Source organism: Pseudomonas sp. GW823-FHT02C02 (assembly GCF_058797635.1).
On sequence record NZ_JBXAJV010000011.1, the window covers coordinates 1 to 112,804 of the forward strand.

Consider the following 112,804-nt stretch of genomic DNA (forward strand, 5'->3'; position numbering starts at 1 on the left):
GCCAATCGCGGACTGCAGCATCTGCTCCGGAGCGAGTCCGCGGGCGACCTGGCAGCAATTGAAGTGGTCGAGGCGCTCAAGTCGCGCCCAGCACTGTCCCTCCCTTCGTTTTGAGGATTCACCATGCATAACGCCATGAGCAACCAGGCTCGCGCCGAAGACCGTCAGATGCACCGTAAGGAGCATGCAGACGACAAGATCCAGCTGAAAGCGGTCAACGATCTTCTTGATCAGCGCGACCAAGAGATCAAGCTGTTTGCTGAAAAAGCCAACAAGGAAATCAAGGAGCACGGCACCATCCTGACGGAGACCAAGACCATTTTGGATGGTCTGGTGAAGGATGGTCTGGCCCTGCAGGATCGCTTTCAGGACATCGAGCAGAAGCTGGCGCGCCGCTTCTCCGCGAACGATCCGAGTGAGCAGAAGTCCGTCGGCGAACAGCTGTCGGAGTCGGACGACTACCAAGCACTGACCACCAAGGGTCGCGGTATTGCGCGCCTGAACCTGAAGGCCGTAACCAACATCACCAGCGCCACCACTGGCACTGGCGGCGTCGGTGTGGGCATCCAGCCAACTCGCGTCGCGGGAATCATCACCGATCCCGAGCGTCAGTTCACGATCCGCGATCTGATCATGCCTGGCCGAACCGCTTCCAACGCGGTTGAATTCGTGCAAGAGACCGGCTTCCAGAACATGGCAGCACCTCAGGCAGGCGAGGGCGCGCTGAAGGCCCAGTCCGACCTGTCGTTTGGCATGGTCACCACCACTGTCAAAACCATCGCTCACTGGTTCAAAGCATCGAAGCAGGTCCTGTCGGACATCCCTTTGCTGCAGAGCTACATCAACGGCCGTGCTATCTACGGCCTGAAGTACAAAGAAGAAGAGCAAATCCTCGCTGGCGACGGCACTGGCCAGAACCTGTTGGGCCTGATCCCGCAAGCCACCACTTTCAACGAAGCGCTGCGCAAAGCAGGCGACACCAAGATCGACACTCTGCGCCGCGCGATCCTGCAAGTGCGGGTCGCTGAATACCGCGCTTCGGCGATCGCGCTGAACCCGGTCGACTGGGCAGATATCGAGCTGACCAAGGACAGCACCGGCTCCTACATCTGGGTCAACGTCCAAGAAGGCGGCGTCCAGCGTCTCTGGAAGTTGCCGGTGGTGGACAGCAATGCTGTACCTGAAGGCGAGTTCCTGGTTGGCGCAATGAACATCGCTGCCCAGGTGTTCGACCGCGAAGACGCTGCTGTCGAGGTTTCGACCGAAGACGGCGACAACTTCCGTACCAACATGGTCACCATCCGTGCCGAAGAGCGCCTGGCGCTGGCGGTGTACCGTCCTGAATCGTTCGTGCACGGCGAGTTCGAAGACCCAACGCCGTAATTCCTCAATCATCCAAGGAGCGCGCCCGGGTGACCGGGCGTGTGTGCTAATGCCAGATATCGAAGTGACAACCAAAAAGGGCTTTCTTAACGGTCATGAGTACGTGAAGAAGGGCCGTGACATTACCGTCGATGAGTTCCGCGCCAAGGAGCTTCACCGTAACGGTTTGATTGAGGATTACGACGTGAAGCAGGCGGCCGAACCCGAAAACAAACAGGCCAAGGAAGCGGATAACAAAGCTGCTCCAGAGGCCAGCCAAAAGCCGAAACCCGAGCTGAAAAACAAGGCTAAATAATCATGAGCGTGATCAACATCGAATTGGCGATGAAGCACCTTTTGGCCGAGCCGGAGGATCAGGATCTCGTCCAGTCGCAACTAGATGGGGCCGAAGACGCGGCGATGGCCTATCTCCAGCGCTCGTTCTTTGTTGATCAGGCTTCCCTTGATGCTGCGCGCTTGCAAGTGCCCGCATCACGAAACACAGCGCGTCTCAGATATGACGCTGACATGGTCGCTGCCGCGCTGATAGATGATCACCTATTACGGTGCGAGTCGATGGCGGACGCGAATTTCGCTTTTAAAGAATCACTTGATGCGGCGACCCGGGTTGCTCGTGGAATGGTCCTCAACGCCAGTATCCAATCGGCCTGCCTGCTAAAACTTGGTCACCTGTTCGCCAACCGTGAAGAGGTCGTTACAGGCACCATTTCGACAGAGTTGCCTCTGGCTTCCAAGTCCCTGCTGACGCCTTATCGCGTCGGGATGGGTGTCTGATGAGAGCAGGCAAGCTCCGAAACCGAATCACAATTGAGAGCCCTGTTTACGTACAGGATCCCGCAACCGGGGAGATGGTCAGAACGTGGGTGGAAGCCTGGGCAAAAGTGCCGTCCAGTATCGAGCCACTCTCTGCGCGTGAGTTCATCACCGCGGCCGCCGAACAATCCAAAGTCTCGGCTCGCATCGTTATCCGATATCGCCCAGGCGTAAACGCGACGATGCGCATACTCCATCGCGACAAGATCTATGTGATCGAGGGTGTGCTGGCTGATCGGGAAAGCGGGCTGGAATATCTGACGCTGCCATGTAGCGAAGGGGTCAGTGATGGCTGAGGTCGTCGAGTTCAAAATCAGCGGACTTGACTCAGTGCTGGGAAAGCTTGAAGCGGTCAGCTATGACGTCAAACGCAAAGGCGGCCGGGCTGCTCTGCGGAAGGCTGCGCAACTTGTGGCGGAGTCGGCGCGGCAAAGTGCGCTTCGGTTGAACGATCCGGAGACAGCCACTGAAATCGCAAAGAATATTGCAATTCGATGGAACGGGACGCTTTTCAAGCGCACCGGCGACCTTGGGTTTCGCATCGGAGTTTTGGGCGGAGCAAAGGAAAAAAGGAACTACCACACTCGGCGCGGCAGGAAAGGCGGTACCTACGAGATTGGTGGGGATAGCGGGAACCCCGGTGGCGACACCTTCTATTGGCGCTTTCTAGAGTTCGGAACATCCAAGATGGCGGCACAGCCATTTATGCGCAGCGCGCTCGCTGAAAACGTTGGCGCGGCTACCACCCTGCTGGTTTCTGAGTTTGAAAAAGCCATTGATCGCGCCATCAAACGCGCCACAAGAAAGGCAATCAAATGAAGTACCCACCGATTTTTCAGGTCGCGGCAGCTGATCCAGCAGTGACGGCATTGCTCGGTACGAACCCGACGCGCCTGTATCTGTTCGGTATTGCTCCAGATACGCCAGTTGGTACTTATTGCGTCTGGCAAGTCATCAACGGATCGCCAGAGAACTTCCTCGCGGGCAGGCCAGACACCGAGGCTTACGGCCTACAGATCGATGTGTACGCGTCGACAGCGTCGGCTGCTCGTGCAGCTGGGCATGCCATCGAATACGCGGTGGAACTGGCCGCGACCATTACCAATTACAACGGTGAAACCAAGGACGCGGAGACAGGCCTGTACCGATACAGCTTCGACGTGGACTGGATCGTCCGCAGATAACCAAGCCCCAAACCTACCCGCCATGTGCGGGTTTTTTTTCGTCCGCAGGAGACACCTATGTCCATTCTCACCCAGGGCACGCAGGTATTTGCCCTTGTTCCACCACTGACCGGCACCGGCCCGTTGACTGTCATGGAAGTCGAGTGCGCCACCACGTTCGATCCGGGTGGCGCGCCGGCCGACCAAATCGAAGACACGTGCCTGAGTGCCAAGGAGCGCAGCTACAAAAAAGGTCTGCGCACCCCTGGCCAAGCATCGCTGGGCCTGAACGCCGATCCCAACAACGCCAGTCACATTCGCATGCATCAGCTTTCCGAGGCCGATGGCGATACCAGCGTGAAGTGGGCGGTGGGCTGGTCGGACGGTACCGAACCCCCAACGCTTGATGTCGGTGGTGATGACTTTGAATTGCCAGCCACGCGCACCTGGTTTGTGTTCGAGGGCTACGTCTCCGACTTCCCGTTCTCGTTCGCGGCCAACACCGTCGTGACCACCACCGCAACCATCCAGCGTTCGGGCGGCTCCGCCTGGATCAAGAAAACTACGTAAGGGCGCCTCATGAACCTGAGTCAATTGAAAGCCGCCGGCGGTATTGTCGGCGGCGCCATGGTGAAGAAGGGTGTTGTCTGGAAACACACAGACAGCAAGGGCAAGCCGATCGAGGACAAGTTCTTCATCCATGTCATGCCTCAATCGTTCGGCATGATCGAGCATCTGTTCTCCTCCAACGAAACAGAGCAGAGCCGCAACGCCAAGTACATCTCCACCTGCGTGACGCTCGGGCCAAAAGGCGAAGAGGCAATTCCTTACGAGGATGCCTATCGGCTTGATCCTGGTCTGGGTTGGGCGATTCTTGGCGCCGTCCACGAGGTGAACAACACCGGGGCGGACCGCGTAAAAAACTGACGGCCGCCGATGAGTTTTGGCACGAACTCGTGCTGAACGGAGTCGGCGGGCGAACCGTTACAGAAGCCAAAGCCAGCATCAGCTATGCCGAGGCTATGGCCTGGGTTGCCTACCGAAATAAGCACGGCAGTTTCAACCTGGCGTCCCGCGCCGAACAGATGGGCGCGATCGTTGCGCTGCAAGTTCATCGAATGGGCGGCGGCAACGCAGAGTTGGTCGACTTCATGCCACATCACCAAAAAACAGGCGTCTCGCTCGAAACGGCAATGGCCGAATGGGTCTGACCCGGCTATCAACAGGAAGTAACCCATGGCAACCCGTTCGCTTGGCACACTGACGCTGGACTTGATCGCCCGCATCGGCGGCTTCGAGCAGGGCATGGATAAGGCCGGCCGCGTCACCGAAAAGCGAATGAAGGAAATGCAGGCCCGCGCTGAAGAGGCGGGCAAGAAGATTGGCGGTGCGTTGGCCACCGTGGTGACCGCGACTCTCGGCGTTGGTACCGCTTCGCTGGTGATGCTGAAAAATACGGCGGCGGCCACCACCGAGACGGACCGCTGGGCAAAGTCCCTGGGTATCGGCACCGGTGTCCTGCAGCAGTGGCAGTACGCCGCTGAACGAGCAGGCCTGAGTGGCGACAAGATGGCCGATATCTTCAAGGATATCGGGGACAAGATCGGTGATGCGGTTATTACTGGCGGCGGGGAGGCGATCGAAGGGCTCAAAAAGCTCGGGCTATCGGCAGAGAGCTTGGCGGCGATGTCACCGGACAAGCAGTTGCTGGCCATCGCCGATGGGCTCAAGTCTGTGGCAACACAGTCTGAGAAGATCAACATTCTCGAAAGCTTCGGTAACGACCTTTCGCGCATGCTGCCGCTGCTTGATAAGGGTGGTGAGAGCCTGCGCAAATATCTCGCCCAAGCCAAAGATTTTGGCATTGCGATGGACCCCCAGCAGATCGCGAATCTCGTGCGGGCAAACGAGATCATTCAGGATTTGCAGGGCCAGGCACAGGGGCTCCGGAACGAGTTCGTGTCCGGCCTCGCTAACGTCGATATGAGTCCGCTTCAAAACTCACTCGACGGCTTGCGCGACATCGTCAAGGATCCAGGCTTTCAGCAGGGAATGGCTGATCTAGCGGCATTGGTCGTGAAGTTGACCGGCGCAGCCGCGACAGGTTTGGCCCAACTGCCAAATGACCTACGCAAAATGATGGGAGACCTGGAGTACGTCACCTCATTCTTTTCGAGCGATAAAAAAACACAGCATCTCGCCGGGGTGGCCAGCGAAGAAAGTACCAACCGTTCACTGGACGCGTACAACAAGGCTGATGGTGGACTGAATAAGTTCGCGGCCAACCCAACGTTGTTTGTCGGCGATCTTTTTGGGCAGGACCTTCAGGCGGCGAAGAAGGCTTCCGATGAGCGTCTGGCAAGCTATAAGGCATACACCGACTTGCGCGGCTGGGGTGACAAAAAACTCGTCGAGGGGAACAAGCAGGTCGAGCAACAGGAGCAAAAGGTAGTTGCTGCCCGGACCGGCACCACCATCGCCACTACGAAGCTGCTCGATTCCTATGACAAGCTGAACAAGCTGGAGGAGGATCGGGCTTCACTGGTCGCGGCCATGGGGAAGGACCCGGCCAACGCCGACCGGTATGCCCGGGCGATTGCCGCCATCGATAAGCAAGTCTCTCAGCTAAACGGCACAACCAAGTCCGCAACGGAAGCGCAGAACAAACTCAAGGAGCAGCTGAAGCAAGCCGCGACGGCATTTGATCAGCTGCGCCAGACCTACGACCCGGTGAGCTCCGCTGCTGATGAGTTCAGGAAGCAGACGATTCAAATCGACCTTCTGCTCAAGAACGGAAAAATAACCAAACAGGAATACGGCCAGGCCACCGCATGGCTTGCCAGCCAGTTCAACGAGGCGGTCAATTCGGCCAACGGACTTTCGCAGGCACTCCAGTATCAGGCGGATCTTGAGCGGCAACTGAACAACCAGAGGGAGCAATACGCTGCCCAGGCCGCCGCGGTAGGGATGGGGAGCAAAGAATCCGATCGGTATATGGAGCGCCTCGAACTGGAGCGCCAAACCAATGACCAGGTTCTTTCTCTTCGCACGGAGCTCGCGACAGCCACGACCGACCAGCAGCGCAAAGCGCTTCAGGATCAGATCGACCTGACCAATCAGTATCTGCCAAAACAGATCGCGGCTATGGAAGAGGGCTGGGCGCAGATGGACGCTGCCCAGTCCGATTGGACAAATGGCGCGCGCGGGGCTTGGGAGGACTATCTCGACAGCGCCAAGGATGTTGCAGGCCAGACCCGCAGTCTGTTCGGTGATGCCTTCAGCTCCATGGAAGACGCAATCGTCAATTTCGCGATGACCGGGAAACTGTCCTTCGCGGACTTCACCAAATCAATCCTGGCCGACATGGCGCGCATCGCTACACGGCAGGCCAGTTCGGCTTTGCTGAGCAGCTTGGTGGGTGCTGGTGCGAGTTATTTCGGCGGTGGTTCCGGAGCGACGGCTTCTGCCGGGGCGACTCAAGCAGGTTACAGCGGCGACCTTTCAGGCTTTTCACCTGGCAGCATTCAGGCCAAAGGTGGCGCTTGGTCGGGTGGAGTACAAATGTTCTCCAATGGTGGTGCCTTCACCAACGGTGTGGTCAGCAAACCGACAGCGTTCGGCATGGCTGGCGGCGACATCGGCATCATGGGTGAGGCTGGGGACGAGGCGATTATGCCTCTGACTCGAACCGCCGATGGTTCGCTGGGGGTGAAAGCCATTGGCGGGGGCGGAGGCTCGTTGAGCTCCAACCAGGTGCTGATTCAGCAAACGATTCAGGTCGCTGATTCTGGTGGTGGAACTGCATCACAACAGGACACGCAGGCTCTTGGGCAAGCGTACGCCGATGTGGCCAAACGCGGAGCTCAGCAGGAAATTGCGAAAGAACTGCAAGTCGGTGGGCAAATCTGGAGGCTCGTAAATGGCCGTTGAAACCTTCATCTGGTGCCCGAAAGTGGAGCCGACCAGTACCCCAGAGTATCGGGTACGTGCTTCGAAATTCGGGAACGGTTACGAGCAGGTCGTAGGGGATGGGATAAACAACAAGGTCGATAGTTGGCCCCTCACTTTTGTTGTTGGCGAAGCAGTCGCTGTGGATATCAAGGCGTTTCTTGATAGGCACGGCGGCTTCCAGTCTTTTCTGTGGACGCCCCCACTTGGCCAGCTGAGCTTCTTCCGGGCTACGGCGCCGACCATAACCCCGAATGGTGCTGGAATTTTTACCCTCAACACCACCTTCACCCAGTCATTCCTTCCATAAGGGGCGTTCATGCCGCTGATCAGCGATATCCAGGTCCTTGAGCCTGGCAGCGAAGTTCTGCTCTTTGAATTGGACGGCAGTGACTATGGCGCGGATGTTCTGCGTTTTCATGGCCACTCAATCCCGCACACGTCGGCCGAGATAATCGCCGCCGGCCCTGATGCTGATCTGTTGCCGGCGAAAGCGATCTACTGGCAGGGCAATGAATATGGCGCCTGGCCGATGCAGATCGACGGCATCGAAGCAAACGGCGACGGCACCGCGGTGCGGCCGACTTTGTCTGTCGGCAACGTCAATGGACGCATTACCGCGCTGTGCCTGGCGTTCGCCGACCTGCTTGAGTTCAAGTTGACGATGCACCACACGCTGGGCTCGTACCTCGATGCTGCAAACTTTCCGGCCGGCAACCCGACAGCAGACCCAACCCAAGAGACGATCGAGGTCTGGTACATCGACCAGAAGACGAACGAAGACGGGGAGACGGTCAGCTGGGAGTTGGCCAGCCCGGGCGACGTCGGTAACGAATCCATCGGGCGGCAGGCAACAACGCTTTGCCACTGGTGCCTCACCGGCGGTTACCGTGGGCCAAACTGCGGCTACACAGGGTCATACGTCACCAAGGACGGCGTCGTCACCGATAATCCTGAGCTGGATGAATGTGACGCCACATTGGGCCGGGGTTGCATCCCACGCTTCGGCGAAGGCAACCCATTGCCATTCGGCGGCTTCCCGGCCGTTTCATTAATTGCCAGGAGCTGACCATGCGTAAGCACATTTTGAACGCCATTCAGGCGCACGCTGCGGCCGAGTACCCGAAAGAGTCCTGCGGGCTGCTGCTGGGAGTCGGGCGCAAGCAACAGTATTTTCCGTGCTTGAACATCGCAACAGAACCAAACGAAGAGTTCCGGATTGATCCTGAGCAGTACGCTGCGGCCGAGGATATCGGTGAAGTCATTGGCGTTGTTCATTCACATCCGGACGCAACCAGTCGACCTTCACCGCGTGACCTGGCCATGTGCGAAGCGACTGCCATGCCCTGGCACATCCTCAGCTGGCCGGAAGGTGACCTGCGTACGGTGATGCCGATTGGCGATGTCCCTTTGCTGAAGCGGCCATTTGTGCACGGCGCCTGGGACTGCTGGCAGGTCTGTGCCGATTGGTACAAGCGCGAGTGGGGGCTGGAGTTCGAAGCCTTCAGGCGCGCTGATGGCTGGTGGGAGAGTAAAGACAACACCAGTCTTTACGAGGCGAACTACGAGGCGGCCGGCTTCTATAAGGTCGACCTGCCACAGCGCGGTGATTTGGTCGTGATGGAAGTGGGCAGGACGGTTTACCCGAACCACGCCGGGATTTTCCTCGGCGTTAACGCCGCATTGCCTGGCGAGGAAAGTAATATTCGCGGCCCAGGCCCTTTTCTGCTACACCACATGTACGGCAGGCCATCGGAAATTATTATTTTTGGTGGTCCGTGGCTGGAACGCACAAGGCTCGTCCTTAGGCATAAAAGCGTAGAGTTATCTACAATTTAGACGGTAATGCTGGGTGAGTAGAGCGCGAATACGCCGGTTTTTTGGCGAAAACCAATCACGTCGATAGAGAAAACGCAACGGAATTAACAGTGACAGGTAACGTCTTAGTGGATATGATTCGCGCCACTTGACCCCTGCAGGGGGTCAGCCGGTGTAGGAAAACTAACCGGATCCTCAGAGCAGTGCTTTGAGTTGGCACGCACGGAGCTTGCCCCTTAGGAGAGAAGACCATGTCCGCACAAATGAAGACCCGACCAAAATTCGATTTACCATCCCGGAAAAAAGACGTCGTCAGAGCGCGTCCGGATATGGGTGACCAGGTTGAACAGGTGAATCAAGCATTCGCCATTACCTTCGAGCGCTTCGAGCGCGCCATTGAAGAGCTTGCTAAGCGATAATCGATGCCTGTTAAACGTAAAGGAATACGTTGGTTGACCGTAGATGATCTTACGGAAATTAACGCAAGGTTGATCGCCATGAAAACCCCGGAAGAGATATCCGGGGTTTTTAATGTCGACGCACTTCACAGGGCCCAGCAGAGTCCCTGCCAGCACCGGTACTACGGGCAAACAGAAGACGTCATTACGCTGGCTTCAGTTTTGTTCGAAAGCTTGGCAAGAAACCATGCATTTCATAACGCCAACAAGCGGACGGCGGCTGTAGCTGCTTCTATTTTTATGCTTCTGAACGGTTACGAACTGACCGCTCCGGACAATGATCTAGTAGAGGTCTCCGTCGCGATCGTGACGCATGAGATCGATCGTGAATATCTCGAAGACTTCCTTTATCACTGGCATCGACCTATCGACACCAGTCTGGAAGAGCTTGGAAATGGTGCATTACGCCGCCTGTTAGATCGGATGGTCACAGCCTGATATAGCAGATGAAGCTAAACCTACACGCAGAGCCCAGCCAATCGCTGGGCTTTTTCGTTTCTGCCTTCCCGGTGCTACATTGCAGTCCTTTCCACAGGAGTGACCCGAATGAAATTTATCGTTGGAGCGTTGGCGATGGCTTTGCTGGCGGGGTGCTCGTCGCCATCTGATTTGATGTCGTCGGCCCCGGCAGTCACTGTGGTGTCTGCGAAGACTCCGAAAGCCTTTGCGCTTTGTGTTTTCCCTGAATGGCAGGAGCACAACTCGAATGCCAGCATGACCGAAACATCAACCGGCTATCGGCTCGTCAACGGTTTCGCGCAGCAAACTGACGATGTGTTGGATATAAGCCAGGCCAAGTCGGGTAGCGTCGCAAAACTTTACCAACGAGTTGCTTGGTCTCAACTGGGGCGCGGAGGATTGCGGGACTCCCTTCAGAAGTGCCGATAAACACAAGCCGCCGAAAGGCGGTTTTTTATGAAAGGATAAATCATGGCCGCTGCCGTTTCGTTCGCCACCAGCATGACCACGGTCAAGCTTTCTGGATCCCTCGCCAGAAAGTTTGGTAGAGATCATCGGAGGCAAATCGACACAGGGACATCTCGCGAGGTGTTCAAAGCGTTGAATTGCACCATTGAGGGATTCGAGCAAGAGATTAAGCGTCTGGCCTCTTTAGGTATGCGTTTCGCTGTGTTTCGGAACCGTAAAAATGTGGGCGAGGCGGACTTTGAACTAGGTGGCACCCGTGAGCTGCGGATTATCCCAGTGGTTGAGGGAAGTAAGCGCGGAGGTGTTTTGCAGACGGTGGTGGGCGTGGTGTTGCTCGCTATCTCCTACGTGTTTCCGGTGACCGCGCCGTATTTGACTCCGGCGGGTATTGGTCTGATCGCCGGCGGTGTTATCCAAATGCTCAGCCCGCAGGCGTCAGGCCTCAAGCAGAGTGCTTCCCCTGAAAACTCACCGTCCTACGCCTTCGGCAGCGCCAAGAACACCACGGCCAGCGGCAACCCGGTACCGATCTGTATCGGTGATCGCCGCTGGGGCGGCATGATCATTTCTGCATCGATCTACGCAGAAGACAAAGCGTAGTCAGCACACAGCAAGCAGGCCGCCCATGAGGCGGTTTTTTTTCGCCTGGAGGAATGCATGGGCGCAGCACTGAAGAACGACATCCATGGCGAGAAGGGCGGCAGCAGCAAGCCCAAGTCTCCGACCGAAGCCAGCGACAGCCTGCGCTCGACAAACCTGGCCAAGATCCTGATCGCCGTGGGCGAGGGTGAGTTCGACGAAGTCCCGACCGACTACAGCATCTTCCTCGACAACACGCCGATCCGGGACGCCAGCGGCAACTACAACTTCCCGAACGTGAAATGGGATTGGCGTCCTGGTTCCGTGGACCAGACCTATATCCCAGGTATTCCGTCCGTTGAGAACGAGACCTCGCTGAACGTCGAACTGCGCAGCGATGCACCGTGGGTTCGCTCGATCAGCAACACCCAACTCTCAGCCGCGCGCATCCGCCTCGCTTGGCCAGCACTGCAACGTCAGGACGACGAAGGCAATGTCGTGGGTTACCGCATCGAGTACGCCATCGACGTGGCAACCGATGGCGGCGCATACCAGCAAGTGGCCGTTGACGCTGTGGACGGTAAGACCACCACGCGGTACGAGCGGTCTGTCCGTGTCGATTTGCCGGACGCCACCAGTGGCTGGCAGATCCGTGTGCGCCGGCTGACCCCGAACCAGAACAGCAACAAGATTGCCGACACCATGCTGATCGCCGGTTACACCGAGGTGATCGACGCCAAGCTTCGCTATCCAAATACCGCGCTGCTCTACATTGAGTTCGACGCCGAGCAGTTCACCAACATTCCAGCAGTCACTGTGCGGTGCCGCGCCCGGCGCTGGATGGTGCCGAGCAACTACGATCCGATCGCCCGTACCTACACCGGTACTTGGGACGGCAGCATGAAGTCTGCCTGGACCAACAACGCAGCGTGGATCACCTACGGGGTGTGCACTGAAGACCGATTCGGCCTGGGTAAACGCATCAAGCCGTTCATGGTCGACAAGTGGGAGCTTTACCGGATCGCGCAATACTGCGACCAGCTGGTGCCGAACGGCCTTGGCGGCGTAGAGCCACGCTTCCTGTGCGACATGAACCTGCAGGGCAAGGCCGACGCCTGGTCGTTGCTGCGCGATATCGCCGGGATCTATCGAGGCATGACTTACTGGGCCCAGGGCCAACTGGTGATGCAGGCCGACATGCCGCGGGCGCAGGACTTCGATTACGTCTTCACCCGGGCCAACGTGATCGACGGAAAGTTCTCGTACGGCAGTGCCTCGGCGAAGACTCGGTACACCCGGGCGCTGGTCAGTTACGACAACCCGGCGAACAACTACGACACTGACGTCATTCCATTCGCTGATTTGGATCTGCAACGGCGCTACGGCGACCGACCGACCGAACTGAGCGCCATCGGTTGCACGCGAGCATCCGAGGCCCAGCGCCGCGGCAAGTGGGCAATCCTGAGCAACAATCAGGACCGGACCGTTTCGTTCAAGACTGGCATGGAGGGTGTGATTCCGCTTCCGGGGCACATCATCCCAGTGGCTGACTCGCTGCTGGCGGGGCGCGAAGTGGGCGGCCGTATCTCTGTCGCAGCGGGCCGAGTTGTGACGCTGGACCGTGACACCCAGGCCAAGGCGGGTGATCGCCTGATCATCAACCTACCGGGTGGCCGCGCCGAAGGCCGCACCGTGCAGAGCGTGAACGGCCGCGCCGTGACCGTGACCACCAACTACAGCGAACCACCCTTGCCGCAATTGCAGTGGGCGCTGGATGCTGACGACCTGGCAATCCCGCTGTATCGGGTATTGCGCACCAAGCGCACGACCGAAGGCGACTTCGAAATCAGCGCGCTGCAATACGACCCAAGCAAGTTCGCTTACATCGACACCGGTGCGCGTCTGGAAGAACGGCCGATCAGCGTCATTCCGATCACCGTGGTTCCCGCGCCGGCGAGCGTGACGGTCACGTCGAACTCGGTCGTGTCCCAGGGCATTGCCGTCGCCACCATGACGATTACCTGGCCCGCAGTGAACGGTTCCGTCGGGTATGACGTTGAGTGGCGCAAGGACAGCGGCAACTGGATCAAGCTGCAGCGCACCGGGATGACCAGTGTCGACGTGGTGGGTATCTATGCTGGTGCCTACGTGGCCCGAGTCCGGGCTGTGAGCGCCTTCGACATCTCGTCGATCTGGCGGGCCTCCATCCTGACCAATCTCAAGGGCAAGGAAGGCTTGCCGCCGGCGGTGTCGTTCCTGACGGCCACGCCTTTGCTGTTCGGCATCTATCTGAAGTGGGGCTTTCCGGCTGGAGCCGAGGATACCCAGCGCACGGAGATCTGGTATGGCCCGACGACCAGTCTGGAGGCAGCAACCAAGCTCACGGACTTGTCATACCCGCAAAGCGATTTCTCGATGCTGGGGCTGCGTGCGGGCGTGACCTTTTTCTTCTGGGCACGGTTGGTAGATCGCATCGGCAACATCGGGCCTTGGTACCCGATCGGGATTGGCGTCATGGGGCAGTCGAGCGCGGACGCGGCGGCCATCTTGGAAATGATCGCCGGTCAGATTGGAGAGACGGAACTGGGCCAGGACCTGCTGGACCAGATCAACAAAATCCCCGGCCTTCAGGACCAGATCGACGCGCTCGATGGCCTGTCCGCCTACAAGCCGGACCAGGTCTACGAGAAAGACCAGATGGTTGTGGCAGATGGGAAAATCTTTCAGTCCAAGGGCGAAGTGCCAATCAACACCCCGCCGCCGAATGCGACCTACTGGCTGGATGTCGGGGAGTCAATCGAGACGGCGAACGGGCTGGCGCAACAGGTTGCCTTTAACACCGCCGATATCACAGAGCTCGACGGTGTTGTCACTGCGCAGGCGACCGCGTTCCAAGCGTTGCGGGCTTCCTACAGGGACGACAACGGGGAAGGGGACCTGGCCGATGCCATGAAAGGCTGGACCAGCACTGCGGCTATCGCTTCGGAATCCAAGGTTCGCTCCTCGGAAAACGAGGCGTTCGCGCAGCGCATCACCACCTTTGACGCGAAGATCGGCGAGAACGCGGCGAATATTACCGAACTGGAGCAGGTGGTCGCCACCAATCAGTCGGCAACGGCCACAAAGATCGATCAGCTCAGCGTCACCGTTGGGCAAAACGGTACAGCGATCCAGCAGAACAGTGCGGCCATTCAGCAGACGTCTACGGCTTACGCCGACACGGCCGGCAAGCTGAGCACCATGTGGTCGGTGAAAATGCAGATCACCGCGGGCGGGCAGTACGTCGCCGCCGGTATCGGCCTGGGCATCGAGAACACCGGCGCCGGTCTGCAAAGCCAGTTCCTGGTGAGCGCTGATCGCTTCGCCATCGTCAACACCATCGCCGGCGGCGCCATCTCGGTTCCATTTGCGGTACAGGGTGGCCAGGTGTTCATGAACTCGGCGTTTATCGAGAACGGCTCAATCAACATGCTGAAGATTGGCGACAACTTGCAGTCTGACAACTACATCGCCGGCACTACAGGCTGGCGCTTGACTAAGGCTGGGGTGTTCGAAATCAACGGTAACGTTGCTGGTGCTGGCCGCATGACTATGACCAACAGCGCGCTGAAGGTCTACGACGCCAACGGTGTCAAGCGCGTGCAACTGGGGGATCTCAACGCATGAGTTTTGGAATGAGAACCTGGGGTGCCGACGGAATCCTTCAGTTCAACACCGACACCGCAACGTGGAGGATCGTACTCTCATCGGTGGTTTCGTTTGCGGGCGCGGGAGGGAAAAGCACTCAGCAATATTCGGTGCCTGGCTGCAACACCAGTAACGCGGTGGCCATTGTTCTACCAATCGGCGCAGCGGCCTCCGATGATCGACAGCTCGAAACAGAAATGGCTGACGGAATTGTCTACGTCAGAAACTACATCAATGGTTACGCCGGGCTGATGTTTTCTCACAGCACAATGCGACTGATTGTCATGAGGTGGTACTGATGGCGGGATACGGACTATCGGTTGTCAACGATGGTGGTGTGGTTTCCATTGACTCTGAATACGCGAGGCTGTGTGTTCTTCAGTCGGGAAGGTATTCAGGGGGGGCGGGGAGTGCGGGTGTTTCCTTCAGTCCCGCAATAACGACCCAAGAACCTCCGCTTATTTTTTTAAGGCCGGATAACAATGGTGGCCTTGTCACCATTGGCTGCAGCATTTCTGGAACACCGGGGAATTGGACCGGTATGACCATTACTGGTCCTGCATCTTATTCCCCCGCAGGGAAATACTTTGTGGGTGGGTTCGCTGCATCGGCTACCGCGGCGTTCGGCATGAGGCTTTGGGACGGCGCCAGTAAACTGCTGTTTGATAGCGGCACACCAGCGGCAGTATTCACAAGGTTTTTTCAGAATTGGACGTATGTAAAGTCTACCCAAGATGCGCAAGGTTTTTATACCAACTGGTATTCATCGCCATTCAGTTCGTCAGTTGATGAATATTTGATGATTAATAACGCGGGTATGCGAATGGTGTCCGGTGACAATATTGGACGGGTTACTGGCATTACATATGACTTCTCTCAATCTCAACTTTGGTTTACTACTACTGCTTTGAACAACCCTTTCATATTTTCATTACCAGCCGTCTTCGCAAAAATTATTGCTTAAACAAATTCTTATAGGGATTCACTTATGCCTTGGTATAAAGCCGGGACGGTTTCTGTCACCCTGAATTCCAATGCTGTCATTGGTACGGGAACAGCTTTTATTGCTAATAGCCGAGTGGGTGACGCGTTTCGGGGCCCGGACGGCGGCTGGTATGAAGTGAGCAACATCGCCAGTGATACCGCGATGTCGATTTCGCCGCCGTATCAAGGCGCAACCAATGCAACAGGCATCTTCGCACTGGCCCCAATGCAAGGCTACGTGAAGGATTCAGCCGATGCGCTGAGAGCGTTGGTCAATACCTACGGTGCCAAATTGGCTGCCCTCGGTACGACCGGTAACTACGATGTCCTGCCGCCGAGCAAGGGCGGCACCGGGATCACCGACCTCGCACCGTTCGCTCAAGGGCTTCTTAATGACATCGACGCAGCCGGTGCGCGCTCTACTTTGGTCGCCGCAAAGTCTGGTGCAAACGCTGATATCACGTCTCTGTCTGGCCTCTCGACGGCGCTTAGCATCGCCCAGGGAGGGACGGGCAATACTACAGGCACGGCCACCAAATTGACCGCTGAGGCGATTCTTGGGTCCGTTTCGCAATCTGGTGGAACGCCAACTGGAGCGCTGATGGAGTACGTAAGCAATGCGACTGGAGAGGTCTGGAAGTTCGCCAACGGGCTGATGCTGACATCGCAGTCTATTAACTACCCGGCGCTCGGATGGACCACGGGGACAGGGGTTCGATATTTAAACGTTACCGCTTCGTTGCCCGGTGGTTTTGCTGTTACTCCAAAGCTTTACGCACAGCTAGTAGAGCAAGATATTTCCACCCGGTCGGCATGGGTAACCAACGTTTCGGCACCAACTTTGAGCTCTTTAAGCGCCTGGCTTGCTGCAACCTCGGGCACTACGGGGGCTGGCGCTTTTGTATTAAACGTCCATGGCATAGGTAGGTGGTACTGATATGAATATCAAACTTGTGCCGGTGCGGCTTGATGAATCTCTGTACCTATTTCGGGCTGGTGATGTACTTGTTTTGAATGGCGTGGCCTTCGACTTTTCCGCAATCGGCGAAGGCGATACTCTTCCTCTTCTGGCAATAAACTGCGCGTGGTTTGCCGGCGAGGTTGGGCGGGCAAATGGGGATCTGGCTCTGTCTCTTATCCTGCCTAATCCGTGGAACTACAGTCCGGAGCAGGCATTTCCTGACCCATTGATTGGCGTGGCCAACGGCGTAGTGCCGCTCCCTCTTCCGCTCCTGAGCGATCCGCCTTCCGAATCACCTGAGCCGTTGCCGTCTCCTCATGAGCCAGTAGCTGGTGAGATCGACTGGTCAATGCTCATTACCGCTGAAATGAAAGCGGCAACCCTGGCAGCAGCTCAACTGGCTGAAGCCAAAGCTTCGCTCTCCGCCAAGAATGCTAAGGCTGTGTTTCAGATAGCCCGCATTCAGGACCGCATCGACACGCTTGGGTATGGCATCGACGCAGGGGAGGCCACCGAAGCGGACGAAGCCGAACAGGCTGCTTTGCTGCTGAACCTGAAGGCGTGGAAGGCCTACAAGTTCGCTCTCGGCAAGGTGACTGTTCAGCCGACCTGGTACGCCGCGCCGGTTTGGCCGACAGAGCCGGTCGTGCCGGTGATCGTTGCCGACCCAGAGGCGCGATCTGCCGACCTGATGTAGAGCGACAAAGAGCAGCACAGACCACCCGCCATTGAGCGGGATTTTTTTGCCCGGAGAAAAGTATGACCGTCACCGAAAAAGACCGAGACATCCTCGCCCGCACGCTGTGGGGGGAGGCCCGCGGTGAAAGCCTGGCCGGTCTGATTGCCGTGGCCTGGACGATTCGTAACCGCGTGAACGACGGCAAGACCAAGTCATGGTGGGGGGAGGGCTATGCCGGCGTGTGCCAGGCGCCGTATCAGTTCAGCTGCTGGAACAGGAACGATCCGAATTACGTCTACCTGAGCGGGGCAAGGGAGATCCCGTTACGGGAGCTTGCCCAGGCGCGGATCGTTGCTGACCAGGTGATCGATGGCAAGGTGTCCGATCCTGCCGGCGGCGCCACGCACTATTACGCGATCGCCATGAAGAAGGCTCCAGGCTGGGCGGCGAAGGCCAAAGAAACATTGAGGCTTGGTGGTCACGTCTTTTTCAAGGATGTGCCGTAGCTGCCGGCTACTGGCTCAATTGTCGGAGTTTTTTCGCGGTAAAGGGAAAGGACTATCGAATGGTTTCTCGCCTGATAGTTCGCGGATCCTGAGATTGAGTTCGCTGATGTGCCTGCTGTTGGCCATCAGCTCCCAGTTACTTTTCGTCTCGATATCGGTGGCTCTGCGGTTTGATTCTGCGAGATCGGCCTTGGCCTTTAACAGGTCGGCCCTCAGCGCCCCGCATTCTTTAGTGACATCAGCGTGCATCTGCACCAGCCCGAAGATGTCTTCGCGGGCTTTGCGCAATTGCAGGGTCAGTTCCTGCACCTCGTTCTCGGTGATGCGCAGGAAGTAGCGACAGGTCTCAAGCTCAGTGGGGCAGCCAAGCCAGTCGCTGGTGTCTTCGATTTCGAGGGGGTCCACGGTCATGCCTTATTGATACTGTTTGTATATACAGTAATCGAGGTAAGGCAAATGAGCGAGGGCGTGGCGACGAGCTGTAGCCTCTGGTCATTCCGGCGTCATCATGACCGCAAGCGTCATCTTGATGAACTCCTCATTCTGGCCGATCACGCCCAAGGCCCCGCGAACATTGTTGCCCGCTGTTGTTGAGCCCTGGCTTTCAACCAGCAAGGTCAGTTCCATGATGGCGGCCTCTAGGGCCAGCTGGTTTTCGTTGATCTTGTAGAGTAGGGAAGGGAGCAGGTCTGAGTCAGGCATCGCGATTTCCTCCATGAAAGAGGAGAGGGTAGCAGTGGCGACTATGAGTTTCCTCATAGCTCCCACTAATCAATCTTAAGCATCTTTGCGAGCAATGGATCGTTAGAGCCCATCACCGCTGCCTGTACGTCCACGAAATACATCCCTCCCGTGATCTCGCCGATAATTTCGCCTTCTTCAATCCATTTCTTCAACTGCTGCAGACTTGGTTTATTGCCGACGTACCGTAGCTTCCAATACTCCCCTACCTCCATGAGTCTCGGCAGTTTTACAGTGATTTGAGACAAGATTTTCATAGGCCTAGTTTCGCTCTTTCGACCTGTATTCTCTCTATCAGACTGCCGGCTGAGGTTCTTGTCCGAAGCTTCTCGGGTTCGCGGTAGCACGCAATCGGCTCTACATAGTAATTTCGTCCGTGCTTGATTGGTGGAGGCGTAATTCGCCCTTCGCGGGCCCATTTGCGCAGCGTATTGGAACTGGGCGGCGTTCTAAAGTGATCTGCTGCCCATTCCACAAGGGTTAGCTTGCTCATGATTGCGTATCCCAGTGAAGCAATATGTTCGGGCTACTTTAGCGCAGATGAGAGAAGTTGGTTCATACGAGCAGCGTGACGGGCGTTCGTTGGTTTGTGTTCTTTTTTCTTCTTAGGTTGGTAGCTGCCGGTTTCGGAGGTGCTGGCGCTATCGGGATATGCGCGGGCCACTGGGTATCCAAAAAAGCCTCGTACCGTTTCAGGCTATACATGATTGATCCGTCGACTTTTGACCATACGTTTTCCGGAGTTATGCCTCTGGCACGCTTCCCTTGTAAGGCTCGCGCGGTTGTACCCAAGAGCTCGGCCATCATCGATTCAGAAACCTTGTCCCAATTTTCCGTGATGTCGATTAGCCCACAAATCTGAGACTCCGTTTTCTCGTCCCGAGAATTGTTGCAGTCGATTTTGTCTAGCAATGATTGTTTGGGGACTTTGGGGTAACCATCTCCACCGAGAATGAACGGTATGGCATTGGTTCGAAGCCAGCGAGATTGAATAGCTGGGCGCGCATGACCAGTGAGGTCGACCACTTCATCCTTCGTTAAGAACATCGAGTTTCTCCTGGTGCGATATCTGATACGGCTACATCTTTCCATCCTGTTTAAATGTGCCAGGCCTTTGTTTGATATAGTCTGAGCTGGGCATGGCTCGTCCAGTTATGAGATGAGCGGCGTGATACGTTAGCTGTATGCTTCTTCCCTATAGTTGGCATTTCAGCGTTCTAGACTTTTCGATCTGCTGACCGCTCCACTCTATTACCTCTGCCTTAACCCAAGCCACAGCCTTGCCACCTAGCTTAACTTGACGTGGAAATGTGCCGTGATTTGCCATTTTGTAAATCGTACTAGTCGACATTCCTGTAATCCGCTTTACTTCAGCCAGCCTTATGAACTGGATAGGTTGTTGACTAAGGTCATTTGACTCCGCAGATTGAGCAACTGGATCAGCTTCGGGGTTTTCTATTTTGAGCGACTCTTGGCTAAAGGATTTAGTAGCCTGGGTCCTCGGCCGATCAAGCTCAACCTTGGCCCTGTCTCGCTGACGATCGATGTAAGCAGCCAGATCCGAGAGGTGAACGCCTCGTGCAGTCTTTTCGTTCTGCTCTATAGAGATAATCAGCAGGTCAATCTCGCCCGTGGAGACCTTTGTCTGTAGCTTTGATGGCGTCAAATGAGTGAAGTAGTCGGCGCATACCCGATGCAAGGACACAATCACCTGACTATGATACTGGGCCATCAAAAGAAAAAGAGTGTTCATCGGTCGACTCCTTTGCACAACGGAGGCATCAGTCTACCGGTGTGGTTTGTTCCATCCTTTTAATCCAAGCTGTTTGCCACTCTCTTTGTTGAAATCGACGCAAGAAAAACGTCAAAGCGCCAGCAATCCCTGCGACGATAATGGTTATATACTCGAAGCGTTCACCGTATACACCTGCAAGCGCCAGTGCGGTCATCGCCGATAGGCCACCCGCCGTAGCGGCCAGTATGCAATCGTTGACTTCGTTCCCTACGGGTCTTGGGCCTTTCAACTTCGTCACAAAAGCTTCGGCTTCTTTCGCGCGCGAATGGTAGCTGTCGGATTCTTCTGCATCGTTTTTCATTATGCGCAGCTCCAAATTTTTTACCTGAGCTTAGCGTGGATGCTTCAGATGATAATCATTGGAGCCGTCATAAAGCTGGCTTATCCACACCGGATGCTCGCCGGGAAATCTCGTACCATTTTTTGTACCAATCGTGTGTTTTTTAGGGGTGGTTAGGGGTGTGGATGCCCCCTGAAGCCCTTTAAAACCCCCGGACCAAAAACGCCAGCTAATCCGCACATAAAGTCCTTACCGGTTTTTCCGTTGGGGAGGGTCAATCGATACCCGCCAAAAACGGCGGGTACTCAGAAACTGACCCGGTGGGATCGCGGGAGTTTTAGATCGATAAGTAATAAGAGGGAATGTGCAGGGAGGCGCCTTCAGCCGAAAACGCCGGTCCGCACCCGATAGATCGATCAATTAAACCGTCAGAATGCGGATTCATTTACCCCGAATCAGGCGCCGCAAAGCGAAACGATTCGGATGGCACGCCTCGGCCACGGCTCTGGGTAATGGCAGCGGTTCGTTGTCGAGCCAGGCCGCGAGCAACTCGCCTGACAACGGCGCGGTAATCAGCCCTCGTGAGCCGTGGCCGCTGTTGACGTACAAACCGTCCAGCCATGGACATGGGGTGTCTGGCGTTTGCCGGGCGTCCTTGCTCAGGGCGATGTAGGCGTCGGCGAAGGCCTGGCGATCAGACAAAGGGCCGACAATTGGCAGGTAGTCGGGGCTGGTGCAGCGGAACGCCGCGCGACCTTCAAGTGCCTCGGGTCGCAGGGCCTCTGCGCCGAGTCGGGCGACCAGATCCACCGAGATTTCTTCGAGCATCTGCAGGTTGCCGGCATGCTCGGCCGTGGTGGGCGTCAGGTCGTCGTTGTTGAAATCAAAACTGGCACCCAGGGTGTGTTCACCCAGGCGGGCCGGCGCGACATAACCTTCGGCACATACCACGGTGCTCAGGCTCTGGCTTGCAGGTGTTTGGGGCAGGCGGGTGATCTGTCCACGAATCCGTTTGAGCGGCAAGTCGCTGCTGAAGTCGAAACGCTTGATCTCGGCGGCGCCGGCCAGCACCACCACCGCTGCGTTGGCCAGCAGCTTGTGACCCTCCCACGCTTGCCATTGCCCTTCGGCACGACGCAGTTCCAGCACATCGTGATGGGGCAGGAACCGGATATTCGGATGCGCCGCTTGCCATGCGCACAGGGCGGGCGGATGCACCCAACCGCCTTCGGGGTAAAACAGGCCACCCGATTGCAACGCGATGCCCGCGCGGATCTGCGCGTGTTGCTGATCGAGTGTGTGCAGCAAATCCTCGGGAAACGCCGTTGCCAGTTGTGCCTGACGTTCGGCTTCCTTGGCGTTGAAGGCCAGTTGCAGCACACCGCAATCGTCCCAGTCGACGCCTCGGTGCAAGTGCTCAAGCAAACGCCGGGTGTGACCGAAACCACTGACAATCAACTGTGACAAGGCCGTGCCATGGGCCGAGAGCTTGAGGTACAACACGCCCTGTGGATTGCCCGACGCTTCCTGTGCCAGCGCATCGTGGCGCTCCAGCAAACTGACTTGCCAGCCCCGTGCCGCCAGGCTGGCGGCGGTGGCGCAACCGGCCAGTCCTGCGCCAATCACCAAGGCGTGACGTTCGCCGGTCAACGGCGTTGGGCGGGCAAACCAGGGTTTCGCAACGACAGGCGTGGGGGTTTCTGCAGGCCAGCCCAGAAACACACCGCGCAGGATTTCCCATTTGTGACCGATGCCGGGCGTGCGCTTCATCTTGAAGCCCGCCGCGTTCAACAGACGGCGCACCCAACCGGTGCTGGTGAACGTGCTAATGGTCGAGCCGGGCGCTGCCAATCGAGCCAGTTCGGCAAACAACTCGGCGGTCCACATGTCGGGATTTTTCGCCGGGGCAAAACCGTCGAGAAACCACGCATCAATCTGCGCGTCCAGTTGCGGCAATTGCTCCAGCGCATCGCCGATCAGCAACGTCAGGGTCACACGCCCGTTGTCCAAGACCATTCGCTGGAAGCCTTGATGGATCGCCACGTATTGCGCCAGCAATTGATCGGCAAACGGCTTGAGCTCCGGCCACAAAGCCAGCGCACGCTGCAGGTCTGGCTGGCTCAGCGGGTACTTTTCGACACTGATAAAGTGCAGGCGCGCACCGGCCACGGCGTGCTGTTCGAACAACTGCCAGGCGCAGAGGAAGTTAAGCCCGGTACCGAAACCGGTTTCGCCAATGACCAGTCGACCGCCGTCGGCCAGCGCGGCGAAGCGTTCACGCAAACCGTTCTGTTCGAGAAATACGTAGCGGGTTTCTTCAAGGCCTGATTTGTCCGAAAAATAGACATCGTCGAACACCCGCGAATACGGGCGACCCTGGTCGTCCCAGTCGAGTTGGGCGTGAGGCAATACAGGTTTCATGGCAGGCTCGGCAACGGCAAGGCGGCCATTCTAGCTGATCGAGGTGGTGATGCCTGATCCATGGCAGTGTCGGGTAGTGGTGCCGCAGGCAATCGCCACAAAAAGCCGACCGCCAAGGAATTTTCTGTGATGACGGACAGCCCAATCCGCTAGTCTTGGCGCAATCAGGAAAGGGAGTCGTCCATGTTCGAATCTGCTGAAATCGGTCACGCCATCGACAAAGAAACCTACGACGCTGAAGAACCGGCACTGCGTGAAGCGTTGCTCGAAGCGCAGTTCGAACTTCAACAGCAAAAGCGCTTTCCGGTGATCGTCCTGATCAACGGCATTGAAGGCGCCGGGAAGGGCGAGACGGTCAAGTTGCTCAACGAATGGATGGACCCGCGTCTTATCGAAGTCCGCACTTTCGATCAGCAGACCGATGAAGAGCTGGCGCGACCTCCGGCCTGGCGCTACTGGCGGATGCTCCCGGCCAAGGGGCGCATGGGGATTTTCTTCGGCAACTGGTACAGCCAGATGCTCCAGGGCCGGGTCCATGGACTGTTCAAGGACGCGGTACTGGATCAGGCGATCAACCAGTCGGAGCGCTTTGAAAAGATGCTCTGCGACGAAGGCGCGCTGATTTTCAAGTTCTGGTTTCACCTCTCCAAGAAGCAGATGAAGGCGCGCCTCAAGGCACTCGCCGATGACCCTTTGCACAGCTGGCGCATCAGTCCGCTGGACTGGCAACAATCCCGGACTTACGACAAGTTCGTGAAGTACGGCGAGCGCGTGTTGCGGCGCACCAGCCGCGACTACGCGCCCTGGCACGTGATTGAAGGCGTGGATGTGCATTACCGCAGTCTGGCGGTGGGCAAGATCCTGCTCGAAGGCCTGCAAAGTGCCTTGAAACGATCCAGAATCCATCCCGCCAAAGTCAACGCTGCGCCGCTGCCGATCCATGTCGATCAGCTCAACTTGCTTGACAGCCTCGACTTGAGCCAGCGTCTGGACAAGGAAGATTACGAAGAACAACTGATTACCGAGCAGGCGCGATTCTCCGGCCTGATGCGTGACAAACGCATGCGCCAATTCGCCTTGATCGCAGTGTTCGAAGGCAATGACGCGGCGGGCAAGGGCGGTGCAATCCGGCGCGTGGCCGCGGCGCTCGATCCACGTCAGTACAGCATCGTGCCGATTGCCGCGCCCACCGAGGAAGAACGGGCGCAACCGTATTTGTGGCGCTTTTGGCGGCACATTCCGGCCAAGGGCAAATTCACCGTATTCGATCGCTCGTGGTATGGCCGGGTATTGGTCGAGCGCGTCGAAGAGCTCTGTCCGCCCGCTGACTGGCTGCGGGCCTACAGCGAGATTAACGATTTCGAAGAGCAGATTTCCGAATCGGGCGTCATCGTGGTCAAGTTCTGGCTGGCCATCGACAAGGAAACGCAACTGGAGCGTTTCGAATCCCGTGAAGACATTCCCTTCAAGCGTTTCAAGATCACTGAAGACGACTGGCGCAATCGGGACAAGTGGGACGCTTATCGCGCGGCCGTCGGCGACATGGTTGACCGCACCAGCACGGAAATCTCGCCATGGACGCTGGTGGAGGCCAATGACAAGCGCTGGGCCCGGGTCAAGGTCCTGCGCACGATCAACCTGGCGCTGGAAGCCGCGTTCGAAAAATCAGACAAGCACGACAAGAAGGCCAAAAAACGCAAGTCGTGAGCCGATGGTTACGCATACGCGGGGTGAATGATTGTCGCGGTCGGTTATGGGGTGGACTTATGCTCGGTCCACTCCCAACCGATAACAACAATGAGGTATGCCATGCGTGAAGTGGTGATCGTCGACAGCGTGCGGACCGGCCTGGCCAAATCCTTTCGCGGCAAGTTCAACCAGACCCGTCCGGATGACATGGCGGCGCATTGCGTCGATGCCTTGTTGGCGCGCACCGGCATCGACCCGGCCAGTGTCGAGGATTGCATCGTCGGCGCGGGCTCCAACGAAGGCGCCCAGGGCTACAACATCGGTCGCAACGTCGCCGTGTTATCACGCCTGGGTATCGGCACCGCAGGCATGACCCTCAACCGTTTCTGCTCGTCGGGCTTGCAGGCCATCGCCATCGCCGCCAACCAGATCGCGTCGGGCTGCAGCGACATCATCGTGGCCGGTGGCGTCGAGTCGATCAGCCTGACCATGAAAAGCGTCAACACCGACCACCTGATCAACCCGCTTCTTAAAGAGCAGGTGCCGGGCCTGTATTTCCCGATGGGCCAGACTGCTGAAATCGTTGCACGTCGTTACGACGTCAGTCGCCAGGAACAGGATCTGTATGCCCTGCAGAGTCAGCTGCGTACGGCCCAGGCTCAGGCCGCTGGTTTGTTCGATGATGAAATCGTGCCGATGGCGGTGAAGTATCGGGTTGAAGACAAGGTCACTGGCCAGGTGCAGATCCTCGACGGGATCGTCGACCGCGACGACTGCAACCGCCCGGACACCACGCTGGAAAGCCTGGCCGGGCTGAAACCGGTATTTGCCGAAGACGGTTCGGTCACGGCGGGTAACTCGTCGCAATTGTCCGATGGCGCTTCGATGACGCTGGTCATGAGCCTGGAAAAAGCCCTGGCGCTGGGTCTCAAGCCCAAGGCGTTCTTCCGTGGTTTCACGGTGGCCGGGTGCGAACCGGACGAGATGGGCATCGGTCCGGTGTTCTCGGTGCCGAAATTGCTCAAGGCCAAGGGTTTGCGGGTGGCTGACATTGATCTGTGGGAGCTCAACGAAGCGTTTGCGTCGCAGTGCCTGTACAGCCGCAATCGCCTGGAAATCGATAACGACAAGTACAACGTCAATGGCGGCTCGATTTCCATCGGCCACCCGTTCGGCATGACCGGCTCGCGTCAGGTCGGGCACATTGTGCGTGAGTTGCAGCGGCGCAACTTGCGGTATGGCGTGGTCACCATGTGCGTGGGTGGCGGGATGGGGGCGACGGGGTTGTTCGAAGCGGTGCGCTAAGTCCGCAAGACTTCTGTTGCCTGATTAACCGCTATCGCGAGCAGACTCGCTCCCACATTGGATCTATGGCGCGCATCAGACCCCTGTGGGAGCGAGCCTGCTCGCGATGGCAGCACCTCGGTCTATCGATCTAGACTCACAAGCTGCATCCGCGCGATGTAAGCCTGAATCTCCCGTGCAGCCGCCTGCGGATTATCAAACGGCCCCTCCAGCGTGTTTTCCCGGGTGCTGAAAAATAGTTCTCCATTCACACGACACACCCGGTCGCAACGAAAGTGCGTGGCGGGGGCGTTGTCCTGGGCGCGCTTGCCGTACATGGCGGTCTCCTGAGGGATGTTCCGGTTAGCGGATCCAATGAGCTTATGCATGAACCACTTGCGGCGCCTGACCAACTGATCGGCGGCATTTCGCCAGATTAATGGTGCGACCTGCACAGTTTCATTCGCGGCCCGTCGCCAACTGTCCCTGTGTCGCGCCGAGGTCTGCGCCTAGAATGGTGTTTCTTGCCATCTGGCTTTGGGGTTCGCATGCACATTTCATCCGGTCGCTGGGTTTACGGTCTGTTCCTGGCCTTGCTGACCGCAGTCCTGTGGGGAATCCTGCCGATCAAACTCAAGCAAGTCCTGCTGGTGATGGACCCGGTGACGGTGACCTGGTTTCGCCTGACGGTGTCCGGTGGCTGCCTGTTCATTTATCTGGCGGCGACCAGGCGTCTGCCCAGTCGCAAAGTCCTCGGCCCGCGCGGTGGCTGGCTGGTGTTGATGGCGGTGCTCGGCCTGGTCGGCAACTACGTGTTGTACCTGATGGGCCTGAACCTGCTCAGCCCCGGCACCGCGCAACTGGTTGTGCAGATGGGCCCGATCATGTTGCTGATCGCCAGCCTGTTTGTGTTCAAGGAACGGTTCAGTGTGGGGCAGGGGATTGGTCTGCTGGTGCTGCTGATCGGTTTCGCGCTGTTCTTTAATCAACGTCTGGCCGAGCTGTTGACCTCGCTGACCGATTACACCGCCGGCGTGTTGCTGGTGCTGCTGGCTTCGACGGTCTGGACGTTTTACGCACTGGGGCAGAAGCAATTGCTGACGGTGTGGAATTCGTTGCAGGTGATGATGGTGATCTACCTGTTCTGCGCGCTGTTGCTGACGCCTTGGGTGCATCCGCTGGAGGCGCTGCAGTTGAACCCGTTGCAAGGCTGGTTATTGCTGGCGTGCTGCATGAACACCTTGATCGCTTATGGCGCCTTTGCCGAAGCGCTGGCCCATTGGGAAGCTTCGCGGGTGAGTGCGACGCTGGCGATAACACCGTTGGTGACGTTTGGCGCAGTGGCCGTGGCCGCGTGGGCATGGCCGGAATATGTGCATGCCGAGACGATCAATGGCCTGGGGTATGGCGGGGCGGTGTTGGTGGTGGTGGGGTCGGCGTTGGTGGCGTTGGGGCCTTCGTTGATTGCCGGGCTCAGGGCGCGGCGAGTACGGATAGCCGCAGGTTGAACCGCGTTATCGTTCTTCGCGAGCAGGCTCGCTCCCACATTTAACCGAGTTCTATCAGAAGAATGCGGCCCCCTGTGGGAACGAGCCTGCTCGCGATGGCTGATTGTCAGGCGCTACACACTCAGCCCTTGGCGCCCGCTTCCAACATATTCTCCGGCCTTACCCACGCATCAAACTCTTCATCCGTCAGATACCCCAGTTGCAATGCCGCCTCTCGCAAGGTCAGCCCCTCGCTGTAAGCCTTCTTGGCAATCTCCGCCGATTTGTCGTAGCCGATATGCGGGTTCAGCGCAGTCACCAGCATCAGCCCACGCTCCAGGTGCTCGGCCATTTTCGCCGCGTCCGGTTCCAGGCCGGCGATGCAATGCTGCTGGAAGTTGCTGCAGCCATCGCCCAGCAGGCGGATCGATTGCAGCAGGTTGTGGATGATCACCGGTTTGAACACGTTCAGTTGCAAGTGCCCCTGACTCGCCGCAAAACCAATGGCGACGTCGTTGCCCAGGACTTGGCACGCCAGCATCGACAGCGCTTCACACTGGGTCGGATTGACCTTGCCCGGCATGATTGAGCTGCCCGGTTCGTTGGCCGGCAGTTTCACTTCGGCAAAACCTGCACGCGGCCCGGAACCTAGCAGACGCAAGTCGTTGGCGATTTTCATCAGGGTCACGGCGAGGGTTTTCAGCGCGCCCGACAGGGTGGTCAGCGGCTCATGGCCGGCCAGCGCGGCGAACTTGTTCGGCGCGGTAACGAACGGCAGGCCGGAAAGGGCCGCCAACTCCGCAGCGATCGCTTCACCAAAACCGTGGGGTGAGTTCAGCCCGGTGCCAACCGCGGTGCCGCCTTGCGCCAGTTCACAGACCGCCGGCAGTGCGCTGCGGATTGCCCGTTCGGCGTAATCCAGTTGCGCGATGAACGCCGAGAGTTCCTGGCCGAAGGTGATCGGCGTTGCGTCCATCATGTGGGTGCGGCCGGTCTTGACCAGTTTCATGTGCCGCGCCGCCAACTCGGCCAGGCCGCCGGAGAGTTCACTGATTGCCGGTAGCAAATGCTGCTGCACTGCCTGGGCGGCGGCAATGTGCATGGCAGTCGGGAAGCAGTCGTTGGAGCTTTGCGAGCGGTTGACGTGATCATTGGGGTGAACCGGGGTCTTGCCACCACGCGGGTTGCCGGCCAGTTCGTTGGCGCGGCCGGCGATCACTTCGTTGACGTTCATGTTGCTCTGGGTGCCGCTGCCGGTCTGCCAGACCACCAGCGGAAACTGGTCGTCGTGGCTGCCGTCGAGCACTTCGTCTGCGGCCTGTTCGATCAGGCGGGCGATGTCGGCGGGCAGGTCGCCGTTGCGGTCATTGACCCGCGCCGCGGCTTTCTTGATCAGGGCCAGTGCGTGCAGCACGGCCAGGGGCATGCGTTCGTTGCCAATGGCGAAGTTGATCAGCGAGCGTTGCGTTTGAGCACCCCAGTAGGCCTCATCCGGGACTTCCACCTGGCCAAGGCTGTCGGTTTCGATACGGCTCATCTTGCACACTCCTGTAGGTCGATAGCGCAGTTTAGGCCGTGATCGCCGGCCGTGGTTCCATCAGTCTGTTTTTTGACCGTTCGCCCCCTCTAATTCAGGCCTGACAAGGCTTGGGGTTGAGTGACACACTTTTTTAGGCGCAGAATGGTCGCCCTTGGGGTTTTACCTCGCCTGCTAGAAAAGGAAACTCGATGACTCGTCTTCGTGCCATCTGTACCGCGGTTGCACTGGTTTGCGCCAGCGGCCCTGTTTTTGCCGATACCGCCAGCCACAACGCCAGTGCCGAAGCTTTCCTGACCCTGGCGCACGCTGACAAATTGGGCACTCCGGTGTACATGCAAGTGCAGCAAATGTTCGCTCAGCGCTTTGAACAGACCAAAGCCCCTGAATCGAAAAAAGCCCTGCTGGAAACCTATCAAGCCAAGGCCAACGCCGCTCTGGACGCAGCCATTGGCTGGAACAAGCTGAAGCCAGACATGGTCAAGCTCTACACCACCAACTTCAGCGAATCCGAGCTGAAAGACCTGGTCGCGTTCTACAAGTCGCCACTGGGCAAGAAAGTCCTGGAAAAAATGCCGCAGCTGACTCAGCAGTCGGCCCAGATGACTCAAGCCAAGCTGGAAAGCGCGGTGCCTGTGGTCAACAAGCTGTTGGCTGACATGACTGCCGAGCTGGAGCCTAAAGGCGCCGCCGCTCCAGCCAAGAAAAAGCCTTAAGCGGAGCCCGGTATGACCATGCAACAACGCATCGAATCGACGCTGGGCTTGTTACAGCCCGAGCATCTGCAAGTGCTGGATGAAAGCCACATGCACAGCCGTGGGTTGCAGACCCACTTCAAGGCGGTGGTGGTCAGCCAGCAGTTTGAAGGGCTCAACCGCGTCAAGCGTCACCAGAAAGTCTACGGTACGCTCGGCGAGCTGATGGGCGAGTTCCATGCGTTGGCGTTGCATACCTACACGCCTGAAGAATGGGCACAGATCGACGCGGCCCCGGCCTCGCCAACCTGCGCTGGCGGCAGCTAGGAGCCAGGTTTGCCCGCGAAAGCGTCCTCAAGATCGCCTTCGCGGGCAAGCCTTGCTCCTACAGAAGCACTTATTTTTGATAGACTGCCCAACGCGCCGCTCACCCGGCGCGTTTTTTTTATTCCGGTTCACCCTTTGCGAGGGTAGCCACCTGGAGAAACACCCATGACACAACAGATTGTCGTGGCGGCACTGTATAAGTTCGTCACTCTGGAAGATTACGTTGCCCTGCGCGAGCCACTGCTGCAAGCCATGGTCGACAATGGCATCAAGGGCACGCTGCTGATCGCCGAAGAAGGCATCAACGGTACCGTGTCCGGCAGCCGCGAAGGTATAGACGGGCTGATGGCCTGGCTCAAGAACGACCCGCGCATGGACGACATCGACCACAAAGAGTCGTACTGCGACGACCAGCCGTTCTACCGCACCAAGGTCAAGCTCAAGAAAGAAATCGTCACCCTCGGCGTCGAAGGCGTGGACCCGAACAAACAGGTCGGCACCTACGTCGATCCACAGAACTGGAATGCGCTGATCAGCGACCCTGAAGTGCTGTTGATCGACACCCGCAACGACTACGAGGTTTCGATCGGCACCTTCGAAGGCGCCATCGACCCGAAAACCACCAGTTTTCGCGAATTCCCCGACTACATCAAAGCCCACTTCGACCCGGCCGTGCACAAGAAAGTCGCGATGTTCTGCACCGGCGGCATTCGTTGTGAGAAGGCCTCTAGCTACATGCTCAGCCAGGGTTTCGACGAGGTCTATCACCTCAAGGGCGGTATCCTGAAGTACCTTGAAGAGGTGCCGCAGGAAGAAACCAAATGGCAGGGCGACTGCTTCGTGTTCGACAACCGCGTGACCGTGCGCCATGACCTCAGCGAAGGCGACTACGATCAATGTCATGCCTGTCGTACGCCGGTAAGCGTCGAAGACCGCACGTCCGAGCATTACGTGGCCGGCATCAGTTGCCCGCATTGCTGGGATACGCTGAGCGAGAAAACCCGTCGCAGCGCCATTGATCGGCAGAAGCAGATCGAACTGGCCAAGGCGCGCAACCTGCCTCACCCGATCGGCTACAACTACAAGCAAACTCCTTCAGAGGCTTGAACCATGTCTGCCCAACGCCTGCTCTATGTGATGGACCCGATGTGTTCCTGGTGCTGGGGCTTTGCGCCCGTCGCCAACGCGCTGGTCGAGCAGGCGCAGGCCGCAGGGGTGGACGTGCACCTGGTGGTGGGCGGCTTGCGCACCGGCAGCGGCTCCGCATTGGAACCGACTACCCGGCGCTACATCCTTGAGCATTGGCAAGCCGTCACCCAGGCCACCGGCCAACCGTTCAAGGCCGAAGGCGCATTGCCTGACGGTTTTGTCTACGACACCGAGCCTGCCTGCCGGGCGTTGGTGACCGCGCGTAGCCTGGCGCCGGATTGCGCGTGGAAACTGCTCGGCCTCATTCAGCACGCGTTCTATGCCGAAGGCCGAGACGTCACCCACGCCAGTGTCCTGGTCGAGTTGGCCGAGAAAGCCGGCCTGCCGCGCATCGAGTTTGCGGCTGCGTTCGACCGTGCCGATCAGCACGCCGCGACTGCTGCCGATTTCACCTGGGTCCAGGACCTCGGCATCGCCGGATTCCCAACGCTGTTGGCCGAACGTAGCGGGCAACTGGCGCTGCTGACCAATGGCTATCAACCCTTGAGTGAATTGTCGCCATTGCTCGGTCGTTGGCTGGAGCGCGCTGCCTGTGCATGACCTGCCCGATGACACGCCAGCTCCCAAGCGTGTCGATCGGCTGAGTTGGGCTGAAATCCGGCGGCTGGCCCTTCACCATAAAAAATCCCTGTGGATCGCCAATGGCGTGGCGGTGCTGGCCACCCTGTGCAGCGTGCCGATTCCGTTGCTGCTGCCGTTGCTGGTGGACGAAGTGCTGCTGGGGCATGGCGATTCCGCGCTGAAAATCATGAACCACGCGTTGCCGGAAGGCTGGCAGAAAGCGGCGGGCTACATCGGCCTGATGCTGCTGGTGACCTTGTTGCTGCGCTGCGGCGCCTTGCTGTTCAACGTGGTGCAGGCGAAGTTGTTCGCGGCGCTGGCCAAAGACATCGTGTATCGCATCCGCATACGGTTGATCGAACGGCTCAAGCGTATTTCCCTGGGCGAATACGAAAGCCTGGGCAGCGGCACGGTGACCACGCACCTGGTCACGGACCTGGACACGCTGGACAAATTTGTCGGCGAGACACTCAGTCGATTCCTCGTGGCGATGCTGACGCTGGTCGGCACTGCAAGCATTCTGATCTGGATGCACTGGAAGCTGGCGCTTTTGATCATGTTGTTCAATCCGCTGGTGATCTACGCCACGGTGCAACTGGGCAAGCGGGTCAAGCACCTGAAGAAGCTCGAGAATGACAGCACCTCGCGTTTCACCCAGGCCCTGACCGAAACCCTCGATTCGATCCAGGAAGTGCGTGCCGGCAACCGTCAGGGGTTTTTCCTCGGGCGTCTGGGGCAGCGGGCCCGGGAAGTGCGCGATTATGCGGTGACCTCACAGTGGAAGACCGATGCGTCGAACCGTGCCAGTGGCTTGCTGTTCCAGTTCGGCATCGATATTTTCCGCGCTGCGGCGATGCTCACCGTGTTGTTCTCCGACTTGTCCATCGGGCAGATGCTGGCGGTGTTCAGCTACCTGTGGTTCATGATCGGTCCGGTGGAGCAGTTACTCAATTTGCAATACGCCTATTACGCCGCCGGCGGTGCGCTGTCGCGGATCAACGAGTTGCTGGCACGCGACGATGAGCCGCAATACCCCGGCGGTGTCGATCCGTTTCAGGGGCGGGACACCGTGGGCATCGAAGTCCAGGGCTTGAGTTTCGGATACGGCGACGAGTTGGTGTTGAACCAGATGGACCTGTCCATCGCCCCCGGTGAAAAAGTGGCGATTGTCGGTGCCAGCGGTGGTGGCAAGAGCACCCTGGTGCAGTTGCTGCTGGGGTTGTACACGCCCCTTGCCGGGACCATCCGCTTCGGTGGCTCGACCCAGCAGGAGATCGGCCTGGAGACCGTGCGCGAAAACGTCGCCGTGGTCCTGCAACACCCCGCGCTGTTCAACGATACCGTGCGCGCCAATCTGACGATGGGCCGTCTGCGCAGCGACGAGGCCTGCTGGCAAGCGCTGGAGATTGCCCAGCTGAACCAAACGGTTCGAGAATTGCCTGATGGTCTGGACAGCATTGTCGGACGCTCTGGCGTGCGCTTGTCCGGTGGTCAGCGGCAACGGCTGGCGATTGCGCGGATGGTGCTGGCCGAACCCAAGGTGGTGATTCTCGACGAGGCCACCTCGGCGCTGGACGCTGCCACCGAATACAACCTGCACCTGGCGCTGGCGCGGTTCTTGAGCAACCGCACCACGCTGATCATTGCGCATCGGTTGTCGGCGGTGAAACAGGCTGATCGGGTGCTGGTGTTCGACGGCGGGCAAATTGCCGAGGATGGTGACCATCAGCAACTGATTGCCGAAGGTGGGTTGTACGCCAAGCTTTATGGCCATTTACAGCAGCATTAGTGACAGCCCGCGTCAGGTTTGCGGCAAGTGCATGCAAAATACGGGCGCTGGCTTGCCGGGATCGAATACGCACCCTAGTCTAGCTGTAGCGATCACGTTGGATGATGATCTGGCAGTGCTAATACAAGGGACCTCATGAAGCAAAAGCGGACTCTCGGAACCCCTAGGTTATTGGGCATCGTCTGGCCATTTATTGCCGTAGTGCTATTTCAAGCGCTGTTGGGCGGGGTCAGTCTCTATGTACTTTCGGCAGTTCGCGGCTATGTGGCCGGGGAGAGCCTGTGGTCCAAGGGCCAGAAGGACGCCATCTATTACCTCAATCTCTACGCGGACAGTCGCGACGAGGCCATTTTCCTCAAGTACCAGAACGCCATTGCCGTACCCCAGGGTGGTCACGAGTTGCGCGTGGCGCTGGATCACCAGCCACCGAATATCGAAGCCGCACGGGTGGCGATTCTCAAGGGTGGCAATCATCCCGACGACGTCTCCAGCGTGATCTGGCTGTACCTCAATTTCAGGCATTTCAGTTACCTTGAAAAAGCCATCGACCGCTGGACGGTGGGTGACGCGTATCTGGTGCAACTCGATAACGTCGCCCAAGAGATGCACCGGCGCATTACCGAAAATCAGGCGTCGGACGCCGACATCAAACGCTGGAAAGACCAGATTTTTGCAATCAACGATGGTGTGACGCCTGCCGCCACTGCCTTCAGCGATGCCTTGGGCGAGGGCTCGCGCTTGATTCTGCGCCTGCTGCTGGTCACGAACCTGGCCACGGCCCTGGGCTTGATTGCGTTAGCGTTGATGCGTACCCACAAACTGCTCAAACAGCGCCATGCCTTTGCCGAGGCCTTGCAGTTGGAGAAAGACCGGGCGCAGATCACCCTGCAATCCATTGGCGACGGGGTGATTACCACGGATGTCGACGGTGCGATCGCCTACATGAACCCGGCGGCCGAGGCGTTGACTCACTGGAAGGGCGAGCAGGCCATCGGCTTGCCGCTGGCGGCCTTGTTCAATCTGCTGGATGACAACGCTCAGGCTGACGGCTTTACCTTGATCGAGCACATATTGAGCGGTCAGCTCAGCGGCGCCAGCGAGCATTCCAAACTGATCCAGCGCCTCGACGGCAGCACCGTCTCGGTCACCCTGGTCGGGGCGCCGATCCGCAACGCCGACAAGGTCAGTGGCGCCGTGCTGGTGTTGCATGACATGACTCAGGAGCGCCAGTACATCGCCAATTTGTCCTGGCAGGCGACCCACGACGCCCTGACCGGGCTGGCCAATCGTCGCGAGTTCGAGTATCGCCTGGAGCAGGCGTTGCACAACCTGACCCGATACGCTGGGCGCCACGCCTTGATGTTCCTCGATCTGGACCAGTTCAAACTGGTCAACGATACCTGCGGCCACGCGGCGGGTGACGAACTGCTTCGGCATATCTGCGCGCTGTTGCAATCAGGCTTGCGCGAAGGTGACACGCTGGCCCGGCTGGGTGGCGACGAGTTCGGGATTTTGCTGGAAGACTGTCCGCCGGAAGCGGCCGAGAAAATTGCCGAGAGCCTGCGCCATACCGTGCAGAACCTGCACTTTGTGTGGAAAGGCCGGCCATTCGTCACAACGGTGAGCATCGGGATGGTTCATATCGCGCAAACCCCGACCACCCTCGAAGCCTCGCTGCGTGCTGCCGATATGGCCTGTTACATGGCCAAGGAAAAAGGGCGTAACCGTGTTCAGGTGTATAACGCCGATGATTCGGAACTGTCCCTGCGTTTCGGTGAGATGGCGTGGGTACAGCGCCTGCACATGGCCCTGGAAGAGGATCGCTTTTGCCTGTATTCCCAGGAAATCGCACCCCTTGGTCATACCGAACACGGCGGCGGGCATATAGAAATCCTGTTGCGTCTACATGATGAAGCCGGGCGCATGATATTACCGGACAGTTTTATTCCGGCTGCCGAACGTTATGGTCTGATGACCGCACTTGATCGTTGGGTGGTGCAGAACGTCTTTAAGATCATTGCCCAATGTATTGCCGAAGAGCGCAAAGGTCCTTTGGCCATGTGTGCGATTAATCTGTCAGGCACTACTATCGGAGATGACGCGTTTCTGGACTTCCTGAGGGAACAGTTTGTTGCATGGTCCATTCCACCTGAAATGATTTGTTTTGAAATTACAGAGACCAGTGCAATTTCCAATTTGGGAAGTGCAATTAGATTTATCAATGAACTCAAAGGTTTAGGTTGTCACTTTTCGTTGGATGACTTCTGCGCCGGTATGTCCTCATTCGCCTACTTGAAACATTTACCTGTAGACTTCTTGAAGATCGATGGAAGTTTCGTAAAGGATATGCTGGACGACCCGATTAACCGCGCCATGGTAGAAGTGATCAATCACATCGGCCATGTCATGGGTAAGCGCACGATTGCCGAGTTTGTAGAAACACCCCAGATCGAGCAGGCATTGCTGGAGATCGGGGTCGACTTCGCTCAAGGGTATGTCATTGAACGCCCGCATCTGTTTACCTGCGATAGTTTGCAAAGTCGTCCTGCCAGGCCTCAACCTTTGTTATTCAAGGCGCCCGGCACGTTCCGTTGAAATCTCTTGCTGATCCTAACAATCACAATCAAAAGGAGCCCGACAGTGATCGACACATTCAATCGAACCGGACCACTCATGGAAGCTGCAAGTTATCCCGCATGGGCGCAACAGCTCATCAAGGACTGCAGCGAGAGTAAGCGCCGGGTTGTCGAACACGAACTGTATCAGCGCATGCGAGACAATAAGCTCGGCGCAAAAACCATGCGGCAGTACCTTATTGGTGGCTGGCCCGTCGTTGAACAGTTCGCGTTATATATGGCACAAAACCTGACCAAGACTCGTTTTGCCCGCCACCCCGGTGAAGACATGGCGCGTCGTTGGTTGATGCGTAACATTCGTGTCGAACTTAACCATGCCGATTACTGGGTTAACTGGAGTCGGGCCCATGGGGTCAGCCTGGAAGACTTGCAGGCCCAACACGTTGCACCTGAACTTCACGCCTTGAGCCACTGGTGCTGGCACACCAGTTCGGCGGATTCGCTGATTGTCGCCATTGCCGCGACCAACTACGCCATCGAAGGGGCGACCGGAGAGTGGTCGGCATTGGTCTGTTCCAATGGTGTCTATGCGGCCGCGTTCCCGGAGGAAGATCGCAAGCGGGCCATGAAGTGGTTGAAGATGCACGCTCAGTACGATGATGCCCATCCCTGGGAAGCGCTTGAAATCATCTGCACATTGGCGGGCATGAACCCGAGCAAATCCCTGCAAGTGGAATTGCGCCAGGCGGTCTGCAAGAGTTACGACTACATGCACCTGTTCCTGGAGCGCTGCATGCAGTTGGAACACTCTGAAAAGGCGCCGGTCGCGCGTGAGCGCATGGCATTGGCCGAAAGCTGATCCATAGGTATTACAGGCAAAAAAATGTGAGGAGCGGCGGTGCGGCGATCCGAGTTGCTCGCCGCACCGCCACTCCCACATTAGTTATGTGGCTCAGCTGAAGGATTAACCCGCCATGGCCAACCGGTTACGCCCTTCGCGCTTGGCGACATACAGCGCGCTGTCGGCCCGACGCAACAAACTATCGGCCGATTCGCCGGGCAGCAGGGTCGAGCAACCCAGGCTGACCGTCAGCTCGATCTGATTGCCATCGGCTTTGTAACTCTGCGCCTGTGCCGCAAACCGCAGTCTTTCGCCGACCATGGCGGCGGCTTCCCGACTGGTGTTGGACAGGAGGATCAGGAACTCTTCGCCACCAAAACGGAACACCATGTCCACGTTGCGTAGCTGGTTCTTGATCGAGGCTGCGACGCTCTTGAGTACGTCATCGCCCGCACTGTGGCCGAAATTATCGTTAACGTTTTTGAAGTGATCGATGTCCAGCATGAGCAGTGACAACGGCATCAAGTGGCGCCGCGACATCTCGATTTCACGCTCTAAGGTCTGATCCATGGCGATGCGGTTGCCGGTATCGGTCAGCGGATCGCGCAGTGCACTTTGCGTCGCCGCGCGGTAGAGCAGGGCGTTACGCATCGGGAACAGGAGCGTGGACAGCAGCGATTCCAGATTGCTTTGTTCGTGGTCGCTGAATCGCTGATTGCGGCGAAACACCAGTTCACCCAGGTTCTCGCCTTCATGGCTGAGGCTGTAAGTGACGGAATGGTGGCCGCGATGCCCGAATTCCAGACGCAAGTCGCTGGCCGAGTGCTGATAAGTCAGCGCATCCAGCGGCACCAGGCGTTGAATCTCGCGGAAGAAAAGTCCGAGAATGCGTTGTGGCTCAAGACTGGTCTGCAGTTGCTGGCCAAGTTGCTGGCGCACTTGTGCAAGGCTGAATGGCCGCTCCAGAATGGGAGGTTGCTGACCAAAGCCCAGGCGTTGCAATTTGGCGCTGTCGAAGTCAATTGCGTTGGTCTGGGATGGTGATTTCATATGGCGTGAGCCCCTAAGCAGTAAGGCTGTCTTACAGGCTGGGTGAGAGCGGCTTTGGGCTGCGCGTCATACTGGTCCATCAGTCCCGTAGGACATTTGGCGCAAGTTTAGTCCGCTTTGCCGAATATAAGTAACCTATCGACTGAGGCGTCCGCCCGATTGCTTTCACACGGCGTGTCTGAGCAAAATTAGAGCGAAAGTCATGCCAATGAGTTCCTTTGAATAAAAATCCTTGAAAATCAACAAGTTGAAGGATTTATGAAGGGTTTCAGGCAGAAAGAGCGGCGGCGTATTGACTTAAACCACTGCACTTGCGGGGTGCTTTCAGGGCCGCGCCGGGAACCCGGCGCGGTACAAAAAGCGACGTGCGGTTGTTACTGTGCGTTGAAAGCCTGGCCGTTGATGCCCGTGCTGTCCGGACCCATCAAGTAAAGGTAGACCGGCATGATCTCCTCGGGCGTAGGGTTGTTCAGCGGATTTTCACCCGGGTATGCCTGGGCGCGCATGCTGGTGCGGGTAGCGCCCGGGTTGATGCTGTTGGAGCGCACCGGCGCCACGGTGTCGACTTCGTCGGCCAGGGTTTGCATCAGGCCTTCGGTGGCAAACTTGGACACGCCATAAGCGCCCCAGTACGCGCGACCCTTACGACCGACGCTGCTGGAGGTGAACACCACCGAAGCGTCCTGAGACAGCTTGAGCAGCGGCAGCAAGGTGCTGGTGAGCATGAACATGGCATTGACGTTGACGTGCATGACGCGCATGAAGTTCTCGCCGGACAGCTGCTCGATCGGCGTGCGCGGACCAATGATCGACGCGTTATGCAGCAAACCGTCGAGGTGGCCGAACTCTGTTTCGATCATCGCGGCCAGCTCATCGTATTGATGAGGCAACGCGGTTTCCAGGTTGAACGGTATCACCGCAGGCTGTGGATGCCCGGCGGCTTCGATTTCGTCATAGACCTGAGTCAGATTGGCTTCGGTCTTGCCCAGCAGCAGTACGGTTGCACCATGGGCTGCGTAGGTTTTCGCCGCCGCAGCGCCAATGCCGCGACCTGCGCCGGTAACCAGGATGACCCGGTCCTTGAGCAATTCAGGGCGGGCGGAATAATCAAACATAAGAAACCTCACAACAATTCAACACAAAGGCGGCACCGAACCAGTGGCGAGGGAGCTTGCTCGCGTTCGACTGCAAAGCAGTCGTAAATCACCAGATACGGTGTGCCTGACAGAATGCGTTTGTAGATAGAGGAGGCGCTTCGCGCCCCAGCGGGAGCAAGCTCCCGCGCCACAAAATCTGCGGTACTCAGCAGCTGCAAAGAGCGCTATCGAGCACCTTGCGCAACTCAAGCGGATGATCCACCACCACATCCGCCCCCCAATGCCGCGGGTTGTCGTCCGGGTGAATGTAGCCGTAGGTCACGGCAGCCGTTTTGGTGCCGGCATCACGACCGGATTCGATATCGCGCAGGTCATCGCCCACAAACAGCACGCTGGCCGGGTCCAGGTCGAGCATCTTGCACGCCAGGATCAATGGCTCAGGGTCCGGCTTGCTGTTCTTGACATGGTCCGGGCAGATCAGCAGCGCCGAGCGCTCGGCCAGGCCAAGCTGCTGCATGATCGGCTCGGCGAAGCGCAGCGGCTTGTTAGTGACCACGCCCCAGATCAGGTTGGCTTTCTCAATGTCGACCAGCAGTTCGGCCATGCCGTCGAAGAGTTTGCTGTGAACCGCGCAACCGGTAAGGTAGCGCTCCAGAAACTCCAGGCGTAATTCCTCGAAACCCGGTGATTCCGGGTCCATGGAGAAGGTCACGGCGACCATCGCCTTGGCCCCGCCGGAAATCTCGTCGCGGATGTGCTTGTCGTTCATCGGCGGCAAGCCGCGATCAGCGCGCATTGCCTGGCAGATGGCGATGAAGTCCGGCGCGGTGTCGAGCAGCGTGCCGTCCATGTCGAAAAGGACTGCTCTGATACGCATCGGCTTACTCCTCGCGCAGGGTCTGGATCATGTAGTTGACGTCCACATCGGCAGCCAGTTTGTAGTGCTTGGTCAGCGGGTTGTACGTCAGCCCGATGATGTCCTTGACGGTCAGGCCGGCCATGCGGCTCCAGGCGCCCAGTTCGGAAGGACGGATGAATTTCTTGAAGTCGTGAGTGCCTCGTGGCAGCAGCTTCATGATGTATTCGGCACCGATGATGGCGAACAGATACGCCTTCGGATTGCGGTTGATGGTGGAGAAGAACACCTGGCCGCCCGGTTTGACCATTTTGAAGCAGGCGCGGATCACCGAGGACGGATCCGGCACGTGCTCCAGCATTTCCAGGCAGGTGACCACGTCGAACTGCTCAGGCATTTCCTCGGCCAGCGCTTCGGCGGTGATCTGCCGGTACTCGACGCTCACGCCGGATTCCAGCTGATGCAATTGCGCGACCGCCAGCGGCGCTTCGCCCATGTCGATGCCCATGACGGTGGCGCCGCGCTGAGCCATGGCTTCGCTGAGGATGCCGCCACCGCAGCCCACATCGAGGACTTTCTTGCCGGCCAGGTTGACCCGTTCGTCAATCCAGTTGACCCGCAGCGGGTTGATGTCGTGCAGCGGTTTGAACTCGCTTTCGCGGTCCCACCAGCGATGGGCCAGGGCTTCGAATTTGGCGATTTCGGCGTAGTCGACATTGCTCATGGTTTAAGTCCTCTAAAACTTGAAAAATCCTGTTGCCCCGGAAGTCAGTCCGGGGAGGCTTACTGTTCGGTGTGGCCGCTGATGCGTTGACCCCAGGCCTTGGCGGTGGCGCAGAGCTGCTCCTCGTCCAGGCGAGTCAGGCGACGGTCGTCGAGCAATTGTTTGCCGGCGACCCACAGGTGTTTCACGCAGTCGCGGCCGGTGGCGTATATAAGCTGCGAAACCGGATCGTAGATCGGTTGCTGCGCCAGGCCCGACAGGTCGAACGCGACGATGTCCGCGGCTTTGCCAACTTCCAGCGAACCGGTTTCAGTCTCGATTCCCAGCGCACGGGCGCCATTGAGGGTGGCCATGCGCAGCGCGCGATGGGCGTCCAGCGCGGTGGCCGAGCCAGCGACAGCCTTGGCCAGCAGCGCGGCAGTGCGGGTTTCGCCGAGCAAGTCGAGGTCGTTGTTGCTGGCCGCGCCATCGGTACCGATGGCGACATTGACGCCAGCCTGCCAAAGACGCTCGACCGGGCAGAAGCCGCTCGCCAGCTTGAGATTGGACTCCGGGCAATGAATCACATTGGTGTTGCTTTCTACCAGCAGCACCAGGTCTTCATCGCTGATCTGGGTCATGTGCACGGCCTGGAAGCGCGGGCCGAGCAATCCCAGGCGGCCGAGTCGGGCCAGGGGGCGCTCGCCGCGCTGCTCGACCGATTGCTGCACTTCGAACGCGGTTTCATGGACGTGCATGTGAATCGAGGCGTCCAGTTCTTCGGCGATCACCCGGATTTTCTCCAGGTTTTCGTCGCCCACGGTGTAGGGCGCATGGGGGCCGAACGTGACTTTGATCCGCTCGTGGTGCTTGAGATCGCCGAACAATTCGACGCCCTGACGAATGGCCTCGTCCGCCGTGCTGGCCCCTGGAATCGGGAAATCGAGGATCGGAATGGCGATTTGTGCGCGTATGCCACTGTTATGGACACGTTCGCTGGCAACCTTCGGGAAGAAATACATGTCAGAGAAACAGGTGATGCCACCTTTGATCTGCTCGGCGATCGCCAGGTCGGTGCCATCGCGTACAAAATCTTCGTCGACCCACTTGGCTTCGGCGGGCCAGATGTGGTTTTCCAGCCAGGTCATCAGCGGCAGATCGTCCGCCAGGCCCCGGAACAGTGTCATCGCCGCATGCCCGTGGGCATTGATCAGGCCGGGGCTGAGCAACATGTCCGGCAACTCACGAACTTCGGTTGCGTTAAGCTTCAGCGCAGCCGCTCGTGGGCCGATAAACACGATGCGTCCATCGCGAATGCCCAGGCCGTGCTCTTTGAGGACAACACCAGCGGGTTCGACGGGTACCAGCCAGGTCGGCAGCAATAACAGGTCGAGCGCAGCGGCAGTGTTCGGCATCGAGGGTCGGTTCCAGTGCTTTTGTAAAGGATGGCGAAGTATACCCGAGCGTCTTCGCGGGGGGATCGCTATAATCGGCGGCTTTTGTTCATGAGTGCGGGGTGTGGGATGCGCGATCGACTGTTGGCTGCGGAGAAGGTGAAGGCCATCGATTGGCGTGATGGCGCCCTGTACCTGCTGGATCAGCGTATTTTGCCGTTCGAGGAAACGTGGATCCCCTGCACCAGCGCCGCAAGCGTGGCCGAGGCCATTCGCTCGATGGTGGTGCGCGGCGCGCCGGCCATTGGCATCAGTGCGGCCTATGCGATGGTGCTGTCGGCCCGCGCTCGCATAGCTGAGGGTGGTGACTGGCAGGCCGAGTGGGAAGAGGATTACGCATTGCTGGCTGATTCCCGTCCAACGGCGGTGAATCTGTTCTGGGCCTTGGGGCGCATGCGTGACCGCCTGGATCGTCTCAAGGGCGATGCGGATCCTCTCGCGGCGCTGGAGGCGGAAGCCATCGCCATTCATGAAAGCGATCGCGAAGCCAACCTGACCATGGCGCAACTGGGTGTGGACCTGATCCGCAAGCACCAGGGCAACGCGCAGGCGATCCTGACCCACTGCAATACCGGCGCACTGGCCACCGGCGGTTTCGGCACCGCGTTGGGGGTGATTCGCGGGGCCTTTATCGAAGGCATGGTCGAGCGCGTCTACGCCGACGAAACCCGCCCATGGTTGCAAGGTTCGCGATTGACCGCCTGGGAATTGGCCAATGAAGGCATTCCCGTGACCGTCAACGCCGACTCCGCCGCCGCGCACATCATGAAAACCAAGGGTGTGACCTGGGTGATTGTCGGCGCAGACCGGATCACCGCCAATGGCGATGTGGCCAACAAGATCGGCACGTATCAGCTGGCAGTCAACGCCATGCACCACGGCGTGCGCTTCATGGTGGTGGCGCCGAGTTCGACCATCGACATGAACCTGGCCAGCGGCGACGAGATTCCTATCGAAGAGCGCGATGGTCGCGAGTTGCTGGAAGTCGGCGGCAAGCGGGTCGGGGCGGAGGTTGATGCGTTCAACCCGGTGTTCGACGTGACCCCGGCGGACCTGATCGATGCGATCGTCACCGAGAAAGGCATCGTCGAGCGCCCGGACACGGCGAAAATGGCGCTGTTGATGTGCCGCAAGCGTCTGCATTGAGAGCGTCCGGCGCCTTGTAAATCGACATCGCCAGCAGGCTGGCTCTCACAGGTTTTTTGATCGACACCGATCCTGTGGGAGCCAGCCTGCTAGCGATGAGGCCCTAAAAGTCAACAAACATCCGTAAATCAGATGCCAATTCTGCATTCGGAGCGGCTCTAAGCCTCTCTCGTCCCCTTTCAGCCTGCCACCAGTCAACTAACTACACTCCATGCGCATCTGGGGGATAGGTGCGTGGCGGCTCTTGTGATAACATCCGGCGTTTTCCGAGGCAGTCCCGCGGGGTTGTCTTTACTGCGCAAATCCATGGTTCAACTTGTTGATTTGTCGTAAGTCGGTGCATGGCACTCAGCCTGCAGCGGCGAGCTTCGTTCGTCCCATATGGATGTGACGAAGTTTCACCAGAAAAAGGAATCGAGCTTCTCATGGGCGAACTGGCCAAAGAAATCCTCCCGGTCAATATCGAAGACGAGCTGAAGCAGTCCTACCTCGACTACGCGATGAGCGTAATCGTCGGGCGGGCCTTGCCGGATGCGCGCGATGGCTTGAAGCCCGTGCACCGGCGTGTGCTGTTCGCGATGAGCGAGCTGGGCAACGACTTCAACAAGCCGTACAAGAAATCTGCCCGTGTTGTCGGTGACGTGATCGGTAAGTATCACCCGCACGGTGATACCGCGGTGTACGACACCATCGTCCGCATGGCGCAGCCATTCTCGCTGCGCTACCTGCTGGTAGACGGGCAGGGCAACTTCGGTTCGGTGGACGGCGACAACGCCGCCGCCATGCGATACACCGAAGTGCGCATGACCAAGCTGGCGCACGAGCTGCTGGCTGACCTGCACAAAGAAACCGTGGACTGGGTGCCGAACTACGACGGCACCGAAATGATTCCGGCGGTCATGCCGACCCGTATTCCCAACCTGTTGGTCAACGGCTCCAGCGGTATCGCCGTGGGCATGGCGACCAACATCCCGCCGCACAACCTCGGTGAAGTCATCGACGGTTGCCTGGCGCTCATCGACAACCCTGAGTTGACCATCGATGAGCTGATGCAATACATCCCCGGTCCGGACTTCCCGACCGCCGCGATCATCAACGGTCGCGCCGGCATCATCGAAGCCTACCGCACCGGTCGTGGCCGCATTTACATGCGCGCCCGCTCGATCATTGAAGACATCGACAAGGTCGGTGGCCGTCAGCAGATCGTCATCACCGAACTCCCTTACCAGTTGAACAAGGCCCGTCTGATCGAGAAGATCGCCGAGCTGGTAAAAGAGAAGAAGCTCGAAGGCATCACCGAACTGCGCGACGAGTCCGACAAGGACGGTATGCGCGTCGTGATCGAGCTGCGTCGTGGCGAAGTGCCTGAGGTGATCCTCAACAACCTCTACGCCCAGACCCAGCTGCAAGCCGTTTTCGGTATCAACATCGTCGCGCTGATCGACGGCCGTCCGCGGATCCTGAACCTCAAGGACCTGCTGGAAGCCTTCGTTCGTCACCGTCGCGAAGTCGTTACCCGTCGTACCGTGTTCGAACTGCGTAAAGCGCGCGAACGTGGCCACATCCTGGAAGGTCAAGCGGTTGCCCTGTCGAACATCGACCCGGTCATCGCCCTGATCAAGGCTTCGCCAACGCCGTCGGAAGCCAAGGAAGCGCTGATCAAGACTGCGTGGGAATCCTCCGCCGTGGTCGCGATGGTTGAGCGCGCCGGTGCCGATTCGTGCCGTCCAGAGACCCTGGATCCGCAATACGGTCTGCGCGAAGGCAAGTACTTCCTGTCGCCGGAACAGGCACAAGCCATTCTGGAACTGCGTCTGCACCGTCTGACCGGCCTGGAACACGAAAAGCTGCTGGCCGAGTATCAAGAGATCCTCAACCAGATCGGCGAGCTGATCCGCATCCTCAGCAGCGCCACGCGCCTGATGGAAGTGATCCGCGAAGAGCTGGAAGTGATCCGCGCCGAATACGGCGACGTGCGCCGCACCGAGATTCTCGATGCCCGTCTCGACCTGACCCTGGGTGACATGATCCCGGAAGAAGAGCGCGTCGTGACCATTTCCCACGGTGGCTATGCCAAGACCCAGCCATTGGCTGCGTACCAGGCTCAGCGTCGTGGCGGTAAAGGCAAATCGGCTACCGGCGTGAAGGATGAGGACTACATCGCTCACCTGCTGGTCGCCAACAGCCACACCACGCTGCTGCTGTTCTCCAGCAAAGGTAAAGTGTACTGGCTGAAAACCTACGAAATCCCTGAAGCGTCCCGTGCGGCCCGTGGTCGTCCGTTGGTCAACCTGCTGCCGCTGGACAGTGATGAATACATCACCACCATGCTGCCGGTCGACGAATACACCGAAGGTCACTTCATCTTCATGGCCACTGCCAAAGGCACCGTGAAGAAGACCCCGCTCGAATCCTTCAGCCGTCAACGCAGCGTCGGTCTGATCGCGCTGGAGCTGGACGAAGGTGACGTACTGATTTCAGCTTCCATTACCGATGGCAGCCGCGAAGTCATGCTGTTCTCCGACGGCGGCAAGGTCACTCGCTTCAAGGAAACCGACGTTCGCGCCATGGGCCGTACCGCTCGCGGTGTCCGCGGCATGCGTCTGCCGGAAGGTCAGAAGCTGATTTCCATGCTGATTCCGGAAGAAGGCAGCCAGATCCTCACCGCTTCGGCCCGTGGTTTCGGCAAGCGCACGGCGATCACCGAGTTCCCTGAGTACAAACGTGGCGGTCAGGGCGTTATCGCCATGGTCAGCAACGACCGTAACGGCCGCTTGGTCGGTGCAGTCCAGGTGCTCGACGGCGAGGAAATCATGCTGATTTCCGACCAGGGCACCCTGGTGCGTACCCGCGTCGACGAAGTGTCCAGTCTGGGGCGTAACACCCAAGGCGTGACCCTGATCAAACTGGCCAGTGATGAAACGCTGGTCGGTCTGGAGCGGGTGCAGGAGCCGTCGGAAGTCGAAGGCGAAGAGCTGGAAGGTGAAGAGGGGGCGGTGTTCGACGGCGAGGTCGTGATCGACGACGTGGTTGAAGATCAGCAACTCGACGCCGCTGCTGACGAAGAGCCACAAGAGTAAGTGGACAAACAGGGGGCGGATGAAAATTCGCCCCCTTGTTGTTTGTCCCGTATGAAAATATCGACACCCATGGAGTCCCTTGTAGGAGTGAGCCTGCTCGCGATGCAGGCGCCGCGGTATGTCTGACACATCGCGGTGATGCAATCGCGAGCAGGCTCACTCCTACAAAAGCTGTGCTTCAGCAGGGACTCTGTGTCGATTGATGTTGTGATTTATTGCGTGATTACCACCAAATCAGAGCGAGATTGGATGTGAGCAAGAGAGCCTATAACTTCTGTGCCGGTCCTGCGGCACTTCCCGAAGCTGTCCTGCAGCGCGCCCAGGGTGAACTCCTTGATTGGCACGGCAAGGGCCTGTCGGTCATGGAGATGAGCCATCGCAGTGATGAGTTCGTGTCCATCGCCACCAAGGCCGAGCAGGATCTGCGTGATCTGCTGAATATCCCCTCGAACTATAAAGTGCTGTTTCTGCAAGGTGGCGCCAGCCAGCAATTTGCTCAGATTCCTCTGAACCTGTTGCCGGAAAGCGGCACCGCCGACTATATCGACACCGGTATCTGGTCGCAGAAAGCCATCGAAGAAGCCTCGCGCTACGGTCGCGTCAACGTTGCCGCTACTGCCAAGCCTTATGACTATTTCGCCATTCCCGGTCAGAACGAGTGGAGCCTGTCGAAAGACGCGGCCTACGTTCACTACGCACCGAACGAAACCATTGGCGGCCTGGAATTCAGTTGGGTCCCGGAAACTGGCGACGTTCCGCTGGTGGCCGACATGTCTTCGGACATTCTCTCGCGCCCAATCGATGTTTCGCGCTTCGGCATGATCTACGCCGGCGCGCAGAAAAACATCGGCCCGAGCGGCATTGTCGTGAACATCATTCGCGAAGACCTGTTGGGTCATGCCCGTTCCCTGTGCCCGACCATGCTCAACTACAAGGTCGCGGCCGATAACGGCTCGATGTACAACACCCCGCCTACCCTGGCCTGGTATCTGTCCGGTCTGGTGTTCGAGTGGCTGAAAGAGCAGGGTGGTGTTGAAGCTATCGGCAAGCTCAACGAAGTGAAGCAGCGCACGCTGTACGACTTCATTGACGCCAGCGGCTTGTACAGCAACCCGATCAACAAGTCGGATCGCTCGTGGATGAATGTTCCGTTCCGCCTGGCTGACGACCGTCTCGACAAGCCATTCCTGGCCGGTGCCGACGAACGTGGCCTGTTGAACCTCAAGGGTCACCGTTCCGTGGGCGGCATGCGTGCCTCCATCTATAACGCCGTCGACATCGTTGCGGTCAACGCACTGATTTCGTACATGGCAGAGTTCGAGAAGGAACACGGCTAATGTCTGAGCAAGAACTCAAGGCACTGCGCGTTCGCATTGATGCCCTGGACGCCAAAGTCCTGGAGCTGATCAGTGAGCGTGCACGCTGCGCCCAGGAAGTTGCGCGAGTAAAGATGGCCTCGCTGGCCGAAGGCGAAGTGCCGGTGTTCTATCGTCCTGAGCGTGAAGCTCAGGTGCTCAAGCGCGTAATGGAGCGCAATCAGGGGCCGCTGGGCAACGAAGAGATGGCGCGTTTGTTCCGCGAAATCATGTCGTCGTGCCTGGCCCTCGAACAGCCGCTGAAAGTGGCGTACCTAGGCCCTGAAGGCACCTTCACTCAAGCCGCCGCCATGAAGCATTTCGGCCACGCGGTGATCAGCAAGCCGATGGCGGCGATCGACGAAGTGTTCCGCGAAGTGGCGGCCGGTGCGGTGAATTTTGGCGTGGTCCCGGTGGAAAACTCCACCGAAGGCGCGGTCAACCACACCCTCGACAGCTTCCTCGAACACGACATGGTCATCTGTGGCGAAGTCGAGCTGCGGATTCACCATCACCTGTTGGTGGGTGAAAACACCAAGACCGACAGCATCAGCCGCATCTACTCCCACGCCCAGTCCCTGGCCCAGTGCCGCAAGTGGCTGGACGCGCACTACCCGAATGTCGAGCGCGTGGCTGTGTCGAGTAATGCCGAAGCAGCCAAGCGGGTCAAGGGTGAGTGGAACTCGGCGGCGATTGCCGGCGACATGGCCGCCAGCTTGTACGGGCTGACCCGCCTGGCCGAGAAAATCGAGGATCGCCCGGACAACTCCACGCGCTTCCTGATGATCGGCAGCCAGGAAGTACCGCCGACCGGCGACGACAAGACGTCGATCATCGTCTCCATGAGCAACAAGCCCGGTGCGCTTCATGAGTTGCTGGTGCCGTTCCACGACAACGGTATCGACCTGACGCGAATCGAGACCCGTCCGTCGCGCAGCGGTAAATGGACCTACGTGTTCTTCATCGACTTCGTCGGCCACCACCGTGATCCGTTGATCAAAGGTGTACTGGAAAAGATCAGTCAGGAAGCAGTAGCACTCAAAGTGCTGGGTTCTTACCCGAAAGCAGTTCTCTAAGGGGTAGCAAATGAGTGGCAACTTCCTCGCTCTGGCGCAGCCGGGCGTGCAACAACTTTCGCCTTACGTTCCGGGCAAACCCGTGGACGAACTGGCGCGTGAGCTGAACATCGATCCAGCCAGAATCATCAAGCTGGCCAGCAATGAAAACCCGTTGGGCGCCAGTCCAAAGGCGCTGGCAGCCATTCGCGACGAACTGGCCGAGCTGACCCGCTATCCGGACGGCAACGGTTTTGCGCTCAAGACCCTGCTGGCCGAGCAGTGCCGCGTCGAGCTGAATCAGGTGACGCTGGGCAACGGTTCCAATGACATTCTGGAACTGGTGGCGCGTGCGTACCTGGCGCCCGGCCTGAACGCGGTGTTCAGTGAGCATGCGTTTGCTGTTTACCCGATCGCCACGCAAGCCGTCGGCGCGACGGCCAAAGTGGTCCCGGCCAAAGACTGGGGCCATGACCTGCCGGCCATGCTGGCTGCGATCGATGCCGATACTCGTGTGGTATTCATCGCCAACCCGAACAACCCGACCGGGACCTGGTTCGGTGCCGAGGCGCTGGACGAGTTCCTGCAGGACGTGCCGGAGCATGTGCTGGTGGTGCTGGACGAGGCGTACATCGAATACGCCGAGGGCAGCGACTTGCCGGATGGCCTGGACTTCCTGGCGGCGTACCCGAATCTGCTGGTTTCGCGCACGTTCTCCAAGGCTTATGGCCTGGCGGCACTGCGGGTCGGTTATGGCTTGTCCACTGCGGTGGTTGCCGATGTGCTGAATCGCGTGCGTCAGCCGTTCAACGTTAACAGCCTGGCCCTGGCCGCTGCGTGCGCTGCATTGCAAGATGCCGATTACCTGGCTGAAAGCCGTCGCCTGAACGAAGCCGGCATGCAGCAGCTGGAAACGGGGTTTCGTGAGCTGGGGCTGAGCTGGATTCCTTCCAAGGGCAACTTCATCTGCGTCGATATGGGGCAGGTGGCTGCGCCGATCTTCCAGGGGTTGCTGCGCGAAGGCGTGATCGTGCGTCCGGTGGCCAACTACGGCATGCCGAACCACCTGCGCATCACCATCGGTTTGCCCGCGGAAAACAGCCGCTTCCTTGAGGCGCTGACCAAGGTTCTGGCTCGTGGTTGATGTCACTGCACTGCAACCTGCTGGCCCTATGATCGGTCGCCTGGTGGTGGTCGGCCTGGGGTTGATCGGCGGTTCGTTTGCCAAGGGGTTGCGCGAAAGTGGCCTGTGCCGCGAAGTGGTCGGGGTCGATCTCGACCCGCAGTCGCGCAAGCTCGCGGTTGAGTTGGGCGTAGTGGATCGCTGCGAAGAAGACCTGGCGATTGCTTGTCAGGGCGCGGATGTGATCCAGCTCGCCGTGCCGATCCTTGCCATGGAAAAAATGCTTGGCCGCTTGGCCCGCATGGACCTGGGGCAGGCGATTCTGACCGATGTTGGCAGCGCCAAAGGCAATGTGGTGCGTGCCGCGACCGAAGCGTTTGGCGGCATGCCGTCGCGTTTTGTGCCGGGCCATCCGATTGCCGGTTCCGAGCAGAGCGGGGTGGAAGCCTCCAATGCCGAGCTGTTCCGTCGCCATAAAGTGATTTTGACACCGCTGGATCAGACCGATCCGGCCGCGTTGGCAGTGGTCGACCGTTTGTGGCGTGAATTGGGCGCCGATGTCGAGCACATGCAGGTCGAGCGTCACGACGAAGTGTTGGCGGCAACCAGCCATTTGCCACACTTGCTGGCGTTCGGTCTGGTCGATTCACTGGCCAAACGCAATGAAAACCTTGAGATCTTCCGTTACGCTGCGGGCGGTTTTCGCGATTTCACAAGAATCGCGGGGAGCGACCCGGTCATGTGGCACGACATCTTCCTCGCCAACCGCGAAGCTGTCCTGCGCACACTTGATACATTTCGCAGCGACCTCGACGCCTTGCGCGACGCGGTCGATGCAGGGGATGGGCACCAATTGTTGGGCGTATTCACTCGCGCCCGGGTTGCCCGCGAACATTTCAGTAAAATCCTGGCCCGCCGGGCTTATGTGGACGCTATGAACTCCAACGACCTGATTTTCCTGGCTCAACCTGGTGGCCGCCTGACTGGGCGGATTCGTGTACCGGGCGATAAATCGATTTCCCACCGTTCGATCATGCTCGGCTCCCTGGCCGAAGGCGTCACCGAAGTCGAAGGCTTCCTCGAGGGCGAAGACGCCCTGGCGACCTTGCAAGCCTTCCGCGACATGGGCGTCGTGATCGAAGGTCCGCACCACGGTCGCGTGACCATTCACGGCGTCGGCCTGCATGGCTTGAAGCCTGCGCCGGGCCCGATCTATCTGGGCAACTCCGGCACCTCGATGCGTCTGCTGTCGGGCCTGCTGGCTGCGCAGGACTTCGATAGCACCCTGACCGGTGACGCCTCGCTGTCCAAGCGCCCGATGAATCGCGTGGCCAATCCGCTGCGTGAAATGGGCGCCGTGATCGAGACCGCCGCTGAAGGTCGTCCACCGATGACCATTCGTGGCGGCAACAAGCTCAAGGGCCTGACTTACACCATGCCGATGGCCAGCGCCCAGGTGAAATCCTGCCTGCTGCTGGCCGGCCTGTACGCCGAAGGCAAGACCACCGTCACCGAGCCGGCTCCGACCCGCGACCACACCGAGCGCATGCTGCGCGGCTTTGGCTATCCGGTCACTGTTAACGGTGCGACCGCTTCGGTTGAGTCCGGCCACAAGCTGACTGCGACCCACATTGAAGTGCCGGGCGACATCTCGTCTTCCGCGTTCTTCCTGGTGGCGGCATCGATCGCCGAAGGTTCGGAGCTGGTGCTCGAGCACGTCGGCATCAACCCGACCCGTACCGGCGTGATCGACATCCTGCGTCTGATGGGCGCTGATATCACCCTGGAAAACCAGCGTGAAGTCGGCGGCGAGCCGGTGGCGGATCTGCGCGTACGGGCAGCTAAACTCAAGGGTATCGAGATTCCCGAAGCGCTGGTTCCACTGGCCATCGACGAATTCCCGGTGCTGTTCGTGGCTGCGGCCTGTGCCGAAGGGCGCACCGTGTTGCGTGGCGCCGAAGAGCTGCGAGTCAAGGAGTCGGACCGTATCCAGGTCATGGCGGATGGCTTGCTGGCGCTGGGCGTCAAATGCGAACCGACCCCGGACGGCATCATCATCGACGGCGGCCTGATAGGCGGCGGCGAAGTGCACGGTCACGGCGATCACCGGATTGCCATGGCGTTCAGCGTAGCTTCGCTGCGCGCCACCGCACCGATTCGCATCCATGACTGTGCCAACGTCGCAACCTCGTTCCCGAACTTCCTTGCGCTTTGTGCGCAGGTCGGCATTCGTGTTGCACAAGAGGCTCAGTCGTGAAAATCATCGCACCGGTCATCACCATCGATGGGCCAAGCGGCTCTGGCAAAGGCACGGTCGCCGGGATACTGGCCAAGCGTCTGGGCTGGAATTTGCTGGATTCCGGTGCGCTTTACCGTCTGTTGGCGTTCGCTGCGCATAACCACGGCGTTGACCTGACGAATGAAGAACTGCTGAAAAAGCTTGCCGCTCATCTGGATGTGCAGTTCATTGCGGCGACCGAAGGTCAACTGCAGCGCATCATTCTGGAGGGTGACGAAGTCAGCGATGTCATCCGTACGGAAAGCGTCGGCTCGGGTGCGTCCCAGGTAGCTGCATTGCCCGCGGTACGCGAGGCGCTGCTTCAGCGTCAGCGGGCGTTTCAGGAATCGCCGGGGTTGGTCGCCGATGGGCGCGACATGGGCACGGTGGTTTTTCCGGACGCGCCGCTGAAGATATTCCTCACTGCCAGTGCCGAGGAGCGTGCGCGCCGTCGATACTTGCAGTTGAAGGGCAAAGTCGATGGTGTTAGTCTGTCGAGTCTGCTAGATGAGATCCGTGCACGCGATGAGCGTGACACCCAGCGAGCGGTAGCCCCGCTCAAGCCGGCGGCTGACGCCATACAGCTGGATTCCACGGAGTTATCCATCGATCAGGTGCTGGAACGCATCATGAGCGAGATCGCCATTCGCGATATCGCCGGGTGACCAAGAAGCTCTGCAGGGGACCAGTCATAGTCTTGCAGTGCTTCTTTAAATGAACATAACCCACGTCGTCTGGGATGTGGAGATGGGCGTATCCTTCGCCCTTATTCAACAGGAATTAAAATGAGCGAAAGCTTTGCGGAACTCTTTGAAGAAAGCCTAAAAACCCTGAACCTTCAGGCAGGCTCCATCATCACCGGTGTTATCGTTGATATCGATTACCAAGCTCGCTGGGTAACCGTTCACGCTGGCCTGAAGTCTGAAGCACTCATCCCGCTTGAGCAGTTCTACAACGATGCTGGCGAACTGACTATCAACGTCGGTGACGAAGTTCACGTTGCTCTGGACTCGGTTGAAGACGGCTTTGGTGAAACCAAGCTGTCCCGTGAAAAAGCCAAGCGCGCTGAATGCTGGATTGTTCTGGAAGCAGCCTTCGCAGCCGAAGAAGTGGTCAAGGGCGTTATCAACGGTAAGGTTAAAGGCGGCTTCACTGTCGACGTTAACGGCATCCGTGCGTTCCTGCCAGGTTCTCTGGTTGACGTCCGTCCTGTGCGCGATACCACGCACCTGGAAGGCAAAGAGCTGGAATTCAAGGTCATCAAGCTTGACCAGAAACGCAACAACGTTGTCGTTTCCCGTCGTAGCGTCCTCGAAGCCGAGAACTCCGCTGAGCGTGAAGCTCTGCTGGAATCTCTGCAGGAAGGCCAACAAGTCAAAGGTATCGTCAAGAACCTCACCGATTACGGCGCATTCGTCGATCTGGGTGGCGTCGATGGCCTGCTGCACATTACCGACATGGCTTGGAAACGTATCAAGCATCCTTCCGAAATCGTCAACGTTGGCGACGAGATTGATGTCAAGGTTCTGAAGTACGATCGCGAACGCAATCGTGTTTCCCTGGGCCTCAAGCAACTGGGCGAAGATCCATGGGTTGCTATCAAAGCCCGTTACCCAGAAAGCACTCGCGTTACCGCTCGTGTAACCAACCTGACCGACTACGGCTGCTTCGCTGAGCTGGAAGAAGGCGTTGAAGGCCTGGTACACGTTTCCGAAATGGACTGGACCAACAAGAACATCCACCCTTCGAAAGTCGTACAAGTCGGCGACGAAGTGGAAGTTATGGTTCTGGACATCGACGAAGAGCGTCGTCGTATCTCCCTCGGCATCAAGCAGTGCAAATCTAACCCATGGGAAGATTTCTCTGGCCAGTTCAACAAGGGCGATAAAATCTCCGGCACCATCAAGTCGATCACCGATTTCGGTATCTTCATTGGTCTGGACGGCGGCATCGACGGTCTGGTTCACCTGTCCGACATCTCCTGGAACGAAGTGGGCGAAGAAGCCGTTCGCCGCTTCAAGAAGGGCGACGAGCTGGACACCGTTATCCTGTCGGTTGACCCAGAGCGCGAGCGCATCTCCCTGGGTATCAAGCAACTGGAAAGCGATCCGTTCTCCGAGTACGTTCAAGAGAACGACAAAGGCGCCATCGTTAAAGGCATCGTGAAAGAAGTTGACGCTAAAGGCGCCATCATCACTCTGGCCGACGATATCGAAGCGACTCTGAAAGCCTCCGAAATCAGCCGTGACCGCGTTGAAGACGCGCGCAACGTTCTGAAAGAAGGCCAGGAAGTAGAAGCCAAGATCATCAGCGTTGACCGCAAGAGCCGTGTAATCCAGCTCTCCATCAAGTCGAAAGACGATGCTGAAGAGAAAGAAGCCATCCAAAGCTTGAAAGACAAGCCTTCGGATAGCATCGCTGCTGGTCCTACCACTCTGGGCGACCTGTTGCGTGCACAAATGGAAAAACAGAACTAAGTTCTGTCAGACCATAGAAAAAGGGCGACTTCGGTCGCCCTTTTTTGTGCCTGGGATTTGGGTTTGTCGGGTGATTCGTGCGTGGGGTGGCCGCTCTTGAAACCAATGATCCTTCTGTGTTGTCTCTTTCTTTAATCGGATCAATCGCTTATTTGCAGCTAGTCTTTAGCTCAAGAGAACGATAGCCGGGCAGGGCATCTGCCATAAGGAAGTGAATGAACAACCTCATTGTCGCAATGGCAGTCTTGATGCTGGCGGGTTGCGGTACGAATGCCAAGACTCATGCCGTGCGTGGAGTCAGTGGCGTAGAGATAGATTGTTCGGGATTGGGTTCTGGCTGGGAGAAGTGCCGTAAGCGCGCGGACAAAGAGTGTAAGGCGGCGGGCTATAAGGTAGTAGCAAGGTCCGATGATGCCAAGGATGAGGATGAATACCCTTTCGGCTTCAATCCCGCGGGGTATCTGACGCGCACCATGCTGGTTATTTGTCGCTGAGCTAAATCGCGTCGTAGTTCCTCGTAATTGGGCGGTCATTGCTGGTGAAAATATGTGAAAACCCGGGCTATTCAAATTCCCCCGGGCATGCTAAAACCTTTGAAGCGCTTTTCCTAGCTGCTTGAAAAAGAAGGGAAAAATATGACGAAGTCGGAGTTGATCGAACGAATTGTCACCCATCAAGGGCTGCTCTCATCCAAGGATGTGGAGCTGGCTATCAAGACTATGCTTGAACAAATGTCCCAATGCCTGGCGACTGGGGATCGTATTGAGATCCGGGGTTTTGGCAGTTTTTCACTGCACTATCGTGCGCCCCGCGTTGGTCGCAATCCGAAGACAGGTCAGTCGGTTAGCCTGGATGGCAAGTTTGTGCCGCATTTCAAGCCGGGGAAGGAGCTTAGGGATCGGGTGAATGAGGATGAAGAAGGTGAAATTGAGTAATTCAAGGAGCTGGCAGTGAGAAGGTTCAATCATGTGTTGTTACTGCTCATGGCGCTTCTACTTGCCTTGTTGATCGCCATTTTCGTGCTAGAGAATCAGCAGTCAGTAAGTATCAGTTTTTTCGGTTTTTCCAGTCTCGGTTTCCCGTTGTCGGCTTGCTTAATAATTGCGATACTCCTTGGAATGGTCATTGGACCGTTAATGAGCCTCGCTTTTGGTTTTCGACGAAAGACTAATGTTAATCGGAAAATTTAATTAATGGTTGTTATTGTGATTTTCACAATAAGATGGGTTGACTAAAGTATATGCGAGATAGTAATTCAGGCAGTGAAGGTTTAGGTGAGATAGGTCTGGCCGACTTGTTCAAGGGCGTCTTGGCGCAGCGATGGTTGGTTATTGCTGTGACTGTAGTGATTACGCTGATGGCGGGAGCTTTTGCTTATTTAAGTCAGCCTGTTTATGAGGCTCGAGCTTATGTATTGCCGCCGACTCAGAATGATATTGAAGATTTTAATTATGGTCGAACGCCTGAATTAGGTTTTGCTCCCTATTCGGTAAGGGATGTCTATGCTGTATTTATTCGCAATCTTCAGTCGGAGTCTTTAAAAAATAGATTCTTCAATGAGGTTTATCTGCCGTCATTAAGTGATGATGCACGTCGGGGTTCTCAGGATTATCTGTACCGTAAGTTCACGGCGGCGTTAACGATTGCTCAGCCAAGCAAAGATTTTTCTGATCGCTTCACAGTCGTGGCTTTAAATAATCAACCGGTTCAGGCGGCTAATTGGTTGAATCTGTATATCGATCAGGCCAGTGATGCTGCAAAAAAGGAGCTTATCAAGAATTTTTCCAAAGAAATTAAAATTCGCATTCGCAATAATGAAACCCAAATATCCATGATGCGCGAAAATGCGGCGAATGTGAGGCAGGATACAATTCGACAGTTGCTCGAGGCTGAAAAGGTCGCCGGCTCTATCGGCCTGGAAAAACACCAGATTATTGCTGGAGGTGTCGCGGGAGAAATGTCCGGTGCAGGCGATTCGCGGCTGATTTATTTGCGTGGGACCAAGGCGTTGGAAGCGGAAGTCAAAACTCTCCAGGCGCGAGAGTCGGACGATGCGTTTATTGCCAATTTACGCAAGCTTCAAGGGATGAACGAATTTTATAAGACGCTGGGAGTCAAGGCTGAAGATGTAGCTGTGTATCGACTTGATGGTGTGATCCAACCACCAGACACTCCTATTAAACCTAAAAAGGCGCTGATTCTCCTGCTCGGTATGATAGTTGGGTTGGGCTTGGGGTTGGTTCTCGGGTTGATGCGTCATTTCTGGACTGTCCGTAAGCCAGAATAGGTTTTGTTTGGATGACCAGCTAAAGGGCGCAGGCACATCGGAAGCTTTTGCCAGTCAAGACTTGTAATCTTTTGTGTTGGTGGCAGAATACCTGCCGCCACGCGGCTTGTCTTTTTGTCTACATGCTTGATTCACTGTGATTGGGGTTCGAGGCGATGAGTAAAGCAGCATACTCTTGTCACTAGGTTGCCGGAATCTGTTATGGAAGCTATAAAAGATGAGCAGTATAAAACAAGTGTAGTTACTGTTTCCTCGTGGGATGTTGATTTGGTTTCCATCATAGGGATTATAAATCAGCAAAAAAAACTAATCGCTGCAGTGGCTGCTGTAGTTATGCTGGTTGCTTTGGTCTACTGTTTTTTGGCCCCGGCCCCGGCCCAGTACCAAGTTAGTAGCGTATTGCGCCCAGCGGCTATAAATGAACTGGATGCGTTAAATCGTTCAGAGATCTACAAGCTCCCACCTATTGAGGCCTTATCCAAGGTCGGTGCATCACTAGAGTCCTACGATACACGTCTGGGGTTCTTTCGTGCCAACCAGGCATTGTTTCAGCGATTTGAGCGATCTGGGCATTCTTTAGAACAGCGCTTTGAAGAGTTCAATCGTAACTCGATAAACTTGAAGCTTCCTGATCCTAAAAAAGCGGGCTCGCTTAGCAGCTATATTGCGTTGGATTTGAAGTATCCCGCTGATGTTGACGGCGTGGCTATACTTAACGGTTTGGTTGACTACGCTATTGCCGCAGAGCGAGAGCAGGTAGCGGCCGATCTGAAGGTCATTGTAGAGAATCGTCTTAATGAAATGGGGTAAAATTGACGCGGCGCGTTCTAACTATGAAACTGATAAGGCGGCAAAGATTGCATCGCTGCTTGAGGCTGATGGCATAAAGCGCGCACAGTTGCAGGATGAGCTTAAAGGATTGCGTCAGCAATTAAAAACTGAGCGCAATGATCGTATGGCTCAATTAAGCGAGGCTATCAGTATTGCTGATTCATTGGGTATCAAGAAGCCCACTACGCCTTCGGCACTCGCTGATGGTGAGCGTACCGGTTCCGCCGGCGTCATGCGAACCGAGGTTAATAATCAGCAAATTCCCTTGTACTTTATGGGGGTAGAGGCGTTGGAGGCAGAGCGGAAAGCTTTGCAGCGCCGCACATCAGATGACTTTACGATGCCGCGCGTCGCGCAAATAGCCAAAGAGCTAATGCTGCTTCAAGAAAATCGCCAAGTTCAGATTCTGTCTCAGCGGAAAAACGAAGATATCTTCCTGAGTAATGTTCAGGCTCTTCGCGCAGAAATGGCAAGACTAAGTAACCTCAACATCGATATCAGTCGAATAAAGCTGGTCACTGTTGACCGTCAGGCACTCACTCCGATCGCTCCTGTCGAGCCTAGAAAGGGCATGATAATGGCGCTTTCAATCCTCCTGGGTTTAGCGTTGGGTTTGATCCTGGCGTTCATTCGTCATTTGACCGGCGTTCACCGGTCAGCCGTATTGAGGTCAACGACGATGTTTTATGACTCCTCGTTAAATGAGGGGGCGCTGGGTGTGGATGTGAAAAGCTTGAAGGCAGCTGACTCTCCTGATGCCACACTCCGGGGCAGTCATTCGAGCCCCACGATTGGGTCGCGAAAAGCCTCCTCTGAAAGGCATTGCGATTCGGTGTTTGGGTATTCTCCTTGAACTCGGGGTGATGCCGAAAACCTGCGCAACCTGTGCGACGCATATTCCGCAGGCAGCAAACCCATCCACAATAGGTGATTGACAAGGAAGCGTATTTTTGTCGCGAAAATCCAATAGCTTGCTGACGAAAATGATTCTGCGGGAAATGTGATGACGAGTAACGGATTATGCTCCGGTGGTCGTATAATCGACTGCTAAAAAGCCAATCCACGTGGCAGCAGGCATAATGGCTATTTTTCCTGCTATGGGTTTTCAGACTCAAGGCTCTGGGGTTGCTCGAAAAATCGAGCGTGCGATAAACCCGGGCTGCTTAGTGGTGGATGCAGGCATCGTTCATCTGATGAAATGATGAGTAGGATCGTTGAAGCAAGCGCTAGTGATCAGGACATGGACATGAGTATTCGCAATGCGACCGAGGGATCAAATCCATCCCGGCAGGATGCGTGGTATCTGGTGCAGTGCAAATCCAGGCAGGATCAACGCGCGGAGGAAAACCTTCTGCGCCAAGGCTACGTGTGCACCCGTCCCATTTGTCGTCGCGATCTCATTGTTCGGGGGCGACGCCAGTCTGTTCGAGAGTCGCTATTTCCCGGTTACCTGTTCATTAACCTTCCAGCTAATGTCGATTGGTCCCCATTGAGATCAACGCGCGGAGTAAGCCGTTTGGTCAGTTTCGGAGGAATTCCGTTAGCGGTTTGTGCTGAGCTTGTGGCCCAATTCCAGCATCGCGCAGAATCAATCGTGAGTCCTCCATTCATGAAGGGCGACAATGTGAAGGTTCTAGAGGAAGGCTTTTCTGAGCTTGATGCGGTATTTCTTACCTTGGATGGCGAGGAGAGAGCTATCCTGCTGATCGATTTCCTCAACCGTCGACAGCAGTTAAGCTTGCCATTGACAAAAATTTCAGCGCTTTAAAACCAGTCTGGTGCCAGATAGAGTTTTGGAGTGCTGTTGACATTGCTAAATTCGCGTTTTCAGGAAACCGACGGTAAATCCTGGGGCGGTAGCGTGTTTTTTACCATTGATGTTATGCCTCGTTTCACTCGAGACATAAACCAACAGCAACTCACTTATTGCTCAACAGTATGAGCCGGAGCCAGATTGATGTCTCAGCAAATGAAGGCCAGTGTCGCAAAGTTTAAGAATAAGGAAGCTCTGATCGGCATCGTCGGTCTTGGGTATGTTGGATTGCCGCTGATGCTGCGCTACAACGCAATCGGTTTTCGAGTGTTGGGCATTGATATTGATGAGAATAAAGTTGCCCGCTTAAACGACGGGGAGAGTTACATTGAGCATATCCCAGGAGCGAAAATTCAGCAGGCTCGAAGCTCGGGTTTTGAAGCGACAACGGAGTTCCCCCGTGCGTCCGAGTGCGATGCACTTATTCTTTGCGTGCCGACACCGCTGAATAAGTATCGTGAACCGGATATGAGCTTTGTAATTAATACAACGGATGCTCTAAAACCGTACATGAGAGCAGGTCAGGTTGTATCGCTGGAAAGTACGACTTACCCAGGTACTACCGAGGAAGAGTTGTTGCCACGTGTGCAAGAGAATGGTTTGGTGGTAGGCCAGGATATATTTTTGGTCTACTCCCCAGAGCGTGAAGACCCGGGTAATCCTAATTTTGAAACGCGTACGATTCCTAAAATCATCGGAGGCGACACTGCAGCTTGTCTCGAAGTAGGTATCGCTCTCTACGAACAGGCTATTGATCAAGTGGTGCCGGTCAGCTCGACGAAAGCGGCTGAGATGACAAAGCTGCTGGAAAACATCCATCGTGCTGTGAATATTGGTCTTGTAAACGAGATGAAGATCGTTGCGGATCGCATGGGTATTGATATTTTCGAGGTAGTGGACGCGGCTGCGACAAAACCTTTCGGCTTTACTGCCTACTATCCAGGGCCGGGTCTCGGTGGTCACTGCATTCCCATCGACCCCTTCTACCTGACCTGGAAAGCCCGTGAGTATGGCTTGCACACGCGGTTTATCGAGTTGTCAGGTGAGGTAAACCAGGCGATGCCTGAGTACGTTCTTGGTAAGTTGGTGGATGGTCTGAATGAGTCAGGCAAAGCGGTCAAGGGTAGCAAGGTTTTGGTGTTGGGCATTGCCTATAAGAAAAATGTCGATGATATGCGTGAATCGCCTTCAGTAGAAATTATGGAATTAATTGAGGCCAAGGGTGGATCCGTTGCCTACAGCGATCCGCATGTGCTTGTCTTTCCTAAAATGCGCGAGCACCATTTTGATCTTAACAGCGAACCACTGACGGCTGAAAATCTCGCTAGTTTTGATGCAGTGGTATTAGCGACGGATCACGATAAATTCGACTATGAACTTATCAAGCAGCATGCACGACTCATCGTTGACAGTCGTGGTAAGTATCGAGTGCCAGCTAAACATATTATCAAGGCTTGATTTTATTTAAGACCAATATGATAGATGGCTGACCGCCATATAAGAGGCTCAATGAAGAATTTTGCTCTGATCGGTGCCGCTGGTTACATTGCTCCACGGCACATGCGCGCAATCAAAGATACCGGCAATATCCTGGTATCGGCTTATGATATAAATGACTCTGTAGGCATCATTGATAGTATTTCGCCACAAAGTGAGTTTTTTACTCAGTTTGAACGCTTCCTTGAGCATGCGCACCAATTGAAACGTAATCCAGCTACAGCGCTGGATTATGTAGCCGTCTGCTCACCAAATTATCTCCATCATTCTCATATTGCAGCAGGGTTACGCCTTGGATGCGATGTGATTTGTGAAAAACCTCTAGTGCCAACACCGGCGATCCTGGATGAACTGGCGTTAGTCGAAAAGGAGACCGGCAAGCGTGTTTATAACATCTTGCAATTACGGCATCACAAAGCAATTCTTGATCTGAAAGATAAAGTTGCAAACGAAGATGCGTCAAAAAAATATGATGTTGAACTGACTTACATTACCTCCCGTGGAAACTGGTATATGGAAAGCTGGAAGGGAGACCCGCGAAAGTCTTTCGGATTGGCGACCAATATCGGGGTGCATTTCTACGACATGCTTCACTTTATATTCGGCAAGCTGCAACGAAACGTTGTTCATTATACGTCTGAGCATAAAGCAGCTGGTTATCTGGAGTATGAGAAGGCTCGCGTGCGTTGGTTTCTTTCGATTGACGCGAGTGATTTGCCAGAGTCTGTAAAAGGAAAAAAACCTACTTACAGGTCGATCACCGTAGATGGTGATGAGATGGAATTTTCTGAAGGCTTCACTGATTTGCACACCGTCAGCTATCAGGAAATCTTGAGTGGTCGTGGTTACGGCATTGAGGATGCTCGTCACTGCGTTGAGACGGTGAATACTATTCGTTCGAGTGCTATCACTTCACCTAAAGACGGAGAAGGACACCCTTTTCTTCTCAGTGTTTAGTTGAAGAGTGCGCCTCGTATGAATGTCAATTAGATATCTTTGGCATTCCGAGGCGTAACCGTTTTCTCGCGCTTTCTTCAAGAAAAGCCTCTGGGGATGTGCGTAGCGATTTATCAATACGCAATCCCCAAGGTCACCATAGTGCGACCTACCCTAGAAACCAGGAGTGATATGTGAATTACACGGCTCACAGCAGCGCGATAATTGATGACGGTGCAATCATCGGTGAGAACTCTCGTGTCTGGCACTTTGTTCATGTTTGCGGTGGAGCGCGGATTGGAAGGGGAGTTTCTCTGGGGCAAAATGTTTTTGTCGGTAATAAAGTAGTGATTGGAGATAACTGTAAGATACAAAATAATGTTTCAGTTTATGATAACGTGACATTGGAAGAAGGTGTATTTTGCGGCCCCAGCATGGTATTCACCAATGTCTACAACCCGCGCTCGTTGATAGAACGCAAAGATCAGTATCGAGATACGTTAGTACAAAAAGGAGCGACATTAGGCGCTAATTGTACGATTGTCTGTGGGGTTAAAATCGGAAAATTTGCATTTATTGGCGCTGGAGCCGTAATTAATCGTAACGTCCCAGCGTATGCGTTGATGGTTGGTGTGCCCGCCCGGCAGATAGGGTGGATGAGCGAGTATGGCGAACAACTGGAACTTCCGCTGGAAGGAGGGGGGGCAGTGAAATGCATGCACAGCGGTGTGTCCTATGTTCTTGCCGGTAACGTTTTAACTAAAATGGATGCGTGAATACAATGATTGAGTTTATTGATTTAAAAAAACAACAGTTCCGAATTAAAGATAAACTTGATGCCGCCATCCAGCGAGTTTTAGCCCATGGCCAGTACATATTAGGCCCGGAAGTAACAGAGCTAGAGGCCCGGCTTGCAAAGTATGTGGGTGCAAAACATTGCATCACTTGTGCGAACGGAACAGACGCACTACAAATTGCCCTGATGGCCTTAAACATCGGCCCGGGAGATGAAGTCATCACCCCTGGTTTCAGCTATATTGCAACTGCTGAGGCCGCCGCGGTGCTCGGTGCAACGCCGGTATATGTTGATGTCGACCCTCTAACTTACAATCTTGATCCGGTATTGCTAGAAGCTAAAATAACTGCAAAAACGAAAGCAATTATACCTGTCTCCCTGTATGGGCAGTGTGCTGATTTTGATGCAATAAACCTGATTGCAGGAAAATACGACATCCCCGTGATTGAGGATGCCGCTCAAAGTTTCGGTGCGACATATAAAGACAAAAAGTCATGTAACTTAAGCACAATTGCATGTACCAGTTTTTTTCCAAGCAAACCTCTTGGTTGTTATGGAGACGGTGGTGCTATGTTTACAGACAACGACGATCTGGCCGTGGTATTGCGGCAGATTGCGCGGCATGGGCAAGATAGAAGATATCACCATGTTCGTGTTGGTGTGAATAGTAGGATTGATACTCTGCAGGCTGCAATTCTTTTACAAAAACTTGATATATTCGAAGATGAAGTAACGCAGCGACAAGCAGTGGCTCAGAAATATAACGTGTTGCTTAATGAAGCAGGGATTTTGACTACTCCGTTTGTGGCTGAAGAGTCAGTAAGTGTATATGCACAATATACCATTAGGGTCGATAATAGGGACAAAGTGCAAAGTATACTTCGGGATGCAAATATACCCTCTGTGGTGCACTACCCGATACCTCTAAACAAACAGCCAGCGGTGGCGGATCCTGAAGCAGTGCTGTTGATTGGAGACAGGATAGCAGGCGAGGTGTTGAGCCTGCCCATGCATCCTTACTTGAGCGATGTCGAGCAACAGCATATTGTAGCAACGCTGCGGGACGTATGACCTTGATCCGTAAACTCATACCCGAAAACAGTTTCGCCAGAAACGCTATAACTCTTATGACTGGCACTAGCATAGCCCAGGCAATACCAATAGCGATCAGTCCGATTCTGACGAGATTGTATACTCCTGAACAGTTCGGTGTTTTCGGGTTGTACCTCGCACTGACATCGATAGTGTCAGTCGTTGTAACGGGGCGATACGAACTCGCAATAATGCTGCCAAAAAAAGATAGCGAAGCAGCGCAAATTGTAGCTCTATCAGTTGTTCTGAGTTTTCTAATAAGCTCGATAATACTGTTGTGTGTGGTTTTTTTTAATACTGAAATTACTCATTTGCTAGGGGCGCCAGAATTATCGCTATGGCTATACTTATTGCCCCTTAGCACACTTTTGGGTGGTGTATACCCTAGTCTCAATTATTGGTGCAATAGAAAGAGAAACTATAAAAGGCTGGCGTTGAGTCGAATAGTGCAAACTAGCGCTACCTCTTCGATTCAATTGGGAGTTGCGGGGGTTGGCCCATCAGTTGGATTGATTGGCGGGCAGATTCTGGGGCAAGGCGTCGCCACAGTTGTACTCGGTCGTATAGTTGTAAAGGAAGACGCAGAATTGCTCAGAAGTGTTACTAAGCTTCGAGTATTAGCAGTAGCCAGGAAATATACAAAGTTTCCGAAATACATGGTTGCTGGTCAGCTAGCCAGTGAAGTATCTGTCCAGATTCTCCTGTTGCTTCTGGGTATGTTCTTTGGGCCAGCTATTGCTGGTTTTTATTCGTTGGCGCAACGAGTATTGGCAGCACCAATTTCTTTAGTCGCAGCAGCTATTGGTGATGTATATAGACAAGAGGCTGCCTTTACATATAAGAAAACTGGTAATTGCAAAGATCTGTTTCTTCGAACTGCATTGAAGTTATTTGCGTTTGCATTTATTCCAGCCCTTCCAGTTTTCTTTTTCGGCCCTTGGTTGTTTGCTCTATTTTTCGGCGAGGAGTGGCGTGCTGCTGGAGAGATGGCATCAGTTGTATCCATCATGGTTTTCTTTCAAACAGTGTCTACTCCACTTAGCCAAACAGTATTGTTTGCTGGAATGCAATCTACAGATTTGATCTGGCAACTCTCCAGGTTGGGGTTGTCATTGCTGTCATTTTATATAGCTTATACCATGTTTAATAACTACCAGATTGCAATTATCATGCATGTGGTCTTGTTCTCTTTTTTGTACCTTACTCATACTGTGCTTCAGTATCGGGCAGCCTCAGGAAAAGTTAATAACAAGTGAGTTTTCGTCCGGTCAGAAGCTCCGGTCGAATGCAAGATACACCCTTGGCTAAATCAATAGGAGCCTGTTTGTTGATATCATCATCTTTGCGTTCTCTGTGTAAATCCAGACTGGTTCTTTTGGCGTGCATGCTTCTATACGCTTATTCACTTTATTTTGCACATGCGGAATACTTGAGTAATGTTCAGTTTATGTGGGGCTTCAAAGTTCCGTCGGTCGACATCTACAGGGTAGTGGTCGCCGTTATATTTATTGCGGTTCCATCCTGTCTTCTTCCATCCTCCATTAGCAAGCCTTCTTCATTGTTTGTATTCGTTACTTTTCTGTTTGTATATGTGCCAAGTATTGTAATTACAGTCGGGAATTATACAGACAGTTTGGATACTTATGGCTCTCTGTTGATGGCGTTCTGCGCCGGGTTTTCCATTGTCTGTCTAAGTTCTAACGTTATAGGGGCGGAAGAAAGTTCACGTAAGGATGTACCTAGTTTCTATCTGGGGCTTGGAATGCTAATGGTTTGGCTCGTGTTTTGTGCGGTATTGCTAAATACCTATTTGCCGATGATGAACTTTGTCGGGCTTGATGATATTTATCAGCAGCGAGAGTTGGGCGCCGCAACCTCTTTATTTATGGGGTATGTTCAAGTCTATTTTGCATACATGATCAGTCCATTCTTGCTGTCTTACGGATTGCTCAAAAAGAATGTTTTATACATGATTGTTGCAGTGGTCGGATTTTTGATTATGTTTATGATCACGGCTGAACGCACCGTGATGCTTTTGCCGTTTGTTATTTTTATAGTTTACATGGTTTGTGCTAAAGGTCTAAATAGTTACAAGCATGTCTGCATATTTGTAATCTTTTCGTCTTTGTTGAATTTTGTTATTTCCTTTTTTTATCTCAATAGCGATGTGGTCGACAAGCTCGGCTTTTATTTTCTAACGCGAACGATGGCCTTGCCAGGTATTTTATTTTCCCAGTATTACGACTTGTTTTCAAAGTTGGGCTTTACTTACTGGAGTCACGTAACTGGCTTGGGAGCGTTGGTGGGCGTACCTGATGCATATGCGGATGATGCAAAATGGCCCATGCTTGGAAAAATAGTAGCCGAGCGGGTCATAGGCGTGGAAAGTAATTCCAACGCTAGTTTGTTTGCTACTGACGGTGCAGCTGCCTTTGGTGCCGTGGGTGTATTTGTCATCTGCGTTATTTTTTCTTTGTGGTTGATAGTGCTAGATTCGGTTGGAAATCGATGGAACAGGGCATTCGTGATTTCGGCGTTGTTTCCTGTGTCTTACGCCCTAACAAATGGCTCGTTTTTCACCATTCTCTCTTCATTTGGAGGGTTGTTGTGGGTAGTGTTACTATTGGCAGCCTCCAGGAAAAATAAATTTCAGCAGACTTGAGATTTCCTTTGGTCTGTGTATGGATAAATTAAGAATTTAAAAAGGTTTGGCGGGTGCAGATGAAAATTTTAATGCTGTGCGACTTTTTTAACGAAACGCTGGAATATCAAGAAAATCTACTGGTTAAATATTACGTTAAACACGGGCATGATGTGGTTGTAATTGCTTCGACATTTGAGTCGGTATTTGATTATTACGCAGATAGGCACGATAAGACATTGCCGGTACGTGCATACGTGAACGAAGGGGCGAAAATCATAAAGTTGCCCTATAAGTTTAATATTCTCAACAAGTTGCGCAGATATACTGATATTGCCGGAATTCTGCAGGAAGAAGCACCCGATTTGATTTTCGTGCACGACATAATGCTTAATTTTCCAGAGGTAATTAAGTACAAGAAACGAAATCCCAATGTAGTTGTCATTATGGACTATCATGCCGATTACAGTAACTCTGGGAAAAACTGGTTATCGCTGAAAATATTACATGGTGTTATTCGTAAGTGGTACCTGGACAGGGCTCGTAAGCACCTCAGTAAGATTTTCCCTATTGTTCCCGCCAGTGCGACATTTCTCAACGAGGTGTATGGCGTTGAATATTCCGAGATGGAGATCCTCCCTCTTGGTGCTGATACGGATCGTGGAAGACTATTAAAAGAACGTTCTGTCGGGTCGGCGCTGCGTAAACAACTTGGAGTTCCTGAAGATCATTTCGTTATTTTCAGTGGCGGTAAATTGAGCCCTGCTAAACGTACCGAAATCCTTATCCAAGCGTTTAATAATATCTGCTCCCCCAAGGTCAGCCTGGTGATTGTCGGGGAAGCAAGCGAAGCAGACGCTGCCTACAAAGCTAAGCTTGTATCTCTTGCCAGTGAATCAAAAAATATACATTTTACTGGGTGGTTGAATAATGATCAGGTATATAGCTATTTAGACATGGCTGATCTGGCTGTTTTTCCTGCAAGCCAATCCATTATCTGGCAGCAAGCCATTAGCATGGGGCTGCCTATTATAGTTGGGGATTCAGGACATCAGGATATATCCTACTTAAACCTTAAGGATAATATTGTGATCTTTCAGAAGGATGACATTACTGTTGAAAAGTTTCAGTCGGCAATCGTCAAGCTATTAGATGATCCTGTACTGTACGAGAGGATGTGCGATGGGGCGAAATTTGTGACTGACACCCAGTTGAACTGGGATGTTCTTATAGAAAAAACCACTCGCTTCAATAAAGTGGTCTAGGGTATGAAACAATGAGTGTATTCAACTCTCCGACTAAGCTGTTGACCATTAATAATCTTGACTTGATTCGGCTTGTTGCTGCATTTCAAGTGGCTTTGAAACATGCGCTGATTCATCTGGAAGTTGATGATTATTATATCGAGCTTGTCAGCGTGTTTCCTGGGGTGCCAATCTTCTTTTTGCTCAGCGGTTTTCTCATCTACCGTTCTTACGCAAACTCTGGTTCCATGCAAACTTTTTTTGCAAACAGATTGTTAAGAATATACCCGGCACTGGTGGTTTGCTTTGTGCTTAGTGTTGTGATGTTGATTTGGCTAGGGTATCTGCCTTTGTCAACATTGATTACGAAAGATTTTGTAGTATGGGCAGTTGCGCAGTTAACATTGTTTCAGTTTTATAATCCGGATTTTTTACGTGGATTCGGTGTTGGCGTAGTAAATGGCAGCCTTTGGACTATATCTCTGGAGATGCAGTTCTACTTTTTGACACCTCTATTGTTCTATGTCGTGCGCAAGTCGCGATCGATGTGGGCGGTTCTCATGGCATTTTTTGTTGCTTGTCAGGTACTGCATCCATTTGTTGCATCAGACACATTGTATTATAAGTTGCTGATGGTCAGTTTCTTTCCATGGTTCTGTATGTTCATTTTTGGGGCGTGGATGTCGACCAGAGATGACCTCGTCAAGAAAATAATCGATGCGCCACTTTGGTTGTTTGTTGTTGTGTATGCAGTGGTAGATGTTATTTGCTATTGGGCGGGTATGAGGGTTGTCGGTAACGAGATCAACATCATCTCGTTCCTTGCCCTTTCAGCATTAGTGTTCAAGTTGGCATACACCAAACCGGAACTCTCACGAAAAATTTTGGGCAAAAATGATATCTCCTATGGAGTCTATATCTATCACATGCCCATTGTGAACGCTTTCATCTTTTTCGGATGGATCGGAACACCCTATTTTGTATTGGCGGCAATGATGGCTACGTTTCTATTTGCCTATCTGTCATGGATTTGTATTGAAAGACCGATGCTCGGTTTGAAAAAAACCACGCTGCGGCGGTTTAGTTAATTCTTGAGAAAGGAAAAGTTGATGGGTAAATATCAGATTTGCAAGAAATGCATCATGGATACTTCGGATCCGAATATTTCGTTTGATGATCATGGTGTGTGTGAATACTGCAATAACTTCGAAAAAAATATCCAGCCTAACTGGAATACCGGATCAGCTGGCGAAGCCGAGTTGATGAAAATAGCGGATAAAATCAAGAAGGATGGTGTGGGTCGGGACTTCGACTGCATCATAGGTCTGAGTGGCGGTCTCGACAGTTCGTATCTGGTCTATGTCGCAAAAGAAAAGCTTGGGTTAAGGCCTCTCCTTTTTCACGTTGATGCGGGATGGAATACAGACCAAGCAGTCGGCAATATCGAAAAGCTGGTCGATGGGCTGGGTCTGGATCTCTATACCGAAGTGATCAATTGGGAAGAAATGAAAAGCCTGCAGGTCGCTTTTTTGAAATCTCAGGTTCCAGATCAGGATATTCCTCAAGATACTGCTTTTTTCTCTGGGCTGTATAAGTTTGCCAAAGCCCATAAGATTAAGTATGTACTGACCGGCGGTAATTATTCTACGGAGTGTTGCAAGGAGCCTGAAGAATGGGGCGCCTATCCGGGGATCGACAAGACACTCATCAATGGTATCCATAACACCTTTGGTACCCGAAAGCTCAAGACCTTTCCTATAGTCGATGTACTTTCCTATAAAATTTATTATCGTTATGTGCTTGGGATGCAGGTTGTTCGACCACTGAATCTGGTGCCTTATATCAAGCATGAAGCTGAAGAGACACTCGACCGTTTGTTCGGGTGGAAAAAATTTCAGCACAAACATCACGAATCAAGATTTACTCGGTTCTACGAAGATTATTGGATGCCTCGCAAGTTTGGTTACGAAAAGCGGCGAGCGCATTTTTCCAGTCTTGTTATGACAGGCCAGATGACCCGAGAAGCCGCCTTGGGGCGAATCGCGAAACCAGAACTGGATGAACAGTTCCTGAAATCCGAATTTGAGTATGTTGCTCATAAACTGGACTTGACTGTGCCGGAGCTTCAGAGCATTTTCGAAGGCCCTAACAAGACCTGTCTTGACTACAAAAACAAACGTTTCTTGATTGGAATAGGTTCTCGAGTCCTGAGTGCACTAGGTTTGGAAAGAAGACTCTTCAGATGATCACGATCATAGATTACGGCTTGGGTAATATTCAGGCCTTTGTTAACGTCTACAGACGGCTGCATATCCCTGTTTCGGTTGCCAAGGTTGCGAGTGACCTCGAGGGCGCCAGCAAGCTGATCCTGCCGGGAGTAGGTGCGTTTGATCACGCAATCGAGCGACTGGACGCATCTGGTATGCGTCCTGCTCTGAACGAGCTGGTTCAGCATCAAAAAATTCCGGTTTTGGGAATCTGTGTTGGCATGCAGATCTTAGCTGATAGCAGCGAAGAAGGTTCGTTACCCGGACTGGGTTGGGTACCGGGGAGCGTGAGATCATTCAAGGCAATTCCAGAGCTTTCGGCATTGGCGTTGCCGCATATGGGCTGGAATGATGTGACACCGGCGTCTGATTCTGCTCTTTTCAAAGGATTTGAAATGGAATCGCGGTTCTACTTTCTTCACTCGTTTTTTTTCGATTGTTTAAATGCCCAGCATATAGCTGCTACCTCGTCGTACGGTCTGGATTTCAGTTGCGCTGTTCGAGCTGACAATGTGTATGGAGTGCAGTTTCATCCTGAGAAAAGCCACCACTTCGGCGTTGGTCTACTGAAAAATTTCGCGGAACTATGAAATGTTAAGACCTCGAATAATTCCATGCCTTCTGATTCAGGATGGTGGGCTGGTTAAAACAGTAAAGTTCAAGGATCCCAAGTATGTTGGCGATCCGATCAATGCCGTAAAAATATTCAATGAAAAAGAAGCTGACGAGCTGATTGTCATTGATATTGATGCAACGGTTAATAACGTTGAACCTAACTATCAGCAAATTGCCAAGCTTGCAGCCGAGTGTCGGATGCCGTTGTGCTATGGCGGCGGTATTCGGACGGCTGAGCAAGCCAAAAGAATTATTGCCTTAGGCGTGGAAAAAGTAGCGATCAGTTCTGCGGCGCTGGAGAATCCTGGCTTAATCACACAAATTGCAGAAGAGATTGGTAGCCAAAGCGTTGTCGTCGTCCTTGACCACAAGTCACGTTTGCTTAGTAAGTCCAGCGATGTATGGACCCACAATGGCACTCGAAATACCAAACGTAGTGTATTGGACGTAGCTCTCGAGGTAGAAAAACTTGGAGCGGGCGAGATCGTGATCAACTCCATCGACAACGACGGTCGTATGAAAGGCTACGACATAGACCTTGCCGTTAAACTACGCGAGGCGGTTCACATACCGATCACCGTTCTGGGTGGCGGCGGGTCGCTTGAGGATATGCGCAGCGTAGTCGCCGCTTGTGGTGTTGTGGGTGTTGCAGCAGGTAGCTTCTTTGTGTTTAAAGGGAGCTATCGTGCAGTATTGATTAGCTACCCAAGTGCACAACAGAAAGACGAATTAATTTATTCAGCTCTACGAACTAAGTAACATCGCCTGGTTCGCGGCAAGGGTAGGACATTATGTTTAGTGGAAAAAAGCTTCTTATCTCCGGTGGCACCGGGTCCTTTGGTAATGCTGTTTTAAAGCGTTTCCTGGATACCGATATTGCTGAAATTCGTATTTTTAGTCGGGACGAAAAGAAACAGGATGACATGCGCAAGCGCTACAGCAACCCGAAGCTGAAGTTCTATATCGGTGATGTGCGTGATTATCAGAGCGTTCTAAACGCGACCCGTGGCGTTGATTATATTTTTCACGCCGCAGCGCTTAAGCAGGTTCCATCTTGTGAGTTTCACCCGATGGAAGCAGTAAAAACCAATGTCATCGGTACTGATAACGTCTTGGAAGCAGCGATACAGAATGAAGTTAAGCGAGTCGTTTGCTTAAGTACCGACAAAGCCGTTTATCCCATCAATGCGATGGGCATCTCTAAAGCCATGATGGAAAAGGTGATGGTCGCCAAATCCCGCAATGTGGATGAGACCAAAACTGTCATTTGTGGCACTCGCTACGGGAACGTCATGGCATCCCGTGGGTCAGTTATCCCGCTGTTTATCGAGCAGATTCGTGCGGGTAAATCCTTGTCAATTACAGACCCTAACATGACTCGTTTCATGATGACGTTAGCGGATGCTGTCGATCTGGTTCTGTATGCTTTTGAGCATGGTAATAACGGTGATCTTTTCGTTCAGAAGGCGCCTGCAGCAACAGTGGAAACGCTTGCTCGCGCCTTGACGGCAATGCTTGGGCAGCCCGAACATCCGATCCAGATCATCGGAACGCGCCATGGAGAAAAACTTTACGAGGCGCTGTTGAGCCGGGAAGAGATGGCTTGCGCAGAAGATATGGGTGACTACTTCCGTGTACCTCCTGATTTGCGAGATCTGAATTACAGTAAATTTGTTGAGCAAGGCGAAGAGAAAATCTCCACTATGGAAGATTACAACTCGCATAACACCGAACGCCTTGACGTTGAAGGAATGCAGAACTTGCTGCTCAAACTGGATTTCATGCGTGCGATTCAGCGCGGCGAACACGCGACTCCCGAGGAATAAGGCATGAAAGTATTGATCACCGGTGCCAACGGGTTCGTCGGTAAAAACCTCGTTGCTCATCTGAAAGAGCGAAAAGACGTCGAGGTGGTGCGGTTCTGTCGCGAAGACAATATTGCCAGCCTGCATTCACTCGTATCAAAGGTGGATTTTATTTTCCACTTGGCCGGTGTCAATCGTCCTCAAAACGTTCAAGAGTTTAAAGTTGGTAATACGGATTTAACGCAGGCCCTATGCGCTGCTGTTGCTGCCACAGGTCGCGCCATTCCTTTGCTTTACACATCTTCAATTCAAGCTGAATTGAATAATGATTATGGCTCTAGTAAACGAGATGCCGAAGAAGCGCTACTAAATCTTTCCAACCAAAACGGCAGTCGCGTACATTTATTTCGATTGCCAAATGTATTTGGGAAGTGGGCGCGACCTAATTATAACTCCGCCGTCGCGACCTTTTGTCACAACATCGCGCATGGACTACCTATCAGCATAAATGATGCTGACGCCAAGATTTCGCTTGTTTATATCGATGACGTCATTAAATGCTTTGTCGCTGTCATGGATGGTGAGCAATCTGGTGATCCATATGTCGTCGTTGATCCTCAATATTCAACCACAGTAGGTGAGCTTTCAGCTCAGCTCCATGAGTTTAAGACAAGTCGACAGTCGATGATCACGGAACGTGTGGGGACCGGTTTGGTTCGCGCACTGTATTCTACCTATCTCAGCTATTTACCCCCTGAAGATTTCACCTACGAAGTTCCTAAATATGGAGATGATCGTGGCGTCTTCGTCGAGATGCTTAAAACCAAGGATTCTGGCCAGTTTTCTTATTTTACTGCCCATCCAGGCATTACCCGAGGCGGCCATTACCATCACTCCAAAACAGAAAAATTTCTCGTTATCAAGGGCAAGGCCTGTTTCCGGTTTCGCCACATAGCATCGGGCGAGTTCTACGAACTCTTCACTGATGGGGACACACCGGAAATTGTTGAAACTGTACCTGGCTGGAGCCACGACATCACGAATGTTGGTGAGAATGAAATGATCGTGATGTTATGGGCGAACGAGATTTTTGATCGTGAGCTTCCAGACACATACACTATGCCTGTGGGCACCCAGGCCTGATTGAATTAGGGATGAGCATCGCAATGAAGAAGTTGAAAATCGTTACCGTCGTTGGCACTCGCCCTGAGATCATTCGTTTGTCACGAGTCATCGCCGCGCTGGATAAGTACTGTGAGCACGTACTCGTCCATACGGGTCAGAATTATGACTATGAGCTGAACGAAATATTTTTCCAGGACCTGGGGATTCGCAAACCGGATCATTTTCTCAATGCGGCAGGTAGCAGCGGCGCGGAAACGATCGGGAACGTGATTATCTCGGTGGACCGTGTGCTCGCGTCTGTTCAACCTGAAGCTCTTCTGGTGCTGGGTGATACCAATAGCTGCATGGCGGTTATCCCTGCCAAGCGACGCAAGATTCCAACGTTCCACATGGAAGCGGGTAATCGTTGTTTCGATATGCGGGTACCCGAAGAGATCAATCGGCGGATCGTAGATCATACGGCTGACATTAATCTAACCTACAGCACCATTGCGCGCGATTACCTGCTCAAAGAAGGTCTGTCGCCCGACATGGTGATCAAGACAGGGAGCCCGATGTTCGAGGTCTTGAATCATTACCGCGATGGTATCGAGGCGTCGGATGTATTGCAGCGTTTGGAGCTCGAATCCGGTAAGTTTTTTGTAGTGAGTGCACACCGCGAAGAAAATATTGACTCTGACAAGAACTTTCTAAAATTGGTCGATGTTCTAAATACGGTTGCAACGAAATTTGGTTTTCCTGTCATTGTTTCTACTCACCCGCGTACCCAGAAGCGTGTCGATGCAATGGGTATCGTATTTCATGAGAATGTTCAGCTCCTCAAGCCGTTGGGGTTCAAGGACTACAATAAACTTCAACTTGAGTCCAAAGCAGTGCTTTCCGATAGCGGGACGATCAATGAAGAGTCTTCGATTCTCAATTTCCCAGCGCTGAATATTCGCGAAGCCCACGAGCGTCCAGAGGGTATGGAAGAGGCCGCTGTGATGATGGTGGGACTCGAGGTTGAGCGGGTATTGCAAGGGTTGATGATTCTCGAAACGCAGGCTTCTGGTAGAGAGCGTACTTTGCGTCTGGTTACGGACTACAGCATGCCCAATGTTTCTGAGAAAGTGGCAAGGATCGTACACAGTTATACTGATTATGTTAATCGGGTCGTCTGGAAGCGTTACTAATTCGAGTTGTGATCATGCCTGAAAGTAAATTGAGGATCCTGGTGGTCACGCAGTATTTTTGGCCAGAAAATATGCGTATCAACGATTTAGTTCGCGACTTTACCGAAAAAGGACATTCGGTCACCGTGTTGACTGGTTTACCTAATTATCCCGAAGGTAAGGTGTTTGAAGAATATAAAGCGTCGCCGGGGCGCTTTAACCATTACTTTGATGCCAAGGTGGTCAGAGTGCCTATGCTCGCGCGAGGCAAGCGCAGTATTAGTTTGGTATTGAATTATTTCAGTTTCTTCACAAGTGCCTCGACGATTGGTGCTTTTAAACTGCGTGGCGAAAAATTTGATGCGGTATTCGTTTATGCCGTTTCGCCGATCATGGCTGCCATTCCAGCGCTGGTGATGGGGCGCATAAAGAAAGCACCGGTGTTTGTCTGGGTACTCGATCTTTGGCCGGAGACACTGAGAGCGGTAGGGGTCCTCAAACACCCCGCTTTACTGTCTATGGTCGGAAAAATGGTGTCATGGATTTACAATCGCACTGATTATTTACTTCTGCAGTCACATGGTTTCTTCGAGAACGTCAAAAAATATTGTACGAAGGACATAGCGTCTCAACGAATGGTCTATTTTCCAAGCTGGGCGGAAGATGATTTTTCTTCATCTGCAGCTCACGATTCGACTTTGTTGCCTCGTGACAACACGGTATTCACGGTTGTGTTCGCGGGCAATCTCGGTGAAGCGCAAGATCTTCCAGCGGTGTTGGATGCTGCTGAGGAGTTGCGCGATAAAGTCGTAATGCGGTGGGTAATTGTTGGCGATGGACGAATGAGCGAATGGTTGAGTCAACAAGTTCACTCCCGCGGCTTGAATAACGTATTGCTATTGGGGAGGCATCCTTTGGAAGAGATGCCAGGCTTGTTTGCAAGTGCGGATGCCTTGCTCGTTTCCCTCAAAACCAATGACGTATTTGAAAAAACCATACCTGGAAAAGTACAAGCCTATCTGGCATCGGGCAGACCCCTGTTGGGGATGATCAATGGCGAGGCCGCTAGAGTGATTGATGATTCTGGAGCGGGTTTTACTTGTGCATCCGGCGACGCCAGTGGGCTTGCGAGCATTACCTTGGCACTCGCGAAGACGGACGCGGTTAAATTGAAAGCGATGGGGCAATCCGGTCGTCAGTATTATTTGAGCAACTACTCCAAACCTCTTCTTTTAGCCAGGCTTGAAGATCTTTTCCGCAACGCCACCCTACGAAAGGCCACCCGCTGATGCAGCAAACCATTTTACTGACTGGGGCGACAGGTTTCGTCGGGGGAGCCATTCTCAAACGGTTACATCACGAGAACAAACACTCTGTAGTGGTTGCTGTTCGAGACGAGTCACGAGTGCCCATCAATGGGGTTTCGAAGGTATGTATCGAGTCCTTCGATGGCGTTACACGTTGGGAAGAACACTTGAACGGGTCGAACATAGTGATTCACTCCGCGGCTCGGGTGCATGTCATGAATGATGTAGAAGCCGATCCGTTGGCAGCGTTCCGTAAAGTAAACGTTGAGGGAACGTTGAATCTCGCCAGACAAAGCGCCGCCGCAGGTGTACGACGCTTCATTTTCATCAGTTCAATCAAGGTAAATGGGGAAGGGACAGTTCCTGGTACTGCTTACGGTGCAGATGATGTTCCTGCCCCCGTGGACCCTTATGGCATTTCGAAAATGGAAGCCGAGCAGGGCCTTCGCGAACTGGCGGCGGAAACTGCGATGGATGTGGTTATTATCCGCCCGGTGCTGGTCTATGGACCAGGCGTAAAAGCCAACTTCCTCAATATGATGCGCTGGTTGGACAAGGGGGTTCCTCTGCCTTTTGGAGCGATCTATAACAGTCGAAGTCTGGTCGCGCTTGATAATCTGGTGGACTTGGTATTGACGTGCATCGATCATTCAGCCGCAGCAAACCAGACCTTTCTGGTGAGCGATGGAGAGGATTTGTCCACTACCGCGTTGCTGAGCAAGATGGCGAAGGCGCTCAACAAGCCAGCTCGACTCATACCGGTACCGAGTTGGATACTTCAGAGTGGCGCCACTCTATTGGGTAAAAAAGGGCTTTCTCAGCGACTGTGCGGGTCGTTGCAGGTCGATATTACCAAGACTCGTAATCTTTTAGGCTGGACGCCCCCACTAAGTGTTGATGAGGCGTTGGCGAATACAGCTAAGCATTTTCGGGAACATCAATAACAATGATCTACTTGTGGCTGGTACCGGCAGTTGCCGTTCTTTCTTTTTTGTTGACTGGTGCTCTGCGACGGTATGCATTGGCTCGAAGCATCATCGATATCCCTAATGCACGAAGTTCACATACGATACCAACGCCGCGCGGCGGCGGGGTGGCGATCGTGGTTACCTTTCTGGCGTCGCTTCCAGTTTTCGGTATGTTCGGTCTGGTACCTTGGCAGGAGTTAATCGCGGTAGGCGGTGCAGGGGCGCTGCTAGCTGTTATTGGTTTTATGGATGATCACGGGCACATCGCCGCCCGTTGGCGTCTGTTGGGTCATTTCGGCGCCGGCATATGGGCTCTGGCCTGGTTGGGTGGCTTTCCTCCCGTTACCTTGTTCGGTATCAGTCTGGAACTGCATTGGTTTGGACATATTCTCGCTGCGATTTATCTAGTCTGGCTGCTGAATCTGTACAACTTCATGGATGGAATTGATGGTATCGCGAGTGTTGAGGCATTGTGTGCTTGCCTTGGTGCTTGTCTGCTTTATGGGCTAAGCGGCGCCCCGGCCCTGATCTGGGGACCGCTGATACTCGCTGCGGCAGTAGTCGGATTCCTGTACTGGAATTTCCCGCCTGCACGGATATTCATGGGGGACGCAGGGAGCGGGTTTCTAGGCATTGCATTGGGGGTTCTGTCGCTCCAGGCTGCTTGGGTTTCCTCGGATTTATTTTGGGCGTGGGTGATCCTGCTAGGCGTGTTCATAGTCGACGCAACGTTTACCTTGATACGTCGATTGCTTCGTGGCGATAAGGTCTATGAGGCTCACCGTAGCCATGCCTATCAGTTCGCTTCCCGTCGATTTGGTAAGCATCTACCTGTAACACTGGCTGTCGGCGCCATCAATCTGTTTTGGCTGTTGCCTGTGGCCTACTCTGTGACGCAACTCGGCCTGGACGGTGCTTGGGGGGTAATTATCGCCTACGTTCCGCTGATTATCCTTGCTTTGAAATTTCATGCAGGCCAGCTCGAAGTGACTACAGCCGCGTGATCCAGTTTGGGTGCCTGATTTAGAAGGTGCCGGCTGCGAGCGAATATGTACAATGATCGAGTGATGTCAGTTTAGGAGCGGTACAAGGTGTTTGAAGCGTTTATGGATCGATTGCGTGCGTTGTTGCTGGGGCTGCCGCGCCGTCAGAAACGACTGATTCAGGTGCTGGCTGATGTAGTCCTGGTATGGATGGCACTTTGGCTGGCGTTTGTCGTGCGTCTGGGGATTGATGAAATGATCAATCCCATCACTACACACACCTGGCTTTTTGTAAGCGCTCCGCTGGTAGCGATTCCGCTGTTCATTCGATTTGGTATGTATCGCGCGGTGATGCGCTATTTTGGCAATGATGCGCTTATAGCAATCATCAAGGCTGTGAGTCTTTCTTCATTAATCCTAGGCTTTATTGTCTATTGGTATAGCAATCACCAAAACGTGGTGCCGCGTTCGATCATCTTCAACTACTGGTGGTTGAGCCTGGTGATGATCGGAGGGTTGCGCCTGGCAATGCGGCAGTACTTCCTCGGTGACTGGTTTTCGGCTGCCCAGCACGTCCCTTTTACAAATCGTGACGATGGTCTGCCGAGAGTCGCGGTTTATGGTGCAGGGGCTGCAGGTAACCAGCTGGTAGCTGCGTTAAGGATGGGCCGCGTCATGCGGCCGGTCGCCTTTATCGATGATGATGACAGCATTTCAAATCGGGTCATCTCGGGTCTGCAGGTTTACAAGCCTCGACACATCGAGCAGATGATCCACGCTACAGGTGCTCAAGAAATACTGCTTGCGATTCCTTCCTCTTCCCGTGGTCGGCGTCGCGAGATTCTTGGTTTCCTTGAAGGCTATCCATTGCACGTGCGCAGCGTACCTGGCTTCATGGACCTGGCGAGTGGCAGGGTGAAAGTAGATGACATTCAAGAAGTCGACATCGCTGATTTGTTAGGTCGTGATGCTGTGCCAGCGCAGGAAGATTTGCTCGAGCACTGCATTGAAGATAAAGCCGTCCTCGTAACCGGCGCGGGCGGTTCAATCGGCTCAGAGCTGTGCAGGCAGATTCTCGCGCAGTCGCCAACCACCCTTATTTTATTCGACCACAGTGAATTCAATCTCTATTGCATTTTGGCAGAACTGGAGCAGCGCATAAGCCGTGAGTCGTTATCGGTAAGGCTATTGCCTATATTGGGCTCCGTGCGTAATCAGGCCAAGTTGCTGGATGTCATGAAGACCTGGCGCATTGATACGGTATATCACGCAGCAGCTTATAAGCATGTGCCTATGGTCGAACACAATATTGCTGAAGGCGTGCTGAATAATGTCATGGGGACGCTCAACACTGCGCAAGCTGCATTGCAGGCGGGCGTTGCTAACTTTGTGTTGATATCCACTGATAAGGCCGTGCGTCCAACGAATGTAATGGGCAGCACCAAGCGGCTTGCTGAGCTAACGTTGCAGGCGTTAAGTCGTGAAATTGCGCCGGTTTTGTTCGGAGACAAATCCAAGGTTTCGCGGGTCAACAAAACTCGTTTTACGATGGTTCGATTTGGAAATGTTCTGGGCTCTTCTGGCTCGGTCATTCCGCTTTTTCACAAACAAATCAAGTCAGGCGGACCTTTAACGGTTACTCATCCGAAGATTACACGTTATTTCATGACTATTCCCGAAGCGGCGCAGTTGGTGATTCAAGCCGGGTCGATGGGACAGGGGGGAGACGTGTTTGTCCTGGATATGGGGGAGCCTGTTAAAATTGTTGAGCTTGCAGAAAAGATGATCCACCTCTCAGGCTTGAGCGTTCGATCGGAAAAAAATCCAAACGGTGACATCGCTATCGAGTTTACGGGGTTACGTCCAGGCGAAAAGCTCTATGAAGAGTTATTGATTGGCGATAACGTAGAGGCGACCAAGCATCCCATGATAATGACAGCGAACGAAGATCACTTGTCCTGGGATGTGCTTAAGGCCAAGCTGACTGATTTACTAGCTGCGGTAGAACAAGACGACTATTCAAGGGTGCGACAATTGTTGCGTGATACCGTCAGTGGTTATGCGCCTGATGGAGAGATTGTTGATTGGATATATCAGCAGCGTAGGCTTGAACCTTAGATATGTGTTCGGTGAGCGCTGATTTAAGAGATACGCCCGCAATCCCTGCGGGCGTTTTTTTTGAAATGATGAGTCGCTCGGTTTGCTGGAATTGATAATGACTTGTTTTGTCTAGATGCACGCAATTGCATTGTTTACAGAGCATTTGTGGTTTCTTTAAAATTAATACCATGATATCGAAGCGAGTTGTGTTCGGTTGGTACAATGAATAAAGGCTGAGGCAGTTTGTGAGTATTCACGGCGGTGTTTCCGATTTGGCGATTCCTGAACCTAACGCGGTAAACCGCCCGACGATTACTGAATATTGTTTGGTTGCACTTACTGTCGTTGGGGCCATCAGTATTCTTGTTTGGCTGATGGTTTACAGTCAATATGGCTTTGACTTTACTGACGAAAGCTTCTATTTGGTATGGGTGGCAACACCACGACTATATGACTGGTCGTTATCGCAGTTTGGATTTATTTATCATCCATTTTATCTGCTTTTTGGAGGAGATGTTGTACGGCTGCGGATGTTTAATGTATTGCTCACTCTGGCTTTGAGTTGGCTGCTGGTTGATAAGATTCTGAAAGAGTTTTTTTCGAATAATATCGCTGGCTACATTCAGCGACTGGCAATGTCTTTTGGTTTTGCAGTGGGTGGCCTGGTTTTTTTTAGCGTATGGGTACTTTCTCCTAGTTATAACAGCCTGAATTTTCAAGCATTACTGATAGTGGCGGCAGGTTTGTTTTCGGCGCAGGCGAAGATAGATAAAGAAAGCATTGCTGGTTGGGTATTTATCGGAGTTGGTGGATGGTTAGTTTTTATGGCCAAACCTAGTAGTGCCGCTTCCCTCGTGGTGTGTGTTTTTATTTGTTTGTTGCTCGCAAGGAAAATCAACGTCCGCTTGATGTTGCTTTGTTCTGCTGTCGTGTTATTTTTGTTGCTTTTAAGTGCGCTGCTGATTGATGGTTCTGTAGTCTCGTTCGTAGGGCGGATTCAAAGAGCGATGGTTTTCGTTGACTATATAGGAGGCGGACATACAGTTGCACAAATATTGAGGGTTGACGATTTTTTGCTGACTCAACAAGATGTACTGCTTTTTCGCATAGCACTGCTTGTTTCTCTTGTCGTACCGATTTCTTTATATGTTAGTCACAGAGTTAGCCGTTTGTCAGGACTCTGTTTTGCGTTCCTGATGTCGTGTGCGGTAATTGCGGTGTTAACCGGTGAGTATATTGTCAAGCTGGAATACAGCAATTTTCATGGGTTGTTGATATTGGCGATTCCGTCGTCAATGCTGTTATTGGGAATCTGCTTTTGTAGACATCGGTTTTTTCTGGATTCATCTCTTTCCCGTTTTTTTATAGCGTTGGCGTTTGCATTATTTCCATATATTTATGCCTTTGGTACCAATAACAACTACTGGCAAGTGGGCAGCTTAGCTGGTTTTTTTTGGTTGCTAAGTGGGCTGGTCCTGTTAGCCCCAGCATTGCGCGGTGAAAAAACAGTTCTTATCCTCGCGCCACTCGCGTTGGCTACTCAGCTGATTGTAGTTGTATTGGTGCAAGCGGGGATGGAGTCGCCGTATAGGCAAACACAGCCGTTGAGATTGAACTCTTACTCAGTAGAAGTAGGGGAAGTTGGCACGACCCTTGTTTTGTCTGAGGAATATGCGGGTTACTTGATAGAAGCCAGGAGTGCTGCCTTACAGGCAGGCTTTCAGCCTGGTACCCCGGTAATTGACTTGAGTGGACAATCACCAGGGATGCTTTACGCGATGGGTGCAACCAGTATTGGACAGGCTTGGATGATCGGCGGTTATCCAGGTAGTTTTAAAATGGCAAGTGAAGCATTGAAGAGGGTCCGCTGTGACCAGTTGGCTGCGGCTTGGCTTCTAACTGAGCCTGAAGGCCCACGAAGTCTTTCTGATAATCTGGTATCCAGCTTCGGAGCTAAGCCTTCAGATTATGAGGTGGTGGGCTCTTGGAAAACAGCCAAAGGTGCGGGAGGGTTCGATCAGCGTCCGGCGCAACAGTTATTGAAACCTATTAAAAATCTCGACACGTCGATCAAGGCGTGTATTGAAAGCAGGAATTGATTCTTAGAGCTCAGTATCAGCGACATATCTGATGAAAAGATGAGGCCGTGATCTGAAGCAAGGCTCAAGGCTAGCTCATTTTCAAGCCAGTTCGGTTAGCTTAAACGAATACGCCGATGTCGCAGTGAACCTGATCTGAACCATACAAGCCGCTATGCTTGTATTACTCGGGCGCGCTTGTTGGGTGCATGATAGGTATATATTTGGTAACTGATACATTTTTGACAGGCTCACGTCATGACCTAAGTTTGGAAGGCAGCTTCGGAAAAGCTGCTTTCTCAATCGATGTCATGGAGCTTCATTTATGCGTACAGGCTATTTCTACTCTCTGGTTTTCGCCCTACTGACCAGCGCCTCTATTGCTGCCATCGCCGCGCCTGCGGCAAAGTCTGAGGCTGGTAACGCACCTATTGCGCTGGAAGTCGCGCCTAAGGCGCTGTCTGGCAAAGTCGACCTCAATGGAGCTGATGCACCGACGCTGCAGCGTGAGCTATCCGGTATTGGGGAGGCCAAAGCCAAGGCGATTGTTGCTTATCGTGACAGTAATGGGCCTTTTTCGTCCGTAGACGAGCTGCTGGAAGTGAAGGGGATAGGCAAGGCGATTCTGGATAAGAACCGCGAGAAGCTGGAAGTGAACTAAGCTTTAGATAAACGCCCAAGAGGCCGGTCATTGACCGGCCTTTTTGCATTTTGGCGTTAAGGACGGCGGCTTGCCTTCTATCGGCATGTAAAAAATTACGACTATCATATTGTCTTTGGATTATGCCTATAATAATTCCTGAGTCCGCCAAAGCAGACGCTCATCTTCCAATCGCATCCTCCCAGGAGCACGCTAATGAATTCTGTCCAAACCCAAGGAACCGCCCTCGTCACCGGAGCCTCCTCCGGAATCGGCGCCATCTACGCTGAGCGTTTGGCGGCGCGTGGTTTTGATCTGTTGCTGGTCGCTCGCGACGAGCAACGCTTGCAGGCAGCGGCGAGCAAGTTGCGCGCCGAGCATGGTGTCCAGGTCGAAGTACTCAAGGCAGACCTCACACAAAAAGATGACGTTCTGAAGCTCGAACAGCGTCTACGCAGCGATTCGAGTATCAGCCTGCTGCTGAACAATGCCGGTGTCGCAACGGATGGTCTGTTGGCCAATTCCGACATGGACCAGATGGAAAAGCTGATCCAGCTCAACGTCACCACCGTCACGCGCCTGGCATCGGCAGCGGCCGCCGCTTTCGCAAAGGCTGGCCGTGGCACGATCATCAATATCGCCTCGGTAGTGGCGTTGTTTCCTGAGCGATTCAACGCGACTTACAGCGCGAGCAAGGCTTATGTGTTAAGTCTGACGCAGTCGTTGAACGCGGAACTGGACGGTACCGGGGTCAAGGTCCAGGCCGTGTTGCCAGGCGTAACACGCACCGAAATCTGGGAGCGCTCCGGTATCGACGCTGCTCAGATTCCCGCAGACATGGTGATGGAAGCCGGGGAGATGGTCGATGCGGCATTGTCCGGTCTGGACCAGGGTGAGTTGATCACCATTCCATCGTTGCCGAACGCCTCCGAGTGGGATGACTTTGTAAAAGCTCGTCTGGTGATGGCCCCGAATCTTTCCAAAAGTACGGCCGCCACGCGTTACAAGTGAGGCGTCTTCAATCGGCTTGAGGTAATTGCGGTATGAGTAATCGTCGAGTGGTTGTAACGGGCATGGGCCTGGTGTCCCCGCTGGGTAGCGATGTCGAGGTGGTCTGGGGGCGCCTGTTGGCTGGACGCTCCGGGTTGCGTCAGTTGCCTGACGAAGTGGTCGCTGATCTGCCGGCCAAGGTCGGCGGCGCGGTGCTCTCCATGACGGAAGATCCCGAGGCGGGTTTCGACCCGGACCGGGCGACGCCGCCCAAAGAGCAGAAAAAAATGGACCGCTTCATTATGTTTGCCATGGAGGCCGCGCGCCAGGCGGTGGAGCAGTCCGGTTGGCAAGCGCAAGACGCTAATGGTCAGGAGCGCACCGCGACGATTATCGGCTCGGGCGTGGGTGGTTTCGGCGCAATTGCCGATGCGGTCCGTACAACCGACAGCCGCGGTCCGCGACGTTTGTCGCCATTTACCATTCCTTCCTTTCTGGTCAACCTCGCGGCCGGTCATGTGTCGATCCAGCATGGTTTCAAAGGCCCGCTGGGTGCTCCGGTGACAGCGTGCGCGGCCGGGGTCCAGGCGATTGGCGATGCGGCGCGGCTGATTCGTTGTGGCGAGGCGGATATCGCCGTGTGCGGGGGCGCGGAAGCCGCGATCGATCGGGTCAGCCTCGCCGGCTTCGCGGCTGCGCGTGCCTTGTCCAGTGGTTACAACGACACCCCGGAGCGTGCCTCTCGGCCATTCGACAGTGGTCGTGATGGTTTCGTGATGGGGGAAGGTGCTGGCCTTCTGGTGATCGAATCGCTTGAACATGCCCTTGCCCGTGGGGCTCAGCCCTTGGCCGAACTGGTCGGATACGGCACCAGTGCCGATGCCTATCACCTGACTGCCGGCCCCGAAGATGGCAGCGGCGCGCGTCGGGCAATGTCGCTGGCCCTGGCCCAGGCGGGCATTTCTGCCGCACAGGTGCAGCATCTCAACGCTCACGCCACCTCGACCCCGGTTGGGGACCTTGGAGAATTGGCGGCCATCAAGTCATTGTTCGGTTCGGACAACAAGATCGCGGTGACATCGACCAAGTCCGCCACCGGGCATTTGCTGGGGGCGGCGGGCGGGATTGAGGCGATCTTCACGCTGTTGGCGATCCGCGATCAAGTCGTGCCGCCCACCCTCAATTTCGAAAACCCGGACCCGGCGGCGCAAGGCGTGGACATCGTCCACGGTCAGGCGCGGCCGATGGCGATCGAATATGCACTGTCCAATGGCTTCGGGTTTGGCGGGGTCAATGCCAGCGTGCTCTTCAAACGCTGGCAGGATTAATCCCAGGGCTGTTTGAGAAATTCGCGTGTCACGTCGAGAATCCGCTGGGCCATCTCCTGATTCTCGACACTGCGCGACAGCAACAACGCCCCGACCAGGGCCGACATAATGAAGATGCTGCGGTCGGCGGCATCTTCGCCTTCAAGCGTGCCTTGCACTTGTTGCAGCCTCGAATTGAGCACCACGTCAGAGGTCGGACTGGGTTGTCCGCGCAAGCCAAGCTCCGAGGACATGGTCGGCAGCGGGCAACCCTGATCGGGTGACGTCTGGTGCCATTCAGACAGATAGGTGTCGATGAATGCTTCCAGCGGGTGCTCCTGCGCGAACAGCTCGGCACAGATGGCGTCGCACTGTTCGCCGGCGGCCTGCAGGGCCTTTTCCACCAGTTCGTCCTTGGACTTGAAATGCGAGTAGAACCCGCCGTGGGTCAGCCCCAGCGCTTTCATCAGGGGTTGCAGGCCGGTCGCGCCAATACCGTCGCGGCGAAATCGCGCCGATGCTTCCTTGATGATGCGTTGATGGGTCTGGGCTTTATGGTCCTGCGAGTAACGCATCTGAAATCTCCGCAACAATGCGCCATCTTAACCAATGAAAATGGGATGGTGACTGTACTTCTACTTCTAAAAAGCATGCAGATGCGACCAACTTCGTCCTGCCGCATCGATTCAGCTGGCACGAATAGTGATTACTTGTCAGCTGCCGATTGTTGAACAATCACGAGGCGATGAGCATGAACAGTGGACTGTCCCTGGCCGATCACATCACATTGGAGTTGCGCGCCGACATCATAGGCGGTCGCCTGCTGCCTGGTATGGCGCTGGTGGAAAACGAATTGGTGTCTGCCTACAACGCCTCCCGTAACACCATTCGTGAAGCGTTGCACCGCCTGGGGCAGGATGGACTGACCCGTTACGTGCGCAACAAGGGCGTGATGGTGCGCAAGCTGGGTCAGGATGATGTTCGGGATTTGTTCAAGGTCCGGCGTACCCTGGAACTGCAAGCCATCAGCGTGAGCCCGCCATTGCGCGATGATCAATCGGGCCGGATGCTCGAGGCGCTGGAGGCCACCGAGCTGGCCCGGGAACGCGAGGACTGGCGCGCCGTCGGCACCCACAGCCTGGCGTTTCATCAACACATCGTCGGGTTGCTGCGCAGCCCATTGTTCGATGAGTTTTTCACCAACGTTGTTGCGCAACTGCGCCTGGCGTTCTGCGCCGCGCCCGATGAATCACGTTTTCAGGCGCCCTGGCTGGCTCGTGACCGGCAGATCCATGACTTTCTCGCTGAGGGCGACAAGCGCGCCGCCGCAGACGCCATGAGCGCTTACCTCGATGACTCTGAACACCTTCTGTTGCAAATGCTTGCCCCAACCCCCCATCACTGATCGAGGATGTGTGTCATGTACAAAGACTATCCGGCGGCCTATCAAGTCAGCAAAGGCTCGGCCTTGCAGGTGGACAAAGCCTTCTACGAACGGATTCGCGACACCAGGGAAGGCCGCACGCTGATCGAGCAGTTTGAAGTGCCGATCCGCACCGGTCGCGCCTGGAACGTGCCGGCCGGGCACGTGTTTCGTGTGACCACGCCGGTCGGCCCGCAAGTCGGCGACTTCAACGTCTGGAACGCCAACGACCCGCGCGAGCGTTTGTGGGCGGCGCGGACCCGGCAACTGCAGGGCGCCCATGTCAGCACCCATGACCGGCTCTGGTCGAACCTGCCTTTTTTACGGCCGCTGGTGACCATCACCGACGACAGCCTGGCCGATTACGGCATCGATGAACATGGGGGGCGTTTGCACGATTTGCTGGGTACGCGCTGCGATCCCTATGTGAACAAAATGCTCACCGGCGAGGACTTCCATCATCACTGCCACTCCAACCTGACGCGCGCCGTGTTGCCCCATGGCCTGACCGAGTTCGACGTGCATGACGTGCTGAACATTTTTCAGTGTACGGGCCTGAACCACGACGACATGTACTTCATGAAGGCCTGTCCGGCGCAGAAGGGCGATTACCTGGAGTTCTTTGCCGAGATCGATCTGCTGTGTGCGCTGTCGACCTGTCCGGGAGGGGACCTGTCACTGGCCATGTGGGGGCCTGATGCGCAGGATCCGCTCAGCGTCTGTCGCCCGCTGGGCGTGGAGATTTATCGGTTGGAGGATTCATTGCTCGAGGGCTGGAGCCAGCCTGAACGTGCTGCGTATAAAGGGCTGCATGGCTTGCACATCGCCAAGGCCGACTGGGAAAAATAATCGGACGTAGGAGCGAGGCTTGCCCGCGAAGGCGTCCCTGAGATCGCCTTCGTGGGCAAGCCTCGCTCCTACAGAAGCTGTTCAGCAGTTTTTTAGCGGTCCTGCGCATCCTTGGCGTCCGCTTCCGCGTTGCGTTCCGCGACACGTTTACGTTGCTCTTCGGTCAGTTCGACCTTGTTGGCAGTGTCACGCAGCATCATCAAACCACCAACGATCGAGCCGATTGCAACGACCAGAATCAACCAGGCATACCAGGGCATAGGGCTCTCCTTGAGGGCAGGCCGATTGGCGGGTTTCGCCAATCGATCGTGCATACCACTTTGAGCGATTTCATATCGCGGTGGTTCCATTCTATGCCTGATCTGTCGGTAACACCTGAGACCATTCAGAGTCCGGTCAACATCGCGTCGGCCGGTGCATCCGCGCGCAATTGCGCGGTGAGCATGAAGTACACGAAGCCCACCGCCATGAAGCCGAGGAAGATCAAGCCGATCAACGTGTTGAACCAGGCCATCGCCACCAGGCACACCACCGCCAGGATCAGCGCAATCATCGGCACCAGCGGGTAGCACGGCGCGCGGAAGGTGCGCTCCAGGTTCGGTTCGGTTTTACGCAACTTGAACAGGCTGAGCATGCTCATGATGTACATCACGATTGCGCCGAACACCGCCATGGTGATCATCGCCGCGGTCAGCGTCATGCCACCGAGATTGATCAAACCGTCGCTGTAGATCGCCGCGATACCGATTACGCCGCCGGCAATGATCGCCCGATGGGGTGTCTGGAAGCGCGACAGTTTGGCCAGCGACGCCGGCAGGTAACCGGCGCGGGCGAGGGCGAAGAACTGCCGCGAGTAGCCGAGGATGATCCCATGGAAACTCGCCACCAGGCCGAACAGGCCGATCCACACCAGCATGTGCAACCAGCCCGAGCTTTCGCCGACCACGGTTTTCATGGCTTGTGGCAGCGGGTCGTTGATGTTCGACAGGGTGCGCCAGTCGCCGACGCCGCCGGCAAAGAACATCACGCCCATGGCCAGCAATACCAGGGTCAGGATGCCGCTGATGTAGGCCTTGGGAATCGTGCGTTTCGGATCCTTGGCTTCTTCGGCGGCCATTGCTGCGCCTTCAATGGCGAGGAAGAACCAGATGGCGAAAGGAATCGCCGCGAACATCCCGGCAATCGCCGGCGCCCCGAACACATCGGAACCGGCCCAGCCATTGAGCGCAAAGTTGCTGAAACTGAACGCCGGAGCGACCACGCCCATGAACACCAGCAGTTCCGCCACGGCCAATACGCAGACAATCAACTCGAAGGTGGCGGCCAGTTTCACGCCGAGAATGTTCAGGCCCATGAACACGATGTAGGCGCCGACCGCTGCGTGCTTCGGGTCGAGGGCCGGGAATTGCACATTCAGGTAAGCGCCGATAGCCAAGGCAATTGCCGGCGGGGCGAAGACGAACTCGATCAGCGTCGCCAACCCGGCGATCAATCCGCCTTTCTCGCCAAAGGCGCGGCGGCTGTAGGCAAAGGGGCCGCCAGCATGGGGAATCGCCGTGGTCAGTTCGGTGAAGCTGAAGATGAAGCAGGTGTACATCGTGGCGACCATGAACGAGGTCACCAGGAACCCGAGTGTTCCGGCCACGCCCCAGCCGTAACTCCAGCCGAAATACTCACCGGAAATCACCAGTCCGACCGCAATACCCCACAGGTGCAACGTGCCCAGCGTGGGTTTGAGTTGTGTGTTCATGCGTTTGCTCCCTGAACGGTTTGAAAAGCGTCGGGGGGAGGCGTTTGCAGTGGGCGTGCCAGTGTTGTGATAGCAGTCGTAAAGCGTAAAAAGGTGTCGTATCGGGGATGTACGGTGCTGGATGCATGCATTTTGGTGCGCTAGTTGGGGGCGTTGTCGTGTGTTCTGCCGTCTTCGCGGGCAAGCCTCGCTCCTACAAGGGCGAGCGCTCCACGGACCTGTAGGAGCGAGGCTTGCCCGCGAAGGGGCCCGCTCGGACACCGCCGTAACGAAGGCATAAACCCACTCTTTACGCATTCTTTATGCCCCGCCACACCCCTCGGTCTCGTTCCTTTACAGCCTCCCTGCCGACAATGGCTCCACACGCGGCAATACGCCGTAACACGGAGAACTTCCATGAGCGTTCTGGACGGGGTGTCACTGCTATTGGCAGTGGGGCTGTTCATTTATCTGTTGGTTGCGCTGTTGCGCGCGGACCGGAACTAGGAGCGGCTATGCACAGTTATGACTATTGGCTGATCCTGGCCTTCTTTGCCGTGGTGCTGATCCCGGCACCGTTCCTTGGGCGGTTCTACTACAAGGTCATGGAAGGCCAGCGCACCTGGCTTTCGCCGATCCTCGGACCGGTCGAACGTGGTTGTTATCGGGTGGCCGGCGTTGATCCGCAGGCCGAACAGAGCTGGCAGAAATACACCCTGGCCTTGCTCGCCTTCAACCTCGCGGGCTTTTTGCTGTTGTTCGCGATCCTGTTGTTCCAGGACCACTTGCCGTTGAACCCGCAAAACCTGCCGGGTCAGGAGTGGACGCAAGCGTTCAACACCGCCGTCAGCTTCATGACCAATACCAACTGGCAGTCCTACAGCGGCGAAGCGACCCTGAGCTACCTGAGCCAGATGGTCGGCCTCACCGTGCAGAACTTCGTCAGCGCCGCCACCGGCCTGGCGGTATTAGTTGCGCTGTGCCGCGGTATTGGTCGCAAGTCGAGCAAGACCCTGGGCAACTTCTGGGTCGACATGACCCGCGCCACCCTCTACGGCCTGTTGCCCCTGTGTCTGCTGCTGGCGCTGTACCTGGTCTGGCAGGGCGTGCCGCAAACCTTCGCGCAGTACGTGAATGCCGTGACCATGCAAGGCGTCGATCAGGTGATTCCGCTCGGTCCGGCCGCCAGCCAGATTGCGATCAAGCAACTGGGCACCAACGGCGGTGGCTTCTTCGGCGTCAACTCGGCGCACCCGTTCGAGAACCCGACAGCGTGGAGCAACCTGTTCGAAGTTGGCTCGATCATTCTGATCCCGGCCGCGCTGGTGTTCACCTTCGGCCACTACGTGAAAGACCTGCGTCAGAGCCGCGCGATCATCGCCTGCATGCTGGCGCTGTTCCTGATCGGCGGCGCGACCTCGTTGTGGGCTGAATACCAACCTAACCCGACCCTGAACAACGTCGCCGTCGAACAGACCGCGCCGCTGGAAGGCAAGGAAGCGCGCTTCGGCACGACCGCCACGGTGCTGTGGTCGGTGACCACCACCGCAGCGTCCAACGGTTCGGTCAACGGCATGCACGACAGCCTCAATCCGCTGAGCGGCATGGTCGCATTGGTCAACATGATGGTTGGCGAAGTGATCTTCGGCGGCGTCGGCGCGGGGCTCTACGGCATGTTGCTCAACGTGTTGATCGCGGTGTTCCTCGCCGGCCTGATGATCGGTCGTACCCCGGAATACCTGGGCAAGAAACTCCAGGCGAAGGAAGTCCAGTTGCTGGTCGTGACCTTGCTGGTGATGCCGGTCGGCGTGCTGGTGCTCGGTGCGATTGCCGCGAGTCTGCCCGGCCCGGTCGCGGCGGTGAGTAACCCCGGTGCCCACGGTTTCAGCCAGTTGCTGTACGCCTACACCTCGGCCAGTGCCAACAACGGTTCGGCCTTTGGCGGCTTCGGTGCCAACACGGCGTTCCACAACCTGATGCTGGGTCTTGGCATGTTGATCGGTCGCTTCGGTTACATCCTCCCGGTATTGGCGTTGGCCGGCAGCCTGGCAATGAAGAAAACCGCACCGATCGGCCAGAACAGCTTCCCGACCCATGGCCCGCTGTTCGTGACATTGCTGACCGTGACCATTTTGCTGGTGGGTGGTTTGACCTTCCTGCCGACATTGGCGCTGGGTCCTATTGCTGAACATCTGAGCATGGGCTTCTAAGGAATCCATCATGAATATGCCTGTAAGCAAAACCGTCGTCGCCAAGGCGCCGGAACAACCCAAAACTGCGATCTCGGCCCTCTGGCGCCCGGCGCTGGTGCAAGCCTTCGTCAAGCTCGACCCACGGCAATTGCAGCGTGCGCCAGTGATGCTGGTGGTCGAACTGACCGCGATCCTGACCACCGTGCTGTGCTTCATTCCCGACAGTGCCGTGCCGACCTTCGTCGCTGCGCAAATCGCCCTGTGGCTGTGGTTCACCGTGCTCTTCGCCAACTTCGCCGAAGCCTTGGCCGAAGGTCGCGGCAAGGCCCGCGCCGACAGCCTCAAGGCCGGCAGCGAAGGCTTGAGCGCCCGCCGTAAAACCAGTAACGGCACTTTTCAAGTGGTACCGGCCACCAGCCTGCGCAAGGACGATGTGGTGCGCGTTGAAGCCGGGGAAATGATCCCCGGTGACGGCGAGGTCATCGAAGGTATTGCCGCCGTCAACGAAGCGGCGATCACCGGCGAATCCGCGCCAGTGATTCGTGAGTCCGGGGGCGACCGTTCGGCTGTCACCGGCAACACTCGCCTGGTCTCTGACTGGCTGCTGGTGAAGATTACCGCCAACCCCGGCGAGTCGACACTGGACCGCATGATCGCTCTGGTCGAAGGCGCCAAACGCCAGAAAACCCCGAACGAAGTCGCGCTCGACATCCTGCTGATCGGCCTGACCCTGATCTTCCTGCTGGTAGTCGTCACCCTGCAACCGTTCGCCCACTTCGCCAACGGCAGCCTGCCGCTGGTGTTTCTGGTGGCGTTATTGGTCACGTTGATTCCGACCACCATTGGCGGTTTGTTGTCCGCCATCGGTATTGCCGGGATGGACCGTCTGGTGCGCCTGAACGTGATCGCCAAATCCGGTCGCGCCGTGGAAGCGGCGGGGGACGTTCACGTCCTGCTGCTGGACAAGACCGGCACCATCACGTTCGGTAACCGTCGCTGCACCGCAGTGCATCCGGCGCCGGGCGTCACCGCCCGTGAACTGGCGGAGGGCGCATTGTTTGCCTCGCTGGCCGATGACACGGCTGAAGGTAAGTCCATCGTCGAGTACCTGCGCGGCACTCAGCCACAACCTGAGCCCGCCGCCGAGTTGCTGACGGCCGTACCATTCAGCGCGGAAACCCGTCTGTCCGGTGTCGACTATCAGGGGCGTGTGTATCGCAAAGGCGCGGTGGATTCATTGCTGGCCTTCGTCGGTGTGAAACGCGCCGACCTGGCCGCGCCGCTGTCCCGTGAGATCGACAAGATCGCTCAAAGCGGCGGTACCCCGTTACTGGTCTGCGCCGACGGCAAATTGCTTGGTGTGATCCACCTCAAGGACGTGGTCAAGCCCGGCATCCGCGAGCGTTTTGCCGAGCTGCGCAAACTGGGCATCCGCACGGTCATGGTGACCGGCGACAACCCGCTGACCGCCGCTGCCATTGCTGCCGAAGCGGGCGTGGATGACGTGCTGGCCGAGGCTACGCCAGAGAAAAAACTGGCGCGCATTCGCCACGAACAGAACGACGGTCGCCTGGTTGCCATGTGCGGCGACGGCGCCAACGATGCCCCGGCCCTGGCCCAGGCTGACGTCGGCATGGCGATGAACGACGGTACGCAAGCCGCGCGCGAGGCGGCGAACATGGTCGACCTCGACAGCGACCCGACCAAGCTGCTGGACGTGGTGCAGATCGGTAAGGAATTGCTGGTGACCCGCGGTGCGCTGACGACGTTTTCCATCGCCAACGACGTGGCCAAATACTTCGCGATCCTGCCGGCGCTGTTCGCCTCGATCTACCCGCAATTGGGCGTGCTGAACGTCATGCATCTGAGCAGTCCGCAGAGCGCGATTCTCTCGGCGATCGTGTTCAACGCCTTAATCATTGTGGTGCTGATTCCACTGGCGCTGCGTGGGGTTCGAGTGCAGGCCGCGAGCGCGGCGGCGTTGCTGCGACGCAATCTGCTGGTCTACGGATTGGGCGGGATTGTAGTGCCGTTCGTGGGGATCAAGGCGATCGACATGCTGCTGACGGCGTTGCATCTGGTTTGACGGTCGGGAGCTGTGGTGGGGTTTTTGTGGCGAGGGAGCTTGCTCCCGCTGGGCTGCGAAGCGCGGCCCCATCCCAGACACCGTGTTTGTTCAGGTACACCGCATTTGCCGGGTTGACGACTGCTTCGCAGTCGAGCGGGAGCAAGTGACGTGTGTGCCTGATGAATGTTCTTTGAATTCGAGGATTTTGAAATGTCCACAATGATACGTCCGGCCCTGAGCTTGCTCGTGCTGATGACCCTGATCACCGGCGTCGCTTACCCCTTGGTCGTCACTGGCGTCGCCCAGGTCGCGTTCCCGGATCAAGCCAATGGCAGCCTGGTGCGTGACGCCGGCGGCAAGGTCCGTGGCTCTTCGCTGATTGCCCAGGATTTCGTTGGCGATGCCTGGTTCCATCCACGGCCATCGGCGGGTGCGTTTGCCACCGTGTCGAGCAGCGCCAGCAACCTTTCGCCGAGCAATCCGGCGCTGGCCACTCGGGTGATCGACGATGCCAACAAACAGCTGGTGCCCGGTCAGGGGCCAGTGCCCTTGGCGATGGTGACCACCTCCGGCAGCGGCCTCGATCCCCACTTGCCACCGGCGGCGATTGCCTATCAACTGGCGCGTGTTGCGGCGGCGCGTAATTTGCCGGTGTCTACGCTTCAGCAATTGATGAATGCGCACATTGAGCAGCCATTGGTGGGGCCGCCGGTGGTGAATGTGTTGGCGCTAAACATCGCGCTGGAAAACCTGTAGAAGATGATCGTTCCCACGCTCTGCGTGGGAATGCATCAACGGACGCTCCGCGTTCGGCTCTGAAGGAGACGCGGAGCGTCCCGAGCTGTATTCCCACGCGGAGCGTGGGAACGATCAATCAAGATAAGGCAATGACAAATGAGTGACTCCGGCCGCGCCGACGCGCTGTTAGCAGACCTGCCCCGCGATGGCCGTGGCCGGCTCAAGGTTTTCCTCGGCGCCGCGCCCGGTGTCGGCAAGACCTACGCCATGCTGCAAGCGGCTCACACCCAATTGCGCCAGGGCGTGAAAGTCATCGCCGGCGTGGTTGAAACCCACGGCCGCGCCGAGACCGAAGCGCTGCTCGGCGGCTTGCCGCAGCAGCCCTTGGTGCGCTTGGAATACCGAGGCGTCACGCTCGAAGAAATGGACCTCGACGGTCTGCTCGCGGCCAAGCCGAAATTGGTGCTTGTGGACGAACTGGCCCACACCAACGCCCCTGGCAGCCGTCACGCCAAGCGCTGGCAAGACATCCAGGAATTGCTCGCCGCCGGCATCGACGTGTTCACCACGGTCAACGTTCAGCACCTCGAAAGCCTCAATGATCAAGTGCGCGGGATCACCGGCGTGCAGGTTCGCGAAACCCTGCCGGACTGGGTGCTGCAAGAAGCCTACGAACTGCTGCTGATCGACCTGCCGCCACGCGAACTGCTTGAGCGTCTTCGTGACGGCAAGGTCTACGTGCCGGAGCAGGCGCGGGCGGCCATCGACGCTTTCTTCACCCAGACCAACCTCACCGCCCTGCGCGAACTGGCAATGCAAACCGCCGCTGCGCAGGTGGACGATGACCTGGCCCAGGGATATCGACAACTTGGCCAGGCCGCGCCAGCGGTGCGCGGTCGATTGTTGGTCGGCGTCGATGGCGATGCTCAGGCCGAACGCCTGGTGCGCCACGCCAGCCGCGTCGCCCAGCGTCGGCATCTGCCGTGGAGCCTGGTGCACGTGGACAACGGCAGCGTGCGCGACGAACAGTCGCGACTGCGCCTGCAAAGTGCCCAGCAACTGGCCGAGCGACTGGGCGGCGAAGTGGTGTTACTGCGCGCCGGTGAAGTCGCAAAAACATTGATCCAGCACGCTGCCGAACGCCGTGCCAGCCTGGTGCTGGTCGGTCAATCGCGCCAGCGTTTGCGTCGGCGCTTGTTCGGCGGCGGTCTGGCATCACGCTTGCTGCGTGATGCGCGGGGGCTGGAAATCAACGTCCTCGACAGTGATCACGAACAGCATCAGCCGCGTCAGCGTTCGGCGCATTCGCTGGTGTGGTTCGACTACGCGCTGGCGGTCGTGGCGACGGTGCTGGCCACTGCTTTGGCCTGGGCCGTGGCGAGCGTCTTGCCGCTGCCGAATATATCGCTGGTGTTCCTCGCCGCCGTGTTGCTGGTGGCGGTGCGCAGCAGCCTGGGCCCGGCGCTGGCTTGTGCGGCGCTGTCGTTTCTGACCTATGACTTTCTGTTTATCCCGCCGAATTTTTCGTTCGCCATCCAGCGCGAAGAAGACGTGCTGACTTTGCTGTTCTTCCTGCTGATGGCGGCCCTCACCGGCAACCTCGCGGCGCGGCAACGGCGGCAATTGCAAGCATTGCGCGACACCCAGGAAGAGACCACCGAACTGCTCGACCTGTCGCGCAAACTCACCGCCGCCACCGACCGCCAGGCCGTGGTCAGCGCTGCGGCCCAGCACCTCAATGGCTGGAGCGATCTGCAACTGTGCCTGCTCAACCGCGACGGCCAGGGTGGCTGGAAGGTCGAGACCGGCGGCCCGCTGGAGTTTTCCGAAGCCGAGCGCGCTGCCGCCGATTGGGCCTGGCAACACGACCAGCCGGCGGGCGCAGGCACCGGCACGCTGCCGTTCGGGCGTTGGTGGTGGTGGCCGTTGTCGGTGGAAGACGGACCGTTGGCGCTGCTCGGTGTGTGCGCCAAAGAAGGCCAGACCTTGAGCGGTCAGCGTCGGCGTTTGTTGACGGCGTTGAGTCAACCGCTGGCCCAGGCCTTGGCTCGCGCGCAACTGGCCGAAGACCTGGAAGCGGCGCGCCTGCACGGCGAAACCGAGCAGTTGCGCAGCGCCTTGCTGGCGTCGGTGTCCCACGATTTGCGCACGCCGCTGACCTCCATGCGCGGCAGCATCGACAGTCTGCTGGCCCTCGGTGAAGCCATCCCGCTGGAGGATCGCCGCGAACTGCTTGAAGGCACCCGCGATGAAGCCGAGCGCCTCGACCGTTACATTCAAAACCTGCTGGACATGACCCGCCTCGGTCACGGTGCGTTGAAGCTGGCGCGGGACTGGGTGTCGCCGGCCGATATTGTCGGCAGTTCGCTCAATCGTCTGCGCGCGGTACTGGCGCCGTTGCAGGTCAGCACCGAAGTGCCGGCCGAATTGCCGCTGCTGTACGTGCATGCCGCGCTGATCGAGCAGGCGCTGGTCAATGTGCTGGAAAACGCCGCGCGTTTTTCTCCGCCTCACGGCCGTCTGCAATTACGCGCCGGCGCCAATGACAGCGAGCTGTTTTTCTCGGTCAGCGACGAGGGGCCAGGGATTCCGGAGGAAGAGCGGGCGAAGATTTTCGACATGTTCTACACCGCTGCGCGCGGTGATCGGGGCGGGCAGGGCACCGGCCTGGGGTTGGCGATCTGTCAGGGCATGGTCGGCGCGCATGGCGGTCGGATCAGCGTCGCGGACGGCATTGAAGGGCGCGGCACCTGCATCACACTGCACTTGCCATTGCAGGAACAGCCGGGCCTTGAAAGTGAAGCCTGATACCCTTTGGACATCTCCATGCCACGATCAGAAACCATGAGCCAGACCGCGACCATTTTGGTCATCGACGACGAACCGCAAATCCGCAAATTCCTGCGCATCAGCCTCGCTTCCCAGGGTTACAAGGTACTGGAGGCCGGCAATGGCAACGAAGGGCTGGCCCAGGCGGCATTGAACAAACCCGACTTGCTGGTGCTCGATCTCGGCCTGCCGGACATGGACGGCCAGCAAGTGCTGCGCGAGTTTCGCGAATGGTCGACGGCGCCGGTGCTGGTGCTTTCGGTGCGTGCCAGCGAAGGGCAAAAGGTGGAAGCGCTCGATGGCGGTGCCAACGATTACGTGACCAAGCCGTTCGGTATCCAGGAGTTCCTCGCCCGGGTGCGTGCGTTATTGCGTCAGGCCCCCGTTGGCGAGGCTCAGCAAGCGGCGCTGACGTTTGGCCCGCTGACCGTGGACCTGGCCTATCGCCGGGTGCTGCTCGATGGCGCCGAAGTCGCGCTGACCCGCAAAGAGTATGCGGTGCTGGCGCAACTGGCCCGGCATCCCGGGCGGGTGATCACCCAGCAGCAACTGCTGAAAGATATCTGGGGGCCGACCCATACCGAGGACAGTCATTATTTGCGGATTGTTGTGGGGCATCTGCGCCAGAAGCTGGCGGATGATCCGACTCAGCCACGGTTTATTGTTACCGAGGCGGGGGTTGGTTATCGGTTGTTGAGTGAGGGAAGTCTTTAGCTTTTTGGTGTCCGGCCTATTGTCTTCGCGGGCAAGCCTCGCTCCTACAGGATGAGAATCGTTCACAAAGCTCGCGAACGACTCAAACCCTGCAGGAGCGAGGCTTGCCCGCGAAGAGGCCACCGTCATCCGAAAACTTCAGGCATCCCGCTCATTCTCGTATCTATCCAGCGTATCCCGCGCAATCTCCCGCCCCAGCGCGATCAACTCCGGCGCCTTGTAAAACTCGAAAAACCGGCACACCCGTTTCGGCACGTTGATCAGGATGTCCGGCGGATACCCGGCGATCTTGTACTGCGCCAACGACGTCTGCATCACCTCGAAACTCTGGTTGATCAGGTCCAGCAACGACGCCGGGCCCACGTTGTCGATGATGAACGAACCTGTGGCGGATTTCGGTGCGCCTTCGCGTTCGGGGGCGGCTGCCGGTTGCTGGGCTTCGGGTTCGGCGGATTCGATCCAGGGGTTGATGTCGGCCGCTTCGGCCATCAACGCTTCCTTTTCCAGCAACAGCAATTGTTCGGCCTGCTTGCGGCGGAACGGCATTTTTGAACCCAGGGAATTGATCAGGCTGTCGAACCGCGTCTTGAACGCGGGCGGACGCTGAATCACCGGCAGTTTATAGTGGCGCTGGTTGGTGGAGTTGAGGTTGACCGCAATGATCAGGTCGCAATGGCTCGACACCACGGGCACGATCGGCAAAGGGTTGAGAATGCCGCCGTCCACCAGCATGCGATTGCCCTGCATCACGGGTGTGAACAGGCTCGGAATCGCTGCCGAGGCGCGCATGGCCTGGTGCAGGCAGCCTTCCTGGAACCAGATTTCCTGCTGGTTGGTCAGGTCCGTGGCCACCGCCGTGTAAGGGATACGCAGGTCTTCGATGTTGATCTCGCCGACGATCTTGCGAATCTGCCCGAACACTTTCTCCCCGCGAATCGCGCCCAGACGAAAACTGACGTCTACCAGACGCAAGACGTCTAGGTAGTCCAGGCTTTCGATCCAGTCGCGATAATCGTCAAGCTTGCCGGCGGCGTAGATCCCGCCGACCACGGCGCCCATCGAGCATCCTGCAATGCAGGCGATGTCGTAGCCGCGCCGTTCGATTTCTTCAATGACACCGATATGGGCATAGCCCCGGGCCCCGCCTGAGCCCAGCACCAGTGCGACACGCTTTTTCATGAATCGCCCTCGTCTGACAAGGTTCAACAATGCACCCATCACGGGGGGCGCTTCAATCGCTTAGGTCGCTTGGTGGGCCAAGGGCGTCGTTTTTTCGACACTCCATGGCGGCGCATGGGTATTCTCACGCACACTTGACGTTTGCGCGGCGGGGCCAAGGCACTTTTCACGTGCCAGACCGTCTTACCAGCACGACTGTTTACCTAATGTTGAGGTGTGAGTGATGAAAGCCTGGATTTGCGTGCCATTGATTGCCCTGGCGCTTGCCGGTTGTGCCGGCAAAACCGCTTATCGTGACAGCTGCGGTAGTGGACTCGATGCGGCGTGGCATGAACTGGACCTGGCCAAGGCCGAGGGTTTTGCCGGCACCGTCAGCTACTCCAAGGCCCTGTCGCTGTTGACGGCGGCCAAGACCCAGCAGCAATTCGAAGGCTTCGAAGGCTGCACCAAGAAAGCCGAGAAGGCCCGCTTCTATATTCGTGAGTCACGTGCCGGCCGTTGAGGCATGATGTAGGGAATAGTGGACATTCGATTCAGGGAGCAAGCGATGTCGGCCTTGGTTGATCGGTTGGTGGCTCAAGTACTGAGTCTGGAAGTTCGTCTGCTGGCTTGCCAGGCGCGCCTGAGTGCGCGCACCGACCCGGAAGCGTTGCACGAGCTGCGCACCACGGTTCGCCGGCTGCGCAGTCTGTTGCGACCGTTGCGCGGGCTGCCTGGCGTCGAGCAACTGGAGGCGGCGTCGTCCCGGGTTGGCGAGTTGACCACGCCGTTGCGTGATCGCGAGGTGCTGGCGGCCTACCTGCTCAAGAACGGTCAACCCGAGGCCGCGCAACGACGTATGGCGCAGATGGCCAAGGCGTATCCGGCGGTGGCAACAAGCCCCGAGGTCACGCAGTTACTGATGATTCTCGACGCGTTTCCGCGTTTCCTCCGTGCTTCCCAGCGTCAGGGCCTGCTCAAGGGCCTGCGCAAACGCATCGAAAAGCGCCTCGCCAAGCAATGGAAGAAACTCGATCAGGCCCTGCACGATCCTGCCCATGATCGCCATCGCTTGCGTCTGTTGATCAAGCGCGTGCGCTACGGCATCGACGCCTACCCCGAACTTGACCGATTGCCCGACGCGGCGATGCCACGTTTGAAGTCGGCACAAGGTGCCCTGGGTGAGTGGCATGACTGTTTTCAATGGCTGGCCAGGGCTGAACAGGAGCCTGATCTGCACCCGTGTGTCGCCGTCTGGAAAACCACCATGGCCAAGGCCGAGGAACGCGCCGACCGCGTTCTCGACAAACTCAGCGACGCCTGCTTCAAATCCTGAAAACACCCCGATCAAATGTGGGAGCGAGCCTGCTCGCGAAGCGGTGTATCAGTCGGCATCAAGGCTGGCTGACAGACCGCTTTCGCGAGCAGGCTCGCTCCCACAGTGGTTTGGGTGTTGAACCAGGGACAGGCACGGCTCATCTGTCAGTGCTTTTGGCCGGAATAAGCGCTGTGCCGTCTGCGCTGGCTGGTTAAGATCTCTCCATCTTTTTTCCGCACTGAGGTTTCCATGCGCTTTTCCGATCTGCTCGACGCCGTCCGCAGCCAGCCGCTGGCGCTGTCTATTCCGGCCGGATGGGCTCAGGGGCGTGCCAGTTTCGGTGGCCTGGTGGCCGCGTTGCAATACGAAGCCATGCGCGCAAAAGTCCCGGCGGATCGGCCGGTGCGTTCGCTGGCGATCACCTTTGTCGGGCCAGTCGAACCCGAAGTGCCGGTCAGTTTTGAGGTCGATGTGTTGCGCGAAGGCAAAGCCGTCAGCCAGGTGCTGGGCCGGGCGATGCAAAAGGGGCAAGTGGTGACGTTGATCCAGGGCAGCTTCGGTGCCTCGCGACCTTCCGAAGTGGCGGTCGCGGCCGAGCCGGCACCTGAAATGAAGCACTGGGACGATTGCCAGGAACTGCCTTATATCAAAGGCGTACTACCGGAATTCATGCAGCATCTGGCGATGCGCTGGAGTGTCGGCGGTCTGCCGTTCACCGGCAACAAATCCCGCGATATGGGCGGCTGGGTGCGTTTGCGTGGGGACGTGAAGGAAGAGGCGCTCGGCGAGTCGCATATTCTGGCGCTGGTGGACGCCTGGCCACCGGCCCTGTTGCCACACCTGAGCAAACCCGCGATGGGCAGCACGCTGACCTGGACCATAGAATTCGTCCAGCCGTTGCTCGAGTTGAGTACGCTGGACTGGTGCAAATACCTGGTGGAAATCGAGCATGGCGCTGATGGCTACGGTCACGCGGCCGCGAAACTGTGGAGCGCGGACGGTCAGTTGATCGCCATGAGCCGGCAGACGGTGACGATTTTCGCCTGATCAATGACGACGGTGGCGCTCACGCCAGGCGCGCCACCAGCCGCCGCTGAGGAAAAACCGTGGAAAGGTCAGGAACTGCTCGACCAGCAAGCGCGATAGCGCATCCTTACGATCACTGAACGGCTCGGAGGCTTGCGTCTCCAGGCTGTGGCCGTGGCGCTGCAAGCCTAATGCAGCGATCACGCCAATGACACCGATGGCGAAGTTCACGAAGTTCAGGCCGAACACCCCGGAAACAATCAGCAAAAACGCCACGATGAATAGCGGCACGGCAATCAGGTGCAACACCAGATTGGTCGGGTGCTGGTGATTGCCCGGGTAGGCGCGCCATTGCCAGGCGGGTAGGTTGGGGTGACGTTTGCCCATGATGCTAATCCTCGATCCATGTTGAACACATGATTGAAGAATAGGCTTGGCCACTGCGGGCGGCGAATCAAGGTTGGCTATCGAAGTGATAGCGGCCATGGTCGGGATTGATTGTGACCGGTCTGACGCCTTCGCGGGCAAGCCTCGCTCCTGCAACACCAAAAGCATCGCCAACCCTTGTAGGCGCGAGGCTTGCCCGCGAAGAGGCCTTACAGCTTGAGCTGCCCGATCGCCTTGTTCAACTCCCCAGCCAACGCTGCCAAATCATTACTGGTCGTCGCGGAATCCACCGTTTGCTGCACGGTGTTCTCAGTCACGTCCCGAATACTCACCACCGCCCGGTTCATTTCTTCCGCGACCTGACTCTGCTGCTCGGCCGCCACCGCAATCTGGGTATTGCTTTCGCGCATCTGTGCCACCGCGCTGGTGATTTGTGCCAGCGCGACACCAGCCTCTTGGGCCTGTTGCACGCAGTCGTCAGCCTTGAATGAGCTTTCCTGCATGAAGTCCACCGCGTCCCGAGTCCCGGCCTGCAGCGCGGAGACCATGATCGTGATCTCGTCGGTCGAAGTTTGCACGCGCTTGGCCAGGTTGCGCACTTCATCGGCGACCACCGCAAAGCCACGGCCCATGTCGCCGGCGCGGGCCGCTTCGATCGCCGCATTCAGGGCCAGCAGATTGGTCTGCTCGGCAATGCTGTGAATCACGCCGACCACGCCGTTGATTTTCTGACTGTCCTCGGCCAGGCGCTGGATCATCTCGGCCGTCTGCTGCACGCCGCTGGACAAACCGGCGATGGATTTCTGTACGCGGCTGACCACTTCCTGCCCGCTACCAGCCAAGGTATCGGCGGTTTGCGAGAGGTCGCGGGTCGCGCCGGCATGCTGGGCGATGTGATAGACAGTGGCGGTCATTTCGTTGATCGCCGTGGCGGCCTGATCGGTTTCGCTTTGCTGTCCGAGCATGCCGTGACGCACCTCGTTCATGCTTGAGGCCAGTCGTGCCGCGCCGACATCCAGTTGCCGGGCAGTGCTGGCAACGGTGTTGACTACTCGCTGGTATCCGGCCTGCATCGCGTTGAAGGCATTGGCCATCTGCCCGACCTCGTCCTTGCAGGCGAGTGGCACACGGGCTGACAGGTCGCCGGTTTTCTCGACGTGGAGCATCACATCTTTCAAGGTGTTGAGTTGGCTCAGCAGGAAGCGGATCAATAGCTGCGAAGCGGCCAGCATCGCCAGCATCAGGATGAACACCGCCACCGCGTAATTGGCGAAGCGTTCGCCAAACACCTGGCTCAGGCTCGGGCCATGGGCGATCACCGCGATCTGCTGACCGTCGGGGCGGGAGAACACCTCGGCGCCCATCAACGGGTTGTCGCCGAACAGTGGCATTGAATTGATCTTGACCCAGCCCCTGGCATCGGCCAGTTCCAGCACCGACTGCTCGTTCAGCAACGGCGCCTGCCCGCGACTGTAGGTCAGCAGGTTATCGGCCTTGGGCAGCGGTTGTCCGGCAGGCCAGGCATTGAGCAAGCGAGCCTGCGCCTGAGCCGACACTTGAGAGGCGTGGCTGCGGGCCTGTTGTTCGAGCTGCACGGCGTACAGCACCAGCAAGAGCGTGGTGAAGAAGGCGACCGCATTGACCGCCCAGAATTTGTACTTCAGTGAGATGTTGCTAAGCCAGGCACCCATGGAGGTCTTCTCTGATAGCGGAAACAGCATTGGCAAGGTGCCAGCATTGTGCCGCTATGCAGAGGTTCCGGACTTGATGTGGATCAACGATCAGCCCCCCCCGTAGGAGCGAGCCTGCTCGCGATAGCGCCCTGTCAGTCACATAAATGTTGGATGTGCCGACGCCATCGCGAGCAGGCTCGCTCCTACAGGGGGATTTGTGGTTACCGGGGGATTGATGGCAGGCCGTAGAACGCGCGAGCGCAGGCGGTGGTGTGGGCGGCCAGATCCTCTTCCGCTTCCCCCCGATGCAACGCCACTTCCCGCAGCACTTCAGTCAAATATGCCGGTTCATTGCGACCGTTCTTCGGCTTGGGTCGCAAGCTGCGTGGCAACAGATACGGCGCATCGCTCTCCAGCATCAAGCGCCCGCGCTTGATCTCTTTCACCAACGGATGCAGATGCGTGCCCCGGCGCTCGTCGCAGATCCAGCCGGTGATGCCGATGTGCAAATCCAGATCGAGGTAGCTGAACAGCGCCTTCTTTTCCCCGGTGAAGCAATGCACCACCGCCGCCGGCAGCTGATCGCGGTAATCACGGAGAATTTCCAGCAGTCGCTGACTGGCATCGCGCTCATGAAGGAACACCGGCAATTGCAGCTCGACCGCCATCGCCAGGTGCTCTTCGAGGACTTTTTCCTGCTGGGGACGCGGCGAGAAATCGCGATTGAAATCCAGTCCGCATTCACCCACGGCTACCACGTTGGGTTCCTTGAGCAAACTGCGCAGGCGCTGGTCGCTGTCGGCGTTCCAGTCGCTGGCCGAATGAGGGTGAATGCCTGCGGTGGCGAACAGTCGCTGGGCCGTTTCGTCCAGTTGCCGGCAGAGCTCCAGCGCTTGCTCGCTGCCTTCGACACTGGTGCCGGTCAGGACCAATTGGCAGACCCCCGCGGCATACGCGCGATCGAGTACGGCCTGGTGCTTATCCGCAAAACTGGGGTTGGTCAGGTTGACGCCGATATCGATGAGTTGCATGGTGCTACCTCGGACCAAAGGCCGGAAAGCATATCAGAGCTGTAGATTTATAAGAAAAGCCAAGAACTACAACGAGTTAAGGCTGTCTCTTGATGCCGCGAGACACGCAGGGGTGGCCAGGGTGCCATCACTGTGCCAGTCTTTTGCACTTTGTCAGCGCTCAAGGCGCTCTGTTTCTGTCGTTCGATTTCATGAAAATTCATGAGGTCGGCCCAGTATTCTTTCCGGAGAGTGGATGACACGTCCCTCGATGTTGCTACTGCTGTGCTGTTCGTTGCTGCTGCCGATGCCGGCGGTTGCGCGTCTGGCCGGCCCGCTGCAAGCCGTGCCGGCGGCCAAGGTCCGTGACCTGGCGGAGATTCGCAGCAGTCGTGTGCTGCGGGTGCTGGTCAACCAGAGCCGCAACAGTTCCGGTGAAGTCCAGGGCCAGGCCATCGGCGTCGAATACCACCGCCTGCGCGCCTTCGAGCAATACCTCAACGGTCACGCCCGTGACGGGCAGGAAATAACCCTCAAGATCATTCCCAAAGGCAAGGACCAACTGCTCGGTGCCTTGCAACGCGGGGAGGGCGACCTGGTGGCACCGGGGGAACTGCTCGATTTGCAACCGGGCCATGCGGTCAGCAGCAGTGAACCGATTGCCAGCAACATCCCGTTGGTGCTGGTGGGCATCAAGGGTGAGCGCCGTTACACCCGCGTCGAACAACTCTCGGGTAAGACCCTGGCGCTGCCCACCGGCAGCGCGGCCGGGGATGCGGTCAGTCAGATCAATTCAAAGCTGGCGCTGCACAAACTGGCACCGATGAAAATCGAATGGGTCGACCCCAGTCTGGCGGTCGAAGACGTTCTGGAAATGGTCCAGGGCGGGATCTTTCACCTGACCATCGTCGAGCAGCCGATTGCCGAGCGCTGGGGCAAGATCCTGCCCAAATTACGTCTCGATAAGCAGGTGTCGATCAGCGATCCGGGTGAAGAGTTCTGGTTCGTGCGACGCGACGCTTCGATGCTGCGCGCGAGCATCGATCGCTTCCTGACGACCTACAAGAAGCCGTCGGACCAGGATGCGGCGTTCCTGCGCATCTATCGACGTCTGTATCAAGTGCACTATCCATTGGCCAAGGCTGATCGGCAGCGTCTGGAAAAACTTCGCCCGGTGCTGCAAAAGCACGCAGATGCCCAGGGCATGGACTGGCTGAACCTGGCAGCACTGGCTTTTAAGGAGTCTGCCCTGCAACCCAACGCCCGAAGCGGCAGCGGCCCCACCGGCCTGATGCAGATCACCCCGTCCGCCGCCCAGCGCGTCGGGGTCAACAACATTCAGAACCTCGACGCCAATGTGCAGGCCGGGGCCAAGTACCTGGCGATGATCCGACGCAAGTTCTTCGCAAGCCCCAAACTCAACGAGCGCGAGCGCATGGCGTTTGTGCTGGCGGCTTACAACATGGGGCCGGAACGGGTGCAGGGCATGCGCGCCGAAGCCCGGCGCCGAGGCCTGAATCCCAATCAGTGGTTCTTCCAGGTCGAGCGCATTGCAATGGAGCAGGTGGGAATGGGTGCCGTCAGCTATGTTAATAGCGTGAACAAGTATTACCTGGCGTTCGATCGTGAGAGGGAATCGTTGGAGCCCCAGGGGCAGAAAGTTGCCTCACGGAAATGATCGGCTAAACTGATTGTTATGTCGCAAATAATGCGCTTTTAACATTTGTTTTATCGATTAGTATGGCGGCCAATCAACACACAATCACTATGGATGACACAGCATGAGCACACTGATCAACAAGGTACTGTTTACCCGCGCTGGCTACGGCTTGACCGTTCTGCGAATCTTCGTCGGCATCATCTTTGCTGCTCACGGTGCGCAGAAACTCTTCGGCATGTTCGGTGGCTACGGCATAGCCGGCACCGCGCAGTACATGGAAAGTCTGGGTCTGGCACCGGGTCACCTGATGGCGATCCTGTCCGGTGGTACCGAGTTCTTCGGCGGTCTGGCCCTGATCATAGGTCTGCTGGTACGTCCGGCAGCACTGGGGCTGACCATCCTTTCGCTGGTCGCCATTTTTACCGTGCACATCAGCCACGGCCTGTTCATGACCAACAACGGTTATGAATTCGCCCTGGCCTTGCTCGGCGGCAGCATCGCGGTACTGATCGAGGGTGCCGGCAAACTGTCGGTAGACCGCGCGATCGCTGACTGACCGCTCTGGCTCAACGAAAAGGCCCGCATTGCGCGGGCCTTTTTGTTGCGCGTCATTCTTGACACTGTCCGGTCAGCTTCTCTAGGATGCTGCTCATGCGCCGATTTAAACAGCTACTTGCGGGGCGCCAGGTAACTCATCCAGTTGCCGATAGAAGCTAGTAACAGGCTTCGAAATACCGCTAAAGCGCTGGTTCGGTGTTGCCTCTCACCTGCCATGCAGACTTTTGAGGCAGAGACACGACCCAATGAATGCACTAAGCCCCGTTGTACGCCCCGCGCCGATCACGGCACACCTCACCCAGCGCAACCCAAAAATCCTGCTTGGCGGAAAACATCAGCCGACGCTCCTGCGTTATCTCGATGGCTGGCCACGTCGTACCGGCGGCCCTGCCGCGTTCCTGATTCAGTTTGTCGAAGACGGTGAATCACTGGCGCGATTTGCCAGCGACAGTTTTGATCTGGCGGTGATTCAATCGCCCAGCGTCGAAGAGGCACCAGAGGTGATCAGGCAGCTGACCCGGGTTGCCCGGCAAGGTTTGATCACGCGCCGCTGAAGCTTTAGAGATACTCGATCGCCACGATATACACGCACTGTTCACCGGTGGGTGTCTGGACCCGAACCTCGGCGTCCAGCGCCTTGCCGATCAACGCGCGGGCGAGCGGCGAGTCGATGCTGATCAGGCCCAGTTTCAAGTCCAGCTCATCCGGCCCGACAATACGATAGCGTGACTCTTTGCCGTCTTCATCTTCGATGGTGACCCAGGCGCCGAAGTAGACCTTGTTCGGGTCGCTTGGCTTCTCGCTGACAACCTTCAGTGCTTCGAGACGCTTGGTGAGAAAGCGCACGCGACTGTCGATTTCGCGCAGCATCTTTTTGCCGTAGGTGTACTCGGCATTTTCCGAACGATCGCCCTGTGCCGCTGCCTCGCTGACCGATTGCGTCACCTGAGGCCGACGGACATGCCAGAGCTCATGAAACTCGGCCCGCATTCGCGCTTCACCTTCCGGGGTGATCAGCGCGGTGCCTGCGGGGCGGGGAGGGCGATAACGGCTCATGGCAACTTCTTGTGAGGGGAGAGTCTTGAGTCTATCAACCCTCGCGCAACACTGTCAGGGGGCTGGCGTTCAACGCGCGACGGGTACCGAATACACCGGCGCCGCCGATCAACACTGCGCCAATCAACGGCAACACCAACAGCCACGGATGTGGATGCCACGGCAGGTCGAAGGCGTAGCGATAAAGCACCAGGCTCACCAGTTCTGACCCCAACGCCGCCAACAGGCCACTGACCGCGCCGAGCAAACCGAACTCGATCCGCCGCGCCTTGACCAGCAATTGCCGTTCGGCCCCCAGTGCTCGCAGCAGCGCGCCTTGGCGAATGCGCTCATCGAGGGTCGCCTGCAAGCCCGAGAACAACACCGCCATCCCCGCCGCCAATACAAACAGCAGCACGTATTCCACGGCCAAGGTGACTTGGGCGAGGATGCTGCGCAGCTGCTCCAGCAAGGCTTCGACTTGCAGGATGGTGACCGCCGGGAAGGCCCTGGACAGGTCGACAATCTGCTGGTCGTGACCCGCCGCCAGATAGAAACTGGTCAGGTAGGTCGCCGGCAAATCCTTCAACGTGCCAGGCTGGAAGATCATGAAAAAGTTCGGCTGGAAGTTGTCCCAGTTGATCTCCCGCAGACTGGTGACTTTCGCTTCGCGATTGACCCCGCCGACGGTAAAAACCATGTGATCGCCAAGCTTGAGCTTCAGGCTTTCGGCGACCTTGCCTTCCACCGACACGCCAGGAACGTCATCGGCTGGCTGTTCGCTCCACCAGTTGCCCGCTGTGAGCTTGTTGCCCGCCGGAAGGTCCGCGGCCCAGGTCAGGCTCAGGTCGCGCTGGATAGCCCGGTCACCCGCCGAATCCTTGCTGACGATTTCCTGTACCGGCTCGCCGTTGATGCTGATCAGTCGTCCCGGCACCACCGGGTACAGCGGCGCCGATTGGGCTGACAGCTCGATCAGTCGATCGGTGAAGGCCTGTTTGTCGGCGGGCAGGATGTTCAGGGCGAAATAGTTCGGTGCGTTTTTCGGTAACTGGTTCTGCCAGGTGTCCAGTAACTCACCACGCAGCAAAGCGATCAGCGCCATGGACAACAGGATCAAACCGAAGGCCAAGGCTTGTCCGGCCGCCGCCAGCGGATGACGCAGCAGTTGGCCTAGCCCGAGGCGCCAGGGCAATGAAGCGCGTGCCAGCATCCGACGCAAGCTTTTGAGTAGCAGCAACAGCAACCCGCCGAGTATGACCGCCGCGATCACGCCGCCGCCGAGCAGGGCGAAGGTCAGCACCAGGTCGAGGCTCAGGCGCCACATGATCAGGCCGAGGGCGCCCAGCGCAGCGCCATAGACCATCCAGGTGCTGGAAGGAATCGGCAGCATGTCCCGACGCAGCACCCGCAACGGCGGAACTCGACCGAGTGCAGCCAGTGGCGGCAGGGCAAAACCGGCCAAGGCCACCAGCCCGGTGCCGATCCCGGCGATGGCAGGAAACAGACCGCCCGGAGGTACGTCGGTTGGCAACAAATCATGCAGCAACGCGAACAATCCAAGCTGTGCAAGCCAGCCGAGGAGCGCGCCGCCGAGGCTGGCGAGCAGGCCAAGTACCGTCAGCTGCAAACTGAACAACACCATGGTTTCCCGACGCGACAGACCCAGGCAACGCAGCAAGGCACTGGCGTCGAATCGGCGAGTGGCGAAGCGTGTTGCCGACAGCGCCACCGCCACGCCGGACAGCAGAACCGCCACCAGGCTGGCCATGTTCAGGTAACGCTCGGCCTTGCCCAGCGCGCCGCCGATCTGTCGATTGCCGTCGCGAGCATCCTGGATGCGCTGGTTGGCAGCCAGGCCGGGTTTGATCAGTTGACGGTAGGTTTCCAGTGCCTCGGCTTTACCGCGCCAGAGTTCGCGGTAACTGACCCGGCTGCCGGGTTGCACCACGCCGGTTGCGGCGAGGTCGCTGAGGTTGATCAGCACCCGTGGCGTGAGGCTGTAGAAGTTGCCGGCACGGTCCGGTTCGTAAGTCAGGACGCGGGCCAGTTTCAGAGTGCGCAGACCGACATCGATGCTGTCGCCGATCTTCAGGTCGAGCGCGGTCAGCAGTCGCGCTTCGACCCAGGCTTCGCCGGGTTTGGGGCCGCCACCGGCTTCTTCCGGGGCGAAGGGCGCCGGGGCGCTTTTCAGTTCGCCGCGCAGCGGATAAACGTCGTCGGCGGCCTTGATGCTGGACAGCTGGATGCCGTTGTCGGTGGCGATGACACTGGAGAACTCGACTACTTGAGCGTGTTCGAGTCCCAGTTCCGTGCCACTTTTGATCTGTTCCGGACGCGCGGGAGAACTGCCTTCAAGCAACAGGTCGGCGCCGAGAAATTCGGTGGCGCGCAACATCATGGCGCCGTTCAGGCGGGCACCGAAGTAACCGATGGCGGTACTCGCCGCCACGGCAACCACCAGGGCGAAGAACAACACGCGCAACTCACCGGCGCGGGCGTCGCGCAGGAGTTGGCGGATGGCAAGGCTGAACAGGCGCAACAGCGGCAGGCGTGCCATCAAGGCTCCAGAGGGGCGACCAGCAGGCCGGCTTCAAGGCGGATCAGGCGCCGGCAGCGATGTGCCAGGCGTTCGTCGTGGGTCACCAGCACCAGGGTCGTGCCGCGTTCCTGGTTGAGTTCGAACAGCAAGTCGCTGATGCGCTCGCCGGTGTGGCTGTCGAGGTTACCGGTGGGCTCATCGGCGAACAGCACATCGGGTTCTGCGGCAAACGCACGGGCAATCGCAACGCGCTGCTGCTCGCCGCCGGAGAGCTGGCGGGGTGAGTGGGTCAGACGCTGGCCCAGGCCAACGCGCTGGAGCAATTGAGTGGCACGTTCGCGGGCATCTTTGCGGCCGTCGAGCTCCAGCGGCAGCATGACGTTTTCCAGTGCGTTCAGGCTGTCCAGCAGTTGAAATGACTGAAACACAAAACCCACATGCTCGGCCCGAATGCGCGCCCGCTGGTCTTCATCGAGATTACTCAGGCTCTGGCCGGCGAGGGTGACTTCACCGCTGCTCGGCAGATCGAGGCCGGCGAGCAGGCCCAGGAGAGTGGATTTGCCGGAACCGGAGGCGCCAACGATGGCCAGGCTGTCGCCCTTGTTCAGTTCCAGGCTGAGTTCGTGCAGGATAGTCAGTTCACCTTCCGCGCTGGGAACCACTTTGCTGAGGTTCTTCGCGGTGAGAATGCTTGCGCCCATGGAGAATCCGATGCGTGTGTGGTTTTTGAGTGCTGGCCTGGCCTTGATGTGCATGGCCCAGAACGCAGCGGCGGGTACTGTCCTGATCGTTGGCGATAGTATCAGCGCCGGTTTCGGCCTGGATACCCGCTTGGGGTGGGTGTCGCTGCTTGAGCAACGGCTCAAGCGCGAAGGTTTCGACGATAAGGTGGTCAATGCCTCCATCAGCGGCGACACCAGTGCCGGAGGCCAGGCGCGCCTGCCTGCGCTGCTTGCAGAGCATAAGCCTGAGCTGGTGATCCTCGAATTGGGCGGCAACGATGGCCTGCGCGGAATGCCCCCAGCTAATTTGCAACAAAACCTTGCGTCGATGATCGACAGCTCCAGAGACAGTGGCGCCAAGGTGCTTTTGCTCGGCATGCAGTTGCCACCCAACTACGGAGTTCGTTATACCGAGGCTTTTGCGAAGGTCTACAGCGCACTGGCCGAAGAGAAAAACATCCCGCTGGTACCGTTTTTTCTCGACGGCGTGGGCGGTCATCCGGAGTTGATGCAGGCCGACGGATTGCACCCGGCTGCGGGCGCTCAGGACAAGTTGCTGGAAAATGTCTGGCCGACACTGAAACCGCTGCTTTGACGCTTTTCTAGCGGCGGTGTTTCGGCTAAGGTGGCGCCCCCGATTTGGAGCCCCCGATGCCGCGTCCTGCCTGGTCCCTTTTTGCCTACCAACTGATCGAGCCTGACGAACAGCTGGATCTGTTCGCCTGCCAGGAAGTGCGGGTGCATCTGGTGACCCGACAGCTGGAGCTGGGCGGCTCGGCCGATCGAACCTTGTGCGGCAGTCTGCTGCCCGCGCAACCGCGCTGGTCGAGTGTCGACCGCCGGGTGTTCCAGGACCAGCGGCTGTGTTCGCTTTGCCGGGCCATTCTCGAATCGCAGAAGCGCGGCACCTCGCCGATCTGGCCGGAACTGCGTTTCGAACTTTAGAAACCGATAGATTGCTTGCTATCGGTCAACTCCCCGATTTTCCAGATGCCAGTGTACAATCGCGTTTTTATACCCTTGTCGATCATGCGAAGGATTTTCCGGATGTTGCCGCGTTTTCCTGCCGTCACCCGCTGCCTGTCTCTTGCCGCCCTTTGTGTGGCGGGCCCCGTAGCCGCATTGGAGCTGCCCCTGCCACCGCCCGGTGAAGACATCATCGGTCAGGTACAAGTGATCAAGGCCAAGTACGAAGACACCTTCGCCGACCTCGGCACCACTTACGATCTGGGCTATTCGGAAATGGTCGCGGCCAACCCTGGCGTCGATGCATGGTTGCCGGGCGCTGGCACCGAGATCGTCCTGCCGACGCGTTTCATCCTGCCACCGGGTCCGCGCGAAGGCATCGTCATCAACCTGGCCGAGTACCGCCTCTACTACTTCCCGAAAGGCCGGAACGTGGTGTACACCTTCCCGCTGGGTATCGGCCGTGAAGGCTGGGGCTCGCCGATTGCCCATACCAGCATCATCGCCAAGACGCCGAATCCGACCTGGACCCCTCCAGCGTCGATCAAGGCCGAGCACGCCGCTGACGGCGATCCGCTGCCGAACGTCGTGCCGGCAGGCCCGGACAATCCACTGGGGCCGTTCAAATTCACCTTGGGCACGCCGGGCTACCTGATCCACGGGTCTAACAAGAAGTTCGGCATCGGCATGCGCACCAGCCACGGCTGCTTCCGCATGTTCAACAACAACGTGCTCGAAATGGCGGGCATGGTGCCGGTCGGGACGTCGGTGCGCATCATCAACGACCCTTACAAGTTTGGCGTCAGTGGGGGCAAGGTGTATCTGGAAGCACACACCCCGCTGGACGACAACGGCAACCCGTCGGTGGTCGACAAGCACACCGCGGTGATCAACGCGATGCTCAAGCGCGAGGACATCACCA

Annotated in this window: 110 protein-coding genes and 1 pseudogene (1 of these 111 cut by a window edge); 86 read left to right on the forward strand and 25 right to left on the reverse strand. The window is 56.4% G+C overall.

Annotated elements, in window-relative coordinates; genetic code table 11:
- Positions 1-123 precede the first annotated feature (123 nt).
- The 23 genes from AC1ROI_RS19655 to AC1ROI_RS19765 all read left to right on the forward strand — a co-directional run bounded on the left by AC1ROI_RS19655 (position 124) and on the right by AC1ROI_RS19765 (position 17,906).
- Positions 124-1,383, forward strand: a complete 1,260-nt coding sequence (locus tag AC1ROI_RS19655) for a phage major capsid protein (protein ID WP_102642658.1) — start codon at positions 124-126, stop codon at positions 1,381-1,383.
- 49 nt (positions 1,384-1,432) lie between these two features.
- The gene (locus tag AC1ROI_RS19660) at positions 1,433-1,678 is read left to right on the forward strand and encodes a hypothetical protein (protein WP_102642657.1); all 246 of its coding nucleotides are present in this window, start codon (positions 1,433-1,435) and stop codon (positions 1,676-1,678) included.
- Between the two features lie 2 nt (positions 1,679-1,680).
- Positions 1,681-2,157, forward strand: a complete 477-nt coding sequence (locus tag AC1ROI_RS19665) for a head-tail connector protein (RefSeq protein WP_102595753.1) — start codon at positions 1,681-1,683, stop codon at positions 2,155-2,157.
- Positions 2,157-2,492: a phage head closure protein gene (locus AC1ROI_RS19670; protein WP_102595754.1), complete on the forward strand. Its 336-nt coding sequence runs from the start codon at positions 2,157-2,159 to the stop codon at positions 2,490-2,492. The genes AC1ROI_RS19665 and AC1ROI_RS19670 overlap by 1 nt, the downstream gene beginning before the upstream one ends.
- Entirely contained in the window at positions 2,485-3,015 is a 531-nt protein-coding gene (locus tag AC1ROI_RS19675) for an HK97-gp10 family putative phage morphogenesis protein (protein ID WP_102595755.1), read from the forward strand. Before AC1ROI_RS19670 ends, AC1ROI_RS19675 begins: the two co-directional genes overlap by 8 nt.
- Complete coding sequence (gene gp17 / locus AC1ROI_RS19680) at positions 3,012-3,380, forward strand: tail completion protein gp17 (RefSeq protein ID WP_102595756.1); 369 nt, start codon at positions 3,012-3,014, stop codon at positions 3,378-3,380. The genes AC1ROI_RS19675 and gp17 overlap by 4 nt, the downstream gene beginning before the upstream one ends.
- Positions 3,381-3,437: 57 nt before the next feature.
- Positions 3,438-3,929: a phage tail tube protein gene (locus tag AC1ROI_RS19685; RefSeq protein ID WP_102595757.1), complete on the forward strand. Its 492-nt coding sequence runs from the start codon at positions 3,438-3,440 to the stop codon at positions 3,927-3,929.
- Positions 3,930-3,938: 9 nt separating this feature from the next.
- Positions 3,939-4,286 (forward strand): phage tail assembly chaperone family protein, TAC, encoded by a 348-nt coding sequence (locus AC1ROI_RS19690; protein ID WP_102595758.1) that lies wholly within the window; start codon positions 3,939-3,941, stop codon positions 4,284-4,286.
- A gap of 29 nt (positions 4,287-4,315) precedes the next feature.
- Positions 4,316-4,570 carry a phage tail assembly protein T gene (locus AC1ROI_RS19695; RefSeq protein ID WP_102595759.1) on the forward strand — a complete coding sequence of 85 codons (255 nt, stop codon included), beginning with the start codon at positions 4,316-4,318 and terminating at the stop codon, positions 4,568-4,570.
- Between the two features lie 25 nt (positions 4,571-4,595).
- Entirely contained in the window at positions 4,596-7,289 is a 2,694-nt protein-coding gene (locus AC1ROI_RS19700; protein WP_102595760.1) for a phage tail tape measure protein, read from the forward strand.
- Positions 7,279-7,617, forward strand: coding sequence for a phage tail protein (locus AC1ROI_RS19705; protein ID WP_102595761.1), 339 nt, complete (start codon positions 7,279-7,281; stop codon positions 7,615-7,617). The genes AC1ROI_RS19700 and AC1ROI_RS19705 overlap by 11 nt, the downstream gene beginning before the upstream one ends.
- Positions 7,618-7,626: 9 nt before the next feature.
- Positions 7,627-8,376: a phage minor tail protein L gene (locus tag AC1ROI_RS19710; RefSeq protein WP_102595762.1), complete on the forward strand. Its 750-nt coding sequence runs from the start codon at positions 7,627-7,629 to the stop codon at positions 8,374-8,376.
- A 2-nt stretch (positions 8,377-8,378) separates the two neighbouring features.
- Positions 8,379-9,146, forward strand: coding sequence for a C40 family peptidase (locus AC1ROI_RS19715; RefSeq protein ID WP_102595763.1), 768 nt, complete (start codon positions 8,379-8,381; stop codon positions 9,144-9,146).
- 230 nt (positions 9,147-9,376) lie between these two features.
- Entirely contained in the window at positions 9,377-9,544 is a 168-nt protein-coding gene (locus AC1ROI_RS19720) for a hypothetical protein (protein ID WP_156375904.1), read from the forward strand.
- A gap of 33 nt (positions 9,545-9,577) precedes the next feature.
- Positions 9,578-10,021, forward strand: a complete 444-nt coding sequence (locus AC1ROI_RS19725) for a type II toxin-antitoxin system death-on-curing family toxin (RefSeq protein WP_158243837.1) — start codon at positions 9,578-9,580, stop codon at positions 10,019-10,021.
- A gap of 108 nt (positions 10,022-10,129) precedes the next feature.
- Positions 10,130-10,471 (forward strand): hypothetical protein, encoded by a 342-nt coding sequence (locus AC1ROI_RS19730; protein WP_102595765.1) that lies wholly within the window; start codon positions 10,130-10,132, stop codon positions 10,469-10,471.
- A gap of 42 nt (positions 10,472-10,513) precedes the next feature.
- A complete protein-coding gene (locus AC1ROI_RS19735; RefSeq protein WP_102595766.1) occupies positions 10,514-11,110 on the forward strand; it encodes a tail assembly protein in 597 nt (198 codons plus the stop codon).
- Between the two features lie 57 nt (positions 11,111-11,167).
- On the forward strand, positions 11,168-14,755 hold the full coding sequence (locus AC1ROI_RS19740; protein ID WP_102595767.1) for a TipJ family phage tail tip protein: 3,588 nt from the start codon (positions 11,168-11,170) through the stop codon (positions 14,753-14,755).
- Positions 14,752-15,075: a hypothetical protein gene (locus AC1ROI_RS19745; protein WP_146012989.1), complete on the forward strand. Its 324-nt coding sequence runs from the start codon at positions 14,752-14,754 to the stop codon at positions 15,073-15,075. Before AC1ROI_RS19740 ends, AC1ROI_RS19745 begins: the two co-directional genes overlap by 4 nt.
- Positions 15,075-15,740 (forward strand): hypothetical protein, encoded by a 666-nt coding sequence (locus AC1ROI_RS19750; RefSeq protein WP_102599791.1) that lies wholly within the window; start codon positions 15,075-15,077, stop codon positions 15,738-15,740. The genes AC1ROI_RS19745 and AC1ROI_RS19750 overlap by 1 nt, the downstream gene beginning before the upstream one ends.
- 24 nt (positions 15,741-15,764) lie before the next feature.
- Entirely contained in the window at positions 15,765-16,697 is a 933-nt protein-coding gene (locus AC1ROI_RS19755) for a hypothetical protein (RefSeq protein ID WP_102595787.1), read from the forward strand.
- Positions 16,698-17,070: 373 nt separating this feature from the next.
- Positions 17,071-17,418: a phage tail protein gene (locus AC1ROI_RS19760; RefSeq protein ID WP_102595790.1), complete on the forward strand. Its 348-nt coding sequence runs from the start codon at positions 17,071-17,073 to the stop codon at positions 17,416-17,418.
- Positions 17,419-17,480: 62 nt separating this feature from the next.
- Positions 17,481-17,906 (forward strand): cell wall hydrolase, encoded by a 426-nt coding sequence (locus tag AC1ROI_RS19765; protein ID WP_102595786.1) that lies wholly within the window; start codon positions 17,481-17,483, stop codon positions 17,904-17,906.
- A gap of 15 nt (positions 17,907-17,921) precedes the next feature.
- Here AC1ROI_RS19765 and AC1ROI_RS19770 read toward each other — a convergent pair whose 3' ends face one another.
- The 8 genes from AC1ROI_RS19770 to mnmC form a co-directional block, all read right to left on the reverse strand.
- Complete coding sequence (locus AC1ROI_RS19770) at positions 17,922-18,317, reverse strand: hypothetical protein (RefSeq protein ID WP_102595785.1); 396 nt, start codon at positions 18,315-18,317, stop codon at positions 17,922-17,924.
- 81 nt (positions 18,318-18,398) lie between these two features.
- On the reverse strand, positions 18,399-18,608 hold the full coding sequence (locus AC1ROI_RS19775; protein ID WP_102595789.1) for a hypothetical protein: 210 nt from the start codon (positions 18,606-18,608) through the stop codon (positions 18,399-18,401).
- 65 nt (positions 18,609-18,673) lie between these two features.
- The gene (locus tag AC1ROI_RS19780) at positions 18,674-18,904 is read right to left on the reverse strand and encodes a hypothetical protein (RefSeq protein WP_102595784.1); all 231 of its coding nucleotides are present in this window, start codon (positions 18,902-18,904) and stop codon (positions 18,674-18,676) included.
- Complete coding sequence (locus AC1ROI_RS19785; protein WP_102595783.1) at positions 18,901-19,140, reverse strand: excisionase; 240 nt, start codon at positions 19,138-19,140, stop codon at positions 18,901-18,903. Before AC1ROI_RS19785 ends, AC1ROI_RS19780 begins: the two co-directional genes overlap by 4 nt.
- A 62-nt stretch (positions 19,141-19,202) precedes the next feature.
- Positions 19,203-19,694: a DUF4224 domain-containing protein gene (locus tag AC1ROI_RS19790; protein WP_158243838.1), complete on the reverse strand. Its 492-nt coding sequence runs from the start codon at positions 19,692-19,694 to the stop codon at positions 19,203-19,205.
- 148 nt (positions 19,695-19,842) lie between these two features.
- The gene (locus AC1ROI_RS19795) at positions 19,843-20,400 is read right to left on the reverse strand and encodes a pyocin activator PrtN family protein (protein ID WP_306461195.1); all 558 of its coding nucleotides are present in this window, start codon (positions 20,398-20,400) and stop codon (positions 19,843-19,845) included.
- Between the two features lie 28 nt (positions 20,401-20,428).
- A complete protein-coding gene (locus AC1ROI_RS19800) occupies positions 20,429-20,743 on the reverse strand; it encodes a hypothetical protein (protein ID WP_102595781.1) in 315 nt (104 codons plus the stop codon).
- A gap of 420 nt (positions 20,744-21,163) precedes the next feature.
- Positions 21,164-23,143, reverse strand: coding sequence for a bifunctional tRNA (5-methylaminomethyl-2-thiouridine)(34)-methyltransferase MnmC2/FAD-dependent 5-carboxymethylaminomethyl-2-thiouridine(34) oxidoreductase MnmC1 (gene mnmC / locus AC1ROI_RS19805; protein ID WP_102595780.1), 1,980 nt, complete (start codon positions 23,141-23,143; stop codon positions 21,164-21,166).
- A gap of 183 nt (positions 23,144-23,326) precedes the next feature.
- On the opposite strand from mnmC, the gene pap reads away from it, so the two are divergent.
- Together pap and AC1ROI_RS19815 are read left to right on the forward strand one after the other, a co-directional pair.
- On the forward strand, positions 23,327-24,850 hold the full coding sequence (gene pap / locus AC1ROI_RS19810) for a polyphosphate:AMP phosphotransferase (RefSeq protein ID WP_077747970.1): 1,524 nt from the start codon (positions 23,327-23,329) through the stop codon (positions 24,848-24,850).
- Between the two features lie 102 nt (positions 24,851-24,952).
- Positions 24,953-26,137, forward strand: coding sequence for a thiolase family protein (locus tag AC1ROI_RS19815; RefSeq protein WP_077747969.1), 1,185 nt, complete (start codon positions 24,953-24,955; stop codon positions 26,135-26,137).
- Positions 26,138-26,259: 122 nt separating this feature from the next.
- Here AC1ROI_RS19815 and AC1ROI_RS19820 read toward each other — a convergent pair whose 3' ends face one another.
- Positions 26,260-26,454 (reverse strand): DUF6316 family protein, encoded by a 195-nt coding sequence (locus tag AC1ROI_RS19820; RefSeq protein ID WP_077747968.1) that lies wholly within the window; start codon positions 26,452-26,454, stop codon positions 26,260-26,262.
- A 210-nt stretch (positions 26,455-26,664) separates the two neighbouring features.
- Between AC1ROI_RS19820 and AC1ROI_RS19825 the strand changes: the two genes are divergently transcribed.
- On the forward strand, positions 26,665-27,624 hold the full coding sequence (locus AC1ROI_RS19825) for a DMT family transporter (protein WP_010461711.1): 960 nt from the start codon (positions 26,665-26,667) through the stop codon (positions 27,622-27,624).
- 121 nt (positions 27,625-27,745) lie between these two features.
- Here the strand turns inward: AC1ROI_RS19825 and AC1ROI_RS19830 are convergent, their stop codons facing one another.
- Positions 27,746-29,140, reverse strand: coding sequence for a class II fumarate hydratase (locus AC1ROI_RS19830; RefSeq protein ID WP_102595638.1), 1,395 nt, complete (start codon positions 29,138-29,140; stop codon positions 27,746-27,748).
- A 191-nt stretch (positions 29,141-29,331) separates the two neighbouring features.
- On the opposite strand from AC1ROI_RS19830, the gene AC1ROI_RS19835 reads away from it, so the two are divergent.
- From AC1ROI_RS19835 to AC1ROI_RS19865, 7 genes are all read left to right on the forward strand, one after another.
- On the forward strand, positions 29,332-29,856 hold the full coding sequence (locus tag AC1ROI_RS19835) for a DUF2059 domain-containing protein (protein ID WP_010461709.1): 525 nt from the start codon (positions 29,332-29,334) through the stop codon (positions 29,854-29,856).
- Positions 29,857-29,868: 12 nt separating this feature from the next.
- Positions 29,869-30,162, forward strand: coding sequence for a BolA family protein (locus AC1ROI_RS19840; protein ID WP_010461708.1), 294 nt, complete (start codon positions 29,869-29,871; stop codon positions 30,160-30,162).
- 165 nt (positions 30,163-30,327) lie between these two features.
- Entirely contained in the window at positions 30,328-31,269 is a 942-nt protein-coding gene (gene trhO, locus AC1ROI_RS19845; protein WP_010461707.1) for an oxygen-dependent tRNA uridine(34) hydroxylase TrhO, read from the forward strand.
- Between the two features lie 39 nt (positions 31,270-31,308).
- Positions 31,309-31,911: a DsbA family protein gene (locus AC1ROI_RS19850; protein WP_172792624.1), complete on the forward strand. Its 603-nt coding sequence runs from the start codon at positions 31,309-31,311 to the stop codon at positions 31,909-31,911.
- Positions 31,904-33,721, forward strand: coding sequence for an ABC transporter ATP-binding protein (locus AC1ROI_RS19855; RefSeq protein ID WP_102595639.1), 1,818 nt, complete (start codon positions 31,904-31,906; stop codon positions 33,719-33,721). The genes AC1ROI_RS19850 and AC1ROI_RS19855 overlap by 8 nt, the downstream gene beginning before the upstream one ends.
- Before the next feature lie 135 nt (positions 33,722-33,856).
- Positions 33,857-36,316, forward strand: coding sequence for an EAL domain-containing protein (locus AC1ROI_RS19860; RefSeq protein ID WP_010461704.1), 2,460 nt, complete (start codon positions 33,857-33,859; stop codon positions 36,314-36,316).
- Between the two features lie 78 nt (positions 36,317-36,394).
- Entirely contained in the window at positions 36,395-37,156 is a 762-nt protein-coding gene (locus AC1ROI_RS19865) for an iron-containing redox enzyme family protein (protein WP_219734217.1), read from the forward strand.
- A gap of 105 nt (positions 37,157-37,261) precedes the next feature.
- Here AC1ROI_RS19865 and AC1ROI_RS19870 read toward each other — a convergent pair whose 3' ends face one another.
- From AC1ROI_RS19870 to AC1ROI_RS19890, 5 genes are all read right to left on the reverse strand, one after another.
- Entirely contained in the window at positions 37,262-38,188 is a 927-nt protein-coding gene (locus AC1ROI_RS19870) for a GGDEF domain-containing protein (protein ID WP_010461702.1), read from the reverse strand.
- A gap of 374 nt (positions 38,189-38,562) precedes the next feature.
- The gene (locus AC1ROI_RS19875; RefSeq protein ID WP_007899713.1) at positions 38,563-39,303 is read right to left on the reverse strand and encodes a YciK family oxidoreductase; all 741 of its coding nucleotides are present in this window, start codon (positions 39,301-39,303) and stop codon (positions 38,563-38,565) included.
- Positions 39,304-39,490: 187 nt separating this feature from the next.
- Positions 39,491-40,162, reverse strand: coding sequence for an N-acetylmuramic acid 6-phosphate phosphatase MupP (mupP, locus tag AC1ROI_RS19880; RefSeq protein WP_102595641.1), 672 nt, complete (start codon positions 40,160-40,162; stop codon positions 39,491-39,493).
- Positions 40,163-40,166: 4 nt separating this feature from the next.
- Positions 40,167-40,865 (reverse strand): bifunctional 2-polyprenyl-6-hydroxyphenol methylase/3-demethylubiquinol 3-O-methyltransferase UbiG, encoded by a 699-nt coding sequence (gene ubiG / locus AC1ROI_RS19885; RefSeq protein ID WP_010461694.1) that lies wholly within the window; start codon positions 40,863-40,865, stop codon positions 40,167-40,169.
- A 59-nt stretch (positions 40,866-40,924) separates the two neighbouring features.
- Positions 40,925-42,259, reverse strand: a complete 1,335-nt coding sequence (locus tag AC1ROI_RS19890) for a TRZ/ATZ family hydrolase (RefSeq protein WP_077747958.1) — start codon at positions 42,257-42,259, stop codon at positions 40,925-40,927.
- A gap of 108 nt (positions 42,260-42,367) precedes the next feature.
- On the opposite strand from AC1ROI_RS19890, the gene mtnA reads away from it, so the two are divergent.
- From mtnA to fabF, 36 genes and pseudogenes are all read left to right on the forward strand, one after another.
- Positions 42,368-43,444, forward strand: a complete 1,077-nt coding sequence (mtnA, locus tag AC1ROI_RS19895; protein ID WP_102595642.1) for an S-methyl-5-thioribose-1-phosphate isomerase — start codon at positions 42,368-42,370, stop codon at positions 43,442-43,444.
- Between the two features lie 425 nt (positions 43,445-43,869).
- A complete protein-coding gene (gyrA, locus tag AC1ROI_RS19900) occupies positions 43,870-46,524 on the forward strand; it encodes a DNA gyrase subunit A (RefSeq protein ID WP_077747957.1) in 2,655 nt (884 codons plus the stop codon).
- Positions 46,525-46,775: 251 nt separating this feature from the next.
- Positions 46,776-47,861: a 3-phosphoserine/phosphohydroxythreonine transaminase gene (serC, locus tag AC1ROI_RS19905; RefSeq protein WP_010461687.1), complete on the forward strand. Its 1,086-nt coding sequence runs from the start codon at positions 46,776-46,778 to the stop codon at positions 47,859-47,861.
- Positions 47,861-48,955 (forward strand): prephenate dehydratase, encoded by a 1,095-nt coding sequence (gene pheA, locus AC1ROI_RS19910; protein WP_010461684.1) that lies wholly within the window; start codon positions 47,861-47,863, stop codon positions 48,953-48,955. Before serC ends, pheA begins: the two co-directional genes overlap by 1 nt.
- Positions 48,956-48,965: 10 nt before the next feature.
- Positions 48,966-50,078, forward strand: coding sequence for a histidinol-phosphate transaminase (gene hisC / locus AC1ROI_RS19915; RefSeq protein ID WP_010461683.1), 1,113 nt, complete (start codon positions 48,966-48,968; stop codon positions 50,076-50,078).
- A 28-nt stretch (positions 50,079-50,106) separates the two neighbouring features.
- Complete coding sequence (locus tag AC1ROI_RS19920) at positions 50,107-52,314, forward strand: bifunctional prephenate dehydrogenase/3-phosphoshikimate 1-carboxyvinyltransferase (protein ID WP_102594001.1); 2,208 nt, start codon at positions 50,107-50,109, stop codon at positions 52,312-52,314.
- On the forward strand, positions 52,311-53,000 hold the full coding sequence (gene cmk, locus AC1ROI_RS19925; RefSeq protein ID WP_010461679.1) for a (d)CMP kinase: 690 nt from the start codon (positions 52,311-52,313) through the stop codon (positions 52,998-53,000). The genes AC1ROI_RS19920 and cmk overlap by 4 nt, the downstream gene beginning before the upstream one ends.
- Positions 53,001-53,120: 120 nt before the next feature.
- Positions 53,121-54,812 (forward strand): 30S ribosomal protein S1, encoded by a 1,692-nt coding sequence (gene rpsA / locus AC1ROI_RS19930; RefSeq protein ID WP_008148721.1) that lies wholly within the window; start codon positions 53,121-53,123, stop codon positions 54,810-54,812.
- 215 nt (positions 54,813-55,027) lie between these two features.
- Positions 55,028-55,306 (forward strand): hypothetical protein, encoded by a 279-nt coding sequence (locus AC1ROI_RS19935; protein ID WP_102594002.1) that lies wholly within the window; start codon positions 55,028-55,030, stop codon positions 55,304-55,306.
- A gap of 141 nt (positions 55,307-55,447) precedes the next feature.
- On the forward strand, positions 55,448-55,747 hold the full coding sequence (gene ihfB / locus AC1ROI_RS19940) for an integration host factor subunit beta (protein ID WP_102594003.1): 300 nt from the start codon (positions 55,448-55,450) through the stop codon (positions 55,745-55,747).
- 48 nt (positions 55,748-55,795) lie between these two features.
- Positions 55,796-56,002 carry a LapA family protein gene (locus AC1ROI_RS19945; RefSeq protein WP_102594034.1) on the forward strand — a complete coding sequence of 69 codons (207 nt, stop codon included), beginning with the start codon at positions 55,796-55,798 and terminating at the stop codon, positions 56,000-56,002.
- 50 nt (positions 56,003-56,052) lie between these two features.
- The gene (locus AC1ROI_RS19950; protein WP_102594004.1) at positions 56,053-57,099 is read left to right on the forward strand and encodes an LPS O-antigen chain length determinant protein WzzB; all 1,047 of its coding nucleotides are present in this window, start codon (positions 56,053-56,055) and stop codon (positions 57,097-57,099) included.
- Between the two features lie 201 nt (positions 57,100-57,300).
- Positions 57,301-58,594: pseudogene (locus AC1ROI_RS19955) on the forward strand (Wzz/FepE/Etk N-terminal domain-containing protein); the annotation flags it as partial.
- A 582-nt stretch (positions 58,595-59,176) separates the two neighbouring features.
- Positions 59,177-59,698, forward strand: a complete 522-nt coding sequence (gene rfaH, locus AC1ROI_RS19960; protein ID WP_169858184.1) for a transcription/translation regulatory transformer protein RfaH — start codon at positions 59,177-59,179, stop codon at positions 59,696-59,698.
- A 201-nt stretch (positions 59,699-59,899) separates the two neighbouring features.
- On the forward strand, positions 59,900-61,201 hold the full coding sequence (wbpA, locus tag AC1ROI_RS19965) for a UDP-N-acetyl-D-glucosamine 6-dehydrogenase (protein WP_169858186.1): 1,302 nt from the start codon (positions 59,900-59,902) through the stop codon (positions 61,199-61,201).
- 51 nt (positions 61,202-61,252) lie between these two features.
- Entirely contained in the window at positions 61,253-62,197 is a 945-nt protein-coding gene (gene wbpB / locus AC1ROI_RS19970) for a UDP-N-acetyl-2-amino-2-deoxy-D-glucuronate oxidase (RefSeq protein ID WP_102594006.1), read from the forward strand.
- A gap of 173 nt (positions 62,198-62,370) precedes the next feature.
- The gene (gene wbpD, locus AC1ROI_RS19975; protein WP_102594007.1) at positions 62,371-62,952 is read left to right on the forward strand and encodes a UDP-2-acetamido-3-amino-2,3-dideoxy-D-glucuronate N-acetyltransferase; all 582 of its coding nucleotides are present in this window, start codon (positions 62,371-62,373) and stop codon (positions 62,950-62,952) included.
- Positions 62,953-62,957: 5 nt separating this feature from the next.
- Entirely contained in the window at positions 62,958-64,043 is a 1,086-nt protein-coding gene (locus tag AC1ROI_RS19980; protein ID WP_102594008.1) for a DegT/DnrJ/EryC1/StrS family aminotransferase, read from the forward strand.
- Positions 64,040-65,320: a lipopolysaccharide biosynthesis protein gene (locus tag AC1ROI_RS19985; RefSeq protein ID WP_102594009.1), complete on the forward strand. Its 1,281-nt coding sequence runs from the start codon at positions 64,040-64,042 to the stop codon at positions 65,318-65,320. Before AC1ROI_RS19980 ends, AC1ROI_RS19985 begins: the two co-directional genes overlap by 4 nt.
- A 29-nt stretch (positions 65,321-65,349) precedes the next feature.
- Complete coding sequence (locus tag AC1ROI_RS19990; protein ID WP_146012947.1) at positions 65,350-66,726, forward strand: hypothetical protein; 1,377 nt, start codon at positions 65,350-65,352, stop codon at positions 66,724-66,726.
- A gap of 59 nt (positions 66,727-66,785) precedes the next feature.
- Entirely contained in the window at positions 66,786-67,970 is a 1,185-nt protein-coding gene (locus AC1ROI_RS19995; protein WP_102594011.1) for a glycosyltransferase family 4 protein, read from the forward strand.
- A gap of 11 nt (positions 67,971-67,981) precedes the next feature.
- The gene (locus AC1ROI_RS20000) at positions 67,982-69,037 is read left to right on the forward strand and encodes an acyltransferase family protein (protein ID WP_102594012.1); all 1,056 of its coding nucleotides are present in this window, start codon (positions 67,982-67,984) and stop codon (positions 69,035-69,037) included.
- Between the two features lie 21 nt (positions 69,038-69,058).
- Entirely contained in the window at positions 69,059-70,195 is a 1,137-nt protein-coding gene (locus tag AC1ROI_RS20005) for an N-acetyl sugar amidotransferase (protein ID WP_102594013.1), read from the forward strand.
- A complete protein-coding gene (hisH, locus tag AC1ROI_RS20010) occupies positions 70,192-70,806 on the forward strand; it encodes an imidazole glycerol phosphate synthase subunit HisH (RefSeq protein ID WP_102594014.1) in 615 nt (204 codons plus the stop codon). Before AC1ROI_RS20005 ends, hisH begins: the two co-directional genes overlap by 4 nt.
- Before the next feature lies 1 nt (position 70,807).
- Positions 70,808-71,590, forward strand: coding sequence for an AglZ/HisF2 family acetamidino modification protein (locus tag AC1ROI_RS20015; protein ID WP_102594015.1), 783 nt, complete (start codon positions 70,808-70,810; stop codon positions 71,588-71,590).
- A gap of 32 nt (positions 71,591-71,622) precedes the next feature.
- Positions 71,623-72,657 (forward strand): polysaccharide biosynthesis protein, encoded by a 1,035-nt coding sequence (locus AC1ROI_RS20020; RefSeq protein ID WP_102594016.1) that lies wholly within the window; start codon positions 71,623-71,625, stop codon positions 72,655-72,657.
- Between the two features lie 3 nt (positions 72,658-72,660).
- A complete protein-coding gene (wbjC, locus tag AC1ROI_RS20025; protein ID WP_102594017.1) occupies positions 72,661-73,779 on the forward strand; it encodes a UDP-2-acetamido-2,6-beta-L-arabino-hexul-4-ose reductase in 1,119 nt (372 codons plus the stop codon).
- 23 nt (positions 73,780-73,802) lie between these two features.
- Positions 73,803-74,933, forward strand: coding sequence for a non-hydrolyzing UDP-N-acetylglucosamine 2-epimerase (wecB, locus tag AC1ROI_RS20030; protein ID WP_102594036.1), 1,131 nt, complete (start codon positions 73,803-73,805; stop codon positions 74,931-74,933).
- A gap of 14 nt (positions 74,934-74,947) precedes the next feature.
- A complete protein-coding gene (locus tag AC1ROI_RS20035) occupies positions 74,948-76,201 on the forward strand; it encodes a glycosyltransferase family 4 protein (RefSeq protein WP_102594018.1) in 1,254 nt (417 codons plus the stop codon).
- Entirely contained in the window at positions 76,201-77,163 is a 963-nt protein-coding gene (locus tag AC1ROI_RS20040) for a UDP-glucose 4-epimerase family protein (protein ID WP_102594019.1), read from the forward strand. Before AC1ROI_RS20035 ends, AC1ROI_RS20040 begins: the two co-directional genes overlap by 1 nt.
- A 2-nt stretch (positions 77,164-77,165) precedes the next feature.
- Positions 77,166-78,191, forward strand: coding sequence for an MraY family glycosyltransferase (locus tag AC1ROI_RS20045; protein WP_102594020.1), 1,026 nt, complete (start codon positions 77,166-77,168; stop codon positions 78,189-78,191).
- Positions 78,192-78,293: 102 nt separating this feature from the next.
- Positions 78,294-80,288, forward strand: a complete 1,995-nt coding sequence (locus tag AC1ROI_RS20050; protein ID WP_102594037.1) for a polysaccharide biosynthesis protein — start codon at positions 78,294-78,296, stop codon at positions 80,286-80,288.
- A gap of 227 nt (positions 80,289-80,515) precedes the next feature.
- A complete protein-coding gene (locus AC1ROI_RS20055) occupies positions 80,516-82,369 on the forward strand; it encodes a hypothetical protein (RefSeq protein WP_102594021.1) in 1,854 nt (617 codons plus the stop codon).
- A 304-nt stretch (positions 82,370-82,673) separates the two neighbouring features.
- Positions 82,674-83,009, forward strand: coding sequence for a ComEA family DNA-binding protein (locus tag AC1ROI_RS20060; protein ID WP_102594022.1), 336 nt, complete (start codon positions 82,674-82,676; stop codon positions 83,007-83,009).
- 195 nt (positions 83,010-83,204) lie between these two features.
- A complete protein-coding gene (locus tag AC1ROI_RS20065) occupies positions 83,205-83,999 on the forward strand; it encodes an SDR family NAD(P)-dependent oxidoreductase (RefSeq protein WP_102594023.1) in 795 nt (264 codons plus the stop codon).
- Positions 84,000-84,031: 32 nt separating this feature from the next.
- Positions 84,032-85,306, forward strand: a complete 1,275-nt coding sequence (gene fabF, locus AC1ROI_RS20070; protein ID WP_102594024.1) for a beta-ketoacyl-ACP synthase II — start codon at positions 84,032-84,034, stop codon at positions 85,304-85,306.
- Here the strand turns inward: fabF and AC1ROI_RS20075 are convergent.
- Complete coding sequence (locus AC1ROI_RS20075) at positions 85,303-85,860, reverse strand: TetR/AcrR family transcriptional regulator (protein WP_102594025.1); 558 nt, start codon at positions 85,858-85,860, stop codon at positions 85,303-85,305. The two genes, fabF and AC1ROI_RS20075, sit on opposite strands and share 4 nt — an antisense overlap.
- A gap of 176 nt (positions 85,861-86,036) precedes the next feature.
- On the opposite strand from AC1ROI_RS20075, the gene AC1ROI_RS20080 reads away from it, so the two are divergent.
- A complete protein-coding gene (locus tag AC1ROI_RS20080) occupies positions 86,037-86,690 on the forward strand; it encodes a GntR family transcriptional regulator (RefSeq protein WP_102594026.1) in 654 nt (217 codons plus the stop codon).
- Between the two features lie 15 nt (positions 86,691-86,705).
- Positions 86,706-87,557 (forward strand): urea carboxylase-associated family protein, encoded by an 852-nt coding sequence (locus AC1ROI_RS20085; RefSeq protein ID WP_077747932.1) that lies wholly within the window; start codon positions 86,706-86,708, stop codon positions 87,555-87,557.
- A gap of 92 nt (positions 87,558-87,649) precedes the next feature.
- Here AC1ROI_RS20085 and AC1ROI_RS20090 read toward each other — a convergent pair whose 3' ends face one another.
- Together AC1ROI_RS20090 and eat are read right to left on the reverse strand one after the other, a co-directional pair.
- Positions 87,650-87,817 (reverse strand): DUF2897 family protein, encoded by a 168-nt coding sequence (locus AC1ROI_RS20090; protein ID WP_010461642.1) that lies wholly within the window; start codon positions 87,815-87,817, stop codon positions 87,650-87,652.
- A gap of 125 nt (positions 87,818-87,942) precedes the next feature.
- A complete protein-coding gene (eat, locus tag AC1ROI_RS20095; RefSeq protein ID WP_010461641.1) occupies positions 87,943-89,307 on the reverse strand; it encodes an ethanolamine permease in 1,365 nt (454 codons plus the stop codon).
- Positions 89,308-89,703: 396 nt separating this feature from the next.
- Here eat and kdpF point away from each other — a divergent pair, with 396 nt between their 5' ends.
- The 6 genes from kdpF (at position 89,704) to AC1ROI_RS20125 (ending at position 97,827) form a co-directional block, all read left to right on the forward strand.
- Entirely contained in the window at positions 89,704-89,793 is a 90-nt protein-coding gene (gene kdpF, locus AC1ROI_RS20100; RefSeq protein ID WP_007899818.1) for a K(+)-transporting ATPase subunit F, read from the forward strand.
- Between the two features lie 8 nt (positions 89,794-89,801).
- Entirely contained in the window at positions 89,802-91,496 is a 1,695-nt protein-coding gene (kdpA, locus tag AC1ROI_RS20105; protein ID WP_077747930.1) for a potassium-transporting ATPase subunit KdpA, read from the forward strand.
- A 10-nt stretch (positions 91,497-91,506) separates the two neighbouring features.
- Positions 91,507-93,564 (forward strand): potassium-transporting ATPase subunit KdpB, encoded by a 2,058-nt coding sequence (gene kdpB, locus AC1ROI_RS20110; protein WP_102594027.1) that lies wholly within the window; start codon positions 91,507-91,509, stop codon positions 93,562-93,564.
- A 192-nt stretch (positions 93,565-93,756) separates the two neighbouring features.
- Positions 93,757-94,302, forward strand: a complete 546-nt coding sequence (kdpC, locus tag AC1ROI_RS20115) for a potassium-transporting ATPase subunit KdpC (protein WP_010461634.1) — start codon at positions 93,757-93,759, stop codon at positions 94,300-94,302.
- A 138-nt stretch (positions 94,303-94,440) separates the two neighbouring features.
- A complete protein-coding gene (locus AC1ROI_RS20120) occupies positions 94,441-97,092 on the forward strand; it encodes a DUF4118 domain-containing protein (RefSeq protein WP_083374712.1) in 2,652 nt (883 codons plus the stop codon).
- 36 nt (positions 97,093-97,128) lie between these two features.
- The gene (locus AC1ROI_RS20125; protein WP_010461630.1) at positions 97,129-97,827 is read left to right on the forward strand and encodes a response regulator; all 699 of its coding nucleotides are present in this window, start codon (positions 97,129-97,131) and stop codon (positions 97,825-97,827) included.
- A 138-nt stretch (positions 97,828-97,965) separates the two neighbouring features.
- Here AC1ROI_RS20125 and AC1ROI_RS20130 read toward each other — a convergent pair whose 3' ends face one another.
- Positions 97,966-99,006 carry a patatin-like phospholipase family protein gene (locus tag AC1ROI_RS20130; RefSeq protein WP_010461624.1) on the reverse strand — a complete coding sequence of 347 codons (1,041 nt, stop codon included), beginning with the start codon at positions 99,004-99,006 and terminating at the stop codon, positions 97,966-97,968.
- 223 nt (positions 99,007-99,229) lie between these two features.
- Here AC1ROI_RS20130 and AC1ROI_RS20135 point away from each other — a divergent pair, with 223 nt between their 5' ends.
- The 3 genes from AC1ROI_RS20135 (at position 99,230) to AC1ROI_RS20145 (ending at position 101,350) form a co-directional block, all read left to right on the forward strand.
- Positions 99,230-99,508 carry a hypothetical protein gene (locus AC1ROI_RS20135; protein WP_010461623.1) on the forward strand — a complete coding sequence of 93 codons (279 nt, stop codon included), beginning with the start codon at positions 99,230-99,232 and terminating at the stop codon, positions 99,506-99,508.
- Between the two features lie 45 nt (positions 99,509-99,553).
- Positions 99,554-100,321 (forward strand): CHAD domain-containing protein, encoded by a 768-nt coding sequence (locus AC1ROI_RS20140; RefSeq protein WP_010461622.1) that lies wholly within the window; start codon positions 99,554-99,556, stop codon positions 100,319-100,321.
- Positions 100,322-100,552: 231 nt separating this feature from the next.
- Entirely contained in the window at positions 100,553-101,350 is a 798-nt protein-coding gene (locus tag AC1ROI_RS20145; protein WP_010461621.1) for an acyl-CoA thioesterase, read from the forward strand.
- Here AC1ROI_RS20145 and AC1ROI_RS20150 read toward each other — a convergent pair whose 3' ends face one another.
- From AC1ROI_RS20150 to AC1ROI_RS20160, 3 genes are all read right to left on the reverse strand, one after another.
- On the reverse strand, positions 101,351-101,716 hold the full coding sequence (locus tag AC1ROI_RS20150; RefSeq protein ID WP_010461619.1) for a terminase: 366 nt from the start codon (positions 101,714-101,716) through the stop codon (positions 101,351-101,353).
- Positions 101,717-101,925: 209 nt separating this feature from the next.
- On the reverse strand, positions 101,926-103,407 hold the full coding sequence (locus tag AC1ROI_RS20155) for a methyl-accepting chemotaxis protein (protein ID WP_102594028.1): 1,482 nt from the start codon (positions 103,405-103,407) through the stop codon (positions 101,926-101,928).
- A 203-nt stretch (positions 103,408-103,610) separates the two neighbouring features.
- Positions 103,611-104,420, reverse strand: a complete 810-nt coding sequence (locus AC1ROI_RS20160) for a TatD family hydrolase (RefSeq protein WP_083374710.1) — start codon at positions 104,418-104,420, stop codon at positions 103,611-103,613.
- Between the two features lie 235 nt (positions 104,421-104,655).
- Between AC1ROI_RS20160 and AC1ROI_RS20165 the strand changes: the two genes are divergently transcribed.
- The 3 genes from AC1ROI_RS20165 to AC1ROI_RS20175 all read left to right on the forward strand — a co-directional run bounded on the left by AC1ROI_RS20165 (position 104,656) and on the right by AC1ROI_RS20175 (position 107,171).
- On the forward strand, positions 104,656-106,077 hold the full coding sequence (locus tag AC1ROI_RS20165) for an MltF family protein (RefSeq protein ID WP_077747922.1): 1,422 nt from the start codon (positions 104,656-104,658) through the stop codon (positions 106,075-106,077).
- A gap of 103 nt (positions 106,078-106,180) precedes the next feature.
- Positions 106,181-106,615, forward strand: a complete 435-nt coding sequence (locus AC1ROI_RS20170; protein ID WP_077747921.1) for a DoxX family protein — start codon at positions 106,181-106,183, stop codon at positions 106,613-106,615.
- A gap of 247 nt (positions 106,616-106,862) precedes the next feature.
- Positions 106,863-107,171: a hypothetical protein gene (locus tag AC1ROI_RS20175; RefSeq protein WP_010461613.1), complete on the forward strand. Its 309-nt coding sequence runs from the start codon at positions 106,863-106,865 to the stop codon at positions 107,169-107,171.
- Between the two features lie 4 nt (positions 107,172-107,175).
- Here the strand turns inward: AC1ROI_RS20175 and greB are convergent, their stop codons facing one another.
- From greB to AC1ROI_RS20190, 3 genes are read right to left on the reverse strand one after another with little or no spacing between them, the layout of a single operon-like run.
- The gene (gene greB / locus AC1ROI_RS20180; protein WP_007943614.1) at positions 107,176-107,673 is read right to left on the reverse strand and encodes a transcription elongation factor GreB; all 498 of its coding nucleotides are present in this window, start codon (positions 107,671-107,673) and stop codon (positions 107,176-107,178) included.
- A 34-nt stretch (positions 107,674-107,707) separates the two neighbouring features.
- Positions 107,708-110,212, reverse strand: coding sequence for an ABC transporter permease (locus AC1ROI_RS20185; protein WP_010461355.1), 2,505 nt, complete (start codon positions 110,210-110,212; stop codon positions 107,708-107,710).
- Positions 110,212-110,895, reverse strand: coding sequence for an ABC transporter ATP-binding protein (locus AC1ROI_RS20190; protein WP_010461353.1), 684 nt, complete (start codon positions 110,893-110,895; stop codon positions 110,212-110,214). Before AC1ROI_RS20190 ends, AC1ROI_RS20185 begins: the two co-directional genes overlap by 1 nt.
- Before the next feature lie 10 nt (positions 110,896-110,905).
- Here AC1ROI_RS20190 and AC1ROI_RS20195 point away from each other — a divergent pair, with 10 nt between their 5' ends.
- From AC1ROI_RS20195 to AC1ROI_RS20205, 3 genes are all read left to right on the forward strand, one after another.
- Positions 110,906-111,511 (forward strand): arylesterase, encoded by a 606-nt coding sequence (locus AC1ROI_RS20195; RefSeq protein WP_172962140.1) that lies wholly within the window; start codon positions 110,906-110,908, stop codon positions 111,509-111,511.
- A 56-nt stretch (positions 111,512-111,567) separates the two neighbouring features.
- Complete coding sequence (locus AC1ROI_RS20200; RefSeq protein WP_003226812.1) at positions 111,568-111,861, forward strand: hypothetical protein; 294 nt, start codon at positions 111,568-111,570, stop codon at positions 111,859-111,861.
- Between the two features lie 102 nt (positions 111,862-111,963).
- On the forward strand, positions 111,964-112,804 hold the 5' portion of the coding sequence (locus AC1ROI_RS20205) for a L,D-transpeptidase family protein (protein WP_010461344.1). The gene runs 131 nt beyond the window's last position; only the first 841 of its 972 coding nucleotides appear in the window; it begins with the start codon at positions 111,964-111,966; its stop codon lies off the right edge, out of view.

What these genes read in the sequence shown, in the direction of transcription:
- AC1ROI_RS20000 (WP_102594012.1), top strand. Translation starts at nt 67,982, where the DNA reads ATGAGTGTATTCAACTCTCCGACTAAGCTGTTGACCATTAATAATCTT.
- mupP (WP_102595641.1), bottom strand. Translation starts at nt 40,162, where the DNA reads ATGCGTATCAGAGCAGTCCTTTTCGACATGGACGGCACGCTGCTCGAC.
- ubiG (WP_010461694.1), bottom strand. Translation starts at nt 40,865, where the DNA reads ATGAGCAATGTCGACTACGCCGAAATCGCCAAATTCGAAGCCCTGGCC.
- kdpA (WP_077747930.1), top strand. Translation starts at nt 89,802, where the DNA reads ATGCACAGTTATGACTATTGGCTGATCCTGGCCTTCTTTGCCGTGGTG.
- AC1ROI_RS20140 (WP_010461622.1), top strand. Translation starts at nt 99,554, where the DNA reads ATGTCGGCCTTGGTTGATCGGTTGGTGGCTCAAGTACTGAGTCTGGAA.
- AC1ROI_RS19850 (WP_172792624.1), top strand. Translation starts at nt 31,309, where the DNA reads ATGTGTTCCTGGTGCTGGGGCTTTGCGCCCGTCGCCAACGCGCTGGTC.
- AC1ROI_RS20060 (WP_102594022.1), top strand. Translation starts at nt 82,674, where the DNA reads ATGCGTACAGGCTATTTCTACTCTCTGGTTTTCGCCCTACTGACCAGC.
- AC1ROI_RS19705 (WP_102595761.1), top strand. Translation starts at nt 7,279, where the DNA reads ATGGCCGTTGAAACCTTCATCTGGTGCCCGAAAGTGGAGCCGACCAGT.
- AC1ROI_RS19840 (WP_010461708.1), top strand. Translation starts at nt 29,869, where the DNA reads ATGACCATGCAACAACGCATCGAATCGACGCTGGGCTTGTTACAGCCC.
- AC1ROI_RS19985 (WP_102594009.1), top strand. Translation starts at nt 64,040, where the DNA reads ATGACCTTGATCCGTAAACTCATACCCGAAAACAGTTTCGCCAGAAAC.
- AC1ROI_RS20200 (WP_003226812.1), top strand. Translation starts at nt 111,568, where the DNA reads ATGCCGCGTCCTGCCTGGTCCCTTTTTGCCTACCAACTGATCGAGCCT.
- AC1ROI_RS19685 (WP_102595757.1), top strand. Translation starts at nt 3,438, where the DNA reads ATGTCCATTCTCACCCAGGGCACGCAGGTATTTGCCCTTGTTCCACCA.
- AC1ROI_RS20130 (WP_010461624.1), bottom strand. Translation starts at nt 99,006, where the DNA reads ATGAAAAAGCGTGTCGCACTGGTGCTGGGCTCAGGCGGGGCCCGGGGC.
- AC1ROI_RS19920 (WP_102594001.1), top strand. Translation starts at nt 50,107, where the DNA reads ATGATCGGTCGCCTGGTGGTGGTCGGCCTGGGGTTGATCGGCGGTTCG.
- wecB (WP_102594036.1), top strand. Translation starts at nt 73,803, where the DNA reads ATGAAGAAGTTGAAAATCGTTACCGTCGTTGGCACTCGCCCTGAGATC.
- rfaH (WP_169858184.1), top strand. Translation starts at nt 59,177, where the DNA reads ATGAGTATTCGCAATGCGACCGAGGGATCAAATCCATCCCGGCAGGAT.
- AC1ROI_RS19990 (WP_146012947.1), top strand. Translation starts at nt 65,350, where the DNA reads ATGCAAGATACACCCTTGGCTAAATCAATAGGAGCCTGTTTGTTGATA.
- AC1ROI_RS19890 (WP_077747958.1), bottom strand. Translation starts at nt 42,259, where the DNA reads ATGCCGAACACTGCCGCTGCGCTCGACCTGTTATTGCTGCCGACCTGG.
- wbpB (WP_102594006.1), top strand. Translation starts at nt 61,253, where the DNA reads ATGAAGAATTTTGCTCTGATCGGTGCCGCTGGTTACATTGCTCCACGG.
- wbjC (WP_102594017.1), top strand. Translation starts at nt 72,661, where the DNA reads ATGAAAGTATTGATCACCGGTGCCAACGGGTTCGTCGGTAAAAACCTC.
- AC1ROI_RS20035 (WP_102594018.1), top strand. Translation starts at nt 74,948, where the DNA reads ATGCCTGAAAGTAAATTGAGGATCCTGGTGGTCACGCAGTATTTTTGG.
- AC1ROI_RS19750 (WP_102599791.1), top strand. Translation starts at nt 15,075, where the DNA reads ATGGCGGGATACGGACTATCGGTTGTCAACGATGGTGGTGTGGTTTCC.
- AC1ROI_RS20020 (WP_102594016.1), top strand. Translation starts at nt 71,623, where the DNA reads ATGTTTAGTGGAAAAAAGCTTCTTATCTCCGGTGGCACCGGGTCCTTT.
- AC1ROI_RS19665 (WP_102595753.1), top strand. Translation starts at nt 1,681, where the DNA reads ATGAGCGTGATCAACATCGAATTGGCGATGAAGCACCTTTTGGCCGAG.
- AC1ROI_RS20075 (WP_102594025.1), bottom strand. Translation starts at nt 85,860, where the DNA reads ATGCGTTACTCGCAGGACCATAAAGCCCAGACCCATCAACGCATCATC.
- AC1ROI_RS19820 (WP_077747968.1), bottom strand. Translation starts at nt 26,454, where the DNA reads ATGTACGGCAAGCGCGCCCAGGACAACGCCCCCGCCACGCACTTTCGT.
- AC1ROI_RS19860 (WP_010461704.1), top strand. Translation starts at nt 33,857, where the DNA reads ATGAAGCAAAAGCGGACTCTCGGAACCCCTAGGTTATTGGGCATCGTC.
- AC1ROI_RS19870 (WP_010461702.1), bottom strand. Translation starts at nt 38,188, where the DNA reads ATGAAATCACCATCCCAGACCAACGCAATTGACTTCGACAGCGCCAAA.
- AC1ROI_RS19785 (WP_102595783.1), bottom strand. Translation starts at nt 19,140, where the DNA reads ATGAGCAAGCTAACCCTTGTGGAATGGGCAGCAGATCACTTTAGAACG.
- AC1ROI_RS19830 (WP_102595638.1), bottom strand. Translation starts at nt 29,140, where the DNA reads ATGAGCCGTATCGAAACCGACAGCCTTGGCCAGGTGGAAGTCCCGGAT.
- AC1ROI_RS19980 (WP_102594008.1), top strand. Translation starts at nt 62,958, where the DNA reads ATGATTGAGTTTATTGATTTAAAAAAACAACAGTTCCGAATTAAAGAT.
- kdpC (WP_010461634.1), top strand. Translation starts at nt 93,757, where the DNA reads ATGTCCACAATGATACGTCCGGCCCTGAGCTTGCTCGTGCTGATGACC.
- greB (WP_007943614.1), bottom strand. Translation starts at nt 107,673, where the DNA reads ATGAGCCGTTATCGCCCTCCCCGCCCCGCAGGCACCGCGCTGATCACC.
- AC1ROI_RS20090 (WP_010461642.1), bottom strand. Translation starts at nt 87,817, where the DNA reads ATGCCCTGGTATGCCTGGTTGATTCTGGTCGTTGCAATCGGCTCGATC.
- AC1ROI_RS19710 (WP_102595762.1), top strand. Translation starts at nt 7,627, where the DNA reads ATGCCGCTGATCAGCGATATCCAGGTCCTTGAGCCTGGCAGCGAAGTT.
- AC1ROI_RS19780 (WP_102595784.1), bottom strand. Translation starts at nt 18,904, where the DNA reads ATGAAAATCTTGTCTCAAATCACTGTAAAACTGCCGAGACTCATGGAG.
- AC1ROI_RS20190 (WP_010461353.1), bottom strand. Translation starts at nt 110,895, where the DNA reads ATGGGCGCAAGCATTCTCACCGCGAAGAACCTCAGCAAAGTGGTTCCC.
- AC1ROI_RS19795 (WP_306461195.1), bottom strand. Translation starts at nt 20,400, where the DNA reads ATGAACACTCTTTTTCTTTTGATGGCCCAGTATCATAGTCAGGTGATT.
- gp17 (WP_102595756.1), top strand. Translation starts at nt 3,012, where the DNA reads ATGAAGTACCCACCGATTTTTCAGGTCGCGGCAGCTGATCCAGCAGTG.
- AC1ROI_RS19730 (WP_102595765.1), top strand. Translation starts at nt 10,130, where the DNA reads ATGAAATTTATCGTTGGAGCGTTGGCGATGGCTTTGCTGGCGGGGTGC.
- AC1ROI_RS19720 (WP_156375904.1), top strand. Translation starts at nt 9,377, where the DNA reads ATGTCCGCACAAATGAAGACCCGACCAAAATTCGATTTACCATCCCGG.
- AC1ROI_RS19675 (WP_102595755.1), top strand. Translation starts at nt 2,485, where the DNA reads ATGGCTGAGGTCGTCGAGTTCAAAATCAGCGGACTTGACTCAGTGCTG.
- AC1ROI_RS19815 (WP_077747969.1), top strand. Translation starts at nt 24,953, where the DNA reads ATGCGTGAAGTGGTGATCGTCGACAGCGTGCGGACCGGCCTGGCCAAA.
- AC1ROI_RS19835 (WP_010461709.1), top strand. Translation starts at nt 29,332, where the DNA reads ATGACTCGTCTTCGTGCCATCTGTACCGCGGTTGCACTGGTTTGCGCC.
- AC1ROI_RS19715 (WP_102595763.1), top strand. Translation starts at nt 8,379, where the DNA reads ATGCGTAAGCACATTTTGAACGCCATTCAGGCGCACGCTGCGGCCGAG.
- AC1ROI_RS19660 (WP_102642657.1), top strand. Translation starts at nt 1,433, where the DNA reads ATGCCAGATATCGAAGTGACAACCAAAAAGGGCTTTCTTAACGGTCAT.
- trhO (WP_010461707.1), top strand. Translation starts at nt 30,328, where the DNA reads ATGACACAACAGATTGTCGTGGCGGCACTGTATAAGTTCGTCACTCTG.
- hisH (WP_102594014.1), top strand. Translation starts at nt 70,192, where the DNA reads ATGATCACGATCATAGATTACGGCTTGGGTAATATTCAGGCCTTTGTT.
- AC1ROI_RS20065 (WP_102594023.1), top strand. Translation starts at nt 83,205, where the DNA reads ATGAATTCTGTCCAAACCCAAGGAACCGCCCTCGTCACCGGAGCCTCC.
- AC1ROI_RS20120 (WP_083374712.1), top strand. Translation starts at nt 94,441, where the DNA reads ATGAGTGACTCCGGCCGCGCCGACGCGCTGTTAGCAGACCTGCCCCGC.
- AC1ROI_RS20165 (WP_077747922.1), top strand. Translation starts at nt 104,656, where the DNA reads ATGACACGTCCCTCGATGTTGCTACTGCTGTGCTGTTCGTTGCTGCTG.
- AC1ROI_RS19690 (WP_102595758.1), top strand. Translation starts at nt 3,939, where the DNA reads ATGAACCTGAGTCAATTGAAAGCCGCCGGCGGTATTGTCGGCGGCGCC.
- AC1ROI_RS20175 (WP_010461613.1), top strand. Translation starts at nt 106,863, where the DNA reads ATGAATGCACTAAGCCCCGTTGTACGCCCCGCGCCGATCACGGCACAC.
- AC1ROI_RS19800 (WP_102595781.1), bottom strand. Translation starts at nt 20,743, where the DNA reads ATGAAAAACGATGCAGAAGAATCCGACAGCTACCATTCGCGCGCGAAA.
- AC1ROI_RS20185 (WP_010461355.1), bottom strand. Translation starts at nt 110,212, where the DNA reads ATGGCACGCCTGCCGCTGTTGCGCCTGTTCAGCCTTGCCATCCGCCAA.
- ihfB (WP_102594003.1), top strand. Translation starts at nt 55,448, where the DNA reads ATGACGAAGTCGGAGTTGATCGAACGAATTGTCACCCATCAAGGGCTG.
- mnmC (WP_102595780.1), bottom strand. Translation starts at nt 23,143, where the DNA reads ATGAAACCTGTATTGCCTCACGCCCAACTCGACTGGGACGACCAGGGT.
- AC1ROI_RS19700 (WP_102595760.1), top strand. Translation starts at nt 4,596, where the DNA reads ATGGCAACCCGTTCGCTTGGCACACTGACGCTGGACTTGATCGCCCGC.
- mtnA (WP_102595642.1), top strand. Translation starts at nt 42,368, where the DNA reads ATGCGCGATCGACTGTTGGCTGCGGAGAAGGTGAAGGCCATCGATTGG.
- pap (WP_077747970.1), top strand. Translation starts at nt 23,327, where the DNA reads ATGTTCGAATCTGCTGAAATCGGTCACGCCATCGACAAAGAAACCTAC.
- fabF (WP_102594024.1), top strand. Translation starts at nt 84,032, where the DNA reads ATGAGTAATCGTCGAGTGGTTGTAACGGGCATGGGCCTGGTGTCCCCG.
- AC1ROI_RS19950 (WP_102594004.1), top strand. Translation starts at nt 56,053, where the DNA reads ATGCGAGATAGTAATTCAGGCAGTGAAGGTTTAGGTGAGATAGGTCTG.
- AC1ROI_RS20195 (WP_172962140.1), top strand. Translation starts at nt 110,906, where the DNA reads ATGCGTGTGTGGTTTTTGAGTGCTGGCCTGGCCTTGATGTGCATGGCC.
- AC1ROI_RS20005 (WP_102594013.1), top strand. Translation starts at nt 69,059, where the DNA reads ATGGGTAAATATCAGATTTGCAAGAAATGCATCATGGATACTTCGGAT.
- AC1ROI_RS19655 (WP_102642658.1), top strand. Translation starts at nt 124, where the DNA reads ATGCATAACGCCATGAGCAACCAGGCTCGCGCCGAAGACCGTCAGATG.
- AC1ROI_RS19760 (WP_102595790.1), top strand. Translation starts at nt 17,071, where the DNA reads ATGCTCATTACCGCTGAAATGAAAGCGGCAACCCTGGCAGCAGCTCAA.
- AC1ROI_RS19825 (WP_010461711.1), top strand. Translation starts at nt 26,665, where the DNA reads ATGCACATTTCATCCGGTCGCTGGGTTTACGGTCTGTTCCTGGCCTTG.
- AC1ROI_RS19775 (WP_102595789.1), bottom strand. Translation starts at nt 18,608, where the DNA reads ATGCCTGACTCAGACCTGCTCCCTTCCCTACTCTACAAGATCAACGAA.
- AC1ROI_RS20080 (WP_102594026.1), top strand. Translation starts at nt 86,037, where the DNA reads ATGAACAGTGGACTGTCCCTGGCCGATCACATCACATTGGAGTTGCGC.
- AC1ROI_RS20150 (WP_010461619.1), bottom strand. Translation starts at nt 101,716, where the DNA reads ATGGGCAAACGTCACCCCAACCTACCCGCCTGGCAATGGCGCGCCTAC.
- pheA (WP_010461684.1), top strand. Translation starts at nt 47,861, where the DNA reads ATGTCTGAGCAAGAACTCAAGGCACTGCGCGTTCGCATTGATGCCCTG.
- rpsA (WP_008148721.1), top strand. Translation starts at nt 53,121, where the DNA reads ATGAGCGAAAGCTTTGCGGAACTCTTTGAAGAAAGCCTAAAAACCCTG.
- AC1ROI_RS20050 (WP_102594037.1), top strand. Translation starts at nt 78,294, where the DNA reads ATGGATCGATTGCGTGCGTTGTTGCTGGGGCTGCCGCGCCGTCAGAAA.
- AC1ROI_RS19765 (WP_102595786.1), top strand. Translation starts at nt 17,481, where the DNA reads ATGACCGTCACCGAAAAAGACCGAGACATCCTCGCCCGCACGCTGTGG.
- AC1ROI_RS20040 (WP_102594019.1), top strand. Translation starts at nt 76,201, where the DNA reads ATGCAGCAAACCATTTTACTGACTGGGGCGACAGGTTTCGTCGGGGGA.
- AC1ROI_RS19735 (WP_102595766.1), top strand. Translation starts at nt 10,514, where the DNA reads ATGGCCGCTGCCGTTTCGTTCGCCACCAGCATGACCACGGTCAAGCTT.
- AC1ROI_RS20135 (WP_010461623.1), top strand. Translation starts at nt 99,230, where the DNA reads ATGAAAGCCTGGATTTGCGTGCCATTGATTGCCCTGGCGCTTGCCGGT.
- AC1ROI_RS20125 (WP_010461630.1), top strand. Translation starts at nt 97,129, where the DNA reads ATGAGCCAGACCGCGACCATTTTGGTCATCGACGACGAACCGCAAATC.
- AC1ROI_RS19740 (WP_102595767.1), top strand. Translation starts at nt 11,168, where the DNA reads ATGGGCGCAGCACTGAAGAACGACATCCATGGCGAGAAGGGCGGCAGC.
- AC1ROI_RS20160 (WP_083374710.1), bottom strand. Translation starts at nt 104,420, where the DNA reads ATGCAACTCATCGATATCGGCGTCAACCTGACCAACCCCAGTTTTGCG.
- AC1ROI_RS19745 (WP_146012989.1), top strand. Translation starts at nt 14,752, where the DNA reads ATGAGTTTTGGAATGAGAACCTGGGGTGCCGACGGAATCCTTCAGTTC.
- AC1ROI_RS19935 (WP_102594002.1), top strand. Translation starts at nt 55,028, where the DNA reads ATGAACAACCTCATTGTCGCAATGGCAGTCTTGATGCTGGCGGGTTGC.
- AC1ROI_RS20155 (WP_102594028.1), bottom strand. Translation starts at nt 103,407, where the DNA reads ATGGGTGCCTGGCTTAGCAACATCTCACTGAAGTACAAATTCTGGGCG.
- eat (WP_010461641.1), bottom strand. Translation starts at nt 89,307, where the DNA reads ATGAACACACAACTCAAACCCACGCTGGGCACGTTGCACCTGTGGGGT.
- AC1ROI_RS20170 (WP_077747921.1), top strand. Translation starts at nt 106,181, where the DNA reads ATGAGCACACTGATCAACAAGGTACTGTTTACCCGCGCTGGCTACGGC.
- AC1ROI_RS19875 (WP_007899713.1), bottom strand. Translation starts at nt 39,303, where the DNA reads ATGTTTGATTATTCCGCCCGCCCTGAATTGCTCAAGGACCGGGTCATC.
- AC1ROI_RS20045 (WP_102594020.1), top strand. Translation starts at nt 77,166, where the DNA reads ATGATCTACTTGTGGCTGGTACCGGCAGTTGCCGTTCTTTCTTTTTTG.
- AC1ROI_RS19790 (WP_158243838.1), bottom strand. Translation starts at nt 19,694, where the DNA reads ATGTTCTTAACGAAGGATGAAGTGGTCGACCTCACTGGTCATGCGCGC.
- wbpA (WP_169858186.1), top strand. Translation starts at nt 59,900, where the DNA reads ATGAAGGCCAGTGTCGCAAAGTTTAAGAATAAGGAAGCTCTGATCGGC.
- AC1ROI_RS19995 (WP_102594011.1), top strand. Translation starts at nt 66,786, where the DNA reads ATGAAAATTTTAATGCTGTGCGACTTTTTTAACGAAACGCTGGAATAT.
- kdpB (WP_102594027.1), top strand. Translation starts at nt 91,507, where the DNA reads ATGAATATGCCTGTAAGCAAAACCGTCGTCGCCAAGGCGCCGGAACAA.
- AC1ROI_RS19770 (WP_102595785.1), bottom strand. Translation starts at nt 18,317, where the DNA reads ATGACCGTGGACCCCCTCGAAATCGAAGACACCAGCGACTGGCTTGGC.
- AC1ROI_RS20085 (WP_077747932.1), top strand. Translation starts at nt 86,706, where the DNA reads ATGTACAAAGACTATCCGGCGGCCTATCAAGTCAGCAAAGGCTCGGCC.
- AC1ROI_RS20015 (WP_102594015.1), top strand. Translation starts at nt 70,808, where the DNA reads ATGTTAAGACCTCGAATAATTCCATGCCTTCTGATTCAGGATGGTGGG.
- AC1ROI_RS19945 (WP_102594034.1), top strand. Translation starts at nt 55,796, where the DNA reads ATGGCGCTTCTACTTGCCTTGTTGATCGCCATTTTCGTGCTAGAGAAT.
- AC1ROI_RS19670 (WP_102595754.1), top strand. Translation starts at nt 2,157, where the DNA reads ATGAGAGCAGGCAAGCTCCGAAACCGAATCACAATTGAGAGCCCTGTT.
- kdpF (WP_007899818.1), top strand. Translation starts at nt 89,704, where the DNA reads ATGAGCGTTCTGGACGGGGTGTCACTGCTATTGGCAGTGGGGCTGTTC.
- AC1ROI_RS19755 (WP_102595787.1), top strand. Translation starts at nt 15,765, where the DNA reads ATGCCTTGGTATAAAGCCGGGACGGTTTCTGTCACCCTGAATTCCAAT.
- gyrA (WP_077747957.1), top strand. Translation starts at nt 43,870, where the DNA reads ATGGGCGAACTGGCCAAAGAAATCCTCCCGGTCAATATCGAAGACGAG.
- hisC (WP_010461683.1), top strand. Translation starts at nt 48,966, where the DNA reads ATGAGTGGCAACTTCCTCGCTCTGGCGCAGCCGGGCGTGCAACAACTT.
- AC1ROI_RS19865 (WP_219734217.1), top strand. Translation starts at nt 36,395, where the DNA reads ATGGAAGCTGCAAGTTATCCCGCATGGGCGCAACAGCTCATCAAGGAC.
- AC1ROI_RS20145 (WP_010461621.1), top strand. Translation starts at nt 100,553, where the DNA reads ATGCGCTTTTCCGATCTGCTCGACGCCGTCCGCAGCCAGCCGCTGGCG.